We start from the raw sequence: 115,343 nt of genomic DNA, 5'->3' as shown, positions 1-115,343 counted from the left end.
GCATGATCCTTATAATCTTGGAAAGAGTCAAACGAATCCATATCTAGGCCGTAATTCACCGTCCCCTTTTCGTGGGCAATTCCATTTACCGGTTCACGTGAAGGATTAGCAAATGCGACAACATCCTTATCGGTAATAGATTTATCACTCAAAATAATAAGTCGTTCAATCATATTACGCAATTCACGAATATTTCCTGTCCATGGAAGATGGCTTAATTCTCTCATCGCCGCATTTGTAATTTCCTTTACAGGAATACCATATTCCATACATATTTCTTCACAAAAGTTTGTTGAAAGCAATGGAATATCATCAACACGATCTATCAGCGCTGGCACATGGATTAAAATCACCGAGAGGCGATGATATAAGTCCATTCTAAAATTGCCGTCTTCAATTTCCTTTAACAAATCTTTATTGGTCGCAGCTACAACACGTACATTGACATCAATCTCTTTGTCACCACCAACTCTGGTTATTTTATGTTCCTGTAAAGCACGCAACACTTTGGCCTGAGCGGAAAGGCTCATATCACCGATCTCGTCCAAAAACAATGTCCCACCACTCGCCTGTTCAAATTTACCGATACGTTGTTTAATTGCTGAAGTAAATGATCCTTTTTCATGTCCAAACAATTCTGATTCGATCAATTCTGAAGGAATGGCAGCACAGTTTACTTCAATCAATGGCGCTTGTGAACGATTTGATTTCTCATGCAACCAACGGGCCACAAGCTCTTTACCTGAACCATTTGCACCGGTAATCAGAACTCTCGCTTCTGTTGGAGCCACACGATCTATCGTCTCTTTGATACGTTTAATTGCACCCGACTCCCCTAATATATCTTTGGTTTTTGAGCTGCTTACTTTTCGTTTTAATACTTTGGTTTCAGTGACAAGAGAACTTTTATCCAGCGCATTCCGAACCGTAATGAGCAATCGGTTTAGATCCAGTGGTTTTTCCAAAAAGTCAAAAGCTCCTTTTTTTGCTGCCTCAACCGCGGTTTCAATCGTTCCATGGCCAGAGATCATTATAAAAGGAATATCTGGACTACTCTGATGTGCCTCAGATAACACTTCCATCCCGTCCATATTATTCATCTTGATATCACACAGAACCAAGTTGACCTTTTCTTTTTTTAAGATCTCCAATCCATCACGACCATTGTCAACATCTAAAATCGTATAATCTTCGTATTCTAAGATATCACGCAAAGAGCTTCTGATGGCGCGTTCATCGTCAATGATTAAAATTGTACTCATAAATTCAGCGTTATGCTATTTTCAATTACGGAAATCAATATAAGGTTTTTTTAGCAATTAGCGAAAAAGAAGCAAACCTTGTAAGCCGGGTTCTGTAGACCACCGAAGTGGAATTTCTATCATTTATCTAGATTTGCCATCGCTGACAAACTCAATCAACCTACCCATTACGAATTCCAATAAATTGAAAGAAGACGAGCAGCCTTCGGATTTCGCAACCTATTTGGTCTTTCAACACACGAGGTTTACCGTAATATATGTTACCATACAAGACCGTAAGCTCTTACCTTACGTTTTCACCCTTACTCCGAAAAGCGGTATATTTTCTGTGGCACTTTCTGTCTGCTATTTAAAATAACATCCTTCCCGTTAGGAAGCGTGTCGCTCTATGTTGCCCGGACTTTCCTCTCCTCCCAAAAAGAGCAGCGATAGAACCAGTTTGCTTCTGTGCAAAAGTAGCGATTTTACTTGGATAAACAGCCAATTTCTTTACAATTTCAACAAAGCTGGGCATAAGGCTTTACCCATCTCAAAAATTACGCAACACTCTTGCGTAGATAAGATAAAGTTTTTGTATTTTCATCTAAACTTGCATCAACAAAACATGGCATTAAACAAACTCGCACTGATCCGCTACAAAACAATAGATAACTGTCTTCGGTTAAGACATCGTAAGTGGACTTTAGAAGACTTAATGGAAAAGGTTTCTGATGCCCTCTATGAGTTTGAAGGCATCAAGAATGGCATAAGTAAACGCACTGTTCAGGGCGATATACAGTTGATGCGCAGTAATAAATTAGGTTATAATGCGCCTATTGTTGTCACACATCGTAAGTTTTATACTTACGAAGACCCAAATTATAGTATAAGCAACTCGCCTATTTCGGTTGGCGATATGCAAAAAATGAAGGAAGCTGTAGAGGTCTTAAAACATGTCAGCGGCTTTTCGAGTTTTGATGAAATGAGCGATATTGTAGCACGCCTTGAGGATAGTATTCATACTAAAAAAGATAATCAACCTTCCATTATCCAAATGGAGAGCAATAATCTTTTGAAAGGCTTATCATTTATTAGCGAGCTCCATCAGGCTATTCGTGAAAAAACACCACTTCTAATAGGCTATCAATCTTTTAAAGCACTACAAAAACAAGATCTGGTATTCTCCCCCTACCTATTAAAAGAATACCGTAATCGTTGGTTTCTCATTGGGCACCACAGAAAAAGCGAGGGATTAATGACACTTGCTTTAGATCGGATCGAAACAATAGAGGAAATGGGAAAAAATTCGTATAAAGAATATACAGGGGTAGATTTTGAACGTTACTATTCCGATACAATTGGAGTCACAAAAACGCATAAAGATCGCGGCCATCGTGTTATTCTGGAAATAAATGCAAGAAATGCTCCTTATGTAGAAACCAAGCCTATCCATCCTTCTCAACAGATCCTGGATAAAAAAGACGACGGCTCCTTATTAATTCGTCTTGATGTTGTCCTGAACTTTGAACTGGAGCGGGAAATTTTAGGATTTGGTGAAGCGATCAAGGTGATTGCTCCACGCAATTTACAAAGTCGGATAAGGCAACGTTTGGTTGCTGCAGCTCAATTATATCCTGATCGTTCGGAAAAGTCAACTGATACTGCATAGAATCACTGAGCTTCTAACCGTTTTTCGTAAAAGTCTGGATTTAATTATATCGAGCTTCTGATCGATCCTCAGTTCAGCTTCAAAACATTTTTCGGTAAAACCAGAGATTGACCTGAAACCAATAAGCTGTATTGTTAGTAAACAGGTAGTCACTGTATTTATAAAACACCACGGCACTGCAACCAAATGATATCGGGTTGATGGACTCTAAATAGCTTGTGCAATCGCATAACCACTTGCCCAGGCCCATTGGAAATTATATCCGCCAAGCCAGCCCGTCACATCGACAGTCTCACCTCCAAAATAAAGACCGGGTATTTTCTTGGATTCTAATGTTTTGCCCTGCAGTTCCGCCGTAGAAACACCGCCGCGCATCACCTCGGCTTTATCATAGCCCTTATCACCTGCGGGCTTGACCTTAAAACGGTGAACCGTATCTACAATCGACTTAGCGTCAGCTTTGCTCAAAGATGCTATTTTGATATCCAATGTAAGGAATTTGCCAAGCGCATCCACCAGTTTTCGACTAAAATAGTCATTCAGCAATTGTGAGACCAATCGCTTCCCGCCCTGCTGCCGCTCTTCCTTGATCAACTGTTCCAGATTAAAATTTGGGAGCAAGTCTATCGTAATCTCCTGTCCCGGTTTCCAATAGCTTGATATCTGAAGAATTGCAGGGCCGCTCAACCCCCAGTGCGTAAACAATATATTCTCTTCAAAAGACATATTGGCTGTGGAGACTTTCGAAAATACCGAATTGCCGGCTAGGGAAGTATACCAATCCGCATCTTTACCGGTAATTGTCAATGGTACCAGTGCTGGCGCGGTTTTCACAATTTCTAGTTCAAACTGCTTTGCAACACGCAATCCAAAATCAGATGCGCCTAGTTTTTGAACCGGCAGTCCTCCTGAGGCAATCACCAGCTTCTTAGTTTCATACTGATACGCTCCTTTCGAAGTCTCTACCTGAACGACAAATCCATTGGCGCTCTTTTCAACAGATTTCACAAGCGTATTGAGCGCTATATCCTGTTCAGTTTCATAAAGAATTTTCGAAAATATCGCAACGATATCTTTGGCTTTATTGGTTTCGGGAAACAGTTGTCCTAAGGTCTTTTCCTGTCCTTTAATACCGTATGCTTCGAAAAAATCAATGGTATCCTCGACGGTCCATTGCTTAAATATCCCATGCAAAAAATCTGGATTTTCAGAGATAAAATTAGCAATTGTAGTTCCGGTATTTGTGTAATTGCACCTTCCACCACCTGAAATCAAGATCTTTGCTCCCACCTTATCATTCCGCTCCAATAGCAACGTTTTCTTTCCCAGCAATCCTGCTTGTGTTGCACACATTAAACCACAGGCACCACCACCAATGATAATAGCATCGTATATATCCACAGTCTTATATTAATAAGCAATCAATTGATCTTCAGTTGAAATGACACGTCGTTCTGATTGACTCTGATAGCCAAGCTCGATGATACGAATCACATCTCGCGCCTGCTCCGGTGAAGCGATTAAGGTAGCTTGACCTAAAATAGTATCCGCAACATTTTGATAAAAATCAGGATATGATCCACGTTCCGACGCAATAATTTCCTCGACATCTCTGCCGTCTTCGACAATGTTCAGTTTACCATAAATACTTGGATCCTCTTCGCCCCAATTTGGGTCTTCATCGGGGAACTTACCATCCCGCAATAATGCTTCTTGGGGGTCAACGCCATTTTTTACAAAATTGCCATTCATACCAAAAAGGCGATATCGTGGGGTTGGTTCTTTCGCAAGCATTGATCCTTTTAGCGAAACTCTCAGGTTATCGTAGTACAAGATACAGTCAAAATTGTCAATAGTCTTTGCATGATCACGTTGTACGGCAAGATCTGCAAATACAGCATTCGGCTTTCCAAATAACTGCAAAGCCTGATCGATAAGATGTGGGCCTAAATCGTAAAATATACCCGATCCAGGCAGATTTTCCTCACGCCAGGCATTTGGTCGCAAATAATTCCGGAAACGGTCAAATCTCGATTCCAGATTTACAATCCTACCCAATCGTCCACCTGCTATGATTTTCACGAGTGTACGGAAATCCGAAGTAAATCTCAAATTATGATAAGGGGCAAGCACCAAATTCTTTTCTTTCGCTAAGGCGATCAACTCATCTGCTTGTTCTACCGTATTTGTAAACGGTTTTTCAACAACGACATGTTTTCCTGCCTCCAATGCACGTTTTGCCATTGGATAATGCATATCGTTAGAAGTCGCAACCACGACCAGCTCGATCGTATCATCAGCAAAAATTTCATCAGCAGACAAAGCGATTTCAGCTTGCGGAAAACGCTCTTTCAATAACACCTGTTGCTCAGCCTTACGCGCAGTAACCTTTACAAGGTCCAATGCCGCAATCGAACGCATGACAGGAGCATGAAAAACCTGTCCCGAAATACCAAAGCCTATAAGGCCAACACGAATCTTCCTCATATCATTACATTCTTTCAGGTACACAGATACCCAACAAGCCCATTCCTTTGGCGATAACTTTCGCTGCAGCAGCGGACAGATGTAATCTAAAATTCTTTACATCATTGGCTTCGGCTTTCAATATGCTCTCTTCGTGATAAAATTTATTATATAACTTGGCAACCTCGTAAATGTAATTTGCCAATTGCGCCGGACTAAATTCCTGTGCAGACGCTTCAATAGTTTCAGGAAATGCTCCCAACTGCTGAATCAGATCACGTTCATAAGGCGAAATGGATGTCAGTACGGAAACAGGGCTATTGGCATCAAATTCAGCCTTACTCAATACAGATTTAATACGTGCATGTGTGTATTGGATAAAAGGTCCAGTATGGCCCTGAAAATCTACAGATTCGCTTGGATCAAACAATAGACGTTTCTTTGGATCTACTTTCAATAAAAAGTACTTCAATGCTCCCATCCCTATGGTATTATAAAGTGCAGCCTTGGCGTCTTCAGCTAGACCTTCGGTTTTCCCCAGTTCTTCTGTACGCTCCTGTGCTGTTTTAAGCATTTCGTCCATTAAATCATCAGCATCCACCACTGTTCCCTCACGTGATTTCATTTTACCCGAAGGTAAGTCAACCATACCATAAGATAAGTGGAACAAACCGTCAGCCCATGATTTACCTAGTTTTTTAAGGATCAAAAACAAAACCTTGAAATGGTAATCTTGTTCATTACCGACAACGTAAATAGATTCACTCATTTTGAACTCATCATATTTAAGCTGCGCAGTACCTAAATCCTGTGTAATATAAACTGAAGTACCATCGCCACGGAGTACCAATTTTTGGTCCAGTCCTTCATCTGTCAGATCTATCCAAACAGAGTTGTCTTCTTTCTTAAAGAAAACACCTTTGTCCAGTCCTTCCTGAATGATATCTTTCCCTAAAAGATAGGTATCAGATTCGTAATAATATTTATCAAAGTCTACGCCCAATTGCTTATAGGTTTTTTCAAAACCAGCGTAGACCCAACTGTTCATCGTTTTCCAAAGCGTAATAACCTCTTCGTCTCCTGCCTCCCATTTTTGAAGCATAGACTGAGCCTCCTTCATCAATGGAGCATTCTTTTTTGCTTCATCTTCCGACTGCCCTTCAGCTTTCAATGTTTCAATTTCTTTCTTATACTCCTTATCGAAGAATACATAGTATTTCCCCACAAGGTGGTCACCTTTCATTCCGGTAGATTCAGGCGTTTCTCCCGCACCGAATTTCTGCCAAGCCAGCATGGATTTACAAATATGTATACCACGATCGTTCACCAAATTTGCCTTGATGACTTCGTAACCATAAGCTTTCAAGATTTCAGCGACGGAATAACCTAACAGATTATTTCGGATATGCCCCAAATGCAATGGTTTATTGGTATTTGGCGAAGAATATTCAACCATCAATTTCTTTCCATTCGCTGGGAAAACACCAAAATCTTTGGCAACAATCGTTTCATTCAACAAGGAAACCCAATAGTCATCGGAAAGCACAATATTCAAAAAGCCTTTTATCACATTGAAGTCCGATATTTCAGTTATATGCTGTTGCAAATAGGTACCGATTTCTTTACCTGTTTGCTCTGGAGACGATTTCGAAAAGCGAGTTACGGGAAAAGTTACGATTGTAATCTGCCCTTCAAACTCCTTTCGAGTCGCTTGTAAAGCAATTTGATGTTCTAAAATATCTGCATTGTAAAGCGCTTTAACAGCCTGTACAGTGACTTCAACAAGTCGCCTTTGAATAGAATTTGCCATTTAATGATTTTGTAAATTTTACAACTTCCTGATAGTGAACTGGAAATAAATAACATTCCTTATTTAGGTATTCACCATTAAAGTATATCTTTGCAAAAATAATAAAAAATGCAGAGCTATCAGGAATTTCTTGACTTAAGTGTTGGTTTTCCGCAAGACGGATTCGAAATCATCGACGACGAATTGTATTTCCACGATTTGAATTTAATGGAAATGATAGAAACGTACGGTACGCCGTTACGTTTTACTTATTTGCCTATCGTCAGCAAAAAAATTCAACAAGCGAAAATCTTGTTTCAGACCGCTATTCTGAAGCACAACTATCGTGGATCTTACAAATACTGTTATTGCACCAAATCTTCCCATTTCAAGCACATCGTAGAAGAAGCCTTGAAAAATGACATCCACCTTGAAACTTCGTCTGCATTTGACATGCCGATGATTGATTCACTGGAGAGACAAGGTACCGTGACAAAAGACATCACAGTCATCTGTAATGGATTTAAAACCTATCAGTACAAACAGTATATTGTTGATATGATCCATGATGGATATAAAAATATTATACCGGTACTGGACAACAAAGAAGAATTCAACCTCTATGATGATGAGATTGAATTGGATGAACCTTGTGCTCTGGGTATTCGCATAGCTTCGGAGGAACAACCAGATTCCCAATTTTATACATCACGACTGGGTATTCGTCAAGAAGATGTTGTAGAATTCTATAATAACAAAATAGCGGACAATCCCAACTTCAAAGTAAAACTACTTCACTTCTTTATCAATTCAGGGATATCAGACACGCCATATTACTGGAATGAGCTGGAAAAATATGTTACCCTCTATTGTAAATTCAAAAAGATAAATCCTGATTTAGATACGTTGGATATCGGTGGCGGAATGCCTTTTAAAGATTCATTGGTACACGATTTTGATTATGAATACATGGTCAACGAAATCGTCAATCGGATCAAACAGATCTGTGCACACCACGAAGTAATGGAACCAGATATCATTACAGAATTTGGCAAATACACCGTTGCTGAAGCATCTGGCATCCTATACAAAGTACTTGGACGTAAGCAACAAAATGACCGCGAGCGCTGGTTTATGATTGATGGATCTTTCATTACAAACTTACCTGACGTTTGGGCATTGAACCAAAAATATATTCTATTACCAATCAACAACTGGGACTCGGAATACGAACGTGTCAATTTGGGTGGAATTACTTGTGATGGCCAAGATTACTACAATCAGGAAGCACATATGAACTCTGTTTTTATGCCTAAAACACGTAAAGTACAATATTTAGGATTCTTCCATACTGGAGCTTACCAAGATGTATTGAGTGGATACGGCGGAATTCATCATTGCCTACTTCCTTCTCCTAAACATGTATTAGTGCGTAGAAATAGAGATGAGACTTTCAACTACGAAGTATTTGGAGAGGAACAAAATTCCAAGCAAGTCATGAAGCTATTGGGTTATCAATAAGATACCCCACCTAAATAAAATGATGCTATAAATTTTAACGTATCTTTTTAGAAAGAAGGTATGCTAATCAATCATAGAGAAAAAGGTCTCGATCTTAGGATCGAGACCTTTTCTTTTAAGTAGCTCCCCGCTTTCTCCAATCATTTGCAATCTAAACTCCCCTTGTCAGACAGCATGTAACCTCCTAACAAGTTATCACTTAATAGGGTCATGATACGGACTTAATAGGAACTTCATTCGGATAAAACCGTGTAAAATACCTATTAGGTCCGTATAATCTCATTATCAAATCCGCGTCAATAATGAAGTTTTTTCCTTGCTGTCTCCGTCCAAATACATCGCTGAATACCAAATCTAGTGTAGTAATATTCCTTATACATCAGTTTGCAAAAAAATAAAGCAGGCCCCTTATATAGAGACCTGCTCGCCGTGTATTTTCCGTTATTTTATTATGATTTTCCTTAAGAGATTCGGTTGTGGTTCTTTTTTATTTTGCCACCCAGGTATTAAAGAATTTCAGAACCTTTTCCTCATCGTAGCTTTTTCCTTTCTCCAGACTACCGCTTTCCTGTACATGAAGTGTCTTTCCATTCTTATCCAATATAATAAAAAATGGATAACCTAATTTACTGCCTTCAGGTGCATACTTTTGAAAAACCGCCTCATTCTTGTTCTCTTTCGAATAATTTAGGTGATAATAGAGAAAACGACTTTTTAACAATTTGTCTACGCTCGCCGTTTTATGAATATAATCATTAAACCGCAGACACCATACACACCAATTCCCTCCAGCTTGAATAACGATATTCTTTTTTTCCTTCTTAGCCAATTGCAGCAGGCCATCGATATCTTTTTGTGCGTCTGCTTCTGGATTATAAGGCTTTGAAAGCTCATCCTGAGTTTTTGAAACTTCCTGAGCGACTACACTTGAATGTACGAATTGGCTTCCCAAGAATACGCCGATTCCAAAAAACAATAATTTAATCCTTCTCATTATCCAACAAATTATTTATATGATTTAAAATTACAAAATCATTTTACCAAACCAAAACATAAGCCTATTATAATGGTTAAACAGTATATAGTTCTTCGCTACAAAACAACAAAGAATATACAACAAGGCCATAGAAATGATGTTATCTCAAATTATTTTAAAAACATCAAAAAAGTGATAATGAATTATTAAAAAACATAGATAACAAAACAAAACAAAACAAAAACAAACATGTGTTATTTTTGTGTTTTTTTATAAAATTCCTTTAAAAATCCATAAATATACCATAACTTAGTATAATTGGGTTACATAGACAAATAAAAGAGACAGTAACTTAAGACCAAAAACGAAACAAAATGAAACAAGAAGAATTCAAAAGGTCAAAATTAATAGAAAGAGTAAAAGACACAAGCGAGTGGGATGTTATTGTCATAGGAGGCGGAGCAAGTGGCTTGGGTGTTGCATTGGATGCATTGAGCAGAGGATTCAAAACGATATTATTGGAACAGGTTGATTTTGCGAAAGGCACCTCGAGCAAAGCGACAAAACTCGTTCATGGAGGTGTCCGCTATCTCGCTCAGGGCGATATATCTCTTGTAAGGGAAGCTCTTCATGAGCGCGGGCTCCTACAGCAAAACGCTCCACATTTAGTTAAAAATCAATCTTTCGTGATCCCTAATTACAGCTGGTTTGACGGTCCCTTCTATACCATCGGCATGAAAATATATGATTTTTTAGCCGGCAAATTGAGCTTAGGAAAATCCATACATATCAATAAGGAGGAAACACAACGTCGAATCAGTACAGTCAGAACAAAAGGACTCTATGGCGGTGTTGTTTATCAGGATGGTCAATTTGACGACTCAAGACTCGCTGTCAATGTAGCGCAGACCTGTATTCAAATGGGCGGCGTAGCACTTAATTATATGCGGGTAACTAATCTAACCAAAAACGGCATTGGTAAAGTTAACGGTGTTATCGCGCAAGATACTGATACAGGAGAAGTTTTCACGATTCAGGGTAAAGCGATTATCAATGCGACAGGGATCTTTGTTGATGATATCCTCAAAATGGATAAACCCGAAGCAAAACAAATGGTGAGACCGAGCCAGGGTGTACACCTTGTTTTTGACAAATCTTTTCTCCCGGGGGATGACGCAATCATGATACCAAAAACAGATGATGGCCGTGTCCTTTTTCTTGTCCCCTGGCACAATCGTGTCATCGCAGGAACCACAGACACACCTATTGACGAACATAGCCTGGAACCAATAGCGCTAGAGAAAGAGATCGAATTTATCTTAAAAACTGCTGGGCGTTACCTCACTAAACAGCCAACCCGTCAGGATGCATTAGCCGTATTTGCTGGTCTTCGACCGTTGGCGGCTCCAACAGGAAATTCCAACAAAACCAAAGAAATCTCCCGAAGTCATAAAGTAATTGTCAGCGACTCAAATTTACTAACTTTGACTGGAGGAAAATGGACTACCTTTCGCAGAATGGGACAAGACACCGTTGATAAAGCAATTAAAATTGGCTGTTTGCCAAAAAAGGAAAGTACCTCAGCAACACAAAAAATCTATAGCGCTATTCCTACAACTGATAGAAGTAACCACATGTATATTTATGGCTCCGACCAGGAGGCAATCCGTGCGCTTGCACAAGAAAATCCGGTATGGGGTGAAAAATTAGTTGAACATTTGGAATTTAAAAAAGCAGAGGTATTATGGGCCGTGCGAAACGAACTCGCACAGACCGTGGAAGATGTACTTTCACGTCGTGTACGCATCCTATTTCTTGATGCAAAAGCAGCAATTACCGCTGCTCCGGAAGTCGCCAGCATACTCGCTCAAGAATTAGGTAAAGACGAAAACTGGCAAAAAAATCAGATAGAAAATTTCGAGAAAGTTGCAAAAAATTATATCTTAAACTAATAGAAAATAACCAGCAGTAATCAGATTATGGAACAACAATACATCTTGGCGATGGATCAGGGTACAACAAGCTCCAGAGCCATTATTTTTGATAAGGACAGAAATATCGTTTCAATTGCGCAAAAAGAATTTACACAAATCTTTCCACAACCAGGATGGGTAGAACATGACCCACATGAAATCTGGTCCACGCAAGCAGGTGTCACTGCCGAAGCCACAACGAAAGCCGGACTGAATGGTAAAAATATCGCTGCCATTGGAATAACCAATCAACGGGAAACGATTGTTGTCTGGGAAAAAGAAAGCGGTAGACCAATCTATAATGCTATTGTATGGCAAGATAAGCGCACAGCAGATTACTGTGATGAGCTCCGTAAATCTGGCAAACATGAAATGATACAGAAAAAAACAGGGCTCATCCTTGACCCTTATTTTTCAGCAACAAAAATAAAGTGGATTCTTGATCATGTGGACGGAGCAAGAGAAAAAGCCAAAAACGGAGAGCTGATCTGTGGCACCATTGACACTTGGTTGGTATGGAATCTGACACGCGGGGATGTTCATATTACCGATGTTACCAATGCCTCCCGTACACTTTTATTCAATATACATACGATGGATTGGGATACGGAGCTTCTTGAATTATTCGACATTCCGGCTTCTATGTTACCAGAAGTTAAGGAAAGCAGCGAAATATACGGCGAGTCGAGAACAACGATTTTTGCTCATAAAGTTAGAATTGCAGGGATTGCAGGAGATCAGCAAGCAGCTCTTTTTGGTCAGCAATGCATAGAAAAAGGAATGGTAAAAAACACCTACGGTACTGGATGTTTTATGTTAATGAATATTGGTGATAAGCCAATCGTGTCCAAAAACAACTTATTGACAACCGTAGCCTGGAAGATCAACGGTAAAACAGAATATGCATTAGAGGGAAGTATATTTATTGGTGGTGCATTGGTCCAATGGTTACGGGACAACCTTAATATTATCTACAAATCTGCAGATATTGAGCAATTGGCACTTTCCGAAAAAGACAATGGCGGAGTAACATTTATCCCAACTTTCGCTGGACTGGGAGCGCCTTATTGGAACGCCAGAGCTCAAGGCACTATATTTGGATTAACACGGGCAACAACAAATGGACATATTGCCAGAGCTTCGCTAGAGGCAATTTCGCTCCAAACAAGAGATGTTTTACAGGCAATGGAAGCTGACAGTGGAATACCGATCAAGGAGCTGCGTGTGGATGGTGGAGCAACAGCAAACAATCTTTTAATGCAGATCCAAGCGAATGTATTGGGCAGTAATGTTATCAGACCCAAAATTACTGAAACAACAGCATTGGGAGCAGCCTACCTAGCAGGACTGGCTGTCGGCTTCTGGAAAAATGAAGAAGAGCTTTCAAAATTTTGGGCACAGGACCGTCTCTTTGAACCCGAAAAAGAACAAGAAGAACAAACCCAGAAAATTATTAAACAATGGACCAAAGGCGTTAAAGCATTACAATTCTGGACAGAAAACTAACCAATACTTATGAACCATTATTTAGCTGAATTTATCGGAACCACGCTCCTCCTACTCCTTGGGAACGGTGTTGTTGCAAATGTCATATTAAAAGGAACAAAAGGGGAAAATAGCGGTTGGATTGTCATTACAACCGCATGGGCCCTCGCCGTCTATGTTGGAGTAGTCTTTGCAGGGCCTTACACCGGTGCTCACCTTAATCCAGCGGTAACAATTGCGATGGCACTTAACAACGCGCTCACCTGGACAGAGGTTCCTGGTTATATTCTCGCCCAAATTGCAGGTGGATTTTGTGGGGCATTTTTAACTTACATTATACACAAAGATCATTTTGACGCTACAGCCGATCCGACCACAAAATTAGGTGTTTTCGCCACCATCCCAAATATTAGAAACACGTCAACAAATCTAGCCAGTGAAATCATTGGAACGTTCGTCTTAATCTTTGTTATCTTCTTTATAACAGGTCAAGATGTTACGATCAATGGAAAGACTGAGCCTATCGGGATGGGATCTCTAGGCGCTATACCGGTTGCTTTTTTAGTTTGGGCTATTGGCTTGTCATTAGGAGGCACAACAGGCTATGCGATTAATCCTGCCAGAGATTTTGGACCACGCTTATTTCACGCGCTCTGGCCAATTAAAGGAAAAGGAAGTTCTGACTGGTCATACGCCTGGATACCTATTATTGGACCGATCATTGGCGCGATCTTAGCATTTGTACTCTATACTTTAATAAAATAATAAAGGGATTCAATATTGAATCCCTTTATTATTTTATACTCGTTTTGGTTTTCGATGACCATATTCACGATCCCGCTCAAAAGTATTCATATGTCTTTCTTTTTTCACAGGATAAACATCTTCAATAACAATCAAAATCCCCTTTTCTTCAACAGTACCAAACTCATCATTTCGAGCTGTACCAAAAGACTTCATCGTTGGGGACAGGTTCATGTAAGTATTTATTAATGGCGGAATATTTTCCCCCAATGCTCTTACGTGACTGTTTAATATTTTATATCCTTCTTTATAATCTAACCCATCAAAAACGCCAACAAAACGATCATAGTCATTTTTGATTTCCAAATCAGGCAACGGAGTTACCAACTTATCCTGATCAGGAAAATAGTAATCCATGAAGTAAAGCAACATATCCCGTGCATCCTTATTATAATGTGGATACATCGTCACTTTCCCAAAAAGGTACTTAATTTCAGGATTAAGCATCACCAAAGCGCCCAAGCCATCCCATAAGTTATCTAAAGAAAAGATGCCTTTTCTATTGTCAATTGCTGGTTGATATCTAGGCTGAACAAAAGACCGCCCGAGTTCAATGGTATACGGCAAATAATCTTTCGTAAACTGATCTGAGAACTGAAAATAATGGGCCGTAGATAAATTAGGAATACCATTTGTTTCTCCGGCTGCTGTACATTTAATCACACGATAACCTGCAACGACTTCCTCATCTTCAGGATTCCATGCGATCAATTGATCATAACAATCATCACATGTATCATTTTCATCAATATCGATTGAAAGCCCTGTACCTCCTCCTGCGCCACGGAATGTCAACTCTCGTAACCGTCCAATTTCGCGCATAGCATTGGGCGAGTTATGATAGTTGATTAAGTATATCTCGTTATTTCCATTGTTGGTATAGCGTAAGAAAACGTCCTTGTTCAATTCGGCTTTCAATAGTTCTCTATCAACTGGAGGTATAATTTCTTGCATAAATTCTATTTTTCTTGAGCTAATCCATAAACCCTTCTTTTCACTTCTTCAGCCCAAGTCTTTTCGTTTTTTGATTGATCAAACGCTGTATAAGGGATTCTCTTTCCTACTATAATGTTAACAGTGTGCCCGCGCTGGGCAAACATTTCATCGGGTAAATATAACATTTCAATGTTTACCTTAAGACCTATTTTTTGTCTAAGCCTTGCAAAATTATAAAAAAACTTAGAGTTTTTGCCGTCAATAAGTACTGGAATGATATCTTTTTTATATTTTTTCGCTTTGCTAATAAAACTTTTTTTCCATTCCAGGTCTTCAATACGCCCATCTTTCTGCTTTCTGGAAACCAAGCCCGCGGGGAATACAAGCAAGGCATCATCTGCCCCGTACGCTTCCTCTATTGCTGAAATAGCCTGTTTACCCTGGCCGCCTAGTTTATTTACACCTACAAATAAAGGCCTCAAATTACCTATATTTAATAAGATATCATTAACCAAAAATTTCACATCCCGACGGTGCTTTCCTATCGCATGCATAAAGGCGATACCGTCCAAACCTCCCAAAGGGTGATTGGATGCAAAAATCACAGGATCAGACTCCGGAATATTTTCTGCGCCATATAAATTCACAGTCACCCCCAAATCATTGATTAACGCATCAACAAAATCTAGTCCTTGCAAATCAGCAAAACGTGTCATGATATCATTTATCTCATCCTCATGAATGGTTCTTTTAAGATAGTTCAACAGGAAGGAAGGAATCCACTTTGCTAATCCCGCATTTTTTTTGTGAATAACCTCACGTATATCAATAAATTTTTTATTCTCACTCGTAACCATCAATCTTATTTTTCTGAAAAAAACTAGCCGCCCTTCATTTAAGTATAACTCAAATTGCGGACAAAAATACTAACAGAATGCTAATAAAAGTACAATTTTAAACATTAAAATTGTACTTATTTGCAATAATGTGATTACTTGCTTTCAATTTATTCTCCAAACACAAAAAAGTCCTTGCCCTCTTAAAGATTCTGATCTACAAAAATTTCCCTTTCACATCATTTTTTTTATTAAGTTTGGATATGTTAATAGGACAATTTCTTTCAAACGCAGATTTCAGCATTCAAAAAGCTGATTCAATACAGCAGGCACTGGAAAAACTACAAGACATGCTTTGTAAAGAATTGGTTGTTTTAAATGGGGATGAATATATTGGATTCGTCAATGAGTCTATTTTACTGGATGCCGATAATGACGCAGCTCCAATCTCCTCCATTAAAATTAACACAGCACCAATACAGCTTAGATTTAACCAACATCCCTATGATGCATTGGTCATGACAACAGTATATAATAGTTCCTTAGTCCCTATTTTGGATCAAGATAACAAATATATTGGGGTTTCTACACAATTGGATATTTTAAAGGCAATTTCATTAATCCAATCGCAAAATGAATCTGGTGCTATTATCGTATTGTCAATTGGATTACATGACTTTTCATTATCTCAGATTGCACATCTGGTAGAGAGTGACAACTGTAGGATCCTCAATTGTGCGACAAAAATAAATCTCGAAAGTGACTCGATTGAAGTCACCTTGAAGGTAGACAAATCCAATATCAACGCGCTACTTAATTCATTCTTAAGGCATAATTATATAATTATGGAGACACACAATACTGTTGCCGCATTTGATGATACCGCCGATCGTTATCAGCAGCTTATGAATTACATCAATATTTAATTAATTAAGATTAGTTTTTTTCTCATCTTTGCCCCATAAATTCAAAAATATGAGAATTGCGATATATGGACGAGAGTTTCAACCCTCCGTTATAGCACATGTGAAGCACTTATTTAAATATCTCGTTGGCAAAAACGTTGATATTTGGGTTTATGACCCTTTTTATAAGTTCTTGACAACGCAGTTTGAATGTGGTTTTAGTTTTCCTACTTATCATAAGTATGAGCAAATTAAAGACAATGTTGATCTCATGCTAAGTTTAGGTGGTGATGGAACAATGTTGTCAGCAGTATCGCTCATTAAAGACTCTGGTATTCCCATTGCAGGAATTAACTTTGGCCGCTTAGGCTTTTTGGCTTCCATTAATAAAAATGACTTTGAACATGCCGTAGACGATATTTTAAACAATCGTTATGATATCCAAAAACGTGTTCTCCTGTCGGTAGAATCTGAACAGATCAATTTGTTCCAAGGTAATCATTATGCCCTTAACGATATTACAGTATTTCGTTATGATAGCTCCGCAATGATCACAGTCAATGCACGGATTAATGGTGAACTACTCAATTCCTATTGGGCAGATGGATTGATTATCGCCACTCCTACCGGTTCCACAGCATACTCGCTGAGCTGTGGGGGTCCGATCATTATGCCGGAAAGCGGGAATTTTGTCATTACACCGATTTCACCACATAACCTTAACGTCAGACCGATCGTTATTTCAAATCAATTCACACTGGAACTTGAAATCGAGAGCCGAAGCAATCAATACATACTCAGTTGTGACTCAAAAAATGAGTCTATCGATACTTCAGTAAAATTGACAATTAAACAAGCTCCATTTACGATTAATCTAATTCGTCTTCCGCACGAAAGCTTTTTTAGCACATTAAGAGAAAAACTGCTTTGGGGTATCGATGTGAGAAACTACTAATCTTTATCATATTGTACTTCTGAATTCCCAATTAAAAATCGATATTTGGAAGAAATAAATACAGATAAGGCACCGATAGTAAGGTTTCAAAATAATAATCAAACGGATTAACCTTGGGAGGTAAAACTTCGTTTGAAGGTAATATACAGAAAGCCAGTATCTGGTTTTAACACACAAATAAGCTGTAAAAGGCTAAAGGTGTTAATTTATTGAAAATAGCAACAATGAGCTTTTTAGATCAAATTGATAACATTAAATTACCCCAACATATTGCCATTATCATGGATGGTAATGGTCGTTGGGCAAAGCAAAAAGGCAAACTTCGTGTATTTGGACACCAAAATGGCGTGAAAGCAGTGAGAGAGGCTTTAGAAGGATGTGTTAAGGCTAACATTAAATTTCTAACACTCTATGCATTCTCAGCCGAAAATTGGAATCGCCCAAAACTGGAAGTAATCGCGCTGATGGAGCTTTTGGTCTCCTCTTTAAAAAAGGAAATCAAGACATTTCAAGAAAATGGTGTCAGATTAAACGCTATCGGAGATATTAGCAAGCTTCCATCGAATGCACAAAAAAAGCTTCAGGAAACCATTGATGCTACCAAAGATAATACACACTGTACCCTAACCCTAGCGCTAAGCTATAGTTCCCGTCAAGAAATTGTGGAAGCAACCCGAAATCTGGCTAAAAAAGTTAAAGCAGGAGAATTGAGCATAGAAGAGATCAACGATGACATTTTCTCCGCCAATCTCTACACCCGAGACCTACCAGATCCAGATTTATTGATCAGAACTAGTGGAGAACTTCGGATTAGTAATTTCCTTCTTTGGCAAATTGCTTATTCTGAACTGTGCTTCTTAGACAAGATGTGGCCAGAGTTTACAAAAGAAGATTTATATAAATCAATCGTAGAATATCAGCAACGAGAAAGAAGGTTTGGAAAAACAAGTGAGCAGTTATAAATGATTTTATTAAATTTGTCAACTGATTTGAATAAAAAACAAGCTGGTTAAAATTTTCTTAATTAACAAAAATTAACAACTGATTGGTGTACTTTAGCGCCAATAATTAAAGATAAATGAAGCGTATACTACCCGTAATACTATTTTTTGGTCTCTCATCAATGCAACTTGTCTATGGACAGCAAAATGGTGCGTTCAACTTAAATGACCCCGAAAAAATCAGTTATCTCAACCCTAAAAACTATGTAATTAGCGCTGTTGATGTAACCGGAACACAATTTTTGGATAAGAATGTATTAATTACCATATCTAAATTGTCTGTAGGTCAATATTTGGAAGTACCAAGTGAGGCGACTGCGAAAGTAGTAAAAGACATGATGGCTCAAGGCCTCTTCGACGATGTCGAATTATGGGCAGAAAAAATTGAAGGCGAAAATATCTTTTTGACCATCCGTGTAGTAGAACGTCCCCGTTTGACACGTATTGATATTAACGGACTAAGCAAAAGCCAAACCGAAGAAGTCCGTAAACGTTTAAATAGTAATACAGGTAAAATTGTCAATGAAAACTTGATGAATACCACTCGTGCAACCATTCAACGGTTTCTAAAAGAAAAAGCTTTTTTATATCCAGAAATTACACTAAAAACAGTTAAGGATTCAGCGCAAGCTAACAACGAAATCCTAATTGCTGATGTGGATAAAAAACATAAGGTAAGAGTCAAAGAAATGACCTTTACAGGCAACGAACATTTTTCTCAAAAAGATCTACGGAAAATGGCAAAGCCGATCAAGCAAAAAATGTGGTACCGCGTATTTGGTCCAGGCAAATTCAAAGAAGAAAAATACAAAGAAGGTAAAGAAAACCTGATCAAAAAAATGGCCGCCAAAGGTTACCGCGATGCTGAGATCTTAAAAGATACGATCATCCGAGATGGCGAAAAAAATGTATTGGTAAAATTTGATATTTATGAGGGTCCTAAATATTATGTGGGTAATATTGTATGGACAGGAAATGCCAAGTATTCGGACACCCTATTAAATAAAATTTTAGGAATCAAACGTGGTGATGTCTTCTCGGAAGAAAAACTAAGTACTAAATTGTTGGGTGGAGGCAAAAATTCAGATGACATATCATCCATCTATATGAATGATGGTTATTTGACTTTCTCTGTAGACCCTGAGCAAACTCGTGTATATAACGACACCATCGATTTAAATTTGCGTGTATATGAAGGTGCACAGTATACAATCAACAATGTTATCGTAAAAGGTAATGATGTCACAAACGATCGGGTTGTATTACGTTCCATTTATACCAAACCAGGACAAAAATTCTCAAAAGAGCAAATTATGCGTAGTGTTCGTGAAATTGCACAATTGGGAAATTTTGATGAACAAAAAACAAATCCAGTTCCGAGCAATTTGAATTATGCGGAAGGAACAGTAGATATCGTTTATAATGTAACGGAGAAACCATCTGATCAGGTCGAACTTTCAGGAGGTTATGGAGCCGGACAGATCATAGGTACACTAGGTTTGACGTTCAATAACTTCTCTACAAGTAACTTCTTTGATAAAAGCTCATGGAAACCACTACCTCGTGGTGATGGCCAAAAATTGAGTGTACGTGGTCAAACATCAGGTAAACGTTATCAATCCTATAGCTTCTCTTTCTCGGAACCTTGGTTGGGCGGAAAAAAACCAATCTACTTTGGTTTGAGTGCTTACACCTCTAGTTCATCGTATGGTGGGTTCAACTACTATACAGGTGAGCAGATCGTAAAAGATTCGGAATTAAACCGTATTTGGATGACGGGTATTACCGCGACTTTAGGTAAACGCCTACAGTGGCCAGACAACTGGTTCCAAGCCAATACCTCATTGTCTTTCCAACGGTATAAACTTCAGAATTATGGTAACTATTTCTTGTTTGATAACGGTACAGCATACAATATCAACTTAACACAAGAATTTAGCCGTAACTCGATTGATGCGCCAATTTACCCTACTTCGGGTTCGAATATCAAATTCTCTGTGCAGTTAACGCCACCTTATTCATTATTCAATAATATTGATTATAAGAATGGTACACCTCAAGATCGTTACCGCTGGACTGAGTATCACAAATGGAAATTCGATTCACAATGGTATGCAAAAATTGTTGGGAAATTAGTTTTCAAAGCTCAGGCACAGTTTGGTTTCTTAGGAAAATATTCAAGCAAAACAGAAATTTCTACTTTCGAGCGATTCAAGGTCGGTGGTGACGGTATGCAAGGATTCGATTACCTTCAAGGTTCTGAGATCATCGCGATGCGTGGTTATGCAAATGGTGTAATTATCCCAGAGGGTACTCAAAATGTAAACGTAGCACGAAACTCAGGTAGCCCAATCTATACCAAGTATCAAATGGAATTGCGTCACCCCGTTATGTTAAATGACCAAGCAACAGTATATGTACTGGCATTTGCGGAAGCAGGTAACACTTGGAACAAATTCACAGAATACAACCCATTTAAGGTTCGTCGTTCGGCAGGTGTAGGTGCACGTATCTTCCTACCTATCTTCGGTATGTTGGGTATTGACTACGGTCACGCATTCGACCCTATTCCAGGATTACCAAGCAGTACGTGGAAACAGAACTTCACGTTCAGTATTATGCAAAATATGGGCGGATTTTAACCGAGGTTGATCCAATCACTAAGATATATCCTTATCGGGATAAAAAAGCTATCTGCAGTTTCTGCGATAGCTTTTTTTATATACACCAACAAAATTATTTATTCGATTTAACGCAGAATATATCATAAATCTTCCTATATTGAAGCGAGCTTGTTTTTTAGCTGCAAAGGTTAGCCATATAGCCCCCTTTGAAAAGGTATAACGAGAATCGCCTAACAAGTTAAATAGTGTTAAACCCGAGAAATATCTGTTAGATTGCATCTTTTTTGTTATTTTTGAGCCGTAAATTTATTTAAGGCGGCTTCTCAGATTAAACTTTTGGGCTTGTCCATTGTCATAAAGTAAATTAATGTTAAATAATAAATTATAGTCTATAAAACTTACAGGAAATATGAAAAAAATATTGTTAGTTATAGCTTTTGTAGTCGTGAGTGCTACAGCGACATTTGCGCAACAGCTTGCATATGTAGATTCAGAATATATCCTAAAACACATTCCCGAATATACCACTGCCCAAAAACAATTAGATGATCTTTCTAAACAATGGCAGGAAGAGGTAGATCAAAAATATGCTGAAATAGAGAAGTTATATCAGGCTTATCAAAAGGATCAAGTTTTGTTAAACGAGGATATGCGTCGTCGTCGTGAGGATGAAATCGTTACCAGAGAAAAAGAGGTAAAAGATTATCAAAAACAAAAATTCGGATTTGAAGGTGAACTTTTCAAAAGACGGGTTCAATTGGTTAAACCTATTCAAGACCGCGTAGCAAAAGCAATTCAAGAAGTTGCCTCAGCACAGAATTTTGATTTCATCATGGACAAAGGCAAAGAGTCCACTTTCCTTTATGCGAATTCAAAATTGAACAAAAGTAATGATGTCATTACAAAATTAGGCTATAAACCTAATCCCAGTCTTGCAAACTAAGCAGGAGTTTATTATCATTGTGGACACAAGTAATAAAAGTAGTAATTAATTAGAAAACTAAAAAGATTGCCATAGAGATGGCGTATTAGATTAAAATGAAAAGCATGAAAAACTTATTAAAAGGTGCGGTTGCTATAGTGGCAGTATTTTTCTCAACTCAATTCGCAAATGCGCAGCAAAAAATTGGTCACATCAATTTTGCTGAAATCATTTCAGCCACTTCAGATTATAAAACAGCTGAAGGTCAATTGAAAACATTGAGTGAGACTAAAACAAAGGAAATTCAAGGGATGGTGACGATGTTACAGGCCAAACAAAAAGAAGGAACTGATAAATTACGTACTAGAAGTGAAGCGAACAAAGAAACACTAGATCCTGAACTTAATAAGTTAGGTCAAGAAATCCAAGATATGCAAACGCGTATTCAAACTTCACAACAAACGGCTCAAGAAGAGTTGCAAAAAAAAGAAGATGAGTTGATTACTCCTATTCAAAGAAAAGTAGCTGATGCTGTAAACGCAGTATCTAAAGAAAAAGGTATGGCTTATGTATTTGATATCTCAAGCACAAATATTCCTTATTTCCAAGGTGGCGAAGATTTGACTGCAGCTGTTAAGTCAAAACTAGGTATCTCAGCAACAGCAGCTCCTGCTGTACCAGCAAAAAAATAATAACATATTGTACACAATAAAAAAAGGGATTATTCACATGAATAATCCCTTTTTTTATTGCCCCTCCCCGCTATTCGTACATTAATATAATCCACTAGAAAACTCTCAAAATGATCATTTGGTGATCGAAAAAAATGGATTTATCAGTAGGAACAAAAATCTACAATACGATTTCTTGCTTTTACCAGCTAAAATTTAGATATTGTAGAAAAAATATACATCTACCCTAATGAAAACATCATGAGCTCAAATTTGTTTATTAACGAACGAATAGGATAACTCATGGAAGCTTCATTGCTAAAAATGGTTTTATTCGTATGAAATCATCATGAGCTTAAATTTAGCTCAAAGACTTACACGATTAAGTCTATGATAGTTTCATTCTTAGTAACACCGACAAAGGCTTGTATAAATGCCTTTGAGAACAAACTGGTAATGAATAAACAAAATTATTCTAATGAAAAAGAAAGTAACTGAGGATCATCCAAAGAAAGAAAGAAAAGTAACATCAGGTCCCATCCGAGACAAAGAACGTACCAAAGCACGGATGATCGCAGCGGTGGGAAAAGTCATCCAAAAGAAAGGCTACCATGCGCTGAACGGCCCGAATATTGCACTGGAGTGCGGCTTAAATAAAGCGCTCATCTGGAATTATTTTGGAGGTCTTGATCAATTGGTAGAAGCTTACTTAACACAAAAGGATTTTTGGCAAATCGGAGATAAAGGAGTTTTAGAACAAATGATATCAAATCCAAATGATATTGATGTAGCTTTGGTAAACGAATTACTTAAATCTCAGTTGAATACATTCTTAAAAGATAAAACTAAACAGAAAATCATCCATTGGGGACTGGGCGAGAAAACAAAAGCATTAAAAAATATAGCGGATAGACGCGAAGTTCTCGGTGAAGAATTGTTTAAACACTTTGATCCAAAATTTGAGAATTCTGAAACTGACATAAGGGCGACGCTTGCATTACTGGTCAGCGGAATTTACTACTTAGCGCTACAGGCTAAATCGACAGGCAGTACTTTCTGCGGTATCGATATCAATACAGAAGAAGGGAAAACCCGTATTGAAAAAACTGTCGAAAAAATTCTTAAGCAAGCATTTGCTGATATAGATTAATTATCCAAATAATATTTGCTTCCAAGAAATTGCTTTGGTTTCTTGGAGGCTTCTTTACTGATCCTCCCTTTCCTATTCATTTTTTTTAGAAAATTAGCTGCTCAATCCTATTTTTTGATTTATTTTTATTATGTTAGCATAACAAAAATATTATAGTATATTTGTTATGTAACCATTATTCGAGCATATGATAGGTCAACTAATATTTGCAGTTTGTTTTTTAGGTGCATTATTTTTCTTTGGTAAAAATGCACGACAGATCTATAGTAATATCAAGTTAGGTAGGGATTTAGATCGTTCCGACAGGGCTTCAGAACGTTGGAAAACAATGTTTTTGGTTGCATTAGGACAGAAAAAGATGTTTAAGCGGATTATTCCTGCCATCCTACACTTATTTGTCTATTTAGGTTTCGTTATTATTAATATCGAAATGTTGGAAATCATTATCGACGGTTTATTCGGAACTCATCGGGTATTTTCTTTTTTAGGAGGCTTCTATAACTTTTTGATTGGTTCATTTGAATGGTTAGCACTTGGTGTACTATTGTCCTGTGTGATCTTCCTTATTCGAAGAAATGTCGTCAAAGTAACTCGCCTGAATAGTAAAGAACTTAACAACTGGCCTAAAACGGATGCGAATATTATTTTGATTACAGAGATTCTGCTTATGTCGGCTTTCCTCCTAATGAATGCCACAGATCTCAAATTACAGCTTTATGGATTTGAACATTTTAATGCTGTTGGCTCCTTTCCGGTAAGTCATTATTTATTACCCTATCTTCCGACTTCTACGACCACGCTATACATGATCGAAAGATTTTGTTGGTGGTTCCATATATTAGGTGTATTAGCTTTTTTAAACTATCTGCCCTATTCAAAACATTTGCATATTGTTCTCGCTTTTCCAAATACGTATTTTTCAAACTTGGATGCCAAGGGGAAATTATCCAATATGACTGCTGTAACCAACGAAGTAAAAGCGATGCTTGATCCGAGCTTCACTCCGCCTTCTTCAGATGCCACAGCCCGATTTGGAGCCAAAGATGTTCAGGATCTAACATGGAAAAGCCTACTGGATGCCTATACGTGTACCGAATGTGGTCGCTGTACCTCCTCTTGTCCGGCCAATATCACAGGAAAACTGCTATCTCCGCGAAAAATAATGATGGATACAAGAGATAGACTAGCTGAAGTGGGCAATAACATCAAGACAAATGGCAGCTTCGTTGAGGATGGCAAGTCTCTTATCGATACCTATATCAGCCGAGAAGAATTGTGGGCATGTACAAGCTGCAATGCCTGCGTCGAGCAATGTCCTGTCAATATTAATCCATTGGACATTATCATCGAACTTCGTCGTTTTGCAGTTATGGAAGAATCTCAGGCTCCGGCAAGTATCAATAATATGTTTGGAAACATTGAGAATAATGGCGCTCCATGGAAATATGCGCAAATGGACCGTGCAAATTGGACTCAACAACAATAGTTTTAAGGATGGAAAATGAATTAAAAGTTCCAACAGTCGCAGAGCTGTTAGCTAAGGGAGAGATTCCCGATATATTATTTTGGGTGGGTTGTGCTGGTAGTTTTGATGAGCGTGCTCAAAAAATAACACGAGACATATGTCGGATTCTCCAGCATGTAGGGCTTAATTATGCGATTCTTGGAACAGAAGAAAGCTGCACCGGTGATCCCGCAAAAAGAAGTGGAAACGAATTTTTATTTCAAATGCAAGCCATGATGAATATCGAAGTATTGAATGGCTATGAAATCAAAAAGATTGTAACCGCATGTCCACACTGTTTTAATACGCTTAAAAATGAATACCCTGCCTTAGGTGGTAACTACGAAGTCATTCATCATACCCAATTGATCCAGGATCTCATCGATAATGGTAAATTAAAACCGGCTGACAATAATATATTTAAGGGTAAGAAAATAACCTATCATGACCCTTGTTATCTGGGGCGAGCAAATGAAGTCTATGAAGCACCTCGAAAAGTGCTTGAAAGTCTAGATGCGCAACTTGTTGAATTGAAGCGTTGCAGAAGCAATGGTTTATGTTGCGGTGCTGGTGGTGGCCAAATGTTTAAAGAACCCGAACAAGGCAAAAAAGATATTAATATTGAACGTATTGAAGAGGTAATTGCAATACAACCTCATGTTGTTGCCGCTGCTTGTCCTTTCTGTATGACAATGTTAAAGGATGGTGTTAAAATAAAGGAGAAAGAGTCCGAAATAGAAGTGCTCGACATTGCTGAAATAACAGCCCGTGCAAATAAACTTTAAAAGTTTCGATTCAGAAATCACGAAATAAAATAAGAAAGGCTCGATCGGAAGATCGAGCCTCTTTTTGTTAAAAGGGGAACGGACACCCTTTCAACGCCGGGGAAACTAACCGCCATAGATACCTTACCGGTTAAAATAAAGATACCTATGAAACGGTTAGTGATGGGGTAAAATATGTTACCCCATCAGTCAAACCAACGATTAACCATTTCAAAAGTAGAGTTCATTTTCCAAGTAGATATTGATAATTTCCTAGAAAATGTTGATCAAATCCTAACTATGGAAAAAAAAACAAAGATTTTAAGCACAATGAGGCTGCAATTCTAAAATTTGCAACCTCATAGGCAGTTTTTAATAAAGAAAAAATAAGATAATCAGGATAGTCTGAAAGGCTAGCGCATTGGCTTTACGCCACTCAACATAAATAATCCACCTTCTTCTTCAGGTTTCGAATAGATTTTATTGTGAACTTCATTATCAGTTTTTAAATCAATGAAGCCCACTTTATCCAATAGATATAAATCTCTTTCCGGTCGGCTATGTTTACTTATATCCAAGTTGGATTTGATGGCATTTGCCTCCTCCATAATTTCTTTAGGATATCTTTCATGCCCCTCTTGACTGAAAACTGTCGCTCCGAAATCGCCGTCAAAATTTATAAACATTCCTCCAGGCTTCAATACCCGAAATATTTCACTATAACATTTAAATAAATCTGGAATCGTCCAAGTCAAAAGACGTGTAAAAACAAGATCAAATTTATCATCATCAAATGCCAAATTTTGAGCATCCATTACATGATAATCCACTGTTAGATTTAATGCATCAGAAACCTGTTTTGCTTCATTTATCATGTTTGGTGAGAGATCAATAGCGGTCACCGCAAAGCCTGCCTTGGTCATAATATTACCAAAGTATCCTGAAGCAGTCCCTATCTCCAAAATACTCTTTCCCCCCAACTTTGGGTCAAGCAATATTTCTTCAAAGAAATTCAACCAATTTGCCGTTTCTGGTTGGGACCAGGCCTCCTCTTTCTCTTCACGCCAAATCTTACTCTGCTTGTCCCAATACGATGTAATCCTGTTAATTATCATAATAAATCTATAATTTTATCAGCTTTTTGCTTTCCATAAAGATGGGTAATAATTTCTTCAACCTGCCCCTTCTGATCTAATTGCTTATCCCCATACGCCCAATGATGTATTGCCGTTGCTGTACAAAGCGCTTTCAAGGTATGTGGGTTGTAGGCAAACATTGGCAACAGATTAAAAATCTGCTTCTCCTTTATCGCAGGAATATCCGCAAACTCCTTTCGTTTATAAAATAATTGTGGACTATCGTTCCACATGACAATCATATCAGGGTTCCAACCGATCAATGTTTCCGCGTTAATATTCGGCTGATCCAACTCAAAAGGACAGACATTTTCGACCCCGGCCATTTCCAGACAGGTGTGCATCATGCTCTTCGTACCTGTTGTCGAAAAAATACGACCATAGGCCCAAGTAAAATATACCCGTCGTTTCTTTGCAATCGTATCAGAAGTTTTTTTGATGAGTTCCTCTTTCTGCTTTACATAGGAAATCAACTCCATCCCCCTTTCTGTGCTAGCTGTAAGTGTTGCAATATCCTCCACCGTTTTAAACACCTCCGATTTCAATTCGGCTTTCGTTGCATACACCTTCATTCCAGCATTTCGTAAGCCCTCTATCAGATCCGCCTGACCAGCATGTACAATTACTAAATCTGGACTGAGTCCGACAATCTGTTCAACGCTTCCCTGATTATTTGTCCCTACTACAGGTAATTTCCGTTCCAAGATTCTTGCGTCCATTTTCGAAAAGATGGGAAATAGTTCATCACTGGAATAAACATCATTAAATAGCCCAACAATTCTAGGTTCTGCCTGCAGCATATATAGCGCGTCCAATCCAGGTTCGTATAAACATACGATACGTTCCGCGGGTTTCTCTAGCGCAATAAGATGTCCTTGCGCATCGGTGACCTCTACAGCCGCTCCATTCGCTTTTTCTTTTTGATTTTCGCCGCTACAGCCTATCCAAATAGGAAATAGGATCACTATAAGCTTTTTTATAAAATTTATTTTCATCGTTTTTTACAGATTTATTCCCAATGAGAGCCTTGCATGTATAGGTGCCATTTGTACCCAATAGTACATATTTCCGCTACCATTACGCCAAGCTGTAGAATACATTTTTTCGTTCAAGAGATTATTGACGATTAGATTAATACGGTACTTATCGTTGCTCCATCCTGCTCCGGCATCCAATCGAAAGATATCTTTGAGAGCGACAGGATTTGTTGATGTAAAACGCTCAGCTCGACCAACGAGCAACTGATATCCCAAGGATACTGTCAAACCTTTTACACGTTCGATAGGCAATAGATAATTCAACCAGGTATTGTGAATATGTTTTACCCGATTGGGTGTGGCCATCCCAATATTTTCGGGTTTCATTTCATCAGCAGAGATTTTAGAATCCGTGTAAGCATAGTTGATCACCGCATTCAGGCCTTTTGCCAGTCTTCCCTTGAGGTCAAACTCAACTCCTCTTGATTTACTTTCCCCAGTCTGATAGATCAGATTGGATACTGGGTCAGGTGTGATCAAACGATTTCTTTCGATATGATAGACAGAAACACTTGTATTCCATTTTCCCTCCATCCAATCACGTTTAATCCCTAATTCATAGTTTACTCCTTTTAATGGTTTTAACGCGGTACCATCCACGGAAATCCCCGCTTGTGGCAAATAACTCTGGTCATGTAAGAAATAGAGCGAAGTGTTTTGATCCAATGCATAATTGATTCCCAATCGTGGGGTTAAAACAACATCTTCAGAATTACTCTTTGCACCATAATCATTTGTTTTGCCATTCGATGCAGTGACACGTAAACCGAGAGAAACCCGTAGTTTTTCATCCAGAAAAAGTAATTCATCCATTGCATAAGCCGAAATATAGAAAAGTCGTCGGTGTATTTTACTTCCCTCGGACGTAAAATCATTCTCCGAAGCAAAATCGCCGCCTATACCTGTATTAAGTATTGTTTCCGAGTACTGTGGATTCGTAATGGACAGCGGATAGACGGTTGTCGCGGTGCCCCATGTATCCCAACTTCGGGATGATTTATTATTGATATCAATTCCAGTGATGATACGGTGGCCGACATTTCCAGTTTTAAAATATCCATTCAGGTAAGCCTGCGTAGAAAAGATACCGTACTTATTCGAATCGTAAACTAGATTTCTATCCAAAATATCCTTATTCTCGGCATTCGCACCATTCACCCAAAACAACGTACCATTATAGCCACTACGGATATACGCCAATTTTGTTGTCAATTGCCAATCACTCTTAAATCTATGTTGAAATGTCAGAAATACATTATGGTCATTACCTACAAAAGGTCGTATACTAGGGTCAGTAATGGTAAAATCTTTCGGGAGTGTACCATAACCGTAAGGGGACATCTGTGCTTCACTGAGGAGAAGATAGTTCAATTGTTGATAGATGTATTCGGCCGTTATCGAAGTGCGCTCACTAAATTGATATTTTAATGAGGGCGCAAACAGCAATCTATTATTTCGATCATGTTTAAGAAATCCATTACCACGCATGCCCATGACATTTAAACGGTATTGGACTTTATTGCTCTTATCCAGTTGCCCATCCAAATCTACAGCGGCACGCAACAAACCAAAACTTCCTGTTAACAAATCGAAACTCCTTTTGGTTTCTCCAGTCGGTTTTTTTGTAATGATGTTATAGGAACCGGATGGGTCACTAATCGCATTCATAAAACCACTGGGGCCCTTTACAAATTCCACGCGCTCAATAATTGCCAGATCATCGGCTATTGGCCCCTTACCTAATGGACGCATATCCACGCCATTGCGTTGTGCACTGATATAGCCTCCACGCGAATATATATCAGGGGATATACCATTGTGTAATTCCTCTCTAAAAGTGCCACTTACGTTTCGCGTAGCACTCTCATTTAGGTTCAATACTGCCTGATCCCGAAAAATCTCGCTATTAATGACCTGAATATGCTGTGGTGCTTTCAATAAAGATGTTTCTAAGCGCAATGCCTCAGACAACTGTTTGGGATTATACCGCTTGTAATACTTAGAGGTGATTTCTATTTCATCAATTTTCAACAACTTTAAGGTGTCAGATGAAATAGTCTGTGCATTGAGACAAAAAGGAGCAGCAAGTAATAAAGGTGTAACAAGGCCTTTGAATTGTAACATAATTAGATAAAGAATTTTTGTTACAAAAATCCAAAAACAACATTAAAACTCAATAAGAACAATCTTAATAAACCATAAGAGTAATATTAAGATTGTCTTAGAAATTAAGTAGCCATTAAAACAATAAGATCCGCTCAGATCTCATTTTTGTCAATCCATTTCGTTACCTCCGGCGCCGCATAATTTTCCATCTTATCTAATAGATCTTCAATTGAGTCGCTTATCAACAGCATTTCTCTATTCTCCTGTTTTAAAAGTCCCTCAACAACCATATGATCCATAAATTTGATCAAATGATCATAAAACCCATTAATATTTAATATTCCCACCGGTTTACGATGCAGACCGAGTTGTCCCCAGGTAGTCATTTCAAAAAGTTCCTCAAGGGTTCCGAATCCTCCAGGCAAAGCTATTATTCCTTCAGCATGATCATTCATGATTCGTTTACGATCATGCATACTATCCACTGTAATTAATTTTGTTACTCCACGATGTTCTCTTTCTTTTGAGTTTAGAAAGTGGGGAATTACACCAACGACCTCACCACCTTTTTCTAAAACGGCATTTGCAACCACGCCCATTAATCCTGCGCGGCCACCTCCGTACACCAGCTGAACGTTTCGCTGCGCAAACGTATAACCTACATATTTTGCCTGATCTTCATATATGCTGGAGTTGCCTAAACTGGAAGCACAAAACACAACAATGCTTTTGATTTTATTCATATACAAGTATAAAAAATTAAGCTACCTAAATCCATTTTTTCAGCAATTTAAATATTATTTTTTTCTCTGTATATGGTGGATAAATCAATGTAGAAAGTGCATATCTAGATTGACGCATCACAGCGCGTTCATGTGAAAATGCCTTGAAGCCAAAAAAACCATGGCAACTCCCCTGCCCGCTACCATTAACGCCACCAAATGGTAAGTGAGGATTGGAAACATGGATAAGTACATCATTGATACAAACACCACCTGATGCTACTTGCTGTACAATCTGTTGGATACTATGCTTGTTTTCGCTAAATACATACAATGCAAGTGGCTTTTCACCTCGATTTACAATAGCAATCGCTTCCTCCAATTTCCCATAGGTTATCACTGGAAGGATAGGTCCAAAGATTTCCTCTCCCATGATCGCATTATCCAATGAAACATCTAATAACAATGTCGGACTCAAGGTTAAGTCCTCCGACAGTACACCTCCTTCAACTAATCGGGCTCCTCCTTGGACCGAGTTCCTGATCAAAGCAACGAGACGATCAGCATGCCTCTGGTTGATAATTTTCGCGTAGACAGTAGGATCTATTTTACCGTCTATTGTAAAAAACATCTTTTTTACAGCATTTAAATAATACCTTACAAATTCGTCCCGCTCCCTTTCAGGAATAAGAACATAATCTGGCGCAATACAAGTCTGACCAGCATTGATCAATTTTCCCCAGGCCACTTTATTTGCAGCCTTTTCGAGATGAGCTGTTTCATCCAATATGACCGGTGATTTCCCTCCGAGCTCCAAGGTAACCGAACTCAAATGGGCGGAGGCTGATTTCATAATCTGTTTACCCACGATAGAACTTCCGGTAAAGAAAATATGGTCAAAAGGAAGCTTCAAGAGAGTTTCCGCTGTAGATTTTTCACCCGTTATGCAAACAACTTCTTTCACATCAAATGATTCGGATATCATCTTATGAATCACTACTGCTGTGTGTGGACTATGTTCAGAGGGTTTCAGTACGATGCAATTGCCAGCAGCAATCGCAGACACCAAGGGGCTCATCGTAAGCTGAAAGGGGTAATTCCAGGGCGATATAATCAGAACCACACCTTTGGGTTGGTAGACGATCGAACTTTTTGCCAGCAAGTTTGTCACCGATCTCCCTACGCGTTTGGGCCGCATCCATTTTTGCAAATGGCGAATAGCAAAATCGATTTCACCATAGATAAATAGTACCTCACTTATTGCGGCCTCATTTCTTGATTTACGCAAATCTTTCGCTAATGCATCATAAATTAAATCTTCGTTACTTTCAATCGCACAACGCAATTTACGCAGCTTTTTTATCCGTTGCCGGGCATCACTCTGTCGTAGTTCGATTTGAAAGAGTTGCTGTTGCTGAAATATTGAATCTATTTGCTCAATCATGCTGTTCTAATTAATATAAATTGAAAGGTGATGATATTTTTATTTTTTCTTGGGCATATTATCTATCCATTGGCGGATCAAATCCACACCTTCCTTATGGATAATACTTCGGGCCAATTCGGGCATTGCCGTCCCCGGTTCGGTACTATTCATCCGATAAAGCAAGATCGAATGCTTGGAATCTCCGGGTATTATATCAAAGTTTAGACCACCAGCCCCTCCTCCGGCAGATACAGGTGCTTTATCCACACCGAGATGCGCAGATGTGTTCTCCTCATAATTGAGAAATAACCCTGTATTAAATGCGTCACCACCTTTCGTATGACAATGTGCGCAATTGACGTCCAAATAAGCTCTGGCACGTTCTTCAATACTGTATTTTTCTCTATCGGTCCATACGGGCAGTTGTGAAATATTCTTTAAGTCGGGCATATTTTTCAACAATCCCAGCGAACTCCAACGGGTCAATTGGTTGACAGAATCGCCCGCACGCACAAAATTCAGATTGCGCGCTTTAGGACCTATTGGCATTAGTTTCGATGCATTATTATGACAACGTTTACAATCATTGGTATTCGGCACCATATAATTTGTTGTATGTTTATTGCCGGAGTTATCGACTAAAGTAATCGCTAGTTTCGATCCCCTAATATGTTTAACCGCATCTGTTTGCTCCGTATTCCAAAGGTAATTCATGACTTTCCAATTATGATCTATTGGATCTTTAACCAACAAGCGGGTTTCAATGACGACCTTTTGTCCCTGAACATTGATATAGGAGAAATTTTTAACAATTATGGTTGAATCAGGAAAATCCAAAGGTCCCTGTGCAGTATATTCAATTGATTTTCCCTGTGGTAGAACAATAAAACGATCTTTAACCGTATAGTCAGAAAACAGAGGTGTACTTAGCTCGTACGGAAGCACCCCTTCTTGCGGTAATAGACTACTTAGCTTTCCCTTGAAAAACCCATAATCAGATAGTTTTTCTTTAAATACGAAAGATGTATTGGTTTGTTCTGATTTATTCTTTCCCTGTCGGCAGCTTTGTTGCAAAGTCAAGGAGAATATAATCAAAACGATGATAACACCAATGGTCAATTTTATATTTTTCACGGTTATTTACATTGAAATGGTTTCACATTACTTGACGGTTTCCATTTATCTGCTTGCCCCGCATGTTTAAAATCTGCCGAAACAAACATATTTTCACCGGGCTGGTCAATACAAATAGAATCTGGATTTAAGGAAGTACCATTGGTCATAATGTTGCTGGTGATTCCATCGTACAGGATCGCAGGGATTCTTTTCACCGAACGATTGGGTTCAACGGCATTCAGCTGTGCTTCAGTAGCAATAATTAACTGACCAATACGATGTTCATAAGCCGGTTGTGGGAACTTGTCTTCCATCTTTATGGTATTGCCATGGATCTTAATATGAGTCGGTATTGGCGAGTAATTGGCATTGATACGTTCAGCAGCTTTTTCATCTACAGCAAAACCAGAAGCTATAGTAATCGCCGAAGTATTATTTTTTTCAATCGTATTATCATATATTTCGATATTTGAGGTGGAAAGGATAATAATTCCACTTCCGGGAGAGGCGTTTCCTACCCCCCAAAAAGTTCCAAAACTTCCTCCTTTCGCAAAATTCTTGAAATTGTTATCATAGATCTTGTTACGATAGGCTTTCACATGACCACCTCGCTGCGATAGATCAGGTAGATCAAAAATCAAAAAACCTGCTGTATTGCCATAAAACTCATTGTCATATACCTCAGCATCTGTTGTATTTTCAATTTCACAGCCAGCTACATTTTTGGATGCCTTACAATTTTTCACCACTACGCCCTTGGTCTGCCCTACATAGATACCGGCATCAGAAGCGCCCTCAGCATAGCAATTCTCAATCAAAACATTCTTACAGAGTACAGGATAAATTCCATATCCACCGCTGGTGGAATCAGCCGAACTCCATATACTATGTAGATCTGCAATAATGATGTCCTGACTGTTGTTTATCTTCAATAAATCACCCTTTGAATCCCGGATCGTCATATTTCCGATGGTTAGTCCTTTGACATCAGTGATACGAATCCCCTCGCCTCCCTGTGTCTGCCCCGAAAAATCCACAATTGTTTTATCATGCCCATCGCCGTCGATTTTAATATGATTTACCTGGGCGATACTCAGGTTTTCAAAACGATATTTACCTGCTTTCAAGTGTATATTGGTACTATCTTTAATCGACAGAAAAGCCTCTTCAATCGCTTCCTCCTGCCCCGGACCAAAAGTCAACACATTATAATCTGTACCTTGTTGATTCTTACAGCTCCAAAAGATGAGTCCGATGAACACCATTATGAGCCTGTTTTTTACATGTCTTTTCATGATTTATCTTTTTATGATTTATTTTGGTTAAAAAATATTATAAGCATAGGTGACATAATACACCGCACCAATACGAGGGTTGGCTATACCAGTAGAATAATATTTGTTCGTAATATTCGTACCACCGATACGAATGCCAGAACGCGCTTTAATAAGCTTATAGCTCACCTGTGCATCAATTACAGTTGAGCTAGGCACCTGCCCCGCCGCAAGCCCCCCAGACACAACATAATAATAACCGGGTTTATAACGAAGTGATGTACTAAATGACCAGACTTGTTTTTTACCAAAACCACTATTTCCAAATTCAAAGTTAAAGTGATAATTAGGTGTATTAAAGTTATTGATCTGGCTATTGTTTTTATTTTTAAGATAGTCCGAGTAATAGTTTGCCTTGGTCATAAAATTCTTACCCAGATCTATGCTTACACTTGCAGCATAGCCGTATGTATTTACTGTTTCTCCACCATTAAAAGCGACATTATATTGAACATAGGTAGCATGATCCTTAAAAGCGTTGATATCGTCAGTCCCCGGTGTATTGGCTACATTGGCATAACCGATAAAATTCTTCCATGTTGAAAAATAACCAAGCACATCAACCATGACACGCTTACCAAACATCGCTGCGTATCCTAATTCAAAAGCATTGACTGACTGCGGTTTGATATCATCAAACTTAAATTGCTGAAGTACTTTCGGATCATTTGTCGACTGAAATTTTTGTACACTTTCTAATGTATAGGGTGGATAGCGGTCAAATTGATAATTATCAATCAATAATAGTGAGGATCCACCGGATGAAAAACTATTATAACCATTCAATGTATTTTGAAGCGCCTGAATATTAGAAGGGAAACTATATGCATTCTGATAAGAGAAACGCAAATAATTCTGTCTTTGCATATCATAGACCAATGATGCACGTGACGTAAGCCGTGGTTGAGCAAATAATGTATTTTTATCATATCGAAAAGAAGTCGCGATATTCAACCGTTCGTCCATGACTCTCTTTGCCATTTGAAGATAAGCACTGTATTCATTGACATGAATCGGTTTATCCTTATCTGGGAAAAGTGTGTTTTTAGAATTGAGACTATACAGGCGCCAATTGACACCGGCTATGACCTGCATAAATTTGATATGATCTGAGAAATTATATTGCGCTTCAGCATTATATAACTTACTGCGGTCAAGAAATAATGTCCCACCCTCTGAAATTGGCGTATTGCTAATGCTATCTTTAAGTCTATTGAATAATGCGCTACCAAGTTCCGCCCGGCCCTGGTCAGCTAAAGTACGTCCTTGGAGATGAGCATCTGTAAGCGATGTGCCAGTGGCAAGTGCATTAAGAAGACCAGCCGTGTACTCCGGATACCAGCCCCCTACATTACCATCGTAACTTGTTTTCCAGGACTCATTGATGTATTGGGCCGTCGGTCCGGCGACGAGTGTTTTACCTGAATTTTCCTGAGTCGTATAAGCCCGGACAAACCATTTGTCACTTCGTACCTCCAAACGATATTGGCCCACTTTAAATCCCTTTAACTGATAACGGGTATCATTGGTATACACGATGTTTCCTGTGCCAAAAGTTGCCGAAGCAATCGCTTCGATATCCGGTGAAATCTTATAGCGAAATTCACCATTTACTTTAAAAAGCTTGGCTCTATTATCGAGATACCCATACTCAGGATAGCCTGTCCGGGAAACATAGTTTGAATGAGCAAGTAGAGGTTCAACAATTGGCGCCAGATCTGGATTTCCAGCAAGTGCAGCTTCCAGGAAAGGGTTGATATCTACTGAAGTTGCCCCGCCGTACATATTGACACCATTATAATTGGGATCCGTTAGCGCTGTACCCAAACCATTTTTATTCGTCTCATCATTCGCCACCCAATCTTTTGCCTGGGTATATTGACCATTGACCTTAAAAGCAATCTTATTGCTCAGTTGTTTCGCATAGCGAATTGTCCAATCATAATAGGGCGATGCGGGAACAGGATCATTATTCTTTTTAGCGTTTATATGATTGACACCCTGAGTCACCAATACACTTAATCCTTGATATTTGAATGGATTTTTACCTGTCGCGATCATGGTTCCGTTGAGCCCACGGGAGCCATATAAGGCAGAAGAAGCGCCTGATAAAAGCTCTATATTGTCGACATCAAGCTGGGTCAAACCAATAACTGAGCCCAGTGGAAAATTCAATCCCGGGGCCTGATTGTCCATACCATCAACAATCTGTGTAAAATTTGTATTCCCGCTTGTATTGAACCCACGTGTCGTTACACTGGTGAAACCGATACTGGACACCGTAACATCGACTCCTCGCAGGCCCTGAAGCATGTCCATATAACTTATTTGAGCAGAATTACGGATATCTTTGTTACTGATCTGCTCGATGGTCACAGGGGAAGACAATTTGGTCTGAACTGTTCGACTAGCGGACACAACCACCTCCTGCCCCAGTATCGGCGAAACATTAAGCGGAATTTCTAACGGAGAGGCTGCACTCTCGACAAGAACCTCGCGGGGTTCAAATCCGATCGCTGAAATAGAAAGGATTAGGGGCAAAGGTTTATTCGTTTTCAATTGAAAACGACCTCGATCATCCGAAAAGGTACCTTCCTTACTGTCTTTTATACGTATGGAGATTGCATACGCGGCCTCCCCGGTCAGGCTATTACTAACACGCCCGTTTATCGTCTGTTGCGCAAACAAAGAAAATGGAGCGCAGATACAGAGAATCTGGATTAATAAGGTAATTTTTTTCATAGTTTATATTGGTTAGCGTATAATATTCGCTTCAATGCCTCACTTTACCCCATCCATGATTCCCTGAAACAGGTCATCATCCTTGTTTTCTGATCCCCTTGAAAATCAAGGAAACCAAAAATTTAGTATCCCGAAGACTTTGCGCATAGTCGATCTCGACTTGCTTCTTTAGGATCGCTTGTTGCTCTGTACTATGCTTTAATGCATTCGCAAAATTGATTAGTACAGAAGCAGTATTTTCCGGATCTTCCATATCCAGATGCTCCTGAGCGATGGCCTGCACCAAAAGCTTTGTCAGAAAATCCTTTTCCTGCACCATCATCGCATCATATAGTTCAAAAAAACGAGGTAAAATCTTGTCAAGCGATTCTACCGACACCCTATTCATATTGAGCACATTCGTATAATAGTTCAATCGCGATTCTAAATAGAACCCGATCTGATTCTCCACGCCTTTTTTCTTTAAGGTACTCTGTTGCAATGTATTTATAAAAGACTCACCTTCGCGAATCGCAACTTCAATAAAAATATCTTCCTTGTTCTTATAATAATAGTAAAGCGAAGTTTTGTTCAATCCTACGGCTTTCGCAATATCGTCCAATGTCGTCTTCTCTAAACCATATCGCTCAAAACATTCCATTGCGGCCCGACCAATCCGCTCCTTAACCTGTTCCTTTTTGTTCATCTGAATTAAAGTTAGTTATATATTTTCAATTTTCAAACATTTTATTAAAATGTTTGAAAATTGAAAATATATAAAATGAATACTGTCATCTAGCAATCTCAAACAGCAAGTTGATATTCAATGCATATACCAACCAGCATATTCCTGCTACAGGTAAATTTAACATTTCGCAGGTAGTTTTAGATTCGCTATTTCAAAAAACGTAATTTTTAATTATACGCTGCTCAAGATGTTATTTTCTTGCCTTATGAAAAGAATAAAAAAACAAAAATGCATTATAATTGTAATAAGAAAGTGACATTTAACAATTTAAAAAAACAAATATGAACCAGATTATGAACATGATAACGATTGCAGGCCTCAGCGCAGTACTCCTTTCGTCAACCCCAGTACCTCAGCAAAGTGTAGGTCATAACAACTACACCGAAGCGATTGAGCAAACTCTGTCTACAAAAGGAGTAGAAGGTACTGATTCCTTATTGCAATACTTCGACCAGACAACCAAAGAACTCGAAAAACAAGTCTCAGGTCTTAGTGAAGCTCAGCTGCAATTTAAGGCAGCCCCAGACAAATGGTCGATCAGCCAATGCCTGGAGCATATTATACTCTCTGAACGCATGATATTTGACATGGCAAAAGCATCTTTGACAAAAGCTCCCCAGCCAGAAAGAAAAAGTGAGGTTCAAATGACTGACGACAATCTAAAAACGACGATTACTGATCGAAGTCATAAGTTTCAGGCTCCAAAAGAACTTCAACCAACCGGTATATACAAAGACTCAAAAACAGCTTTAGCTGATTTTCGTAACGCGCGGCAGCCAGTCATTGATTACATCAAAAAGGCAGATGCTAAAGACCTCCGCAACCATATCAACGATTATCCGACAGGCGTCGTAGATGGCTACCAAGGCTTGATGTTTATAGCGGCACATTGTGCCCGACATACCAAACAGATTGAAGAAGTAAAAGCAGATCCTAACTTTCCAAAACAATAAGATCATGAAAAAAATGAATTATCAGATCACGATCGACTCCCCTGCCGATCATGTATTTAAGACAATGCTCGATAAAGAAACATACAAAAAGTGGACAGCTGCCTTTAACCCAACTTCTGACTTTGAGGGTAGCTGGGAAAAGGGTGCCAAGATTTATTTTACCGGTATCAATAAAGATGGTGAAAAAGAAGGTATGGTGGCAGAGATAGCCGAAAATATTCCAAATAAATACATATCTATTCGTCACTACGGTATATTGGACAAGGGCAAAGAGATTACCGAAGGACCGGCTGTCGAAGGCTGGGCCGGCTCATTGGAGAATTATACTTTTACGGATCTTAATGGTAAAACATTATTAAAGGTCGATGTGGACACCAATGAAGAGTATATTGAATATTTTGACGAATCGTGGCCAAAAGCTTTACAAATTCTCAAAGAGATCAGTGAGAACTGATAAAGGAGAATATTGTCCGAACACTTGGTAAAAAAACTAAGACAAAAAAGGCTGTATCACAGCTTCCGAGACTCTGTCTATCTCAAAAACAAAGGTTCCTTCAATTGAAAGAACCTTTGTTTATTCTATATCAAAGTAATTGATTGATATACTTTTTCAACTTTTCTTTTTGCTCGGGTAGTGGACAACGTATTTCGGACCAGTTCCCCTCCTTATCGATCAAACAGAACCGTGGAATTGCTGTAATTCCATACTGTTTGCCAAAGAACTTCCCGCGATCGTCGAGCAACTGAATCCCCCCCAGCTCTTTTTCTTTAATCGCACTTAACCATTTTGCCTTATCCTTCTCGCTGTCCAAAGAAATCCCAACAAATACAATATTATCATTTCCTTTATACTCTTCCTCGATTTCCTTAAAAAATGGAATTTGCGCTTTACAAGGTCCGCACCAGGTAGCCCAAACGTCTATTAAGATCACTTTGCCTTTAAAATCCTTCATGGACACCGTCTTTCCTTCCATATCGGGTAAGGTAAAATTGTAGGAAGATTTACCAATATAGGCCGTATCGGCGACAAACATATTTAGCAGACCGTTATATTTTTTCTGGATGTTTCCAACTTGAGCATAGCGTTTAAAGGGCAAAAATATCTCTCTAAACTCGCTATAATTGGATATGTTGAATTCTAGATCTTCCAACTGAGATTTTAATATCAACGGTTTCAAAGTTTCATTCTCGACCGCTGCCATATACAAACCTACCTTTTCCGCATCCGTCAACTGCTTCCTTTTCGCCTCATCAACTTGAAGAAGGCTAAAACGTGCAGACAGATTGAGATAGCTATATCCATCTCCCAATGTTAAGAGATCAGCACTATTAAGCATATGCCCGATCAATAGTCCTTTATAATAATCTGGGACATCCACAAACTCTTTGGACGGCATCCAATATACTCCTCTTTTTTCTGTCGAAGACTTTAGGAGCATCTGCAATGCAAGTAGATCGTTATCCAATTGCACTGTTGTTTTAAAAAGCTCATTAAACCTGGAATTATTAGTTTTTATCTGCGCTATAAATGCGCCCAAGCTGCTTTGTACAGGCTTATATGCCTGCGTAAAAGCTTCTCGATCTGGCTTTTGCTGCATCAATATTTTCAACAATGGAAGTTTTACTTTCTCCCACTGTGCAATCTGCTTGTTTTCACTTGTGGTTTTGGTCGCTCCTACCTCCGTACCTGTCGCAATATCCAATCTGATATCAATATCATCTCCCGGATGGAGATATATTGCTTTTTTTGTCCTTATTGTTGAGATATAATAAAAACCATCTTTCTCCATTGGAATAGCAAAATTAAATACTGAATCTCCTCGGGCGACAAAATTAGTCTGTACAATCTGAGTCTGTCCATTCACTACTTTTTCCAGTGAAAGCTCTGCCCCAACGGTTGCATGGTCTATGACACCTGATACAAATGCACTATGAGGTAATCTATTTGCTGTTGTCATTTTTGGACTTGCGGCATTCTTTCCCTGACCAAATAGGTTTGCGGTAATATTTAATTCAAGGTTTTGCTGTCCATTGAATTGAATGGGAAAGTTTATACTCTGATCAAGCTCCAATCGCCGATGACCTTCTTTCATGCGATCAATGCGCATGCTATAATGGATACCATTTCGAACAGGCACAGGTAACATAAATTTGTTCGTGCTGGTATCCACAACTGCCTTGGCCAGACGGAAAGAACGATCAGCTTCCTTTCCTATAATCGTAATTTCATAATTCTTCTTTTGATCAAAAGTTCCGCTGAGCGTTGTAAATCCACGCTGGGCATAGTTGTTTCTTGAAAATAGAAAGCCGCAAATCAAAAGTATGAGGTAGCTTATTTTTTGTTTCATAACACGATTTCATCTGTAAATATTTCTTATTCATCAATCAGCCTGAACTTGGCAAATTCAAATTTCACAGTCTCCTATATGATAACGTTCAACAGGAGCCTGTTGCCAATAAAAGCATTAATGCTCAGCCAATGCCTGATCAAGTATTTTTTTAAACCCCACTTCGGATGGTCTTGGTGCATCGACGGTAACAATCTTTCCTGTTCTGTCAAATATCAGAAAACGCGGGATTCCTTCTATCCGATAATATTTTTGTATGGACTCGGTCGCATTTGACAAAAGTTCAATAGTCGTAAAACCTCGTTTCTCCACAAAATTTTTCCAGACATCACGGCGATTCAATCCGTCAACGGAAACACCGACAAAAGCAATATCATTCCGATCTTTATAGCCTTCCGCTATTTTTTCCATCACAGGTTTTTCGGCTAAACAGGGAGCACACCACATCGCCCACATATCCAATACCAAAACTTTTCCTTTGAAACTATCCAGCGTATAGGTCTTGTCATGGACATCTTTCAAATTGAAATTGTAGCCCCGTGTCCCTTTTGCAAAAAGATAGAGTTCTTCGTATTTCTTTTGATAAGCCAATTGATCTTCTTCACTGCTCAGCACAGCTTTATAAGGCTCTACTTGCTGTTTAAAATCTTCATAACGTCTTATCTGTGAAAATTTTGAAATAATATAGGCTGCTTTTACCTGATCATTGTGAATTAGTGGAATATGTTCCGAGAATGGGATTGTTGCCAACGCAGCCGCATTGTTGTCCCGACGGAATCTCCAGAAAGCAAAAAGATAGTTTAGGAGATCTTGCCCATGCTCAGATCGCAAGACAGCAGGATTCGACACCAAGTCCTGAGTAAGTAACGGCTGATAAAAGTGCGCAACAGAAGCATCTGTATCCAATGAACCGTTCAAACGTTTCACAAAATGAAAGAAATTAGCAGCTCTTAAGTAAATCAAATCTGTTTGAACCTTGTCCGTCAACCAAGTATTAAAGTATGCATTATTAGTTCGATTTTTTTCCAGAAACTGTTTAGCGAAAGCTTGGAACCCTTCATAAGCTGCATACGACTCGCTCTGTTTTCCGTAAATATCCTTGCAGTATTGGTTGAACCGATTCGTCCAGGATTGCAGTATCTTAGTTTCCGAATTGGGTTTACGGACAATACAGCTATCATAGTCTACGGCGTAGCGGTCAAGAAATAAATCAATCCGTTGTTGGTCTCCCTTTTTTATGTAAAGCACATTCTTATAGTCTGTTCCTTTACCACCAGCTTTTGCAATGAAGTAAATACCTTCTTTTTTTTCATCGATGTCAAAGCCACCTTTTCCGTCCTTATCAGGGCGTTGAAACCCCAAGCTGATTGCTTTTCCATCTTTTAGACGGTATAAATTTACACCACTTTCCTTTGGTCCATTTACTGTAAAATCCAACCTAGATTTGATCGATTGGGCAAAACAATCCACTTGTCCCAAAAAGCATAACACTATGCCGATCACCGATATTTTCTTATTGATCTTCATTGTTGATCGAGTTTTAAAAGGTTGCTTAATGACTTAAGAGTCAGCTAAGCAACCCCCATTAAAAACACTAGATTATTTATACTTAAATTGCTTATTTAAAGACCGCTTTATGTAGTCTGCCATATATTGTAGGTGTGCTCTGGAATCTTCATCTGTCGTATTACCAACGGCAGCAAGAATATCTTTCTGTAAGCCATTCAAATGCATGGCGATCAGGCCTCCGATATCCGTCCCTGTAATTATTGGGGTTGCTTCCGCTGCCTGATTTCCACCAAACAGTAGCCCAATGGCATTATTCCCCAATTCTGCCTCGCGCATCGCACTCAACAATGCATTGACATAGGACTTTTGAACATCACGACGAAAAGCATCCATTGGCTTATAGCTCTTCAGTTCACTCCAGACGCCAGCTTTCATATCGGCCAACAAAGCTTGCATCGAATAGGTATGCTCTGTGCCGAAACGAGCTTGCATCATAAACAAGGTGTTAAACACACGTGCACTAAACACCGCATCCATCTGTCTCGCCTGTAACACCTTGACAGAACTGTTTCGAATCGGGTTACCGATCTTATTTAAAATATCATTATTCAATAACCAGTTCGGTGTTTCAAAAACCTCCCTATTCAAAAATGCAACAGCTTCGCGTTGTTTTTCCACTGGCGCAGATTCGTAGACATCCCCCGGTTGATCTGGATACTTGATTGTTTCATAGACACTCCCTATATTTTTGGTAACATGTGTGGTATAACGGTTGAACTGATTGATCAATTGAATGTACATCTGCGTCATATTTTTATACAGATCATCTTCTTCGTTCGTCCATTCAGGCAAGTGCGCCAAAACATATTTTAGATTCTTGATTCCGTAAGTACTTGCTTCCATGCTATTGTCACCAACATCCTCAGTCTGACAACGACAATCATTATTCAGTCCCTCTCCACCGAACCAAAGTTTCGGGTTAGCTGCGAGGCTATCGGTAATCCATTTGGCTACTATTTTACGATCAGCTTCAATGCTTTTTGCTCCTGTATAGCGATAACCCCATTTAATAGCCCATTTGTCATAATCGTTGATGCGAGGCATGATACCACGTTCACCGATATTGTCCTCAGGCTGGGCTACATAGTTGAAACGGGCATAATCCATGATAGAAACCGAGTGTCCATGCTTTTCGACCCATTCCTTATCTCTTAGTTTTTCTACGGGTGTCTGGCTGCTCGCGCCCATATTATGACGCAACCCCAGTGTGTGGCCAACCTCGTGAGATGAGACAAAACGGATCAATTCACCCATCAACTCATCACTGAATTTCATCTTGCGTGCTCTTTCATCACTTGGTCCTGCCTGAATCATATACCAGTCATGGACCAACGACATTACGTTATGGTACCAACCAATATAGCCCTGCAGAATTTCACCTGTCCGTGGATCGTGAATATTAGGACCATAAGCGTTGGCCGTTTCGGAAGGGAAATAACGTAGTACTTTGTAACGCGCATCTTCAAGACTCATGGTCGTATCTCCTTCGGGCCATTCTTTACCAATGATCGCATTCTTGAATCCCGCCGCTTCAAAAGCTTCATTCCAGTCATTAATCCCCTGGATTAGATATGGACGCCATTGCTTTGGTGTAGCCGGATCAATATAATAGACAATCTGTTCCTTTGGTTCTACGAGAATCCCCTTTTTATACTTCTCCATGTCTTCGGCTTTCGGTTCCAAACGATACCGGACGATAACCGATTTAAAACTTGGATTCTGCTGTCCATCCGATAGCGGTGTATATCCATCGGCGAAATAGCCTACACGTTGATCAAATTCCCGAGGAACCATTGGCGTCTTGGGCATCAACAAAATGGATGTAGAAACTTCTAAAGTGATCGCATTCCCTACCTTAGCGGCTTCTATTGCAGGCGCGAAAACCGTAGGTTTAGCCGCTACCGTAGCAGCATAGGTACGTACAGATTTCATCTCGATATTAATCGGATAAGCAGAGACACTCTTCAAAAAACTACGGTCAGCAGCTATAGCGCCCAAACCTAATTTTTTAGTGACCTCCTGCCCCAATTTGGTAAACAGGTTTTCTTTCGTCAGGAAATCAGTCACATCAATAATGGAGCTCTTATCTTCTTTTCCTCTCGTCTTTACATCAAATATCGTTGCAATAACATCAATATTGGCATTTTTTACAGCTGCGGCCATTGCATTGGTCGAATCCACAGAGGTACCTACGCCAACAATACGCAAATTGATTTTTTTGCCAGTTCCCTTATTAAAAAGGATAATCTTCTGGTCCATCTGCTCTCCCCCATACTTAGGGCTCCCACTTGGTACTTTGACCAAGAAATTGGTTAACAGCAACTCCCGATTTAGAAGGCTATCAGGTATATCAAAATAATACCGCTCTCCTGTTTTATAGATTGTAAACAGGCCCTTTTTCGTTTCGGTTTTATCCGTAATAATAGTTTTTAGCGGATCAGCTTTCTTGACACTATCTGTCTTCGCTGTCACCTTCTGTTCTTTGGACTGGGCAAAAGTCCCGATACTGCAACAGCTTATCAATGTAAATAATAACAGTTTTAATTTCATGATCAGAGTAATTTATACAGTATCTATATTAGTTTTTCGGGTTTAATGAATTATCTACTTTATCAGCAATATAAGTGAGGTGCGCCTGCATCAATAGATCCGAGTAACGAGGTGCAGCCTCTTTACACAAATTCATCAATTTAGTTAAATGTGCACGTAATATTACAGGGATATCTGTTCCAGCCAATAGATTTTCCTTGGTAGGATCTGGAATCATCTCACCTTCAGCAAGATCTTTTAAGAGATAATTGATAAAGTTCTTTTGAATATAACGTTTGCCTTCATCTACCTGTTGGCCATTTTTTACCTCTGCAAAAAGTCCAGCAGTAAGATCATTCAACATTTCCTCTATTGTATAGGATTCCACTTTACCGAAACGCATTGTCGACGTATTCACACGCGCTAATCTACTTGGCAGAAGCAAGTTAAACATTGCATCCTCCTGCATTTTTGTCACTTCCTCTTTTTTTGCCGGTTTTCTAAACTTGTTTAAAACAGTAGGTTCCAAAATCCAATTCGGGGTATTAAAGACTTCATCATTCAAAAAAGCAATCGCAGCCTTTTGAACTGATTTAGGTACAGGCGAATACACATCCCCTTGTTGCTCACTGCTTTTTAATTGTTCACGTACTCCTCCGATTTGTGTAAAAGCATGACGCATATAAAAAGAATATTGGCTGACCAAGGTATAGTAGATATCCGAAGTATTGTAATACGTATTCTCTCCTGTTGTCGTCCATGCAACCAAATTTTTCATGACATATTTAAGGTTATTGACGCCCAGCTTTGCAGCTTGAACAGGATCGTTACTCAAATCCTCCCATTGTGCCGAGGGATCGGTAATTTCTGTTGTCTTGATATTTAAAGGTTGTCCTGAAAAGCTCAATTTTCCACCTATCTTGACATTATCAGTAATCCATTTCTGACGGATCTTTTTGTCCGCATCAAAATCTGTGCTGCCTGTATAACGATACCCCCATTTGATAGCCCATTTATCATAGTCTCCAATCTGTGGAATCAATCCCTGACGGCTTACTTTGTCTTCAGGCTGAGCAACATAATTGTAGTGGGTATAATCCATAATCGAGTAGTTAAATGGATTTTTGGCCAACCAATTGCGATCACGCAATTGTGCGATTGGAATCGTAAAGCTACTACCCAAGTTTTCACTCAACCCTAAAGTTGAACCAATGGCACGACTAATTTCAGCTGTAATCAATTCGCCCATAAGCTCTTCGCTATACTGCATATCACGCGCGCCTTTATCTGTCGCACCGGCTTGCACCATATACCAATCATGTAATGTTTTGACCTGGCTGTGCGACCAACCGATGTGTACTTGCACAATCTCCCCAGTACGCGGATCACTAACGGAATTGTTATCTAAAAATGGACTTGTCGAAGGCATATATCGTATCACGCGGTAACGCGCATCTTCTAAATCCATCGTCTTGTCATTTTCGGGCCACTCTCTACCCTGAATGGCATCTTTAAATCCAGCAGTTTCAAAAGCTTTGTTCCAATTGTTGATCCCCGCCAGCATATATTTGCGGTAACGCTTTGGCGTAGCTGGATCAATATAATAGACCAGTGGTTCAATCGGTTTGACCAGCTTTCCAGCTTTATACGCCGCAAGATCTTCCGCTCTGATTTCCAATCTATTTTTAATAATAAATTGACGTCTGTCCACTTTTTGCTGATCATCCGAAAAGATAAAATTCCCACTCGATTTAAAACCGACACGTGGATCGTAAGCCTGTAATTGCATTGGATTTTCCGATAAGATCATCACGGAGTTACTGATTTCAAAGGTCACTCCGGCATTGGCAGGTGCGGGCGCTGCAGCTCCCCCGCCATCGCTGTCTCCCTCAGGTTTAGGTGCTGCACCGAGCGTAAAAGTCTTCATCGACTTAACTTCGATATTCTTTGGATAGCTTTCCATGGATAACAACTGTGAACGATCAGGCACAGGTGCCCCTGTCCCCATCTGCTTCTTTGCAGAGGCATGAAAGCCCGAAATCAGGTTGTCCTTTAAGAAAAAATCGGTTACATCAATCACCGAAGATTTACCATCTTCGGATCTTGCTTTGAGGTCTATAGCCATAATAATAGGCGCAACAGTCGAATTGGTTACCGCTTTAGCCAATTCATTCGATTCATTGGATTGTGCGGTATTGATAACGGCACGAATAAACAGTTTGTCTCCCGGTGCTTTTTCAAAAGTGACAATCATGGCATTCATCAGATCTCCTCCAAAACGTGGGCTTCCGGTAGGCACTTTGCTCAATCGTGTTGTAAAAAGGAATTCACGCGACAATAAGGCATCTGGAATCTCAAAATAATAACGATTATCGATATTATGTACTTTAAATAACCCTGTCTTGGTAATTGCTTTCGCAGTAATTACCTGGCCATATGGTTTTAACTTAGCAACAACGACGGTTTTATTAACAGCCGTAGTATCTTGGGCAAACCCCGTTGATGCAACTAAAAACGCTGCGGCAAAAACAGGAACAAATTTTGATTTCATGTTATTTAGTAAATGTGTTATTGTTATAATGAAATATGAATTGAGTTTATCGGCCTAGGCCTTTTTTAAACGTAATATCTGATATCTTATCAAAGCCAGTATACAAGTCCGCTGGATTCTCCGGAGTTCCTTTGATCATGCCTGTCTGTCCATCTATCTGGAAGAAATATACACGGTGTCCTCTACCACTTGCAGATTCATCGGTGGCAACAACCAATACTTTACCTTCTGGAACTCCCAAGGCGGTTATATTAGTCAGTGTGTAACCTGATTTGAAAACCTTCATCGCCTTAATGACTGTACCATTGGGAAATGTAAGATTAGTTTGTGCTGTTGAGGCCGCCAGTTCCTTTACTTGACAAGTGTAGATCTTATTTTCATTGACATAGTAAAACACACCTTTGGGCATAGGTAAAAAGGTCGGATTGGCAAATAATGATGCTGTATTGATGCCCGGACAATTTTCCTCACGTAATTGATAGCGTCCTGTTGTGAAGTTATTGGCATAAGAAATTCCCCGAGGAAACTGCAACAAATAAGTATTGCTCCCTTTGCTATCTCTAAAGAAACAATTCCAATAAATATTGCCGGAGGCATTTATGGGCTGTACATTTTCTGCATACAAAAGATTGTCACCAATATTATTTAAGTCAAAACCCTGACCCGTCATCGGATCCAGATTGGATTTTGGTGGCATATAATTTGGGATGGTCGAAACCACCGAATTAGATGCATTAAACAATTTGAACGCCTTATTTTCAATATCATATACCGTGTAAAACTGGTCACTTGTGGCCGCATTGATCACAAACGGAGCAACAGTCAGGCCTTCAAAAGGAGGGAAAAACAGCGGTGGATTTGCAATATGTGCCGTACTGGCAAATTGCCTGTAGGCCAACTGATTATTGACAACCAAATACTCATACCCTACACCGGATCCTCCTGCAGAACCATTTAGCTGAATATTCATTGCACCCTGAGCTCCAAGAAACCAACTATCTGCCCGCGATGAATCTGCAAAATCCGTACTTCTAAGCTGCAGTGCACCATTTGGATACAACAACGATACCTTCTGCGCCCTTAATGCTGTTCCATAGTCGATCACATTGATTTTAAAAGTACCCAATGGAAGCTCATGTTCATTAAATGACGAGTACACATTATGAAATACATTTCCTTTTTGCTCACCTGCCCTGGTGGTGATTACAGCAAGATCAGCACCCGTCGCTGTTTCCTGTAGCACGATCCAACCTTCTCCGCCCCACTCCGCGGTGGATACATTTAATGAGAATGCCTTCGAATACGTAAGACCTGTTGCATTATCGGTTACTTTTGCAACTAGACGGTACAAGTCCGGTCTCAATCTAATTTTGGTTCGAAGAACCGATGTACTATCCAATAAAAAGATAGACGGATTGACACTCGATTGCAAGTATTGCGTGACATACCATCGACAGCTAAAATCGTTTTTTTCTCCTTTCGAGTTGCTTACTTTAAGCTGAACTTTTAGACTATCATCCTGCATCAGGTTGATAGAATCAGCGGTTATGAATATGGCAGGATCTACCTGTTCCATATCCGTGCTGATCTTGAGTTCATCTAGGGTAACGTAATTATAATTGCCCTTATCTTTAGCACAACTTACCGCAATCAAATGGATAGTCACCAAAGCGATAATGGATTTTAATATGCTCTTCATTGCTTATCTATTTTTAACTCAAAATCATCTATTAATAGTTTGCCGGCCCGACTTGAATCGGCAAGTTGCTGTTATCGGGATCGGTCAATATCGGCCCTGGCTTACCATAGTTACCCGGATAATTGGTCTTGATGTAATTACGGACAACGGCAACATATTGGTTATAAATAATTGGTGGTGAAAATCGACTTCCAGGAAACTCCGTGATCGTTGTTCCTGTTTCTTTATCATATAGCGCGTCCAATATAAGCTTGTATTTTGTTGGTGTCCAAGTACCAAAATTATCCCTATAACCAGCAAAATTTCCTGTAATTGTACCTGTAAACTCCCCCCAGGTTGCAGGCATCTGTATATAAGCCAAATTGATGTTCAGCTTTTGTCCCCTAGCAATGCCGTCTGCGGGAAAATTGGTATTTTTTTTCAGCTTTATCGCAAAATTGACAACCTTGCCCGCCTCCATTTCCAGTGTGCGATAGACAATTACGGGGAGTGTTCCGACAACCGCCTTGGCTGGGATAACTACATTTTCGGCTAGCTTAAAATGTACACCCTCTATTCCGGAATACAATGTATCATCTTTTACAATTTCTACCTGAAAATTTCGGTCGGAAGAACCTGCATTTCCAAGTACATTCACCGGAACTAGGATGGTATCGCTTTTCTTTTGCGGATACTTTGCAAAAGAATAGTTAACGATGGTATCTTTCGTACCAAAATATACCCCATCCGCTTCAGTATATAACGCGGGATCTTCCTGACACCCCACCATTAGAGAAACTAAAGCAGATAATATGGTGATCAAATAAATTACTTGTTTCATATCTAAATAATTATTCATTCATGTTTATTTCAATTGAATCCATGAATACTTTCCATTCCCAGCAAGCACTTACACCTCAGCTCCGTTTCTAATGGAAAAGTATTTTAGTCACTTCTTTTCGTTGTGGATTATATTCATTTTCCTTATCTGGAATTGGAAATACATAGGCATTTTCAGGCACCTGCATGGTTGTTCCTGTTTCAATTTTTAAATCCTTATTCAAACGCTTATAATAAAAAAAGCTCTGTCCTTCCTGAATAAATTCCTTTTTGTACTCCTTGCTTATCTCGTTGGATAATGTGACTGCATCCTGTGTTTCGGATGGGGCAAGAGGATTTAGCCCTCTTGCCATCCGAACCTGATTTAGGTAGTTCGCCCCTACGGAAAGGTTGCCCGCTATATTTTCGCACTCTGCTACGATATAATACATTTCCGAAATTCTTATCAATGGCACTATATTTTGCAGATCATAAGGCAAGTTGGCGTCCTGAAAATATTTTGAGGGTACATTGGTACCTCTACTGTTATTATCAAACCAGGATAATCGCCAATCAAATGGCGCGGTTGTACCATATATTGCATTTTTACTCGCAAGAGGAAGTTGCAAAGGAGAACCAGACCCTACGTTAAACAAGGCTTCATTATTCGTTTTCAAATTGGTACTATACAATGAAAAAATCAGTTCGCCTGAAAAAAGTCGATCACGAACACTAGCTGTTGCTACTGCTACATTTGAAGTTGATAGTGGGAATTTCTTACTTCCGATAACCTCCATAGCCATTTGCTTTGCTTTGACAACATCACCCTTGTATAGATACACCCGCGCCAAAAGTGCCTTGGTCGCCCAATAATTCATTCTGTTCTGCGTATAAGATGAGAATAGATCCGAGGTCCCGCCATTTAATTTGCTTGTATCCGCTTTTGCCAATAAATCTTTTGCCTGAATCAGATCCGCGATGCAGGAGTCCAAAGCTGAACCTAATGGAACCATTGGCGTTGCCTGGGCGGAGAAAACCCGCACATAAGGAATAGCTCTTTCATTCATACCTATAGCCGGTGACTGTCCAAACATCCGGGCCAAATCAAAATGAAATAATGCACGAAGTGCGATAGATTCACCTTTGACCCGGTAATAGTAGTCCCGTGTAAATATTCCCTCCTTAGCATCTATATAAGTAAGAAGATTATTTAGATTGGCGATATTATTATACATGCTGCTCCAGATGCTTCGAATTTCCTGCTTTACTCCTACTTGCTCATAATCAAACTTGGAAACATTGGCAAACAAACCATCATTCAATGGAGATGTAGAGGCATTGGGATAATTGTTGACCATGACCGACAACATCCCCATCGTGAGGTCATGCGTATACAGTCCCTTATCTGCGCCAGAAGCCGTCTTACCCATACCCAAATAAACCCCAGTTAGCGCATCCATAAAGCCCTGTTCATCGGAAAACAGGTTATCCTGTGGAAGTTTATCTTTTAATGGCATCTCCAGAAATTTTTTGCAGCTCCCAAAAAAAGTTATCAATAATGCGCATAGCAGCAACATTTTGTAGTTCAAGCAACTGAACATTGATTTTTTGTGCGTTATTCTTTTGTGAAACATAATCATTAAAAATTGGTCGATAATCCAAGGTTAAAACTTCTAGAAAAAGGGTAAACTGTACCACGTTCTGTTCTGATCGTTCCAAAACGCAATAGATTATTTTGTGTAATCATAATACGGGGAGCAGATAAACGAGCGGCTTTTACCCATCTGGCATTAGCAGGGATATTATAGCCGACTGTCAAACTTGCCAATTCAAGGAAATTATCTTTCTGAACAAAACGCGAGGTCACATTAGTCTGCTGTAAACCGCTGGCCCCATTAGCGACCAAAGCTTTAAAAGAAGAGTGATCTCCAGGTTGTTTCCAACGTTCAGTGAATACGCGTAGATCGGCATTGCCTGTGACTAAATCTACATTTTCAACACGATCAACAAGCGTTTGGTTATACATATAACCTCCATATTGGTAGCTAAAAATGAAATTCAGTATAAAATTCTTATAGTTGAAATTGGAATTAAACGCCCCCTTCAGTTTTGCTGTTGCATCGGCGACAGCTCTTTTATCCCGGGCATCCCAGGTAAATGTGCGGCTGCCATCAAGCTTGACGAATACCTCTTTTCCAGTGGCTGGATCTATACCCAAAGAAGGTACGGCCCATATTCTGTTCATAGACTCCCCCACCTCAAATCGCGGAAGCGGCCTCGTCTGGTAACGGGAATTGAGTGGATTATTCGGATCTGTTCCTTTATTAAATGCTTCATTGATCGCTATAATTGCCGGAGATAAAGCCGTAATGACATTGGAATAATGTCCCGCATTAATACCGACGGTCCAAAAAATATTGCGTTTTGCATCCTTAATCACCGGAGCCGTCAATGAAATTTCATACCCCTCATTTTTGGTCGCTCCAAGGTTATTTTGGTAGCTCTCGAATCCTGTCGACAGCGCCATATCTAAAGGTAAAATGAGATTATCGGTGGTTTCGCGGAAAAACTCAATATTTGCATTTAACCGTCCCTTCAATAAGCCCAACTGTAAACCTATATTACTCTTCAAGGTTTGTTGCCATTTTAAGTTGGGATTAGCATAACTTAAAGTATTTGCACCCAGCATCAAGCGGTAGTTGTTCATCAGGTTATACTGATAAGTTTGCTGTGCCATATCCGAAGAAAAATTCTGGTTGCCCGTAATCCCGATACTGGCATTTAATTTGGCGGACTGGATAATGTTATTTTGTTTAAAAAACTTCTCGTTCCCGATATTCCATGCAAGTCCCCCTGCATAAAAAGGAGCAAAACGACTATTGGAGCCAAACTGCGAAGAACCGCTTTGATTGACAGTGAATTCTGCTGTATACCGGTTATCATAATTATAACTCAAACTCAAAAAGTTGGAGATATTTTTTGTTTGATTATTTTGAGTGCTTGGTTTTGTAGACTGATAGTCAAACCCATTCGCCATTCCCATTTCACCCAAATAATCATTCGGTATACCAAATACTCTTACATTCAGTGCGTTACTTGAAGTTTTTTGAAATGAGCTTCCAATATTCGCTAGTATTGTATTTCTCCCCAATGCCAGACGGTAACTCAGATTCAATCTTCCATTGATTGAACTATTTTTTCCTGAAGTATGATTATAGGATCCCAAATTAGGAAATAGCGCGATCGCACTCGATGTAAATCGTGTATGATCAGCTGGATAAAAAGCTTCAGCATTAGGAGCGTTGGACATCCAGCCCAAGCTGCCCGTTAATTTTAGATCGTCCGTTAACGACCACTCCAAATTGGTATTATTGGTTAAATTCAGGGTAGCGGTATAATCTTTTACATTGAGCGTTGCATTATACATAGGATTGGTAAATGTCCCTCCAGGTGCATTGATACTAAATCCAAGTTCATTGAAATCGGGCTCCAATATTTTAATCGGATTTCCATTGTCATCAACACTTCTAAAATAAGGAAACAGCTTAATGTAAGAATCAAATGTCCCCCAAGGCGTGTTATTGCCACGTGTATATCCAACAGCAATTGCATTGCTGAGTTTCAGGTTTTTGATCCCATAAGAAAAATTATAGGTCATACCATATCTGTCACGGCCAGATTCCTTCATTACCCCTTCGGAGGTATTGTAATTCAGACCAAAAGAATAACGCAATGGTCCGGATCCACCAGCCAGAGACAGACTATGACTCAACCCCAATCCTGTCTGTACGGGCTGGGAAAGCCAATAGGTATCTACTCCTTTACGCACCTGAGCCAAACGATAATCATACCATTGCTTTTTGGCAAGATCGTTATATTGATTTGCAGGATCACTATAAATACCGGTCAAACGCTGTGCTTCCAGAAGTTGTTCGGCATTCATCAATTTATAGGAGGTCAGATCCGGAACCTCGGCACTGGCATTAACCGAATAACTTACTCTCAGCTTTCCGGCAGCGGGCTGTTTGGTATCAATTACAATTACTCCATTTGCGGCCTTTGATCCATAAGCTACTGTTGCAGCAGCATCTTTGAGCACGGTAATATTAGCGATCAGATTAATATCAATATCGTAGAATGTCTGTAAGGTCGTCTCGAAACCATCCAAAATAATAAGCGGTTGGTTCGGATTGGATAGATAGCTGGACATAATATCACCGTTGGAAACCGGTGTCCCATTGGAAGTTCCAGCGGGATTGAGACTCAAATTGTTGGCACCCCGAATCTGAATATTGGGCAAGTGATTGGGATCGCTGCCAAACTGATTATCCTGCAGCATGCGAACAGAAGGATCCACCACTGCCAAAGCCTGAATGGCATTCCGGGGATTCACCATCTTCAATTCTTCCCCTGAATAGGTTTTTGCCGAACCCGTAAAATTTCCTACAGGACGTTTGTAAAGTCCCGTGTTAACCGTAACCTCATTAATGGAATTGACGCGCTGTTTTAATGTAAAATTAACGGTTGTTTCATTGCTCTTAACCTCCTTCTCTTCCATGATACGGCCGATGAAAGTCGCTCTTATCTTCGTATTAGGGGCCACATTCTTCAATGTATAACTTCCTTCCTTATCCGTTCTTGTACCATGTTTACTGGCGAGTTCGATGATATATGCGCCTTCCAGCGGCTTGCCTTGTTCATCTTTTACTTTTCCAGTAATTGTTTTATTCTGAGCAAAAAGCAAGATTGTAAAGAGATTCAATAGTAGTATTAAACTCCCCCTCAACCCAATTATATATCGTTGTGAATGAATGCTTTTCATAATTAGCTTTTAAAATTAGTTTCTCCCATTATTACGGTCTACTGAATACATAAGTCGCTTCATCCGCTACTTCTAAATTAGACTGACCGATAACTGGCGGGGTCGTTGGATAGAATGGCAGCGAACTGAAAGGAGTCCTGTTACGTTTATAATAAAAGAAGCTCTGCCCCTCAGCAAGAAACTCCTTGCGATATTCACTTTGAAGTTGAAACGAAAGTTTATCCGCAGTAGCAATATCTATCTCTGTCAAGGGTGCCAGATTTCTTGCTTCCCTAACCAAATTGATATACCCTAAAGCCTGAGTTATGTCACCACTACATTCTGCTGCAATAAAGTACATTTCAGATAAGCGGATCATCGGAAAAATATTTGCGCCTGTCGCCGTGAATTTTTTGGGAAGAATTGGTATTCCAGAGAGGGACCCAGTTGTCACATCGATAAAATTACGACGGTAATCTGTCGTGGGACTGCCAAATAGGGCGTTTTGGCTAGAGACAGATAATCCAATAAGCGCTGGTACTCCAAAAAAAGATTTATAATAACTATTGTAGTTATTCGCATAGATGTATAGCTTGAACAGACTTTCGCTTGCAAAAAATAAATCGGCATTTGACTTAACTGTTAACGCAAACTTTCCACTATTGATCACTTCAGCTGCATACTTATAAGCATTCGTTCGATCATTTTTATACATATAGATCCGGGCCAACAGCCCCTTGACTGCCCATTTATTTAATTGCGAAGTTGTTGGACTATCAGCGCCCAATAAGGAATCTGCTTCATTCAAATCGCTGATACAATGATCTAAAGCCACTTCGACACTTGCCGCATCGGTGGATTGATGGCTTACTTTGGTTACATAAGGCACGCCTCGATCTTGTAATTCAACGCTGGAAAATAAGCGAAGGAGATCAAAATGAAGGTAAGCTCTCAACGCCAATGCCTCCCCTTTCAAGTTGCGATAATTATCCGCTGTAAAGATTTCCTTTTTCCCATCAATATTCTCCAAGACGTTATTCGCATTAAGAATAGCGGAATACATCTTCGTCCATACTGTTGAGCTATACGTTTTTACAGGAGGAGCATTTAGATTTAGGGTAGCCGACTGATAATACAACTCACCCGATTTTTGCATGGATACACTATCGTAGTTTCTACCGGCTAGGGACACTACTCCGAAAGTTAATTCCTTACCATATAATGTTTCCGCCCCCATCTGTAAATAGATACCATTTAAAGCCTCCCGAAATCCCCTCTCACTAGAAAAAACCTTAGATTCATCAACCTCCAAAGGCTGCTCAGTATCATTCACCCATTTTTTGCAACTATTGAGTGCAACTACCCCTATCAGTCCACAGATAACGATAATCTTATGTCTAAATTTTTGCATCATTAAAAAATTAAAAGGTTGCGTTTAAAATAAATGAATAGCTCCTTTGCTCCGGATAATGAAAGTATTGTTGTGTCAATCCCGTATTCTTGATATCAAACAAATTGTTCATCATAAATCGGATACCCAATTGTTTCACATTCACTTTTTCTAACAATTGTTGCGAAAATTGGTAGCCAAAAGAAATGCTAGCGCCATGAAGCTTATTTTCCTTCGCTACAAAGCGAGTCGTGGCGTATGTGGGTGAATGAAACATGGCTTTGTAACTTGCATCACTACGATTAGCTGTCCAACGCAAATTGCTAAGTGCATTCATGTCCAGATTGTCCTGTATGTTTGCATTTTCCAAACCAGCCTGCAAATTATTATATACATGAGCTCCCAAAGCATATCGAAAATAGCTTGCGAAAGAAAACTGTTTAAAGCGCACATTGAATCCCAATGAACCTCTCCAGTCGGGCGTTAGATCACCTGCACATATCTTGTCCTGCGCATCCCAAATCATGGTCGTTGATCCATCTTTTTTTCTGAATAGCTCGTTTCCAGTTTGTGGATCTATTCCTAGTGATGGAACTGCCCATAGCGCATTTGGCGAATACCCTTGTATGTATTGGGGTTGCAGTATCCTCTGATCGGCCTGATTATACAGCTCATTCAATTTTTGGATATAAGGGTCAGATGCTGTGATTTTATCGGTACCATGAAATGCATTCAACATAATATCGAATTGAAAGGCAGTCTTCGGGTTGTCCACAATTCTGCCCAATAGGTTAAATTCGACACCTTTGCTTTCCATTTTTCCCGCATTGGTATAATAGGAAAAATCCTGAAAGCCCGAAGTTGAAGCAGATAGTGCAGGTAAGATTAGATTCTTGCTGGATTGATGGAAATACAGGATATTTAACGCTAAGCGATTACGGAACAATGCTAAGTCCATGCTCAGATCCTCTTTGAACACCGTCGGCGATTTGAGCTGATCATTTCCAATGCCGGTTAAATAAGCCCCTAAGCCTAGTCCAATAGTCCCCATACTGCTTCCTTTGGGGATATACTGTTGATCTGTATAATAATTATAGGTATTACGATTGAGATAATTCAAATAGTTTTGATTGCCCGAACTTCCGACACTACCTCTTACTTTGAGCAGATTCAACCATGTCACTCCTTTTAGGAAGCTTTCATTGTGAAGATTCCAGGTAGCCCCTATACTATTAGAAATCGATGAACGGCTTGATCCAGAATAATAATCTACTGTCCCTGCTACATTGATTTGATAGCGTTGATCATAGCTGTAGACTACATTAGCGAACGATGAAGCATATCTGGAAATAATTTTCCCACTGACCGGTTTAGCGATCGCATACGCATTTCCGAAAGAAATATCCGCAAGTCGATCTACAGCAAATCCGCTAACGGCAATACCTTCAGAAGTACTGGATGTCTGATTTATAAATTGACCTAAATTGACAATGATGTTATTTTTGCCGAAATCATACTGATATTTTAACCGCAGCCCCCCTTGAACATCAAAAAAAGCATTGTTGACCTTCTCATATCGCCCTCTTTTAAAGAGATTTTCGGCCGAAATATCTGCAAATACGGTATGGTTTGGTGGTAGGAAATAATCACTATCATCACTTTGTCGTGCGATATTGACCATTCCATTCAGCTGAAAACCCGATCCTATAATCCAGTTGAGGTTCGTCAAGTTGCTAAATCTTGTATAGCTCGATTTATCCGTGGTAGACAGACTCGTGTTAAATGCTGGATTTGTAAAGTTCACAGGCACTCCGTTGATCGTATCCGACTCAACTATTTTTTGCAGTTTCCCTGTTATAGGGTCAGTATTCTGCCAATAGGGATTCATTCGTTGATACTGATCATAAGTACCGTAAGGTGAATTAGTCGCATCTACACCTAGATATGTAAAATGGTTGTTAAAGGTGACCGAACCAATACGTCCCGCAAAATATGCCCCTAAATCCAATATTTTACGTCCTGATCCTTGCATTACCCCTTTGATATCATTATAGCCAGCATCTAATCCATAAACGATATCTTCATTACCTGCACTCATTGACAGGCTATGTTTTGTCCCCAATTGATTCCCTAAAGGCACTTCCAGCCAATTTGTATTTATATTGTTGGTATAGGCTTGTTCATATCTTTTTTGGAATACAGATTGCCAGGCAGGATCATCAAATAAACCAGCAGATTTTTCCAGTTCCAGTTTTTGCTTTGCATTAAGCATCTGAAGTTGATGGATATCTGGTGTCACCAGTTGCATTTGTTCTGTAAATGAAATCTGAAATTTCCCCTTTGGTCTTTCTGTAGATACCGCAATAATACCATTACCGCCCCTTAGGCCATATCCCGCAGTTTCATCTGCACCATCAAGGAGTGAAACAGATTTAATTCTGTTGATGTCTATATCCTGAATAACTTGCGCCGATACCTGAACACCGTCCAATAGAAAAATAGGGCTGTTCGGTTGCACAATGGTATAGGCCCTAAAATCTCCCGATGAAGGATTGACCTGTGTACCTATAGACACATTTTTATTTGCACCTAAGGGAGCAAATGGAAAACTATTCATCCCGCGTAAATACATTGGAGCAAGCACATTTGGGTTATTACCTGCTGCGGGATCGCGATTGACAAACATCGAAGGAATATACACCTGTAGACCATCCATAATGGAAAGTGTACTTACTTGCCGCAGATTATCTCCCGTAATCATACGAACACCTGTATTCCTTATTTGCTCGGATTTGACTGTAGGATCGAAAGAAAAATTGTCATCCATACTTGTCCTCTTCAACAAGCGAACAGTAATTTCGCTGGAAGTAACTCGTTTACCAGTTCGCAAGTATGTTGGTTTTTCCAATATAATGACCGAATCCCGATTATTATAAAATTCGACAAGCCCTTGGTTCGTATACTTCGATTCTTGCCCCAAAGTCACACGCACACTATCCAACACTTTAGAGCTTAGTTTATCCTTTACCCAAATAGTTTTCTTTACTACTTGACTAGTTGTATCAATGACTGCGGATTGTGATTGTTGTGAAAGGGATGCATATCCATTTTGTTGATAAATACAAACGGTACCAATCATCCCCAACAGATGGTATAATTTACATTTCATTTGGAATCTATTAAGTCAATAAGTATTAGATTGTAGATCTTAAATAACCGTAGAATTCCATCTTTACGTAGTTTCATTACACATCGGCAGAGCAATTTGATAACAGTGATTAATAGCAATTATGCTACAATCAGGTCTCTTCAACCGAGCACTGTGACCAATGCAAGCGGTTCCAAAATTAGGGTTCATCAGTAGAGGTTTCATTATTGTGTTAGGATTATGTTTGTTGAGCAAATATGAGCAATAGACAAAAAAAACAGAAAAAAAACACCACTACAAAACCATTACAAACCGCGTTTTTGGGCATAAAACACCACTACTTTTCAAATTATGTCCATTTTTGGGGCAAAGTATCTATCGAATAGCAATAAGGTTATATAGAGTAATACTAGCTGTGTGAGAGCTGGCTCAGAAAGGTCACTAAATTTTGATCCTGATTGGTTAGGTTTAACTTTTTACGTAAGCGTGTTCTCGCTATTTCAATCGCCTTGATATTTTGATAGGTAATCGCAGAAATTTCTTTTGTGGTCATTCCAAGTTTTAAAAATGCGCACAATTTACGTTCACTGGGAGTCAAATTGGGAAACTTAGCATTCAGTATATCGAAAAACTCCTCATGCACCTGCTGAAATCTAAACTCAAACTCTTTTAGGAGCTCCGGTCTTAAATTGGATTGTAGATCCGTTACGACCCGTTGAATTGCCTGTTGGTATTCTACATCCATATTAGGTTTAATTTTCAACAATTTGTCTGAGATATCATCAATAAGCTCATTCTTTTGCATCAGATGAATTGTACTTGTCGTAAGCTCCTTGTCCTTTAATTTGATATCCTTTTCAAGGTTTTCTTTTTCCAAAGTCAGATGCGCCTGTTCCAACAGTGATCTTCGGATCTTATTGCGCTGCAAAAAGAACAACAAACTGACAATAATTAGTGATAGCACCAAACCAACTCCAATCATTAGATAGGTCAATTCCTTCTCCCTTTGCCGTGCTTTATCTTCACTGTGTCTTCGTTCGAATTCGAATTCAGTTTTCAGTTGTCTTATTTTATTGGCCCTTTCATCATTAAACAAGCTATCGCTAGCTTGCTTATTAAGCATCAATGCATCAAAGGCCAATTTATATTTTTCAAGCTTCTGATATAGCTTATAAAGATTTTCGGAAGAACGCTTAACCGTCAGTAAATCTCCCGTCTGTTGCGCTAGCTCAATAGCATGTTTGAGATACTTTTCAGCAAGTGTATAGTTCTTCAGTTCCAGATAAAACTCACCTAATCCATCGTAAGAGAGCGCCACACCACTTTTATCATTCCTTTCCTGTCTAATCGCTAGGGCTTCCTCATAATGCTGCAGTGCCAGATCATCCTTTCCTTGCTTATGATACAATCGACCTTGATTGGTCAACACATGTGCAATGGTCGTCTTATCATTGATCTGCCGCGATAATTTTAGTGCTTCATCATAATAATAATTGGATTCAGGATAATTCTTCATTTCTTCATAGAGAATACCCAAATTATTGAGCAAACTTTGCTGCAAGATTTTTTCACTGGCTTTTTCCGATTTCAAAGACGATGCATAGGATAATGCTTTTTTATAGGCAACCTCTGCATTTTTGTAATCCCGCTGATAGTAATTGATAATACCAATTCCATTGTAAGCCTTTAATAGGTCGTCCGTATTTCCGGTCTTGTTTTGCGCTACTTCCTGATAAAGATCTAGTGCACGTGGATAGTTTCCAATCAACAGATTGACCTTCGCCAAATTTAACTGCGCTTTGAGTGTCAGCGTATCCAACTGAACTTTGTGGGCCAATAGCATTAACTCTTCAGCATAAACCAAGGCCAGTCGCTTATCAGTATCACTGGTTAATTCGGAAAGTTTTAAAATAGCTTCGGCTTTTTCGGCTGTTGTATGCGCTTGCGAAAGACGCGTCTTAAGGCTATCAATAGATTTCCTGGCAGCATTACAATATGTAATCTGAAAAATAAAACAAATAACAATAAAAAAGATCTTCAACAGAAACAAGCTCTCTCTTTTCATGACTAGATGCAAAGTCTTCAGAATATTCTAAAATCCGAGGGCGCAAGATACACAATTGTCCCACGATCTGCCAAAGAACAACAAAAATTTCTAGGTATATCTAATTTATGTTACATTGATTTGCGTTTTTTCTAAATCACAAATTAAATGTGCTAACAATTAAAAGCGAAAAACAGGTAACAAAATCGCATAAAAAAAGGAGACAACTATGATCTAGTGTCTCCTTAAGTGCCCAGGAGCAGATTCGAACTGCCACGCCCATACGAGCGCCACCCCCTCAAGATGGTGCGTCTACCAATTTCGCCACCTGGGCTCACATTCGCCTTTGGTATCACAAAAATAAAGATTTTTCCTTCTTTTGCAAGGTGAAAAATGCTTTTTAATACTTTATTTCACTAAATTCCTATTGATCAAGGTTCTAATTACACCATCGACCAAACCTACACGGGGAACAATGATTTGTTTTAGACGACCGTACTTCATAATCGTCAGAAAAATCTCACTAGCAGGGATAATTACATCCGCTCTATCTTCATTGAGACCTAGTAAAATAATACGTTCCTTTAAAGAGAAAGACGATAAATGTTCATACACCGCTTTCAATTTTGCGTAAGACAGAGGCTTATCTAATTTCTCATTAGACAACCGGGCCAATTTATTGATGTTACCACCGGTTCCTATCCCGATGACCTGTTTATACATGTGTGTGTTGCTTCGGACCCACTCTTTGAGCTCATCCCAGGTTTCTGCTTTATCCTGATTATCCAGAATACGTATTGTACCTAAATTAAAGGATCTCGAATTCACCAGTACACCATTCGCAAATAAAGACAATTCGGTACTACCACCACCAACATCGATATAAAGATATACCTTGTCTTTTTCCATCTTATTATCCCAATGGCTGTTGTAGATAATTTCAGCTTCCTTCGCCCCTTCTATAATATCTATATTGATTCCGTTTTTCTTGACTTCCGCAACAATATCAGCGCCATTTTTAGCATCACGCATCGCAGAGGTTGCACAAGCCATATAGTCTTCAACATGATAAACATCCATCAATTCGCGAAATGCCTTCATCGTTTTTATCAAGCTCTCTGCCTTTCTGGGAGAGATTTCCTGCTGAATGAATGCATCATCGCCCAGGCGTAAAGGAACCCGTAAAAGCGTATTTTTTTTAAAATTGTATTGATCCTTTTGGCCAATGATATCAGCGATCAAAAGACGGACCGCATTGGAGCCTATGTCTATAGCAGCGTATCTCACGTTATATTGTTTCTTATCTATTATTTGATTAAATCATGCTAAAATAACCACAGTTATTAATAACTGTATTATAGTAATGTTAAGTTATTATTAATTTAACAACTCAACAAATTATTTCTCTTTTTGACTCCCCTATTTTTATGAAAAACCGTACCTATTTCATCCCAAAAATAAAACCTATTTCGAATGACAGCGTTTAAAATGGCGTTCAGAAATATCTTGTAAAATCCCAATATAAACACCCAGCAGTATGGTTTTATCCTCTCCTCACCTGTCTTATTTACTACTGTTATAGACCATTCAATTACCTATATAGAATAACAAGTAAACAACAGCATAAAAAAAGGAATATTCAGCTAACCGAATATTCCTTTTTCTTCCGATATAAGTTGTTATTTAGTGGTGACCGTGGCCTTCCACTTTTCCACCAGCCAATTTATAGATTTCTTCAACTTTTTTCAAAGATTCCTCGGAAACATGAATAACACTATGATTGGTGTTATGTTCTTCACGGGTTAATCTGCTATCGATCTCACCTTGTTTTTCAAGAACCAATGCTAAAAAAGCTTTATCATTGAATGCAGCAGTGCTATCTGATCCGATTGAAGCCGGAGTTTGAAACGCAGGCACACCGCGTTGTGCATCACCTACATGTAACTCTTTTGCCAAACCATCCAACTCAGGCAATACGGTCGCATAAGCTTCTTTAATTTTAGCCGCCACATTCTTAACTTCTGTTGAAGTTGATTGTTTTGCCGCTACATCAGCAAGGTTTACTAAATAGTTACCTTCCTCACCAACGAATTTAATCATTGCAAAAGCATCACCATCTGCTAGAGATGCATTGGCATATTGACGCTGTCTATTTGCAGCTGTTTCACCACAAGACGCAAATACAGTACTCGCACAAGCAGCTACAATAAATAACTTATTAATCTTCATATCAATTTTCTTAACTATACAAAAGTAGATAAAATATACTTTCTGCGAAACCTTATCTGCGAAAAGAAACAAAAATTACGCAACATTCCTTCCCGCATTGATGACACCGAATATTGTCCGTGCGATCAACTTTGAATAATCCTCCCGTTGTGCCTCATCCAGTTTATCCGAATTGAGTGCACGAATTGCATAATGTTGAATCACCAACAAAGGCAATACGATGCCTTCTCGCGCCAAAATTGACTCACGGTCTACGGGGTAGTTCTCCATCAATTTAGATGTCCCACTGAGTTTTAACAAATACTCTTTGGTAATCTGGTATTCCGCATGAAGATTTTTCCAAAATTCACCATACACCTTATCGTCTTTCATGTACGCTGTGATATCAAAATTAGATTTGGTCATGGACATCATACAGTTGTCAATCAAGGTCTGGAAGAATCCCGAAGAAACATACAATTGTTGTACATCTTTCCATAGATTATTCTTCTCGGCCCACTGTAAAGCTGTCCCAACCCCGTAAAACCCAGGGATATTTTGCTTCAATTGACTCCACGAAGTAACGAAACTGATCGCACGTAGGTCTTCCAGACGTAATTCCCGCCCCGAATTCCTTTTTACAGGTCGGCTTGAAATATTGATGGATGAAAGTGCTTTCAACGGTGACATCGTTTCCAGATAAGGCAGGAATAACTTATTGGTACGAAGGTCCATAAATTTATGATGGCTCAGTTCGGCCAATTTATCAATAATTTCTTGCTGATGTTTGGTCAGCGTATCACCTACCCGTTGTTTTAAATCAGAGATAATACCCGCATGTAGGAGCTGCTCTATATTAAATCGAGCCGTATCCAATGAGCCGTATTGGCTACTGATCGTCTGCCCCTGTATCGTTAATTGAATATGATCATTGGCAATTTCTTTACCCATGGAAGCATAAAAGCGTTGTGTTTTACCTCCTCCACGTGCCGGAGGTCCCCCACGTCCATCAAAAAAGACAAGATCAACATCGTATTCGCGGGAGATGGCCGTCAACTCTATTTTTGCTCTATAGATTGACCAGTTGGCCATTAGGTAACCTCCATCTTTTGTACTATCCGAATAGCCAAGCATAATGGTCTGCTTATTTCCTCTGCGTTTCAGATGCGCCTTATATTCTTTGTTGCTATAAAGCGTTTTCATGACATCGGCAGCTCTGGTCAGATCATCTACTGTTTCAAATAGAGGCACGAAATCTATTGTTAATGCATCTTTCTTCCAACCAGACCACAAAAACAACTGACGCAATCCCAAAATATCACTTGCCTGTTGGCAATTACTAATAATAAAACGCTGTGCAGCACGCTCAGAACCCGACCGTTGAATTTCCTTAAGCAATTTAATCACACCAGATGTATCTTTTGTCAATGGATCTGCATCATCACCGACACTTAGATCCAGTTCCTTAAACTTCAAGGCTTTCTGTTTATCAGCTTCATTCAGTTCCAAGTAATTTAATGGAACACCAGTAGCTTCCTGATTTTGTTGAATCAAATAATCTGTTGCATCACGTAGTATACGGCTATCCTGTCTGATATCTAAAGTCGTGAAAAAACAACCGAATGTCATTACCTTACGAAGCAAATCATCAACAATCTCAACAAAGAGACCATTGTGATATTCTTCCAATACGTTTTTGATCGCCTTTAAATTCGTAATGATATTGTCGGTTTCATCTTCTGGATGTTCGACAGGGTTAAAGCTATTTTCGTAAAACAGGGTCTGTAAGTTCTCCATGTATTCCTCTACACCTCTGAATGTAATACGACGTCTTACAATACGGAAATCGCGGTAATAACATCTAAACAAAATCGTACGTAGTAAAGCGGCGACTTTCTTGGTACTTTCAACGCTTACATTCGGATTTCCATCACGGTCTCCTCCTGGCCAAAAGCCCAATTCGATAAGCTGTTTTACCTCTTCAGTATCAACATCCAATTCATCATCAATAAAAGACTGGATCTCGGAAGCTACCTTATAAAATACATTCTCCAAAAACCAAGCTAAACTTGCTGCCTCGTCTACCGGTGTAGGTTTATTTTTATTGATAAATGGTGTTTTACCTAACTGCTGTAACAATAAATGTATACTATGGATATCATTGGTCTTTATCGCATCGATCAGATCATTGATAATCCCCAAAACTGGTCCAGGATAAAATTGAGTAGGATGAGCGGTAAGTACCAGACGAACGGAGAAATCTTTTAATTTGGAAACGATTTTTCGTCGCATATCACCATTCCCCTCCGCATTCTTGATCAATGCCCCCAAGACATTTTCATCATCACCACGGCCAACCATTTGAAATGACGAATCCTCTATTGCATCAAACAATACAACCTGACGTTCTATATATTGGACAAAACGAAACAGTAAGTCTATGCGTTGTTCTTCCGAAGAAAACTCTTCATGCTGATCGAAGAAACTCTTTATAATCTCATCTGGAGTCAAATGTTGGTCAACACCCTTCTCGCACTGCTTTGCAAAAAATGGCAATAAAGTACCTGTATCTTTAACACGTTGAAATGGTAATGTTAAAAACAAACTTTTGAAAAGTTCAAAGCGTGTCAATACCTCGTCCTGAAAGACGGCCTCATTTTTACTTTGCTTCATATTTAAATCTTTGAAAAATGGTCAAGAGAGTTTAGGTGACTCTTGAGTTTTTGTAATATATCTGAAATTACCCTATGTGCCAAATATAGCAATATTATATTTAAACAAATAAAAAAATATAAATTAATCAAAAAAAACATCAAAATATTATAAAGATATTAATGAAATTTAGTAATTTTTCGTTTTTAGTATATTATTACAGCAAACAGAGAAACCACAGGCTAATATAGCCTTATCTCTTATATTTGTGCTATACATTATGAAACAGACACAAGAAATAAAAAGTTTTTTCTACAGTCAATATTTTGCAGATGGGCTCCGGATCACCATCGGATGCATTGTGCCTGTCCTGATCTTTGCTACCATCGGACAGTTTACCAATGGAACCATTGTATCTTTGGGGGCTCTTTTAGTTGGACTATCCGACACGCCAGGGGCACCGAGTCATAGACGCAAAGGTATGATTGCAGGAGCAATACTGACCACTTTGACATTTATCCTCACCAATCTTGTCAATCAAAATGTATATCTCCTCGCCATTTTTATCGGAATAGCCTGTTTTATATTTGCGATGTTTGCGGTATTCAATGGTCGGGCAGCCAATGTAGGCTTGATGTGTATACTGATGATGCTGATCCACGTACAGATACATTACCCTCTTGACCAAGCGATTAACTACCTCGGATTCTATACACTTGGTGGGCTTTGGTATATTGCAATCAGTCTCTCCATCACACAAGTACGCCCCTATCGATTAGCCGAACAGGAACTCGCAGAAACCATTCGTTATGTGGCAGATTATATTCGGCTAAAAGCAAACTTTTATGATGCTAAAATCGACAATGATAAAAATTACCTGAAACTGATCGACAAACAAGTTGAAGTAAATCAGCATCAGGAAAACGTTAGAGATCTGCTGTTTCAAAGTAAACGATCCATTAAGGATACAACAAAAGTAGGCCGCTACCTTACACTGATCTTTAATGATATTGTTGATCTGTTTGAGCAAAGTATGGCTGCACACTATGACTACAATACAATTAGCGAACGCTTTGGTCCAACCGGCATTCTAGATGATTTCAAAAATGTTATTTTAAAATACACAAACGAGCTCGACAATTTAGCTTATCAGCTCAACACGAATATTCAGCCCAAGCCGCTGTATGATTTCGATGCGGACCTCACACGTCTTCATGCGAAGATTGATCAGCTCGACAAAGAAAATCAATACAGTACTTTTGCTCTGCGTAAAGTTCTAATCAATTTACGTGACCTGGTCCGTCGTATAAAAAACATCTATGGCTATTCACACCTGCAACCCGACGACATCAAAAGGAAAGAAATTGATGACGCTAAACGTTTCGTCCAAAGCTCAGCCATTGACCTGAAAAAATTTCGTGAAAACCTTACCTTAAAATCGACAATCTTTAGACATGCTTGTCGTATGGCAATCGTTATGTCAGTCACGTATTATGTTTTTGAGACAACCAATATCACCAATAATGTCTATTGGATATTACTGACAATCATGGTTATCCTGAAACCAGGCTTTGGTCTTACAAAAGAGCGAAATATACAACGTCTTATCGGAACCACCATCGGCGGACTAATCGGCGCCGTCATCCTATTGACGATACATGATCCGACGATACTATTCGTGCTGCTGGTCTTTTTCTTCCTGACAGCCTATAGCTTATTTAGAGTCAATTATGTAGTCGCTGTCCTATTTATGACTCCTTACGTATTAATCATGCTCAGCTTTGTAAGCTCGAACACCTTGGAAGTAACCAAAGAACGCATTTTGGACACATTCATCGGAGGTATGATTGCTTTCCTATCCAGTTATATTATTTTTCCGAATTGGGAGAGTATGCAGGTGAAGGAATCTATGCGAAAGCTTTTGATTGCCAATTACAATTATATCTTCCAGGCATTAAAAGAAATTGCAGGACAGGCCCCTTCGATTACTGACTATAAATTAGCAAGAAAAGCCGTTTATGTCGAAACCGCGAATATGGGATCTACCTTTCAACGTATGCTGACTGAGCCTAAAAAAAGACAGAAATACAGCAAGGAGGTCAATAAATTTGTCATATTCAATCATATTCTAGCTTCGTTTTCTGTTACACTAATGAATCACTTGGATGAAATGGACAACAATTACCTTAACAAAGACCATGTCAGAACCATAAGAAAAATATTAAACAGCTTGGATCAATCTATTCAATTACTGTATTCACAAGATTCCAGTGCAGTATTTTCACCTATGGAAATAGAGATCTCCAATCATCGTTTTGACAACAGCGACATCAATTCCGCTGATGGGAAGCTCCTGGAAGAGCAATTGGAGTTCCTGTATAAAATTGCACAGGACTTAAATAAAATTGTTCAGGATCTCCATGACAAAAGCGCTGCGGAACAAGCAGCAGAATTATCTAAGTTAGCAAGCTAATTTATTCTAAAAATTAGCGAAATTTACATTTATGAGCGAAAACACAACAGCCACCTATGACATCATTATCGTTGGCGGAGGACCTATCGGCCTTGCCTGTGCCTTGGAAGCAAAACAGGCCAATCTTAACTACCTCATTTTGGAAAAAGGATGTTTAGTCAATTCGCTCTATAACTATCCCCAAAATATGACCTTTTTTTCTTCCTCTGAGCGACTGGAGATTGGGGATATCCCTTTTGTAACAACTAATCCAAAGCCCCGAAGAACGGAAGCCTTAGAATATTACAGACGCATTCAACAGAAATTTGAATTGGATACTCACCTGTTTGAAGAAGTACTGGATATCAAGAAAAACGAGACCGAAAACTTTTATGTCACAACAAGCAAACGCAGTTACACAACAAGAAAAGTTATCATTGCTACTGGCTTTTATGACATCCCCATGCTACTCAATATTCCTGGGGAAGAACTGAACAAGGTGAGACACTACTATGATGATCCTCATTACTACAGTGGTCAAAAGGTGATTGTCGTAGGAGCAAGCAATTCATCAATAGATGCCGCTTTGGAAACATTTCGTAAAGGAGCAAAGGTTACCTTAGTGATTCGGAGTAATGAAATCAGCCCAAGGGTAAAATATTGGGTCAAACCGGACATTGAGAATAGAATTGCTGCTGGGGAAATCGATGTACTTTACAACAGTGAATTAACAGCGGTTAGCGAAACGAGCGCCACTATCCAAACATCGACTGGTATCATTGAGATCGAGAATGATTTTGTACTTGCGCTGACTGGATATCGGCCAAATTTTGATTTTTTAAGGAAGGTAGGAATTGATATCCCAAACCAGACACCCTGTATCCCCCATCACAACGAACAGACGATGGAAACCAATATTAAAGGCCTATACTTGGCAGGTGTAGTATGTGGAGGTTTAAATACCCATCTTTGGTTTATTGAAAATTCACGTATCCACGCGAAGCAGATCATCGCACATATACAGTCAATGTCGATTTAACTACGTTGATAACGCAATCCATTCAAGAAGATTTTCATCATTTTCTTTTGCAAACTGAGAATATGATCAAATTCTTCTTTGGTTGGAAACAACATATTTTTCATATCTTTCAATATCCCCATACGCATTCCAAATAACGAATACAATAAAATACGAGCCGTCTCGTTCAGATCATCCACCCGAATCTCCCCAGCATCTATGCCGATCTTAAGAATTTTTTCAATGATTTCAACTTCACGTAGATAGGATTCTTTGAATACCTGCTCCAATTCATCCGGAAGCTCTTTAACCATTTTCATGGTATATTCGAATAAATTGTAGTATTGATTGATTGCCTTGACACGCATATCAATAGAGTACATCATGATTTCTTCAAAGTTGCCACCTTTGTCGATGACCTCCTCGATCTCTTCAATCATTTTATCAATAACATACTCAAAAACAGCAGAATACAAACTGTTTTTATCAGGAAAATAATAATAAAGCAGCGCTTTTGAAAAATTAAGATCTTTAGCTATCTCCGACATCGTGGTTTTAGCCATTCCAAAGTGTGCAAAGCGCCTTGTTGCAGCTTCTAGAATTTTGATCCTTTTTACATCTGCATTACCCATTAAACTTATATTTTTTATCGTTAAATAAACGGTTTATACTATCTTTACCGATTATCATGCTAAAGATAGCTGATTTTTTTGAATTTCTGAAAATTAAAGTCAATATGGAATTAAACATTCAATCGAATATATCTTTGAAACCTTTCAATACATTTGGAATAGAGGAAAAGACAAATTTCTTAATCGAAGTGAATGATAATGAAACACTGACCGAAATTTTTAAACAAGGAATTTTCAAAGAAAACTTTTTTGTTCTTGGCGCTGGTAGCAATGTCTTGTTCACTAAACCCTTTGAAGGATACATTATCCGAATGGCTAGCAAGGGTATACAGTCGAAAATCGAATCGGATCACGTGTATGTTACAGCAAAAGCTGGAGAGGTTTGGAATGACTTTGTTTGGCATTGTATCGAGCATAATTACGCTGGAATAGAGAACATGGCCCTTATTCCGGGTACCGTCGGCGCATCCCCCGTACAGAATATTGGTGCCTATGGCACCGAATTAATGTATATTTTTCACGAGTGTGAAGCCTTTGATACCACACTGGGTACATTTAAAACGTTCAAAAAAGAGGACTGCAATTTCTCCTATCGAGACAGTATTTTTAAGGCTGAACACAAAGGACGTTTTATTATTACAGAAGTGACCTACAAACTTAGTCTTACCCCTAATATTAATACAAGCTATGGTGCTATCGAAACAGAGCTAATTAAAGAAAATATAGCCCACCCCACTATTGCCGATATTGCTACTGTTGTATCAAAAATTAGAGTAGAAAAATTACCGGATCCAAGCACCGTTGGCAACGCGGGAAGCTTTTTTAAAAACCCGGTGATCTCCGCAGACAACTTTAAACGATTAACTGCTTTGTACCCAACAATCCCACATTATCCAATGCCCGATCAGCAAACAAAACTAGCAGCTGGTTGGTTAATAGAACAGTGTGGTTGGAAAGGAAAAGAATATGGTCAAGCCGGTGTCTGGAAAAATCAAGCGCTTGTACTAATAAATAGACAAAACGCTAGTGGTCAGGAAATCTATGACCTTTCTGTCCAGATTATTAAAGATGTACAGGACAAATTTGGAATTATACTCGAACGCGAAGTTAATTTATTGTAAAGATTCAAAAAAAAACATTTGCGCATATTTGAAACTCAAAACAAAATAATATAGCCCCACTTCGCCTCAACATCATTTAAAACTAATCCTATTTACTCAGGGTTAAAATACGCACACGATTGCACTTCTTAAAATAATCTTAAAATTACATTAAGAAATCCATTCCTTTCGATTTTGGCGCATTATTTGCCTCATACTTAATGAACCGTATTTTATAAACTTACTGTTTCTTAAAAAGAACAGTTATAATTCATTAAGCTATGACAAAGAATGAATTTGACACCATGGTTATTGAGCAATCAGACTCATTAAAACTCTACGCCAGAAATTTTACCAGCGACTATGAGGATGCGAACGACCTCGTACAGGATACTATCCTTAAAGCTGTAACCTACTTCAAAAATTTCAAAGAAGGGACTAACCTAAAAGGATGGCTTTATACCATCATGAAAAATACGTTTATAAACAACTATAGACGGATCGTAAAAACCAATTCCTTCATCACAAAAGATGAAGACATCTCCAATTCCAACCTATTGATATCCGCTTCAAGCAACCAGGGGGAAAGTAAGTTCGTGATGGAGGATATTCATGAAGCGCTATCCAATCTTTCAGAAGAATACTACATCCCCTTTTCGCTTTATTTCGAAGGATTTAAATACCATGAGATATCAGAGCATTTAAACATCCCTATTGGAACTGTAAAGACGAGGATACATGTTGCTCGGAAATTAATGAAACGATCACTATCAGCTTATAAAGTAGCTTAGTTTTTTCTATCTTCGCCTTCTGATAGATCGTGATGACAAAAGAAGGATTACCCGAATATAGCAAGAGTCAACTCGCATTGCGAAATGGTCAGGATAAGCCCCAGATTTGGGTTGCTTACAGCGGCTATATTTATGATGTTAGTGGCAGTAGACTTTGGAAAAATGGCATGCACTATGAGCATTGGGCGGGCCAAGATCTAACTGAGGAGCTTAAAGACGCTCCTCATTCAGACAGTGTATTTTCAAAATTTCAGGTTGTCGGAATCCTGAAGAGTTAATAAAAATCTATAGATTAAATTGAGACAGAGCTACAAAAGCATTTAGACGTTTCTGTATATCTTCCTCGGTAAGACCCACGAGACGATCTGTACCAAACTTTTCTACGCAAAAAGAAGCCAGCGCGGACCCAAAGATCAGTGCATTCTTCATATTGGTAAAATTTATGCTCTTTACTTTGGCTAAATAACCAATAAATCCACCGGCAAATGAATCTCCTGCACCTGTCGGATCAAATACATCCGCTAAAGGCAAAGCTGGAGCAGAAAAAATCTGATTCTCGCCAAAAAGCAATGCGCCATGCTCACCTTTTTTTATAATCAAATATTTTGGTCCCATAGCCAAAATAACTTTTGCAGCTTTAACCAATGAATATTCACCTGATAGTTGTCTAGCCTCAGCATCATTGATCGTCAAGACATCCACCTTTTGGAGAACTTTCTTTAAATCATCCAGAGCAACATTCATCCAATAATTCATCGTGTCCAGCACAACGAGTTTTGGTTTCCTTTTCAGGCGGGCCAAGGTTGTTAACTGTACTTGTGGAGTTAGATTGCCTAACAAAAGATATTCGCAATCTTGATAGCTATCAGGAATAATTGGGTCGAAATCCGCCAATACATTTAAGTCTGTTGCTAGCGTATCCCGACTATTCATATCATTGTGATATCTTCCAGACCACGAAAACGTTTGTCCCCCAGGAACAATCTGAACACCCGATACATCGATGCCACGATCCTCTATAACAGCAAGATTACGGCTTCCAAAATCTTCTCCAATAACACTGACCAATTTGATTTGATCACATAAATAGGACGCCGCTAAACTCGCAAAAGTACCGGCACCACCTAGAATTTTGTCAGTTTTACCGAACGGTGTTTCAATTGTATCAAAAGCCACCGTACCAATAATTACTAAACTCATAGTTTTTTAATAAGCATGGTAAACAAAAAAACCGGCATAAAGCCGGTTTCAATATTGCTCCTGAAGCTGGGCTCGAACCAGCGACCCTCTGATTAACAGTCAGATGCTCTAACCTGCTGAGCTATTCAGGAATTTTTAATCTTCCGAGAAACTCCTTTCTCATTGAATGCACAAAAATAGTACATTTTTATATTATTCGCAAATATTTTGTCATTTGCTTGTTGCTCCTGAAGCTGGGCTCGAACCAGCGACCCTCTGATTAACAGTCAGATGCTCTAACCGGCTGAGCTATTCAGGAATGAAAAATTGAATACTTTTAAAAACTCCGGTTATGTAAGTTATTAAATTGCTCCTGAAGCTGGGCTCGAACCAGCGACCCTCTGATTAACAGTCAGATGCTCTAACCTGCTGAGCTATTCAGGAATGTTTTCTTCAATTTTTCCGGAGACCCTATCGCGTTTCCGTGATGCAAGTATCGGAAGATTATTAGAATACTACAAATTTTTTGACCACATTTTTTACAACTTCCTAAAATCCAACTAGAATAATTTATTTTTCTTTTCTCTTGTCTCTACTAAAAACCTTCTTTAAGCAACGCTAACAGCATAATTCTTCTTTTATCTACACAAAAGTAAGAGCGGCTTGTCCGGTTTTCCCAAACCAATCAACCTTGAACGCATGATTAGAGCAATACACCTTTGAGAATTAGTGTGGCTACGGTAAAATATATTAAAAGACCCGTAACATCCACAAGAGTTGATACAAATGGTGCTGATGAACTCGCAGGGTCGGCCCCTAACCTCTTCATCACAAATGGAAGCATAGATCCCATAAGCGAGCCCCAAAGGACAACACCTATCAAGGATAAAGAAATCACTAAAGCAACCAGCACCCAATACTCACCATAACTATGTGCAAAGGACTGCCAAGCCATGATCCTCAAAAAACCAAGAGCACCCAGGATAAGCCCAAGCAACAGCCCCGACAATATCTCCCTTCGCATTACGCGCCACCAATCCGAAAGAGTTACTTCCCCTAATGCCATCGCTTGTATAATTAATGTAGAAGCCTGCGAACCGCTATTACCACCACTGGAAATAATCACGGGCATTAACGCAAATAACATAATTGCGCTCGCCATTTGCTCCTCAAAATGTTCGATGACGGTTGCTGTCAATAACTGTCCTAGAAATAAAACAATCAACCAGCCCGCGCGTTTCTTAACAAGATTTTTAATGGAAACATCCAAATAAGGTTCATCCAAAGCCTCTGTACCACCAATACGTTGCATATCCTCGGTATACTCTTCATTGGCTACCCACAAGATATCATCTACCGTAATGATCCCAAGCATCACCCCTTGCCCATCGACAACCGGAAGCGCAACCCTATTATTCATACGGAAAATATTAATTGCCTCCTCCTGCGGATCATAGGCATTCAAAGAAATCAATCGATAATCTATGAGATCGCCCACAATTGTTTCGGGCTCTGCCATCAGCACATCTTTGATACGAATATCGTCAATCAATTTACCATTTGAATCTATGACATAAAGCACATCAATAGTCTCAGAATCCTTTCCATATCGACGAATATGTCCTAGTATTCTTTCGATACTCCAATGTGCTTTTACAGTAATATAATCTGGAGTCATCAAGCGCCCGACACTATCTTCGGGATAGCCCAATAAAGCCAAAGCTTCCACCCTATCCTTTGGTGGCAAGAGCAATATTAAATGCTTTATATCATCCTTCATTTCGGAGAAAAAAGAGGTCCGATCATCAGGTGGTAATTCGTTAATTAAAGCACTTATTTTAGCTTTAGAAAGCTTCTTAAAAATTCGATTTTGGGTGGGAAAATCAAGGATCCGAAAAACGTTTACAGCACGGTTCAAATTTAAGGATTCTATAAAGAGTGAACCATGTTCAGGCAGCTCATCAATCAACTCCTCTACCTCAGAAATATTCAATTCATTTAGAAATTCTTCCAGCCCAACAAAATCACCATTCGCTATCAATTGTTCTATTTGACTTACCTGCATTTCCAGTTCTTCCATATCTTCCTTTCGATTTTAAAATCCTACATCGGTACAAAATTATATGTTACAAAAATCGTTTTTTTAAAGTAAATTCTGAATAAAAAAATAAATAATAAAAAGAGCATAAAACTTCATTCATATTTTATCCTCAATGAGCGAACAGCCGACAGTCCATTTCTCAAAACAAGACATTTTGTCATCACCAAATATTCCTTCCTGTACATCACGATCCGATAAAAAAAAACAGACAAAACGGACCATCATAAGAACACCACACCTCGACCATCATCTTTACAAAAAAAACATAAAGAAGAATTTATCTACACATCCCGCTTTCCGGACAAAAAACCTTCTCCCTTTCGTAAGCATAAAATTTGTACGCATAAAAAAATGTCCAAATATTTTTCAGCAGCACCTCACTTATAGCTGAATATTTGAGTATATTCGTCACATACTTCTTTCCAGTTGAACAACGAATTTCTACAGCGAAAGCAAGCATTTAAAACAAACTAAAAGCAATAAATAAACAGCAAAAAACACAAACACAATAAAACCATAACTATATATAAATCAACATATTTAATAACTTAAAAAAAACATAAGATTTATATAAAATCAAAATATTTAGCTAAAAAAAATAGCAATCCATAAATTAGCCATATATATGAAATATAAAAGCATAATTTTCAACCTATTAATAGTATTAACATTAACTATATCTTCAAAAAAAACATTTGCACAATTTTTTGAAGATAGTCAAGCCCCCTTAAGTCAGAAATGGTTTAAAATCGAGACACCAAATTTTAAACTCATTTTCCCTGAAGAGATGAAAGGTAAAGCCCCTACCCTAGCAAATCAGGTCCACAACTCTTTGCGCACAACAAGTAGAAATTATAAAATAACGCCGCGACAGATCCCCTTCATTATACACAATACGAACCTACAGACAAACGGCTTTGTACAGTTATCTCCTCGAAAATCCGAGCTATATAGCACAGCCGGAGCCGAACCCGATAATCAAACTTGGTTACCCAATCTGATTCTCCATGAGTCCAGACATGTTAACCAGTTTGACAAATTGACAGGTAAATTAAGAGCTCCCTTTTTCGAACAATTGGCCTTGGCTTATTATGGACTTACAGTTCCTTCCTGGTTTTTTGAAGGCGATGCTACGCTGACTGAAACCATTTATTCTCGTGGAGGAAGAGGTCGATTGCCTTCTTTTGAAATGCCGATCAAAGCCAACTTCCAATCTAAACAGAACTATAGTTTCGACAAATACCTGCTCGGATCCTTTAAGGATATTGTCCCCAGTTACTACACAATTGGCTACTTGATGACATCAACACTTAAATCGGAACTGCCGCCAAATTACGAAGCAGATTTATTTTCAGAGCTCAACAAACGGCCACTCTATCCTTATAATATCAACCATGTACTGAAGAAAAAAATAGGTGGAAATAGCCGCTATTTATTCAATAAAACGATCACAAAACTAGACTCAATATGGGAGCAAAAAACAGCAAATTATTTAGCTCAAAATTACACTGAAATTTCCGGTCAAAATAACCGCTATTATAACAGCAATCTATTACCAAAATCAAATGGAAATTTGATTTACTTCATTAAACAAAATCCAGAAAAAACAAATGCAATATATACTTATGACAATGATAAAAAATCGGAATCACAACTTGTAAAAACAGGTATCCAGTTGACCCCACATTTCGACATCAACAAGGAATATATTGTATGGGATGAATTGCGAAAAGATCCACGCTACAACAAGAGAACATATAGTGTCATCAACTTAATGAACCGGAAAACAGGAAAAATCAAAACACTGACCAAACAGTCTAGATATTATTCACCCGTATTTAGCCCCGTAGACGAATCTATTGCTTGTATTGAAGTAGATTTATCCAACACAAGTTATCTTACGCTTATAAGCCTTAAAAACGGCTCTGTAATTAAGCGGATAAAAACAGCCGATTCAGAACAGCTTCAACATCCCGCTTTCAACCCAACAGGAGACAAAGTAATTGCTATCCGCTTATCGGAAATTGGAACAGCACTCTGCGAAATAGATCTCAAAAATGATAAAATAACAAACATCACCCCATGGGGCGATCAACAATACGAAAGACCGCAATACCTTCCAGGTATGAATATACTTGTCAAAGCTAACTTTAATGGTATTGATAACATTTACAAAATAGATCGTCAATCGGAAGCAAAACATCTCCTGACCAAAGCCCCATTCGGCGCTTTTAATCCTTTTTATAATAAAGAAACTAAGCAATTGCTTTTTAACAATTATCAATACAATGGCTATAAAATCAGCCAAACAAGTATAGATACGACCTTCGATATAAAACCAGAAACTGATTATTTTTCCCACTACTATGCTGATGCTGTAAAGAAAGACAGCATATTCAATATTGCTGCCACAGCACCAGATTCCAACCAGCATTACATCATTGAGCCATACAAAGGACTTGGACGAACGTTTAACTTCCATAGTCTTTCTTTAAGTAGTAGCAATTTTGAGAGTTTTGATAATTTCAAACCTGGCATTTTTTGGCTTTCAAATAACATTTTAAACACGACCCAAATTGCGCTTGGCTATGAATACGATACAGACATCAGAAAAAGTATTTATTCGGCCGAACTTACTTACAACAAGTATTTTCCGAAATTCTCACTTCGCTACGAAAATAGAGGGCAAATTGCAGCAGCAAGCGTGCCCAATAAACCAGACAGCAGTGTAAGGTTCGATTGGAGAGAACATTACGTTTCCTCTCAAATTTCTATCCCCCTATCTTTTTATAGGCTTGATTATAATTATTCCACAGGATTCAATTTTGCAACAGCCTATTTGAAACGTTACAGCTTAAGTCGGAATGACCTCAAAAACTTTAATTACGAAACTGCATTTCCGTTAACGTACCAACTTTATTTCAACCGAAATGCCCGAATGGCAAATATGGATCAATACCCGCGATGGGGACAAAATTTCAGTATAACTTATAGGCACACACCTTTTGAAAACAAGGCCAAAGGTGAAATTCTATCTGCGAGAACAGTATTTTACCTACCTGGCTTTGTAAACAATCATGGATTTCAAATTCGCTTGAGTGCACAGGCGGGAACGGGAATTTATGAATACATTAACGATATCCCACTCGTCAGCGGGTTTAGTTATTACAAATATGAAAAGATAAAAAATACATTATTGGTCAATTATCGTTTTCCAATCGCCTATCCTGATTTTAATATAGGATCACTAACCTATATAAAACGTATAAAAGGTGGTGTATTTGCGGACTATCAAAATATCCACAAACATAAAGAAGCGGCACCGAAGAGTTTTGGAGGATACCTTTCCTTTGATTTCAATGCTTTTAGATATCCATTACCCGACTTTGAGTTTGTCGTAAAAGGAACCTACATCAATGATAATACAGCAACGCAGCGCGTCGTTCCAACGGTAAGTTTAAATTACACCTACTAAGGATGAATAGCCCAATTAAAATTAGCAGCTAGAGCATAATGATCTGACAAAGGTAGACCCCTGAGGTTCGTAAACAGATTATTTTCTATATTATAGTCACGCGCAGCCAAATTTAGATGACCGTTGCTACGGTAAAGAATTTTGTCTATTGACTCGTTCTGATTGCCAATTGATAACATATGAGGAGGCTTGAATGCATGCTTCGCTTCTGGCACCAGTCCGCCGTTTTGGAGTTCTACCCAACTATCCACCAATGTGGTTGACTCCATAAAATCATGTAGATTATCATCACCGAAACTATAATGAGCATTAAAGTCCCCCATAACAATCAGTGCATTATCGCTAGAGTTCTCACCTATATAATCGCGCAGCTGATTGAGATTGTCCCTTCTAGCACTAGAGGCACGTCTACTGTTCTGAGCGTTTGCGTGTACATTATAGACATCCAGCCATATCCCCGCAACTATTTCCACCTTGACCAAGGTAAAACCTTTAGGCGTCAGAGAATCAGCCCCCGTGCGTTTTTTCCAGGGAACGCGGATTACATCTGACATCGGAAAACGTGACAGCGTATTCAAACCATCGCCAAAAGGCACACGCCCCTTAGGCTTGGTCCGATAAGGATGTTGGTTTCCCCCAAAATAAAGACTATTGTTATAATTGAAATCCTCCTGCACATTTACGATATCAAAAGGATTAATCTTTTTGCCTATTTCAGCAATACTCCTACTCCTGCCTGTAATTGCAGAAGAAATAAACCCTGGCAATCCCGCTACATTGTATGTCAACACCGAAAAAAAACCCGAACTATCTTTTTCTTTTTTGTGATTAGCATCCATCAATAAAACCTATATAATCATGTTGTGATAAATTTAGCAAATACGGTAAACACTCACCAACACTATACAGATATTTAACAGATAATTGATTTAAATCTGACATTACCGAACAGATCTCAGCCATAATAAATAGAATGCTTTTTTCACAAGTCATTAGCTCCTACCACCATCAATAAAAAAACGCCGTAGATTTAGGGCCGTCTTTCCTCATAAAAAAAGGGATAACCCAACGTTATCCCTTTTCAATATTCTGTTTGATTTATTAGTCTTCGAGTGCTTTTACACCAGGAAGAACTTTACCTTCCATATATTCTAATAGCGCTCCTCCACCTGTGCTGACATAGCTAACATCTTCTGTCATACCAAATTTACTTACTGCAGCAGCTGAATCTCCACCACCGATTAAAGAAAATGCGCCATTTTTGGTTGCTTCTACAACAGCATCAGCCACAGCTTTGGTACCTTTCGCAAAGGTATCAAATTCAAAAACCCCCATAGGTCCATTCCAAAGAACTGTTTTTGAATCTTTGATAATAGCCGCAAAATTCTTAGCAGACTCCTCCCCGATATCCAAGCCCTGAAGATCCGCAGGAATTTGATCGTTTGGCCCGTCATACACATTTGCATCATTAGAAAACGCATCAGCAATTTGAGCATCTGTAGGAATAACAAGATTCACGCCTTTTTCTTTTGCTTTCTTTACCAATTCATTTGCGAGGTCAAGTTTATCCATCTCAACCAATGACTTACCAATTTCACCACCTCTTGCTTTGATAAAAGTATAAGCCATACCTCCACCGATCAGTAAGTTATCCACTTTATCCAATAAAGCTTCGATCAATTGGATCTTATCAGAAACTTTCGCTCCCCCCATAATCGCTGTAAAAGGTCTAACCGGATTATTCAAAACTTTCTCTGCATTCCCTACCTCGGCAGCCATCAAATAACCGCTATATTTAGCTGATGGAAAAAACTGTGCGACAATCGCAGTTGAAGCATGTGCTCTATGCGCGGTACCGAAGGCATCATTCACATAAACATCACCCAATTTTGAAAGCTTTTCAGCAAATCCTACATCACCTTTTTCCTCTTCTTTATAAAAACGTAGATTCTCAAGTAATAAAACTTGACCAGCCTGCAATGCAGCAGCTTTTTCTACAGCTTCATTTCCAATACAATCATCGGCAAATTGAACTTCTGTACCTAATACTTTAGATAGATGAGCCACAATATGTTTTAATGAATACTTATCAGTAGGACCATCTTTTGGTCTTCCTAAATGGGACATCAATATCACGCTTCCGCCGTCGTTCAAAATTTTCTTTATTGTTGGAGCAGCTCCTTGAATACGATTATCATCCGTAATATTGAAATTTTCATCCAAAGGAACGTTGAAATCTACGCGAACCAAGGCTTTTTTACCTGCAAAATTTAAATCGTCTACTGTTTTCATTATGTAACTTTAATGTTTTAGGATCTGTCGTTTGCCAAACGAACAGCTAAATATAGAAAAAAGGCATTTATTTTCATCAAATAAATGCCTTTTTATCGGATTAAATTATCATTAATGGATTTCAACCGTATAAGGCAACCTTGCCTGAACCCCACTCTGCGCTGTCGCCTTCCGCATCACATCAAAATAACGATAGTATTCGCCCATTTGTTCTTTAGCAACCCAAACCTGAACTTTTTCCTTTGAATTGTTCAATATTGAGGTAAATGGATCTTCCTTCTCAGGATATTGTGAAACTTTATACTTGCTTAGATTTGCCTTTTTAGCCGCCGCCTGAATAGCAGCATCCAGATTACCCAGACGATCCACCAATTTGTTACCCAGCCCCTGTGTACCCGTCCAAACACGCCCCTGACCAATACTATCAACATTCGCCAATGGCATCTTTCTACCTTCGGACACAACTTTTGTAAAAGTAGCATACACTTTGTCAACCTCACGTTGGATAATATCCCTTTCTTCAGCGGTCAATGGACGATCAAAAGTAGTCATCAAATCCGCAAATTTCCCTGTCTTAACACCATCGTAGTGAACGCCAATTTTATTGTTCATCAGATTCTGGAAATTTGGTATTACACCAAATACACCAATTGATCCGGTGATGGTCGTTGGCTCAGCAAATATGGAGTCAGCGGCCGCGGCAATATAATAGCCCCCTGAAGCCGCAACATCTCCCATAGAAACAATTACTGGTTTAACTTTTTTAGTCAAAATCACCTCCCTCCAGATAACATCTGATGCAAGTGCCGAACCTCCAGGTGAATTCACACGTAAAACAACAGCCTTTACAGCATCATTCTCTCGTAGCTTCCGTAATTCTCTTGAAAATTTATCCCCTCCGATCTCACCCGGACGTGTACCCTCGCCATCCACAATCTCGCCAACGGCATAAAGTACAGCCACTTCAGATCCACTGGCATCATCCTTCACCTTTTTATTGTAATCGAACAATGAAACAAAAGATATTTCATCCTTCTCACCTATCTTCAATCTTTTTCTCAAATCGGACAACAACTCGTCTTTATAGATCTTTGCATCAGCAAGTTTATAACGCACCGCATCATCCGCATTTCTAACCAGGTAATCATTGGCAATACCACGTAGTGAATCCGCCGGAATGTTCCGACTTGCAGCGATTTCATTGATAAAAGTATCATATATGCTTCCCAGATACGATGTTACCTGCAAACGGTTTGGATCACTCATCTTATTTAGGAAGTAAGGCTCCACTGCGCTCTTAAACGTCCCTACTTTCACAATCTGCATCTCAACCCCAACTTTGTCCAATAAGTCTTTGTAAAACATTGTCGAACTAGAAAGACCTCTAAAATCTATGGTACCTTGGGGATTGACATATACCTTATCTGCAATACTGGCTACATAATATGCTTTTTGATTATACCCAGCATTGTAGGCAACAACAAATTTTCCTGTTTTTTTAAATGCTAAAAGTTCATCACGTACAGCCTTTAAACTTGCAAAACCAGTACCGATACTACCCGCATCCATATAAATCCCCTTTATATTCGCATCTGTTGCCGCATACCTTATTCTTCCCAGAATATCATCCAACCCGATACTCTTAGTAGAATAACCCGGAAGATTTAAGCTTCCAAAAGGATTATTGTCATTCCGTTCATTAATATCATAGTCAAAGGATAGAAACAGCACCGAATTGGTTTTTACAGCAACTTCCTGATCAGAGGAAGCAGAGCTAATAATCGCACCGATAATACCCATAAAAACAATAAACAAAATCACAAAAGATATAACAATCCCTGTAATCGTTGCTAATACATACTTAAAAAATGATTTCATATTTTATAATTAATTCCAGTTTATGCAGTTCTTGTACATGGAATGATTTATTTTACGCTAAAGGTAATGCAATATTTTTTATTCCCCCAGTATTTTATTTCATAAAGACTTAATTTAGCGACATGAACAAGATTTTTATATTATTGGGAACGAACTTAGGAGACCGCTTGCAACAACTCTCATTAGCAAAACAATCCCTCGAACAACAGATTGGATTGATAATGCAAGAATCCTCAATATATGAAACTGCAGCTTGGGGAGTTGAAGATCAACCTTCATTCCTTAATCAGGTCATCCTAATAAGCTCACCGCTATCTGCACTTGAATGCTTAAACCTTACCCAAAAGATTGAATTAGATCTAGGAAGAGTACGACTGAAGAAATGGGGAGAGCGGGCAATAGACATTGATTTACTTTATTTCAACGACGAAGTTATCAATCACCCAAATCTGATTATACCGCATCCTTTTATTTCAGAAAGACGCTTTACACTGGAGCCCTTAGCAGAAATAGCCCCAACATACATACACCCCGTTTACAAAAAAAATAATGTATCTTTATTGAATAATTGCAAGGACGAATTACCCGTAAAGAAAATTAGCGACGATGAATCATATCGACATTGACCTGATCAACCAAAATATGTTTGACAATACTGATTTGATCAAACAATTTGTATCAATGTATCTTATCCAAACCCCAGTAGACTTAGACAACTTGCGAAATGCCTTAAATACAGGTAATCATCAAAAAATTGCAGATGCAGCTCATCATATTAAACCAACGATGGATTATATAGGAGCTTTTCACTTAAAAGCTAAATTTGAGAATTTGGAATTAAGTGCCAAAAATCAGGAATCTTTAGAAGGCCTTAGGGCAACTTTTGAGGTGCTGGACATCGAAATGAAAGAACTGTTATTTGAACTCGAACAATATGAAAAAACGATCTAAGCTAGATCGTTTTTTTATTGAAATGCAATGCGGACAGTATAAAATACAAAAGGAGAATAACTGGCAAAGCCATAAATTGTCCAATTGCAAATAACACCAAAGTTAAGAATAGAAAAATAAAGCGATATTTATTCGTCGCCCAATCCATTGAACTGAATTTCATCGAAAACAGTCGAATCTCACTAATTAATAGATAACTGGTCAGCAGCGCACTACAAATCAAGAATATTGGATTTATAATGAGTTCAGGATACTTATCAGCGATATAAGGCAATGAAAGCACATAAAAAGTATTCATTGGAGTATTAAGCCCTATAAAATCTGCTGTTTGCCGCTCATCCAAATTAAACTTTGCCAAACGCAACGCAGAAAATACCGTAACAATAAAGCCTATATAAGGGAATAAAGATCCACCGGGAAACACTTTTTGCAATAGTGTAAACATAATTACCCCTGGTAGAAATCCAAAGCTGACCATATCGGCAAGCGAATCCAGCTCTTTTCCAATAGGCGACTTTACATGAAGCAGTCTTGCGACCATACCATCAAAAAAATCAAATACTCCAGAAGCAAGCACACATATCGTTACCGCTTTTATGTTGCCATCCAACGCCATCAGTACAGCAATACAACCACTAAAAAGATTGAGGCAGGTCAGCAGATTTGGAATATGTTTTTTCATCAATATTATATTTATGTACTTATTGCAATTTTCAACGTGGCCCCATTGTATGTATTCGCAGCTCAATATCGTTTTAATATCTCGAAGTTGAATTATACGCTACCACACCATACGATCGGACACAAAAAAGCCATCATTTTAGTAAAATGATGGCTAAAATATTAAAATTTGATGGGATTACCCATTCATACTGATCAAAAATTCTTCATTTGATTTAGTACCACGCATTTGTCCTTGCAAGAATTCCATTGCTTCTGTAGAATTCATATCAGACAAGTGATTACGAAGTACCCAGATACGTTGCAATGATTCTTTATCTGTCAATAGATCATCACGACGCGTACTTGACGCAGTAATGTCGATTGCAGGGAAGATACGCTTGTTCGCCAATTTACGATCCAATTGTAACTCCATATTACCCGTTCCTTTAAATTCTTCAAAGATCACCTCATCCATTTTTGAACCAGTATCTGTTAAAGCTGTTGCAAGGATTGTTAATGAACCACCGTTTTCGATATTTCTAGCCGCACCAAAGAAACGTTTTGGTTTATGTAGTGCATTTGCATCCACACCACCTGACAAGATTTTACCTGAAGCAGGAGCAACAGTATTGTAAGCACGCGCCAGACGAGTGATTGAATCCAATAGGATGACCACGTCATGACCACACTCTACCATACGTTTCGCTTTCTCCAATACAATATTAGCGATTTTCACATGGCGATCAGCAGGCTCATCAAAAGTAGATGATACAACCTCAGCACGCACACTTCTTGCCATATCCGTAACCTCCTCAGGACGCTCATCGATCAACAAGATAATCAGGTATACCTCAGGATGATTCTTCGCAATTGCGTTAGCAACTTCCTTCAATAAATTTGTTTTACCCGTTTTTGGTTGAGCAACGATCAATCCACGTTGACCTTTACCGATTGGCGTAAACAAATCCATAATACGAGTTGAGTAGTTACCCATACCCATATCCAGATTTAAGCGCTCATCAGGGAATAAAGGTGTCAAGTAGTCAAAAGGCACACGGTCACGTACCTCTGCAGGATTCTGTCCGTTGATGGCCTCTACTCTAACCAATGGAAAATATTTCTCACCTTCTTTTGGAGGGCGAATACAACCACGAACGGTATCTCCTGTTTTCAAACCAAATAATTTGATCTGAGACTGTGATACATAAATATCATCTGGAGATGTCAAATAGTTATAGTCTGACGAACGCAAGAAACCATAGCCATCTGGCATAATTTCTAACACACCCTCATTAACGATAACATTGTCGAAATCTGTACTAGAAGAAGTATTTTCAGCTTTTGGAGTTTGAGGTGTTTTTTCAGGTTGGGAACCTTTATCTGTTGTAGGAGTACTTTCTACTGCGGGACTGCTTTCCTCACTTTCAACAGCCTCACGTTTTCTGACAGTCACAGGCTCAACGGTCTTCACCGTTCTTACGCGCTTACGAGTGCGTTCACCCTGTTCCTGACTATCCTCCTCCACTTTAGCAACTTTTTCTACAGAAGCCGGAGCTGCTTCTTCTTCCCCACCGGTATTGCTAATTCTTTCTATTAATTCTTGCTTACGCAATTTATCAGCATCCGCGATACCGATCAACTTAGCAATCTCGCGCAATTCCGATACGAGTTTAGCGTTTAATTCGTTAATATCCATTAATGTGTTGTGTATGATTTTTGGATTTTCTTTTGAGCTTTATTCTGATTACACACCTAAGCTTGTTTCCTTGTTTAAGTGAATGAAGAACTTAATGATTTCTTTTAAACCCGAAGTGGATTAAATCTTGAGAACCTAGACAAAGAAAAAAACAAATTTTGTTATTTCAAAATATTTCAAAAAAAATATTTACTATTGTAGCTAGTAAAACGATTTAACGACATTTTTAGATTGAATTTTATATTTTTTTTCATAAGTTCGTACCTTTCAAAATTTAAGTTTTTAGATCCCTTATATGGAACAGCAACAAACTAAAACCAATTACCCCGCACTCTACACATTGATTATTGTGTTTTTCTTTTGGGGGTTCATTGCAGCGGGAAATAGCGTATTTATCCCATTCTGCAAGAATTATTTTCACCTAGATCAATTTCAATCGCAGCTCATTGACTTTGCTTTTTACACGGCCTACTACATTGGTGCATTACTCCTGTTTATCTTCAGTTCAATCGGCGGTAAAGACCTTGTTGGGAAGTGGGGTTACAAAAAAAGTATCGTTTATGGTCTACTATTTTCTGCTTTGGGAGCAGCGGCAATGATTGTGGCGGTCGAGGTAAATTTATATATTGGAATGTTGTTGGGTCTATTTGTGGTTGCACTTGGATTTTCGTTACAGCAAACAGCTGCCAATCCCTTCGCCGTTTTATTAGGTGACCCAAAGACGGGAGCTTCCCGTGTCAACCTTGGCGGTGGTATCAACTCATTCGGAACGACAATAGGACCATTGGTGATTGGTTTCTCGCTATTTGGAACATTTGAGCCGATCTCAGATTCAGAAATTGCCAATCTTCCTTTAAATAAAGTTGTATATCTATATGTTGGTGTTGGTTTGTTGTTTCTTTTGGCTGCAGCATTATTCAATTTCAGTAAAAAAGTTCCAGCTGGAATTAGCAATGAACCCATGGAAAAAGCCAATAAGGCTTTACGTACCTTGATCATCATGACAGTTCTACTATTCGGTATGTTCACTCCAGTATTCCTAAGTTACAAAAGTGACCTTGCATTGCATATCGAACAGCTCCATCAACAAGCCTCAAGCCTCACTGATCAGCTACAAATCGACCAATTAAAAGCACATATTAAAGAAGTTGCCAAACCACTTGAAACACAACGTATGATGTGGTTAGCAGGTGCATTAATTGTTGTTATCGGCGGTTTACTTTTCTCCAATAGAAGCGCGAAAAAGAACCCTGAAGGCTGGGGAGCAATGAAATATCCGCAACTGGCTTTGGGAATGCTTGCATTATTTATCTATGTAGGTATCGAAGTTGCTATTGGAAGTAACTTAGGTGAGTTGCTTACTTTAAAAGAATTTGGCCACCTACAGTCTTCACAAATCACACCATATGTATCCATGTATTGGGGAAGTATGATGATCGGTCGATGGGCCGGAGCCATTACAGCATTCAACCTAAGTAAATCTGCTAAAAATGGACTGCTGATTATTGTTCCTTTAATCGCTTTCTCGATTATAATTGGTGTCAATACACTTGCAGGCTTCGAAATGTCACACCTTTATTACTATGTGATCTGTATTATTCTGCAAATCGTTGCTTTTTATCTAAGTAAAGAAAAACCAGCCCGTACATTGATCATTTTCGGTTTATTTGGAATCATCGCCATGTTAATCGGCCTCTTCTCTTCAGGTACAATCGCGATTTATGCATTTTTATCTGGAGGACTTGCCTGTTCAATTATGTGGTCATCTATCTTCAGTTTATCAATCGTTGGTCTAGGGAAATATACTGCTCAGGGTTCAGCATTCTTAGTCATGATGATCCTTGGTGGTGGTGTCCTTCCTCCTATCCAAGGAAAATTGGCCGATCTTATTGGAATACACAACTCCTATATCCTACCATTAATCGGATTCTGTTATATCGTTTTCTTTGCTGTATTTGTCAAGGGAATTTTAACTAAACAAGGAATCAATATTGATGAAATCGAGGCTGAAGGAGCACATTAAAAGCATCAACTAATTGTAAATAGTACACTATTTAATCAATTTTATTACAGCACCTAAAAACTGGCTTAACAACACTGTTAAGCCAGTTTTTTTATATTATGAGCAAATTCATAAAATTTATTTTTTCAAAAATACTCGGATAAATTATGATATTTAAAATTAAAAAATGTATTTTCGGGGAATTGATTAATGAATTGATTACTCATTTTATAACGATAAACACAATTAAAACTACTCAATAATGATAATCATTGCTGACGGGGGATCAACAAAAACAAACTGGTGTTTGTTAGACGATTCAAATAAAAAAATCTACTTCAACACAGAAGGGTATAACCCGTATTTTGTTGACAGTGAATACATTGTAAACTCCCTAAAAAAAGGATTACCGCAGGATTTACCTTTTGAAAAAATCGCGGAAGTAAATTATTATGGTGCAGGGGTCCATAATAAAGAGAAGGCACAGATCGTAGTTGATGCACTAAAACATGTATTTACTACAGCGAAAGTGGAAGTGGGACACGATCTACTTGCTGCAGCAAGAGCACTACTGGGATCCGAAGCTGGATTTGCTGCGATCTTGGGTACAGGAACAAATTCTTGTCTCTATGACGGCAAAGAAATTACATTAAATATTGATTCCGGAGCTTACATTTTAGGTGACGAGGGATCGGGTAGTTACATTGGTAAAAAATTACTTGCAGACTATGTTCGTAATTTAATGCCTAAAGATGTAAAGGAAGTGTTTTGGAACACGTATAAAATGACGAAAGATGAAATCATGGACGCGGTGTATACCAAACCTATGCCAAACCGTTTCTGTGCAAGTTTCAGTAAATTCGTATATGACAATAATGTAAATATCGAATATACACGTAATATTGTAGATGAAGCATTTGAAGCTTTCTTCAGAAATTTAGTAAGTAAATATCCTAATTATCAAAGTTATACTTTTAATTGCATTGGTTCAGTAGGCTACAATTTCAGAAATGTATTAGCTGAAAAAGCTGAACAATATGGCATGAAAGTAGGTAAAATTTTGCGTTCTCCTATTGATGACCTAGTACAATTTCACATCGATAGAGCAGCAGCAACTGCTAAATAGAAGAGGAAAATAATCTTTAACATATTTAAGAAAAAGGTGCATTAGATGATGCACCTTTTTTTATTACCTTCTCCTTTCAACAAATCAAACCAATACGAGCTTCAAAATTGAAATATCCAAAAATCTCCTCATTTTTAGAAAACACGATCTATTAGGGCCAGAGCATGGAAAGCAAAAAGCTAACTTGATAATATGAAATATTCTTCTGTTTGAACACTTGCTTTAAGGTTGAAATAGCTTTTGATCGGGCAAAATAAACTGTACTCGGAGTCGTCTCCAACTCTTCACAAATCTCTTCTGTAGATCGACCTTCTATCAAAGATAACTGTATGATCTGAGCCTGCTTTTTGGGAAATTTTTCGATCTCTTTGGCAATTAGATCAATAAGCTCATAATAAATGATTTTCGTTAAAACATCCTGCGTATCCGTCTTAAGATCCATCAAAAAAGATTCGCTATGCTCAAATTTGGATCTACTTTGTTTTAAGGCATCTAAACAAGCATTTTTGGTCACTAAGAACAAAAAGGATTTAATACATTCAATAGAACTAAAATTGCCTCTACGTTCCCATAACTTAATAAATGAATCCGAAATAATTTCCTCCGCAATATTTTTGTTTTTTATAATTTTATAGGCAAAAAAAAGCAGTTTCTCACTAAACTCATCAATAAGGGATGCTAATGCAGCTTCTTTACCGTCTTGCAAATCCAATACATGTTGATCTAGCTTTTTCATAAATAATTTGGATTCCACCTCTCATAACTGGTCAATATAAATTTAACACATAATTGCCTAAGTTGAAAGAATTTTGTTCAATTTTTAAAAAAAATCATTCGTTAAGATATTATATAAAGACTGCAATTGTAAAATAAAAAGGCTCCTTAATTAAATTGTTATTTCGATTACCAATAAAAGCACGAAGCAATCTGATAATGATAAATTACAGATTGCTTCGTTCCTGTTGTTTAAAATTTGACCTTATTGAATATGAACTAACTTTTCAGCTAGTCATCCTTATGATATACGTTACTAATCAATTGCCCTAAAGGCCCAAAAGTAAGCGGTCCCCCATGCCTCAGTTCCGGGAGGGGCATAAGCCAAGACCAATTCCTTATCATTCAGAACGATAATATCGAATTCGTAAACAGCTTTCCCCCCTTCATCTGGAGACTTCCCAACAAGAATGGCTGCTCCACTGGTTCGAAATTTTCCGTGTCCCCATATTTTTCCATCACCATCCTTTGTTTTCTGGTTCATATCAAAACTAAATACCCCTACTTCTTTTGAACCATTTGACCTAACCTTTGTAAAAATGGCATCATCCAAATTGAGTTCCATCTTAGCTCCGATACCGGCCCCTGCTTCCTGTTCATCCATCTCTCCTTCTTTTAACGTCCACCATGCCGGTCCAAAATTCCCTATATACCCGCCATTACCCCATACAGCTGGTTTTGTTTCATCCCATTTCCATGTTCTTTTGCTTCCTCCGGTTAACATTGCCCACTCGGGTGGAACAGGAAAGGTTAGTTCATCAACCCGGACCGTCAAATTCTTTTGAATCTTGGTACCATCGGGATTGAGACCTACGAATCGAATAGTTCGCTCTCCTGTAGCAACCATCAAAACGGTATCTGATTTGCGTGTAGATCTTCCCGAGCCATAGTTCCATAAGGATAGTACTGGACTTTTATTGTCTAGAATGACTTTATTGCTTCTCTTCCCGTTGACCATTAAAGGAATAGCGGTAATATCCAATTGGTCCGCCGTGATTGCAGGTCCCATCTCAAGGCGCTTTTCAATAGGCTCACAAGAAATAGTGAACGATAGCACGCATACCAGAAAAATATATTTTATAAGATTATTCATAGTTCAATATGTTAAGATTTACCATCCTGTAAATTCAGCCGCAGCTGTCCCCCAACCTTTATTCTGTGTCAAGACCCCGTCCGAAAGTGTAATCTGTGAAACAGGTATCGGCCAGAACCCTCCAGTTTCCTCGTAACGAGCTCTATAACCACCACCAAAAGCCTTCATTGGTACATCGACCCCTTTATTCTTAATCAGTACCCCTTCTTGCTTCGCCAAATCCGCAGCAGCATCATGCCAGCGCATCAAGTCAAAATAACGTACACCTTCAAAAGCTAGTTCCCATCTTCTTTCACGTTTCAATGCCGCTAAAGAATATGAAACATCCTTTAACCCCGCTCTTCGTCGTACCCGATTTAAATTCGTCGCATCTCCTTTTAACTCCGCATGCATGAGCAATACATCTGAAAAGCGGATCATGACCAAATCTTGGGTATGGGCCAATTGATATTCCGCCAAAGCTTTATCTAAAAGGATAGCATAAGATGGTACAAAATTTTTCTTGTCATCATAAGCAGATACCGCAATATATTTTTTCTGCCACAGGCCAGTTTCTTCCATTTGATTATCAGCCCCATAGGTATAATCTTCCAGATCAGTCTCTACATTAATGATAGAAGCCAATCTACGCATGTCAGTGGGTTCTGCCTGTGCCCAATCTTTCCATAATTCACTATTGACAGGACCAGCACCCCATCCCTGCCCAAACGGAAAAGTACTCTCCGAGCCATTACCGGTACGAAGTCCAAAATGAAGATTATATTGGTTCGAATAGCCCTGTTGATATTCATCCCCCCAATCCACTACAGTTCCAAATTTAATCGCAAATACTGTTTCTATATTTCCATCCCCGACCCAGGCCAGTTTATTATCTTGTACGTACTTATAATCTCTCGCTGTTTCCTTATTGGTGTACGGCCATAAGTTTCTAAAATCGCCTACCAAATCGTGTCCACTGTTTTGAATACAATTTTCAAGCAATTGAATCACTTGTGCTTTTCCCACAGTACCACCGGCAGCCAATGGCAAATCTGTTTTCTTATAGTATCCTGTATAAAACAGATATACACGGGCAAGCAATGCTTGCGCTGCCCATTTTGAGGCATGACCAGAGATTACCATATTATATTTGGTTGTGGGCATAAGCTCAATTGCCTTTATCAAATCACTAGCAATCTGTGCGTAGGTCTGATCTGCTGGATTTCGGGGGACATTAGCCACCACAGAACTTAAGAGCAAGGGTACTTCACCAAACATCTGTGAAAGTTCGAAATAAAATAAAGCTCTTAAAAAATAAACCTCGCCGAGCAATTGATCCCTTTGTGCATCATTTGCCCAACCTGTGACCTTATGCAGTGTTTCAATAGCTGTATTCGCTCGGTAAATTCCAGCGTAGCGTGCAGTCCAAAATGGCAAGAAATAATCGGGGGCAGTATTCATGAGGTGATCCAGTCCCTGCATATCCCGGTTATCTGCCCCTCCACCGCCAAAACGGTCATCCGAAGCTAATTCGGACATATAAAAATGGGAACTTTCGACACTGCTTACTCCCCTACTCAATCCATTATAGATTCCGGCCAACATGATATCGGCATCCGCCACTGTTACCGGAAAGTTGTCTGTATTCTTTTTATCAAGGCTTTCTGAATCCAAAAATTTCCCACAGGACGAAAGCATTCCGGCAAACAAGCATATTAATATTGTCTTTTTCATATCTAACTAGAACTAAAATTTAAGGTTAAGACCAAGAAGTATTGTACGTGGCTGCGGATAGAAGCCTACATCAATACCTGACACCCAGCTCTCTGTATCTCCATACCCAATTTCTGGATCCATACCACTGTAATTGGTGAATGTGACCAGGTTCTGCACTGTAGCATAAATTCGCGCCTGGCTAAATGGAGCCTTTTTCCAAAGGCTCTTAAAGTTATATCCCATGGTGATATTCTGCAGCTTCACAAAGTCACCATTTTCAATATAGATATCTGAGATATTCTGAAAATTGCTATGTGATCCCGCTGTCAATCTCGGGTACCGATTTGATGTTCCTTCGCCATGCCAGCGCTGAAATACTTCAGTCGTATAGTTCTGCAATGGAGAATCTGAAAAAGAACGGTAAGATTTCGCAATTTGATGTCCGAATGATCCAATGGCTGTAACTGCCAGATCGAGTCCCTTATAACCAAAAGTCAAGTTCAATCCACCAGTGAATTTTGGATGCGGGTTACCAATCATCACCTTATCATCGTCGGTAATCGCACCATCACCATTCATGTCTGCGAAGATCAGATCTCCGGGCTGTGCATTGGATAAGACACCACGTCCACTGTTTCGCAACGCGTCAATCTGTGCTTGATTCTGAAAAACCCCTTCTGTTTGATAGCCATAAAAATAACCTATAGGAAAACCTACTTGGGCACGGTACATCGGCAATGTCCCTTGACTTAAAACATCTGGTCGCCCATGAATAATTCCCTCCCTATTTGCGATTCGTACGACTTTATTTTTATTATATGCACCATTAATACCTATACCATAGCGAAAATCTCCTTTTTGGTCATTCCAATTGATTCCCAATTCAACCCCTGTATTATTCACATCACCACCATTAATAAACGGTGCCCCTGTACCATAGGATGCCAATATAGGCGCCCTGATAAGCCAGTCTATGGTAGATTTTTTGTACCAATCGAATACAATCGCTAAACGATTGTTCACAAAACGGGAATCAAACCCCAGATTCAACTGTTCCGAAGTTTCCCAGGTTACATCAGGATTGGGTAGAATGTCGGGATATGCTCCCTTGATTAATGTATTTTTGTTATTCCCGAAATAATAACCGCCGAAATTATCAATGGCTATCGTTGATAAATATTGAAAATTGGGGATACTGGCATTTCCATTCTGTCCCCAACTACCTCTGATTTTCAAAAAATTCAACCAGCTATCCTGATTTTTTAAGAATTCTTCATTGGTCATGACCCATCCCAAAGATGCCGAGGGAAAGTAGCCCCAACGTTTACCTTTCGCAAAGTTTGAAGAGCCATCCGCACGCATTGTGAATGAGGCCATATAAGTCTCTTTAAAATTGTAATTTGCCCGTCCAAAAAAAGAGGCCAATGAACCTTGTCCCCAAGCATTTCCTGACACAGGAAAGCCTTCGAGCAATTGCCCATTGCCGACCCAGGCCTTATCCCATTGGCCAGGAAAAATCGAGTTGGAAGATTGGGCTCCAACAGTCTCGCCCATCCCCCATTTCTCCAGCGTCTGTCCAAGAACAACATCAAGCTGATGGTTATTCCGATAGTTCAGTTTATAGCTCAGGGTATTTTCCCAGACCCAGTTGTGTCCCATACTTTGATTCTGATTGATATCATCTGTTGGATTCTCTGAGGTAGTAGATAATTTGAAAACAGGAACATAAGACCTGTAGGATGATGCATTTAATCGGTACCCAAAATTAGTTTTAAAAATAAGCCCCTCAATTGGTTGGATTTCTAAATAGGCATTGGCAGATAGTGCATGTGATTTACTGAGATTATGCCCGCGACGGTAGAACATGTCCGCAACCGGATTTAATGTAGCGGCATCAAAAGCCCATTTATCCGCGACTTTGCTGTTAAAATCATAATATCCACCGTTTTCATTATAAACTGGCAATAGTGGATTACCGACCAGCATATTATGAACATCGTTCCAATAGATATTACCGATACCGATACCTGATTTTTTATTGAAGGAGTAATTCACGTTCTCCCCGAACTTGATCACATTGAACCGATCATTTTTCAGGAAAATATGGTCCGAATTAAGACGAAAAGTATGACGCTCGAGATGAGGTTCGACAGGTTTGCCCAATACACCGTCGCGTTTCGTGATGGAATAACCCAACGAAAATTTAGATTGCTCATTTCCACCTGTTAAATTCAATGAAGTATTATGCAATAGGGCGTTTTTGTTTTCAATTTCCTCCAGCCAGTTTGTACCATTCCATTTCCCGTCCATGATCTGCTGATATTGCTTCGGAATCAGATTTGCCCAGTCGAAACCCGAACCACTTTCATTAAACCTTCGCTCATCTTGTATCAGCATGTACTCTTTAGCGTTCAAGAGTGATGGCTTTCTATAAATGTTTTGGAATCCGGTATAACTATCCAAATTAAACATCATTTTACCTACCTTACCCTGTTTAGTAGTAATTAAAACCACACCATTTGCCGCTCTTGAGCCATAGATAGCAGCAGAAGCTGCATCTTTTAGAATATCGATGCTCTCTATATCTGAAGGATTCAATAAGTTGATATCGCCGCCAGCAATTCCGTCTATAACATACAAGGGTGAGGAATTGTTAATGGTCCCTAAACCCCGAATAGTCACTTTAAAACTTTCACCTGGCATTCCCGAGTTTTGCGTAATCTGAACACCCGGAGATTGGCTCTGTAGCGCTTCCAAAATAGACGGTGTGCTTAATTTTTCCAAGTCTTCACCTTTAACCTGCACAGTCGCTCCAGTGCTTAACTTCTTTTTCTGCGTACCATATCCTATGACCACGACTTCTTCCAGATCGTCAAAAGTTTCCTTCATGATTACATTGACAGACTGTTGATCTGTGACTTGTACCTCCTGTCCGAAAAAGCCAACAATAGAAAATTGCAAGATTAGTTTTGATCCCGAAACGGCTATCGAATAGTTACCTTCATTATTTGTCGCAACTCCTGTATTAGTACCTTTAACGCGTACAGAAACACCCACCAGCGGATTTCCACGTTCATCGGTTACCTTACCTTGAATAGTACGACTTTGTTGAATGTTTTCTGTTTTACGAACAGAAATGCCTGAATCAAGTTTCTCCGATCGTTGCAACACGATAGTACCATCACTGACCTCCCAGCTGATCGATTTATTGAAGAAGATAATGTTCAATGCTTTTTCTAAACTAACATTTTTAAGATCTGCATTGATCTTAGTATTTGCAATATCCTTTCCATTTAAAAGGAAAGGTAGGCCACTTTGCTTCTGAAGATTCTGCATCACCTCAATCAGTGGAGAATTTATGGCCTTAAGTGAAACGTTCTGCGCAAAACCTGTTGCAGAAAGCTTGAGGATACTCAGAACTGTAAATAGAATGGTTAATTTCATTTTTAATACCCATCTTTTAAGTTTAGGTCTGACAACAAGGTTGCCATAGTCATTTTTTTGTATAAAAATCATATTTTTGTACAATTAGGGTTACAAATTATTAAAGGGTTCAATTTTATCTAAGTGCTCTGATTTGTATATCCAAAAAATGGCCGGACAGTGTTGAGGGACATCTGTTCGGTTTTTTTTTGGATATTGATCCAATTAAGTTGGATATGGTTTTCTTATACCTTTCATCATGATTTATGTATTTGGTTAATTATTGTTTACTATGGCAAAATGATTAGTTTAGGGTGACTACCCTTCAATTCCGCTTTAAACTTGACACCGCTTTTCTCCAGCAATCGAAGTACCTCTACAAGTTTTTTATCCCGTCCAATTTCACCATAAAGAAAGGTAGAAGGTACCTGTTCCGGAAAAATGACCTCTATGTTATACCATCTACTTATCGCTCGCATCACGTCTGTCAATCCGGTTTCATAAAACAAAAACTTATCATTTTTCCAAGCGATAAAATGCTGTACATCGACATTCTTTTTGACAATTCCTTTTTCCGACAATGTCGCTTGTTCATTTGGACGCATGGCCATACGACGGTTACCGGATAAAATAGTTATGGCTCCGTTGACCAAGGTAGTAACGGTTCTCTTGTCATCGTCATAAGCAGAGACATTAAATTCTGTTCCGGTGACCTCAATATTTTGATCTTGGGTTTGAACAATAAATTTTTTCTTTTCCCCATTTCTGATTATCCGATCCACCTCAAAATAGGCTTCACCTTCCAAACGAACAACTCGCTTATCTTCCTGAAAAACTAAAGGATAGGTCAATTTTGAAGACGAATTCAACCAAACTTTTGTCCCATCAGGAAGAGTGACTTGGTATTTTCCACCACAGGGTACAACAATATTGGCTGTCATTTTCGACAACTTCTCTTTATCTAGCGAAAAAAGGGGCGTACCATCGCTATAGGTTAAGTGTTGGTCTCCACTTATTCCGTCTTTATCCGCTCTCAAACTTATTTTATGACCATCGGACAGGGTCAATTCAGCTTTGTTTGTACCTGGCTCAACTTTCGCTAGATCAAATTGTTCGGATGGGGAGGTTCTGTCATTGACATAAAAGAATTGATAAGCAAGAAATGCTATTAGGATGGCTGCTGCATACCCAATCCATCGCAAACGAAATCCTTTGTTTTCCTTCTTTTGTCCTCGAAGTATTTTCTCCGAAGTATTTTGTTTAAAATTCGATATCCAGGTATCTCCAAGCTGTTGCCTGAACTCCATGTATGCCAACACATCGTCAAATACGTTATCGTTGGATAACACTTCTTTCAAAAACAGTTCATTCTCGGGATCCTCTTGGGCCCACTTTCTAAGCTCCTTGGTTTCTTCGGAAGTGATGATCCCTTCAATCTGCTTCTTGATAAGAATGGCAATTTCTAGGGTAGTTTTCATTTAGTCTACAATGATTATTGTAGGCTAAAACGACAGAGTCGGAAAAACCTTAGTAACTTTTTTAAAAAATCAATCCACTTTTCCTATGGTTGAATAGGAATCAGGAAAAAAAATATACAATGATGGATTCTTTTGTTTGTTGCTCAAAATCAAAAAAACAAATATAAATCGCTTATTATCAATAGTATAAAACAACAAACACTCTTTATCATAATTATAAAAACTAGCCAATCAATAATACTTTTACGACTGAGAAATAATCAAAAAAAATTAAACAATATAATGATCATACCATGTTTTATAACTATAAAATAAACCAATATTAAATTCTAATAAACTTATTCATACCGTTTTACGGGAAATTTTAATAATTTAATAACAGGAATTTCATCAGTACAAAATAAAATTACCTTTTTTTTGTAAAAAGAATATTTATAGTTTATTCCGATGAAAAGAAGCCTTGATATACTTGTACTCTCAGACATACACTTAGGTACATACGGAAGTAGAGCCAAAGAACTTTTACTTTACCTGGAATCCGTCGCACCCAAGATATTGATCCTCAATGGCGATATTGTAGATATTTGGCAATTTAAAAAAAGCTACTTTCCACAAGATCATTTAAAGGTCATCAAGAAGATTATCGATATGAGCTCAACTGGTACTGAAGTCCATTACATTACTGGTAATCACGACGAAATGTTACGCAAGTTTACGGACCTCAAGTTAGGAAACATCAAACTGAGCAACAAGCTACTTCTTTCACTTAATAATCAAAAGGTATGGATCTTTCATGGCGATGTTTTCGATGCATCCATCCATCATTCAAAATGGTTGGCAAAACTTGGGGGTTGGGGTTATGATAAATTGATCCAACTTAATAATGTGATCAATTATTGTCTAGATAAAATGGGAAAGGAGAAATACTCACTCTCAAAAAAAATAAAAAATTCTGTTAAAAAGGCCGTTAAGTATATCTCAGACTTCGAACATACAGCAACCGAGTTAGCTATTGAGAAAAACTATGATTTTGTAATCTGTGGTCACATTCATCAGCCTCAAATAAAGGAAGTCATTACTCGAAAAGGTACATGCACCTACATGAATTCGGGCGATTGGATTGAAAATCTAAGCAGCTTAGAATACAAAAATGGGGAGTGGAAGCTCTTCTATTTCGAAGAAAACAAGGAGCAAATCCTTAAAAACAAAATCATCGACACCCCACTTTTTAGTCTAGAAGATTTAAAGAAAATTGTCATATCATCTTAGCCGAAAAAGCACAGTAACAATATATCTTGAGAGAAATTATAAAAAGCAAAAAGGCCGAACTAGTTCGGCCTTTTTGCTTTTTATAATTCTATTGTCTCTCCGATTTTTGGAAGAGACAATGAGATGTCCTCATTCTGGAATTTGTCAAAGGCCTTTTGTTTGTCAATCTGAATCGGTGGAAATGAATCGTAGTGGATCCCGACCACACGGGAGCAATTGATAAATTCTGCCGCTCTGATCGCATCATCCACATCCATTGTATAGTACCCGCCAATCGGAAGAAAAGCCCAATCCAGCTTCAGATCAGCAAGCAGCTTCATCTCCATTGTCAAGGCAGTATCACCAGCAAAATAGATCTTTTTGCCGTGTACATTAAAGACAAATCCAACTGGAAACCCACCATATTGGCCATCTGGCGTACTATTGGTATGAGCAGCATAAACCATCTTAACGGAGCCAAAAGGTAACTGTATTGTACCACCGAGATTGAATTCTACAACTTTATCTTCGGGTACCCCTTGTCTCCTTACCCACGCAGCTGTCTCAACGATGGCCAATACTGTCGCATTACTATTCTTTTGAATGGTAGCCATGTCGGCGACATGATCTTGATGTCCGTGGCTCAAAAAGATGTAATCTGGTTTAATCGAATTTACATCAATTGCTTGCGCTAATGGGTTATAAGTTACGAATGGGTCCAACAAAACCTTCGTTCCGTCAAAATCAAACTCAACACAAGATTGACCGTAATAAGTTGCTTTCATAATCATGTATTTATTGATTAAATAATCCGCCTAAGCCGCCTAACATATCTTTACTCGCAGCTTGCATTTCAGCTTGACTGATATTCTCCGCTTGGGCTATTGCTTTATTCAAAGCAACCACTAACAATTCCTCTAATTCTTCTTTATCAGCATTGGACAAAAAAACAGGATCGATCGTAATCTCTTTAATCTCCTTATTGGCTGTCGCCACCACACGGATCAAACCGCCCTCAGCCTCACCGGATACCGAAATGGTATCTAGTCTTTTCTTGATTTCTTCTGCCTTTTGCTGTGCCTGAAATAATTTGTCAAACATATCTATAACATTTATTTGATGCCAATTTACAAAAATCCTCCAATACCTACTATTGCTAATTTACTTTCGCTAATGCTACCCTTTTTGTATTTTTGCAGCATGCAAAGCAATCAAGAAAAATTAGTTGCCCATTTTTTGGAACAGCTGAATCTAAATAACACCACTGTCCCAGCGGAAATATCTGCTAAATTAATGGCAAAGCAATCTGAAATCGTTAGCATTGAAGATGTGATTGCCTATATCAATACGCTTGGGGAAGAATTAAATATCAAGGAAAATGTAGCCGAGCTCATCGAAAAAGTAGAAGATGAGACCAGTATCCTCATTCACAAACTTAAATTTATAACGGCTAGCGACAGACCCAAAGTATTGGTTTTAGATCGAATTGATCCACAGGAGATCAACCAGTCTGCCTTTCTACAAGAATCCATAAAAATCGCAGGTGGAATTCCCACGACAATAGCTCATGAAGCCGATAAAATAATCATAATTGACAGTGATGAAAGTGTATTTACTCAAATACCTTTTTTATTGAATGATCCAGCAATTGCGCAATCAAAGGCGATCGAACTTGATCAGCTATTTATTATGACAAAGCCTAATTTTGCCAGTATTCCAGGCTACGAATACCTAACGGAATTAGAATCTTTAGCCGAGATCTTCCAACCAAAATATTTTGTTTATGGTCACGAAGGCAAAGAATGGTTGCAATTTCAATTGAAATAGAATTATAAATAACAATAGTCAGGCTATCGCATAAAAAAGCATCTTTAAATTGATTAAAGATGCTTTTTTCTTATGGAAAATATTAAATTAACTATATCTTCTGCGTAATACCTCATACAATTTTTCGACGGTATGAGGTTTATCTGCCCATCTGTTCTTAACCGCATAATTCGTTTGCAAAAATGCATCAGCTTCTGCATAACTACTGAATCTATTCAGTAGCTCCACTGCTTCACTGTAAGCTAAACTGTAACCATTGAATAAATCTTTAATAAATAAAAGTTTATCATTCAAACTTATCCCGGTCTTGATGTCAGTCAGTTTATCAGAACTTCCAGATTGGTTCACTTGATATACCCGGTTCTGTACCCCTGCTTGTTTTTGCTGCGAAATAATCTCATTTAACGTAAGCGGTCTCGAAGGTACCTCCTCCACGATTGTATTAACTTCTTCTTGGATAATACTCTCCTGAACTTCCTTAATGATGATCTCTTTTGGTTCTTCTACGATTTCAGTAACGACAACAGGTTCTTCCTCTACAAGTTCTATCGTGGGTTCATCTACTTTATACTGTTTTTCCTCAATATGCTCAACAACAGTTTCATTTATTGTATGATCAGTTTCATGAGTTATTTCCGGTGAATAATGCGCTGTTGATAAGTCATTGGTTTCCTCATTCACTTCAACAGTATCTCCATTTAACTTTGTAGGTTCATCATTGCGAACAATAGCTTTCTCATCGCGTTCCGGTTCCGCAATAGTTTGGCTGGATGCTCGTATCGAAGAAGGTGGCGTAAAATAGTCATTAAATGCTATTTTTCTACTCTCCATCACCGACTCTCGCAAGGTATTTTGACCTTGTCCGCCCTGTAGCACGGCATCTGTTTTAAGTAAGGTGATATAAGCCGCAACAGATTGTGCTTTAGCTTCCAAGTTCACTAGCTCACCTATTTCAGTACCAGTGTTCCTTTCTGACAAAGCCAAATACTGTGCATTCAAATCCTGTAATAAATCTCCTATCTTATTAAAAATTTCCTCTTTAGTACCCATAATTTTATTTGAAATCGCCTATTAATCGTTTATAACACCTATACATTCTCTAACCTAAAAAGTGGAAAACTCAATCCTTTGATTTATAAATATTTGAATCCGTATTCACTTTTTTGCTACTCAAATTTAATATTTAATTTCGATATTAGCGTTGTCAAAAACAGAATATAATAGGAGGTCTATTGACAAATAATACCTTATTTGCCGGCTATCCAAAAAAATAATTTAATCAAATGCTTTTTTCCGAACATAATCTGACATTGCGACCAGCTCGATATGGAAGTATTGAAGTTATCTGTGGGTCAATGTTCTCTGGCAAGACCGAAGAGTTAATACGCAGGCTAAAACGGGCACAATATGCGCGACTAAATGTTGAAATTTTCAAACCTTCCGTGGATAAACGATATGATGAAAAATTAGTCGTTTCTCATGATAGCAATAGTATACCCTCCACCCCTGTCGAAAATTCATCAGCGATATTACTATTGAGTTCGGCCACCCAAGTTGTCGGAATAGATGAAGCGCAATTTTTTGATGACGGATTGACAGAAGTATGTGTCAAATTGGCAAATAGTGGCGTTCGTGTAATTATTGCAGGATTGGATATGGATTATAAGGGACAGCCTTTCGGTCCTATCCCTAGTTTGATGGCTGTAGCTGAACATGTCACCAAAGTCCATGCAGTTTGCATGCAATGCGGAGCTCCAGCAAATTATTCATATCGATTGACAAAAGATACCCAGACCGTACTCCTTGGTGAAAAAGATGCCTATGAGCCACGCTGTAGACAATGTTATTATCATTTAGATCAACAAGGCATCTAATTCCAGCCCAGAAAACGATAATTACAATTCCAGTCCTACTCCTACATTCTGCGAGGAACGTAGCTGGCTCGTATTTTCCTACACAATTGACTATCGGCAGTCTTCAAGTTAGCATAGCTACATTTATAATATTTCTGTTAAAAATAACTGCCAAATAGACTAGAAATCTATTTGGCATAGGATTTGAAATATACTTTACAAATAAGAAGATAAACGCTTTTAAAGCGACAAAATACTTTTCATAATTTAGGTTTATAATTGGTTAGTTTGCACCTCCTTGCCCATCAAGGAGGTGTTTTTTTATTTCATAAAAAACGCTGCCCCTTTCACAAAAGAGCAGCGTTCCTATTAGACATTTTCCTTTATTCCATTAAGGTTGTACACGGTAATTAATCACCTTTCGACCTATATTTCCTGTTTGGTCCATTCCCTCTACAATTACTTTATAATTACCATTTCCATCAGCATTGTAGAATTGTATTGCTGTCTCCCCTGTCTCCGTTACCTGTACTTTCGGGTTCCAATAAATTGTAGTCCGCAGATCGTTGGCTGATTTTTGTTCAGGTGTATCGTACTTTGGCGTGTAGAACTTACGTTCCTTAACATAACCTAGCGGGAACATATCGATAACATTCGATTTTGGCAACAATTTCTCAATTTCACTTAGCGCCATCCGAGGTTTCTTGGCTTCAACTTTCTTGGTATAAATAGACACAACACCATTGTTTTGATACATTCTTGACACTGTACCCAATTCGTCACGCAAAAAGATTTCTATTCCCTCGATATCTGCAACGTTGATACTATTTAATCCAGGTTCGTCAATAGCCATACCATTTAGAAAAAACTGAACTGGGGTACGTCCACCGGCATTGTAATCGCGCGAAACATAATATTTCAATGTTTGTGGATCATAGGTAATGCCTGTCAAAACGGTTTGCAGACACATGGTCAATACATTACACCCAGTCAAACGCTCGGCTTCGATACGATGTTCAGGCATTGATAAACCTGAAATTGCAGGGAAATCCTTATTTGTAATTACCTTCTTCTGTACAGCCGTCACTTCTACTTCATCCAATAAGATAGATTTTCTATATTCTTTACGACTGTTATCCAAATAAGGAGCGAATGCTTGATCTATATTGGGAACGAAATAGCTTTTATAACCATTATTTTTGTCGATTTCAGGATAATAAGTCTGATCCATATTGATCACCAAACTACGGTAATTATCATTTGACCTTGCATTTACCGTCACTTTCGATGAATCCGGAAAAACGAGATCTTTGAACGTAAAACGACCGTTTTGATCGGTATATACATCTTTTTTAATATTCCGTGAAGGCACAGACAACAACAAGCCACCATTAGGATACGGGCGGCCCGTGTTCATCCGTAAAATACCCGACAATTCTATCCCTTGCTCTGGAAGAAAACTGATCTGCGGCAACTTTTCGGAGATTAAAGCAGGGTAATCAAAACGACGATATCCCTGAGTCATTAATAATGCATCCAACGCCTTTTCTCTATTCGGATTTTTTTCATCAAAATATGCATTTGGATTTTCGACATTCCCTTTCAACTCTGAAGTCAACAAAAAGTTGCTTACAATGGAGAGATCAGCCTGATCATTGTAGGGAACCTTAGACTCATCAATAACAGAAACGGAATAACTACCGGGATATTTCTGTCCATTATTATCAACTGAAAGTTTCAGGTTGACCAGATCCTTCGCCTTATAACTTTGCTTATCACTTGCAACTTGAATATTAAGCAATTTCTCACTCTGAACAAATGCCAAACGTTCACTTACAGGTTTGCCATCCGGGGTCAATAAAGTAACCTGAGCAATTCCATTTGGCAGACGTTCCTTTGGAATATTAACCAGCGCAGAAGAAGATTTTAAATTCACCTGAGCTCCAAAGCAAAGATGTCCATTGGATTGAACCAATACATAATAGGATTGTCCCTGATTTTTAGAAAAATTCTCTTCACTGGTCACTACAGCAAATTCAGCATTCTTTTCATCCTGCTTAACAAACACAACATTTGCTTTATCATTAACAACAGCCGGAAGTTTATATTTACGTTCCTGTCCATTGTCAAATTTTATGGCTGCCTGATAGTTTTCTCCAGCCAAAGGTAATAAAGAGAAATAGCCCATACCCGATCCAAAATCTTCAAATTCTGCGACCGACTTTCCTTTAGAATCAAGGATTGTTCCTTTCACCTTCAAACTCTTACCATCGGATCCTACAGCTTTAAAAGCAACTTTCTTAGCAAATCCAGCAATTAAGTCACCACCTTCCGGAAAAAACTGCACATCAGCATCCCACAAAGCATTTTTGAGCAGGAAAGAACTGGACAAAGGTTTTTCATTCTTATTTTCTTGTATACTTACCTTTAATTGTCCCTTCTCTAAATCAGCCTTCTCCTTTGCCGATAAACTAATCGTCACCTTTCCCATAGCGTCCGTTTCACCTTTACCCTTATCTACCGTTTCCCATCCAGCAACAAATTCCCAGTTGATCTTAGAATTAATCATCGGTTTACCTGCGCGATCCCTAAACTGTATTACCGCCTGACTTTTATTTCCGTTAAGATTATTCTGAAATTCAATATTGGTGATCAATTTTTTATTGATCACATCACCTATCGGAACTATTTTATTAAAAAAATAAGATGCGTCAAAGTTTGACATCCATTTTGTATACGCTCTGAAACGATAGTTGTCTTGTGTCATGAACTGCGGATCGAGGACCATCTGCCCATTTCCAACACCTTTATCCAGTGGGATCCTAAACGTTTGGATCAAAGAGTCTCGGCTATTCAAAACTTCCACATAGGCTATTTTGCTTGGTTCATATTCTGGAAGATTACGTGACAAATAGGAAGAAAACCATAAGGTATCCCCTACTGCATAATAAGGTTTATCAAAATGCAGATGTACTTTTTCTGTTGGGTAGCCCTGAAAATATTTTTGAACCCGTTCTACGATTGTATTAATAGGTAATGTAGGTGCAGTCTGTGCATAGGTTGACCCGACTCCTAAAATCCCTATCGATAAAGTCAATAGTTTTATGTGCTTCATTGAAAGTCTTAGAATTAAAAAAAGAATAGCTAAATATATTCAATTTTAACCAAAGGCCCATCCTATTATGGTATTTTTAACATTTATTATACCTTATACCCGATCCAAGTAACCGACTAAAGTAAAGGTGCCAATAAACGGCAGATGGAATCCACCCCACGTTTCCAACGGCTTCTTTGCATCCATTTACGAATTGTAATTAAATCCGAGGATTCAATATCTGCAAGAAATTGATTGTTCATACGTTCACAAAGCGCTTTGTCAGATACAATTCCAGATATCTCAAAATTGATATAAAAGCTTCTGATATCCAAGTTGGTTGTCCCGATATAGGCTAGTTTGCCATCAATACAGATTGTTTTGGCATGGAGAAATCCTTTGGTATATAGGTATACATTTACTCCCCTTTCGAGCAGCGGTTTAATAAAGGAAAAGGAAGCATGTTGTACAAAAAAGGAATCAGATTGCGCAGGTAACATGAGATCAACTCGAACTCCCGAAGAAACCGCCAACATCAATGCAGTTGTTAATTGGTCACTTGGAATAAAATAAGGCGTACACAATTGTACATATTCTTTTGCTTCATTGATCCCCGCTATAATTGCCTCCATATTGAACGGAGCGGGAGAACCGGGATCACTAGCTGTAAACCCAACACCACTCGCATCTTCATTTGTGATCGGGAATCTATTTAAATAGCCTTTACCCAGTTCAAATGATTCCGCATCCGTTTGGTTCCAACTGTTCCAAAATTGAATTTGTAAGGTATTTACGGCAGCACCAATGATCATCATCGCAGTATCGCGCCAATAAACATCATTTTTCCCATTGTTGATATAACGATCCGAAATATTGATTCCGCCAACAAAACCAACTTTTCCATCAATCACCGCAATCTTACGGTGATTTCGGTAGTTACTATTTGCCAATGAAGTAAAAGTAACTGGGAGAAAAGCTTCAAAAAGAAAATCGCGTTTATGTCGACGCAAATATTTAATCACATCAGGTGCTCCAAAACTGTCTAGGATCAAACGTACCGTCACCCCAGATTTTGCCTTCTCTTCCAAAATGTCCAATATTTCACGACCGATTTCATCCATTTCCCAGATATAGTACTCCATATGGATGGAATGTTTTGCATTTTTCAATTGCTGAATCAGTACCGGAAACTTTTCCTCGCCATTAATAAATAAGGTAACATCGTTATTCAGGGAGAATGTGGATATTTTCTGGTTTTTGAGGTATCGATACACCATGGCTAAACTACCGATGCGTTCGTTCAGCGTATCAATATGTTCTTCCATAATTTCCGATTCCTTACGCCAAGCATCAAGCAATTTCTTTGATTGCTCGCGATACATCCGTTTCATCCTTTTTACCTTCTTGAATTTCTGCCCAAAGAAATAATAACTGAGCAAACCGATTACGGGTAGAAAGACAATCACCATAATCCAAGCAATCGTTTTGGCAGGATTGCGGTTTTCGATCAAGATGGTACCGATGACACCAATATATAAAATGAGTAAGGGAATCCAGTAATATTGTAAAGCAATTTGTAAAATATGATGAAGTACCTCCATATGATGCGCTAAGTTTAATATCAAATATAATACTTAGCACTGACAAATTGTTTGCTGTTAAGCACAGTTTATCGCACCATCAATATGAATTAAAGGGCTTAAATAGGGGATATCTAAGTTTGCACCTCGGAGTATAAACCAGATTCCCAGCAAAAAATATAACAAGGGAATCCATTTAGAAAAGCCAATTTTGAAAGATCTGGAAAAGTTTCCCAAAAAGGAAAACAAAAATAAGAGCGGAATTGTCCCCAATCCAAAGCACAGCATAAATAGGAAACTCTGTTGTGAACTGTCTGCATTCATTGCGGACATTAAAGCCATATAAACCATACCACAGGGCAATAATCCGTTCAATATCCCAGCGATAAAACTCCCCCCAGGTTTATATAACCATTTCGACAGAAGCCTGACAACAGGCTGCACGGAACGAGTCTGCAAACTGGCAATTGTACGATTGTTTTTCCCTATAAGCTGAACCACTGCAATCAGCACTAATATTACTCCCGTGATCCAGCTCAATGCACGTTGCCAGCCTTGGACTTGAGCAAATGTACCTATAGTTCCCAAAAGAAAACCTAGACTACCGTAAGTCAAAACCCTGCCTAACTGATAAAGTACTTTATTTAGAAAAACAGCCCAGCTTAGTCCTTGCCTACCCTCAATTGCAAAAATTAGGGGACCACACATGACCGCACAATGTATGCTTCCAAACAAGCCCATAAAAAATGCAAAGTAGGTGTAACTCATTTTCTCGGTTTAAAATAAAATATGTTCCTCAAATAGAAAGTCCTTACCAGCGCTTTCCCAGTCAACATACAAATTCCACATCCCTTTATCGAATGAGGAAATGGGCAATGTAAACAGATTACCTGTTGTCTGAAATGGCAACTCCTTATCTAGCGTATTATCTGAAGGCTTACGGAACAAGAGCTTACCCCTATTCACTTTGGAGACGAAATGGATATAAAGTGTATCTTTTCTAAGCTCGATAGTTGGCGTCTCTTTCATGTTCAGCACATTCTGTTTCTTTTCATAAGCTTGATCATAGTTCAAACCCTGTTCATAGTAGTCATCTTCTTCCAAGCTGTCCGAGTTGTGGCTGACCATATACACTCCAGCCCCGACAATGCACAACATAAATACCGCCAAGCTCAAAAAAATTTTTGTACCCCAATTCATTATTTTTATTTTTTAATTCATGCCAGGAGGAGCAATGAAAGTAGTTTTTAGACTTTCCACCTTCTTGTCCCCTGAATAGATAGATAATTTGATATTACTTTTATACGTTTCGACGTCTTTGTTCGCGATAATTAGAAAAAAGCTTAAGGAGGCATGCCCATCTTTACTGAGCTTCTGGATAGGATTGACCAGTTGAATCTTCAGCCTCGGATCTTCACATATCAACCTAAAAGGCATTTCCTTCCCAGATTTGTTGATTAATTCCAAAGCATAAAGATTACTGATCGTCTTATCGTCCCGAAGCTGGTAGGTACTTCCTTTCGCCCGTAACAAACGACCGTCAACCTGAGAGCGATTGAACAACAGAAAACCAAATACCGTCATCAACAATACCAAGACGATAGAGTAAGCAACAGCGCGGATATTACTTTTCTTCTTGAGTGTGCCTTCAATTTCCCCCATGGGATAAAAACCGATCAGTTTTTTTGGCTTTCCAATTTTTCCCATGACAGCATCACAAGCATCAATGCAAGCTGTACAGCTTACGCATTCCAACTGTAGTCCCTTACGGATATCTATTCCAGTTGGACAAACGTGAACACAGAGCTTGCAGTCAACACAGTCACCTTGTGCCGTGGAAGTATCTTTTTGTTGTTTTCCTCTTGGTTCACCACGTCTATGATCATAGGCTACAGTGATACTTTGATCATCCAAAAGAACCCCCTGTAATCTGCCATAGGGACAAATTGCGATGCACACAATTTCTCTGACATAAGCAAATACCGCGTAAAATACCAGTGTGAATAAGATAATGGAGACCAAACCGCCTATATGCTGATCCATTGGATCGCTGATGATTTTAATCAACGCATCCGAACCTATAATATAAGCCAAAAAGATATTCGATATAAAAAACGAAATGATCAAAAAGATGCTGTGCTTCAACACTTTCTTCAACTGCTTTTGATCCGTGTTGGGGCCTTCATTTAATTTCTTCTGTTGCTGCCAATCTCCTTCAATCCAATACTCTATCCTTCTAAAGATCAATTCGAGAAAAATCGTTTGTGGACATGTCCATCCACACCAGACCCGACCAAATACAACCGTAAATAGCACAACACAGACCATTACGATCAACATTCCAAACACAAATATGTAGAGATCCTGAGGATAGAAAAGGCTGCCCAAAATCGAAAATTTCCGTTCAATAATATTGAACATCAAGAATGGTTCACCGTTTATCTTGATGAAAGGAGCTAGAAATAAGAACAGTAGTAGTGTATAACCAACCCACTGTCTCTTTTTATAAAGTGCTCCCTGCGGTTTTTTGGCATAAATCCACTGTCTCTTTTTTGACTTAGATCCGCCATTATTGGCATTATTAACTACTACTGTACTCATTTCAGTCTCGATTTACTACTCAGCTTCTTTTTCTGTCCCTGTACCATCTTTTGGTTGTGCGGCATCCTCAGCATTCCCATAGGCTACCTCTTCTCCTTGCGCTTCCTTTGGATTGGCCGGATGTGTATCTCTCAGCGTGACAATGTAACTTGCCACCTGTGCAATTTGAGCCGGACTCAAAGTCTGTTCCCAAGGCACCATTCCTTTATCCGGAACACCATACTTAATTGTTTTGAAAAGATCTTTGATCTCCCCGCCATGTAACCAAAATTTATCCGTTAAATTAGGTCCAATACCACCTTCCCCGTTTCCTCCATGACAGGCGACACAGTTTGCAGCGAATATTGCTTTTCCCTCAACAGCCATATCCGGTTCAAATTCAACCGTATTTTCATCAACATTACTCGCAGAAGCAGCTAAATAAGCCTGTCTTTCTTTTTCTGCAACAACCATTTCATGTGCGTACTCCTGATCTTGATTCATACCGATCCCAGAGACCTGATAGATGAATAAGTAGACCACACCAAAGAAGATTGTTCCATAGAACAAAAAATTAAACCAGATTGGAATGGGATTATCCAGTTCTCGGATACCATCGTATTCGTGATCGATAACAATGTCCTTTTCCTCAGAAATAGGTCTAATCCCCATGATCTTATTCCAAGATCGTTTCAACCATCCTTTATTGGCTAATTTCTTGAGTTCTTCTTCTTTGACCAATTCAGGCATCGTAATCTTAATGATGGATTTCATTGCGCGGTTGACCATCAGTGCCGAGGCCAAAAGAGCCAACATCACGACAATCAATACGATAATTAAGATATCTGTGTATAAATTATCCGTACCAAAACCCCAGGTAGACTGAACAGCTTCTACCGTGGCAGGTGCGGTATCTAATAATAAACTCATATACTATATACTTTCAGGTGAATGATTCATTTCCTTTTCAGTTTCCTCTTCCAAAGGCAATTCCTTCATGTAAGTCACATAGTCCTTTTTCATGCGAAACAACATAATTGCGACTGAGATAAAGAAAATCAGGAATATCCAAAGTGACACAATAAGGTAAAGCTCACTTCCGTTCAAATTTGTGATTTGTTTAAACATAGCGCTATTGATTTACGTTAACATCCTCAGCCACTTTCGGAGCTGCTTTTATATCTGTTCCCAATCGTTGTAGATAAGCTATTACTGCTATTATTTCACTATCGGCTAACACATTGACTTGATTTTGTTTCAGATCATCCGCAATTTTCTGTGCTTGTTTGTTCAGATCTTGTTCTGCATTCGCTATTGCCACATCCGTATAGGGGATTCCCAATTTGCGAAGGGCTTTCATTTTATCTTTTAGAATCGTATTATCCAGCTTTTGGTCGATTAGCCAAGGATATGAAGGCATAATACTTCCAGGAGAGGTAATGGTTGGATCTAAAAGATGATCAAAATGCCACTTATTAGGATATTTAGAACCAATACGATGCAAATCAGGTCCAGTTCGTTTCGATCCCCATAAGAATGGTGTATCGTAAACATATTCACCAGCTTTGCTATACTCGCCATAACGGGCAGTCTCCGATCTAAATGGCCGAATAGTCTGTGTATGACAATTCACACAACCTTCCCTTACATAGAGATCCCGACCCTGCAGTTCCAACGCAGTATAAGGTTGTACACTTGCGATTGTCGGTACGTTTTTTGAAATGGTAAATGTTGGAACCATTTCAACCATGCCACCGATTAGAATTGCAATAAGTGCCAATACCATAAACAAAATGGGCTTACGTTCAAGACGGCGATGTTGAGATTGCTCATTGACCTGAACTGGTAATAAAGCAGGAGCTTCAGCAGGTTCATTTGCCAAAAGTTTCCCTTGCTTCATCGTCTTAATCAAGTTGAATGTCATCAAGAAAACCCCAGACAGGTATAGTGCACCACCTACTGCTCTCATCATGTGCATTGGAAGGATTTCCAATGTTGTAGCTAAGAAGTTTGGATACTTCAATACGCCTTCCGGTGTAAACTCTTTCCACATCAAGCCCTGCACAACTGCTGCCCAATACATTGGAATGGCATAAAATAAAATCCCCAATGTACCAATCCAAAAGTGTGTCGATGCTAGCTTTTTAGAATATAATTCCGTTTTGTAAATACGTGGGATCAACCAATAAAGAATACCGAAGGTCATAAATCCGTTCCATCCTAATGCTCCTACGTGTACGTGTGCAACGATCCAATCGGTAAAGTGTGCGATTGCATTGACTTGCTTTAAAGACAACATTGGTCCTTCAAAGGTTGCCATACCATAACAGGTCAGTGCTACAACCATAAATTTCAGCATCGGTTCTGTCCGCACCTTATCCCAGGCACCACGCAGCGTTAACAGACCGTTTATCATACCACCCCAGCTTGGTGCAATCAACATAATCGAGAATACAACTCCTAAGGATTGTACCCAGCTTGGTAATGCTGTATATAACAAATGGTGAGGTCCGGCCCAGATATAGATAAAGATCAGTGACCAAAAGTGCAGAATACTCAATTTATAGGAATAGACGGGACGGTTAGCCATTTTTGGCAAAAAGTAATACATCATCCCCAGGTAAGGAGTCGTTAGGAAAAAAGCCACAGCATTATGGCCATACCACCATTGTACCAATGCATCCTGAACGCCTTTGTATACATAGTAGCTTTTCCATCCGGCTACAGGCAGTTGAATGGAGTTAACGATATGCAAGACTGCTACAGTAACAAACGTAGCGATATAGAACCAAACTGCAACATACATATGACGTTCGCGTCGTTTGATAATTGTGCCAAACATATTGATTCCAAATACAACCCAGATCAGGGTAATTGCAATGTCAATTGGCCACTCCATTTCAGCATACTCATGACTTGAAGTCAGCCCTAGTGGCAATGTGATAGCCGAGGCAACAATGATCAATTGCCAGCCCCAGAAATGAAGCTTACTCAGGACGTCGCTAAACATTCTTGCTTTAAGCACCCGCTGCAAGGAGTAATAGACTCCCATAAAAATACCGTTACCCACGAAGGCGAATATCACAGCGTTGGTATGTACTGGACGTACACGGCCAAATGTTGTGTATTGCAATCCGAAGTTCATTTGAGGCCAGACAAGTTGCGTTGCCACAAGCAATCCTATGGTCATACCAACTATCCCCCAAATAATGGTAGCGATTCCGAAATTTCTGACAATTCTATTGTCGTAATTAAACTGCTCTAACTGCATTACTTAAATTGTTGATTCTGAATCAAAAGTAAGCAGCATTTTATGACAATCTAATGATAGAGAATGCGTACAAAAGTGATGTACGTCACTTTATTTTAATGAGTCAAATTCTCGAATATCCGTTGTGCAATAATTGATTTTAAGCCGTTTAGACAAAAACAAGAAATAGCATATTGATTCACACGATCCATTTTGATAACAAAAGTGACGGCGATCACTTTCATAGGGGAGGTGGGTATATTTTAATATGTAAATGCATGATGTTCGGAGCTGCTCTATCGCCAGCGAGAGGTCAATGGCATTTATATAATCGCAGCCCGAATTCTATTCAGGAAAAATTCACATAAAAGCAATCATTGCAGTAAAAGTCGCAATAACATCGGCGAAGATATAGCCTTAGATGACAAACAGGATATACACCGTCATGATAAGGCGTGTCCTACACAGAATTTCCGCTGTAGGGTCATTGATCTGTGGAAAGTATATATAAACGCATAGCACAGCATCTCAGACCAGTACCTGGCAGAACCGTATTTAATGGCAGCATTTCGGGATCGGATCCCTGGAGCATTTATGGCGAAACCATTGTTCTTTTGGAATCTTTTGGATAGTATCTAAACAGAGTCATAACGCAGTACCTTAGATCGGAGCTATATAGGTTTGTACCTGACAGTACTATTCCTGAGCTGAGTCTTTTGTGTGGCTTTTGGGCCAGAGCCGTTGCCCTTTGGAAAGTATCCAAATGGATACCTTTTGGGAAGTATGTAAACGAAAGAAGCCCTTGACTGTTTCCAGCAAGGGCTTCCGTGTAAAAAAAGGCACCGACCTACTCTCCCACCTGTT

83 protein-coding genes, 4 tRNA genes and 1 other RNA gene (1 of these 88 running past the window's edge) are annotated in these 115,343 nt (G+C 38.9%); 29 read left to right on the top strand and 59 right to left on the bottom strand.

What is annotated here, in order from left to right:
- Both DFQ12_RS19035 and rnpB read right to left on the bottom strand, forming a co-directional pair.
- Positions 1 to 1,262, bottom strand: the 5' portion of a protein-coding gene (locus tag DFQ12_RS19035; RefSeq protein ID WP_120260643.1) for a sigma-54-dependent transcriptional regulator. 130 nt of this gene lie to the left of the window's left edge; only the first 1,262 of its 1,392 coding nucleotides appear in the window; it begins with the start codon at positions 1,260 to 1,262; the stop codon falls past the left edge of the window.
- Between the two features lie 65 nt (positions 1,263 to 1,327).
- Positions 1,328 to 1,707, bottom strand: an RNA gene (gene rnpB, locus DFQ12_RS19030) — RNase P RNA component class A.
- Between the two features lie 159 nt (positions 1,708 to 1,866).
- On the opposite strand from rnpB, the gene DFQ12_RS19025 reads away from it, so the two are divergent.
- On the top strand, positions 1,867 to 2,910 hold the full coding sequence (locus DFQ12_RS19025) for a helix-turn-helix transcriptional regulator (protein WP_120260642.1): 1,044 nt from the start codon (positions 1,867 to 1,869) through the stop codon (positions 2,908 to 2,910).
- A 207-nt stretch (positions 2,911 to 3,117) separates the two neighbouring features.
- Here the strand turns inward: DFQ12_RS19025 and DFQ12_RS19020 are convergent, their stop codons facing one another.
- Genes DFQ12_RS19020 through argS form a run of 3 tightly spaced genes read right to left on the bottom strand, consistent with a single transcriptional unit; the run spans position 3,118 to position 7,186 of the window.
- Positions 3,118 to 4,305, bottom strand: coding sequence for a BaiN/RdsA family NAD(P)/FAD-dependent oxidoreductase (locus DFQ12_RS19020; protein ID WP_120261006.1), 1,188 nt, complete (start codon positions 4,303 to 4,305; stop codon positions 3,118 to 3,120).
- 15 nt (positions 4,306 to 4,320) lie between these two features.
- Positions 4,321 to 5,397 (bottom strand): oxidoreductase, encoded by a 1,077-nt coding sequence (locus tag DFQ12_RS19015; RefSeq protein ID WP_120260641.1) that lies wholly within the window; start codon positions 5,395 to 5,397, stop codon positions 4,321 to 4,323.
- A gap of 4 nt (positions 5,398 to 5,401) precedes the next feature.
- Positions 5,402 to 7,186 carry an arginine--tRNA ligase gene (argS, locus tag DFQ12_RS19010; protein ID WP_120260640.1) on the bottom strand — a complete coding sequence of 595 codons (1,785 nt, stop codon included), beginning with the start codon at positions 7,184 to 7,186 and terminating at the stop codon, positions 5,402 to 5,404.
- A 108-nt stretch (positions 7,187 to 7,294) separates the two neighbouring features.
- Here argS and DFQ12_RS19005 point away from each other — a divergent pair, with 108 nt between their 5' ends.
- Positions 7,295 to 8,686: an arginine decarboxylase gene (locus tag DFQ12_RS19005; protein WP_120260639.1), complete on the top strand. Its 1,392-nt coding sequence runs from the start codon at positions 7,295 to 7,297 to the stop codon at positions 8,684 to 8,686.
- 487 nt (positions 8,687 to 9,173) lie between these two features.
- Here the strand turns inward: DFQ12_RS19005 and DFQ12_RS19000 are convergent, their stop codons facing one another.
- On the bottom strand, positions 9,174 to 9,680 hold the full coding sequence (locus DFQ12_RS19000; RefSeq protein ID WP_120260638.1) for a thioredoxin family protein: 507 nt from the start codon (positions 9,678 to 9,680) through the stop codon (positions 9,174 to 9,176).
- Positions 9,681 to 10,036: 356 nt separating this feature from the next.
- Here DFQ12_RS19000 and DFQ12_RS18995 point away from each other — a divergent pair, with 356 nt between their 5' ends.
- The 3 genes from DFQ12_RS18995 to DFQ12_RS18985 are packed head-to-tail and all read left to right on the top strand — an operon-like array spanning position 10,037 to position 13,885.
- The gene (locus DFQ12_RS18995; protein WP_120260637.1) at positions 10,037 to 11,614 is read left to right on the top strand and encodes a glycerol-3-phosphate dehydrogenase/oxidase; all 1,578 of its coding nucleotides are present in this window, start codon (positions 10,037 to 10,039) and stop codon (positions 11,612 to 11,614) included.
- 27 nt (positions 11,615 to 11,641) lie between these two features.
- A complete protein-coding gene (glpK, locus tag DFQ12_RS18990) occupies positions 11,642 to 13,141 on the top strand; it encodes a glycerol kinase GlpK (RefSeq protein WP_120260636.1) in 1,500 nt (499 codons plus the stop codon).
- A gap of 9 nt (positions 13,142 to 13,150) precedes the next feature.
- Entirely contained in the window at positions 13,151 to 13,885 is a 735-nt protein-coding gene (locus DFQ12_RS18985) for an MIP/aquaporin family protein (protein WP_120260635.1), read from the top strand.
- Between the two features lie 33 nt (positions 13,886 to 13,918).
- On the opposite strand, the gene glsB is transcribed toward DFQ12_RS18985, so the two are convergent.
- Positions 13,919 to 14,878 carry a glycine N(alpha)-acyltransferase GlsB gene (glsB, locus tag DFQ12_RS18980; protein ID WP_120260634.1) on the bottom strand — a complete coding sequence of 320 codons (960 nt, stop codon included), beginning with the start codon at positions 14,876 to 14,878 and terminating at the stop codon, positions 13,919 to 13,921.
- A gap of 5 nt (positions 14,879 to 14,883) precedes the next feature.
- On the bottom strand, positions 14,884 to 15,717 hold the full coding sequence (glsA, locus tag DFQ12_RS18975) for a lyso-glycine lipid O-acyltransferase GlsA (protein ID WP_120260633.1): 834 nt from the start codon (positions 15,715 to 15,717) through the stop codon (positions 14,884 to 14,886).
- A gap of 242 nt (positions 15,718 to 15,959) precedes the next feature.
- Here glsA and DFQ12_RS18970 point away from each other — a divergent pair, with 242 nt between their 5' ends.
- From DFQ12_RS18970 to DFQ12_RS18930, 9 genes are all read left to right on the top strand, one after another.
- On the top strand, positions 15,960 to 16,622 hold the full coding sequence (locus tag DFQ12_RS18970) for a CBS domain-containing protein (RefSeq protein ID WP_120260632.1): 663 nt from the start codon (positions 15,960 to 15,962) through the stop codon (positions 16,620 to 16,622).
- Positions 16,623 to 16,671: 49 nt separating this feature from the next.
- Complete coding sequence (locus DFQ12_RS18965; RefSeq protein WP_120260631.1) at positions 16,672 to 17,556, top strand: NAD kinase; 885 nt, start codon at positions 16,672 to 16,674, stop codon at positions 17,554 to 17,556.
- A 224-nt stretch (positions 17,557 to 17,780) separates the two neighbouring features.
- A complete protein-coding gene (locus DFQ12_RS18960) occupies positions 17,781 to 18,518 on the top strand; it encodes an isoprenyl transferase (protein WP_120260630.1) in 738 nt (245 codons plus the stop codon).
- A 116-nt stretch (positions 18,519 to 18,634) separates the two neighbouring features.
- Complete coding sequence (gene bamA / locus DFQ12_RS18955; protein ID WP_120260629.1) at positions 18,635 to 21,199, top strand: outer membrane protein assembly factor BamA; 2,565 nt, start codon at positions 18,635 to 18,637, stop codon at positions 21,197 to 21,199.
- A 391-nt stretch (positions 21,200 to 21,590) separates the two neighbouring features.
- Entirely contained in the window at positions 21,591 to 22,124 is a 534-nt protein-coding gene (locus DFQ12_RS18950) for an OmpH/Skp family outer membrane protein (protein ID WP_120260628.1), read from the top strand.
- A gap of 104 nt (positions 22,125 to 22,228) precedes the next feature.
- Positions 22,229 to 22,795 (top strand): OmpH/Skp family outer membrane protein, encoded by a 567-nt coding sequence (locus tag DFQ12_RS18945; protein WP_120261005.1) that lies wholly within the window; start codon positions 22,229 to 22,231, stop codon positions 22,793 to 22,795.
- Positions 22,796 to 23,252: 457 nt separating this feature from the next.
- Entirely contained in the window at positions 23,253 to 23,924 is a 672-nt protein-coding gene (locus DFQ12_RS18940; RefSeq protein ID WP_120260627.1) for a TetR/AcrR family transcriptional regulator, read from the top strand.
- Between the two features lie 187 nt (positions 23,925 to 24,111).
- Positions 24,112 to 25,410 (top strand): 4Fe-4S dicluster domain-containing protein, encoded by a 1,299-nt coding sequence (locus DFQ12_RS18935; RefSeq protein ID WP_120260626.1) that lies wholly within the window; start codon positions 24,112 to 24,114, stop codon positions 25,408 to 25,410.
- Positions 25,411 to 25,418: 8 nt separating this feature from the next.
- Positions 25,419 to 26,213 carry a (Fe-S)-binding protein gene (locus DFQ12_RS18930; protein WP_120260625.1) on the top strand — a complete coding sequence of 265 codons (795 nt, stop codon included), beginning with the start codon at positions 25,419 to 25,421 and terminating at the stop codon, positions 26,211 to 26,213.
- A 392-nt stretch (positions 26,214 to 26,605) separates the two neighbouring features.
- Here DFQ12_RS18930 and DFQ12_RS18925 read toward each other — a convergent pair whose 3' ends face one another.
- From DFQ12_RS18925 to DFQ12_RS18885, 9 genes are all read right to left on the bottom strand, one after another.
- Complete coding sequence (locus DFQ12_RS18925; protein WP_120260624.1) at positions 26,606 to 27,307, bottom strand: class I SAM-dependent methyltransferase; 702 nt, start codon at positions 27,305 to 27,307, stop codon at positions 26,606 to 26,608.
- Positions 27,304 to 28,323 carry an ABC transporter substrate-binding protein gene (locus tag DFQ12_RS18920; RefSeq protein WP_120260623.1) on the bottom strand — a complete coding sequence of 340 codons (1,020 nt, stop codon included), beginning with the start codon at positions 28,321 to 28,323 and terminating at the stop codon, positions 27,304 to 27,306. Before DFQ12_RS18920 ends, DFQ12_RS18925 begins: the two co-directional genes overlap by 4 nt.
- A gap of 6 nt (positions 28,324 to 28,329) precedes the next feature.
- Positions 28,330 to 30,489 (bottom strand): TonB-dependent siderophore receptor, encoded by a 2,160-nt coding sequence (locus DFQ12_RS18915; RefSeq protein ID WP_120260622.1) that lies wholly within the window; start codon positions 30,487 to 30,489, stop codon positions 28,330 to 28,332.
- A 134-nt stretch (positions 30,490 to 30,623) separates the two neighbouring features.
- Positions 30,624 to 31,214, bottom strand: coding sequence for an LOG family protein (locus DFQ12_RS18910; protein ID WP_120260621.1), 591 nt, complete (start codon positions 31,212 to 31,214; stop codon positions 30,624 to 30,626).
- Between the two features lie 25 nt (positions 31,215 to 31,239).
- The gene (locus tag DFQ12_RS18905) at positions 31,240 to 32,637 is read right to left on the bottom strand and encodes an aldehyde dehydrogenase family protein (RefSeq protein ID WP_120260620.1); all 1,398 of its coding nucleotides are present in this window, start codon (positions 32,635 to 32,637) and stop codon (positions 31,240 to 31,242) included.
- A gap of 39 nt (positions 32,638 to 32,676) precedes the next feature.
- A complete protein-coding gene (locus DFQ12_RS18900; protein WP_167457310.1) occupies positions 32,677 to 33,753 on the bottom strand; it encodes an SO2930 family diheme c-type cytochrome in 1,077 nt (358 codons plus the stop codon).
- Between the two features lie 2 nt (positions 33,754 to 33,755).
- Positions 33,756 to 35,030: a parallel beta-helix domain-containing protein gene (locus DFQ12_RS18895; protein ID WP_120260618.1), complete on the bottom strand. Its 1,275-nt coding sequence runs from the start codon at positions 35,028 to 35,030 to the stop codon at positions 33,756 to 33,758.
- A gap of 27 nt (positions 35,031 to 35,057) precedes the next feature.
- The gene (locus DFQ12_RS18890) at positions 35,058 to 37,811 is read right to left on the bottom strand and encodes a TonB-dependent receptor (RefSeq protein WP_120260617.1); all 2,754 of its coding nucleotides are present in this window, start codon (positions 37,809 to 37,811) and stop codon (positions 35,058 to 35,060) included.
- 76 nt (positions 37,812 to 37,887) lie between these two features.
- Complete coding sequence (locus DFQ12_RS18885) at positions 37,888 to 38,496, bottom strand: TetR/AcrR family transcriptional regulator (protein ID WP_120260616.1); 609 nt, start codon at positions 38,494 to 38,496, stop codon at positions 37,888 to 37,890.
- Positions 38,497 to 38,819: 323 nt separating this feature from the next.
- Between DFQ12_RS18885 and DFQ12_RS18880 the strand changes: the two genes are divergently transcribed.
- Together DFQ12_RS18880 and DFQ12_RS18875 are read left to right on the top strand one after the other, a co-directional pair.
- The gene (locus DFQ12_RS18880; RefSeq protein WP_120260615.1) at positions 38,820 to 39,491 is read left to right on the top strand and encodes a DinB family protein; all 672 of its coding nucleotides are present in this window, start codon (positions 38,820 to 38,822) and stop codon (positions 39,489 to 39,491) included.
- A 4-nt stretch (positions 39,492 to 39,495) separates the two neighbouring features.
- Entirely contained in the window at positions 39,496 to 39,945 is a 450-nt protein-coding gene (locus DFQ12_RS18875; RefSeq protein ID WP_120260614.1) for an SRPBCC family protein, read from the top strand.
- A 130-nt stretch (positions 39,946 to 40,075) separates the two neighbouring features.
- On the opposite strand, the gene DFQ12_RS18870 is transcribed toward DFQ12_RS18875, so the two are convergent.
- From DFQ12_RS18870 to DFQ12_RS18800, 15 genes are all read right to left on the bottom strand, one after another.
- Positions 40,076 to 41,839, bottom strand: a complete 1,764-nt coding sequence (locus DFQ12_RS18870) for a TlpA family protein disulfide reductase (protein WP_120260613.1) — start codon at positions 41,837 to 41,839, stop codon at positions 40,076 to 40,078.
- Between the two features lie 117 nt (positions 41,840 to 41,956).
- Positions 41,957 to 43,366 carry a TlpA family protein disulfide reductase gene (locus DFQ12_RS18865; RefSeq protein ID WP_120260612.1) on the bottom strand — a complete coding sequence of 470 codons (1,410 nt, stop codon included), beginning with the start codon at positions 43,364 to 43,366 and terminating at the stop codon, positions 41,957 to 41,959.
- Between the two features lie 72 nt (positions 43,367 to 43,438).
- Complete coding sequence (locus DFQ12_RS18860; protein ID WP_120260611.1) at positions 43,439 to 45,958, bottom strand: zinc-dependent metalloprotease; 2,520 nt, start codon at positions 45,956 to 45,958, stop codon at positions 43,439 to 43,441.
- 28 nt (positions 45,959 to 45,986) lie between these two features.
- On the bottom strand, positions 45,987 to 48,488 hold the full coding sequence (locus DFQ12_RS18855) for a zinc-dependent metalloprotease (protein WP_120260610.1): 2,502 nt from the start codon (positions 48,486 to 48,488) through the stop codon (positions 45,987 to 45,989).
- A gap of 46 nt (positions 48,489 to 48,534) precedes the next feature.
- Complete coding sequence (locus DFQ12_RS18850) at positions 48,535 to 50,187, bottom strand: PKD-like family lipoprotein (protein WP_120260609.1); 1,653 nt, start codon at positions 50,185 to 50,187, stop codon at positions 48,535 to 48,537.
- Between the two features lie 31 nt (positions 50,188 to 50,218).
- On the bottom strand, positions 50,219 to 51,007 hold the full coding sequence (locus tag DFQ12_RS18845; RefSeq protein ID WP_167457309.1) for a DUF4843 domain-containing protein: 789 nt from the start codon (positions 51,005 to 51,007) through the stop codon (positions 50,219 to 50,221).
- A gap of 88 nt (positions 51,008 to 51,095) precedes the next feature.
- Complete coding sequence (locus tag DFQ12_RS18840; RefSeq protein WP_167457308.1) at positions 51,096 to 52,502, bottom strand: RagB/SusD family nutrient uptake outer membrane protein; 1,407 nt, start codon at positions 52,500 to 52,502, stop codon at positions 51,096 to 51,098.
- A 122-nt stretch (positions 52,503 to 52,624) separates the two neighbouring features.
- Positions 52,625 to 55,807, bottom strand: a complete 3,183-nt coding sequence (locus tag DFQ12_RS18835) for a SusC/RagA family TonB-linked outer membrane protein (protein ID WP_120260606.1) — start codon at positions 55,805 to 55,807, stop codon at positions 52,625 to 52,627.
- Between the two features lie 31 nt (positions 55,808 to 55,838).
- Positions 55,839 to 57,200 (bottom strand): RagB/SusD family nutrient uptake outer membrane protein, encoded by a 1,362-nt coding sequence (locus DFQ12_RS18830; RefSeq protein WP_120260605.1) that lies wholly within the window; start codon positions 57,198 to 57,200, stop codon positions 55,839 to 55,841.
- Between the two features lie 7 nt (positions 57,201 to 57,207).
- Entirely contained in the window at positions 57,208 to 60,345 is a 3,138-nt protein-coding gene (locus DFQ12_RS18825; RefSeq protein WP_120260604.1) for a SusC/RagA family TonB-linked outer membrane protein, read from the bottom strand.
- Positions 60,346 to 60,733: 388 nt separating this feature from the next.
- A complete protein-coding gene (locus tag DFQ12_RS18820) occupies positions 60,734 to 62,389 on the bottom strand; it encodes a tetratricopeptide repeat protein (RefSeq protein ID WP_120260603.1) in 1,656 nt (551 codons plus the stop codon).
- Between the two features lie 229 nt (positions 62,390 to 62,618).
- A tRNA-Leu gene (locus tag DFQ12_RS18815) sits at positions 62,619 to 62,702 on the bottom strand.
- Between the two features lie 74 nt (positions 62,703 to 62,776).
- The gene (locus DFQ12_RS18810; RefSeq protein WP_120260602.1) at positions 62,777 to 63,655 is read right to left on the bottom strand and encodes a Ppx/GppA phosphatase family protein; all 879 of its coding nucleotides are present in this window, start codon (positions 63,653 to 63,655) and stop codon (positions 62,777 to 62,779) included.
- Between the two features lie 396 nt (positions 63,656 to 64,051).
- Complete coding sequence (locus DFQ12_RS18805; protein ID WP_120260601.1) at positions 64,052 to 64,597, bottom strand: hypothetical protein; 546 nt, start codon at positions 64,595 to 64,597, stop codon at positions 64,052 to 64,054.
- Positions 64,598 to 64,672: 75 nt separating this feature from the next.
- Positions 64,673 to 67,249 carry a phosphoenolpyruvate carboxylase gene (locus DFQ12_RS18800; protein ID WP_120260600.1) on the bottom strand — a complete coding sequence of 859 codons (2,577 nt, stop codon included), beginning with the start codon at positions 67,247 to 67,249 and terminating at the stop codon, positions 64,673 to 64,675.
- 259 nt (positions 67,250 to 67,508) lie between these two features.
- Between DFQ12_RS18800 and DFQ12_RS18795 the strand changes: the two genes are divergently transcribed.
- Both DFQ12_RS18795 and DFQ12_RS18790 read left to right on the top strand, forming a co-directional pair.
- Positions 67,509 to 69,701: an FUSC family protein gene (locus DFQ12_RS18795; RefSeq protein ID WP_244211790.1), complete on the top strand. Its 2,193-nt coding sequence runs from the start codon at positions 67,509 to 67,511 to the stop codon at positions 69,699 to 69,701.
- 31 nt (positions 69,702 to 69,732) lie between these two features.
- On the top strand, positions 69,733 to 70,719 hold the full coding sequence (locus DFQ12_RS18790; protein WP_120260599.1) for a YpdA family putative bacillithiol disulfide reductase: 987 nt from the start codon (positions 69,733 to 69,735) through the stop codon (positions 70,717 to 70,719).
- On the opposite strand, the gene DFQ12_RS18785 is transcribed toward DFQ12_RS18790, so the two are convergent.
- Positions 70,716 to 71,330 (bottom strand): TetR/AcrR family transcriptional regulator, encoded by a 615-nt coding sequence (locus tag DFQ12_RS18785; protein ID WP_120260598.1) that lies wholly within the window; start codon positions 71,328 to 71,330, stop codon positions 70,716 to 70,718. The two genes, DFQ12_RS18790 and DFQ12_RS18785, sit on opposite strands and share 4 nt — an antisense overlap.
- A 104-nt stretch (positions 71,331 to 71,434) precedes the next feature.
- On the opposite strand from DFQ12_RS18785, the gene murB reads away from it, so the two are divergent.
- From murB to DFQ12_RS18770, 3 genes are all read left to right on the top strand, one after another.
- Positions 71,435 to 72,451, top strand: coding sequence for a UDP-N-acetylmuramate dehydrogenase (murB, locus tag DFQ12_RS18780; RefSeq protein WP_120261003.1), 1,017 nt, complete (start codon positions 71,435 to 71,437; stop codon positions 72,449 to 72,451).
- Positions 72,452 to 72,711: 260 nt separating this feature from the next.
- The gene (locus tag DFQ12_RS18775; protein WP_120260597.1) at positions 72,712 to 73,221 is read left to right on the top strand and encodes an RNA polymerase sigma factor; all 510 of its coding nucleotides are present in this window, start codon (positions 72,712 to 72,714) and stop codon (positions 73,219 to 73,221) included.
- Positions 73,222 to 73,253: 32 nt separating this feature from the next.
- Positions 73,254 to 73,499, top strand: a complete 246-nt coding sequence (locus DFQ12_RS18770) for a cytochrome b5 domain-containing protein (protein ID WP_120260596.1) — start codon at positions 73,254 to 73,256, stop codon at positions 73,497 to 73,499.
- Positions 73,500 to 73,506: 7 nt separating this feature from the next.
- Here the strand turns inward: DFQ12_RS18770 and DFQ12_RS18765 are convergent, their stop codons facing one another.
- From DFQ12_RS18765 to mgtE, 5 genes are all read right to left on the bottom strand, one after another.
- Positions 73,507 to 74,421, bottom strand: coding sequence for a PfkB family carbohydrate kinase (locus DFQ12_RS18765; protein WP_120260595.1), 915 nt, complete (start codon positions 74,419 to 74,421; stop codon positions 73,507 to 73,509).
- Positions 74,422 to 74,478: 57 nt separating this feature from the next.
- Positions 74,479 to 74,552, bottom strand: a tRNA-Asn gene (locus tag DFQ12_RS18760).
- Between the two features lie 93 nt (positions 74,553 to 74,645).
- A tRNA-Asn gene (locus DFQ12_RS18755) sits at positions 74,646 to 74,719 on the bottom strand.
- A 51-nt stretch (positions 74,720 to 74,770) separates the two neighbouring features.
- Positions 74,771 to 74,844: transfer RNA gene (locus DFQ12_RS18750), tRNA-Asn, on the bottom strand.
- 259 nt (positions 74,845 to 75,103) lie between these two features.
- Entirely contained in the window at positions 75,104 to 76,480 is a 1,377-nt protein-coding gene (mgtE, locus tag DFQ12_RS18745; RefSeq protein ID WP_120260594.1) for a magnesium transporter, read from the bottom strand.
- A gap of 646 nt (positions 76,481 to 77,126) precedes the next feature.
- Between mgtE and DFQ12_RS18735 the strand changes: the two genes are divergently transcribed.
- Complete coding sequence (locus DFQ12_RS18735; RefSeq protein ID WP_120260592.1) at positions 77,127 to 79,976, top strand: TolB family protein; 2,850 nt, start codon at positions 77,127 to 77,129, stop codon at positions 79,974 to 79,976.
- Here DFQ12_RS18735 and DFQ12_RS18730 read toward each other — a convergent pair.
- The 3 genes from DFQ12_RS18730 to sppA all read right to left on the bottom strand — a co-directional run bounded on the left by DFQ12_RS18730 (position 79,973) and on the right by sppA (position 84,146).
- Positions 79,973 to 80,815: an endonuclease/exonuclease/phosphatase family protein gene (locus DFQ12_RS18730; RefSeq protein WP_120260591.1), complete on the bottom strand. Its 843-nt coding sequence runs from the start codon at positions 80,813 to 80,815 to the stop codon at positions 79,973 to 79,975. The two genes, DFQ12_RS18735 and DFQ12_RS18730, sit on opposite strands and share 4 nt — an antisense overlap.
- A gap of 262 nt (positions 80,816 to 81,077) precedes the next feature.
- Positions 81,078 to 82,268: a phosphoglycerate kinase gene (locus DFQ12_RS18725; protein WP_120260590.1), complete on the bottom strand. Its 1,191-nt coding sequence runs from the start codon at positions 82,266 to 82,268 to the stop codon at positions 81,078 to 81,080.
- Positions 82,269 to 82,379: 111 nt separating this feature from the next.
- A complete protein-coding gene (sppA, locus tag DFQ12_RS18720; RefSeq protein WP_120260589.1) occupies positions 82,380 to 84,146 on the bottom strand; it encodes a signal peptide peptidase SppA in 1,767 nt (588 codons plus the stop codon).
- 122 nt (positions 84,147 to 84,268) lie between these two features.
- Here sppA and folK point away from each other — a divergent pair, with 122 nt between their 5' ends.
- Together folK and DFQ12_RS18710 are read left to right on the top strand one after the other, a co-directional pair.
- Positions 84,269 to 84,772, top strand: a complete 504-nt coding sequence (gene folK, locus DFQ12_RS18715; protein WP_120260588.1) for a 2-amino-4-hydroxy-6-hydroxymethyldihydropteridine diphosphokinase — start codon at positions 84,269 to 84,271, stop codon at positions 84,770 to 84,772.
- The gene (locus DFQ12_RS18710; protein WP_120260587.1) at positions 84,753 to 85,097 is read left to right on the top strand and encodes an Hpt domain-containing protein; all 345 of its coding nucleotides are present in this window, start codon (positions 84,753 to 84,755) and stop codon (positions 85,095 to 85,097) included. The genes folK and DFQ12_RS18710 overlap by 20 nt, the downstream gene beginning before the upstream one ends.
- 1 nt (position 85,098) lies before the next feature.
- Here the strand turns inward: DFQ12_RS18710 and pssA are convergent, their stop codons facing one another.
- Together pssA and rho are read right to left on the bottom strand one after the other, a co-directional pair.
- Entirely contained in the window at positions 85,099 to 85,779 is a 681-nt protein-coding gene (gene pssA, locus DFQ12_RS18705) for a CDP-diacylglycerol--serine O-phosphatidyltransferase (RefSeq protein WP_120260586.1), read from the bottom strand.
- A 177-nt stretch (positions 85,780 to 85,956) separates the two neighbouring features.
- The gene (gene rho / locus DFQ12_RS18700) at positions 85,957 to 87,456 is read right to left on the bottom strand and encodes a transcription termination factor Rho (protein ID WP_120260585.1); all 1,500 of its coding nucleotides are present in this window, start codon (positions 87,454 to 87,456) and stop codon (positions 85,957 to 85,959) included.
- Positions 87,457 to 87,751: 295 nt separating this feature from the next.
- On the opposite strand from rho, the gene DFQ12_RS18695 reads away from it, so the two are divergent.
- The gene (locus tag DFQ12_RS18695) at positions 87,752 to 89,479 is read left to right on the top strand and encodes an MFS transporter (RefSeq protein WP_120260584.1); all 1,728 of its coding nucleotides are present in this window, start codon (positions 87,752 to 87,754) and stop codon (positions 89,477 to 89,479) included.
- Positions 89,480 to 89,720: 241 nt separating this feature from the next.
- On the top strand, positions 89,721 to 90,584 hold the full coding sequence (locus tag DFQ12_RS18690) for an N-acetylglucosamine kinase (protein WP_077432461.1): 864 nt from the start codon (positions 89,721 to 89,723) through the stop codon (positions 90,582 to 90,584).
- A gap of 151 nt (positions 90,585 to 90,735) precedes the next feature.
- On the opposite strand, the gene DFQ12_RS18685 is transcribed toward DFQ12_RS18690, so the two are convergent.
- From DFQ12_RS18685 to DFQ12_RS18665, 5 genes are all read right to left on the bottom strand, one after another.
- Complete coding sequence (locus tag DFQ12_RS18685) at positions 90,736 to 91,320, bottom strand: RNA polymerase sigma factor (RefSeq protein WP_120260583.1); 585 nt, start codon at positions 91,318 to 91,320, stop codon at positions 90,736 to 90,738.
- A gap of 294 nt (positions 91,321 to 91,614) precedes the next feature.
- The gene (locus tag DFQ12_RS18680) at positions 91,615 to 92,451 is read right to left on the bottom strand and encodes a hypothetical protein (RefSeq protein WP_120260582.1); all 837 of its coding nucleotides are present in this window, start codon (positions 92,449 to 92,451) and stop codon (positions 91,615 to 91,617) included.
- 18 nt (positions 92,452 to 92,469) lie between these two features.
- Positions 92,470 to 94,164 (bottom strand): RagB/SusD family nutrient uptake outer membrane protein, encoded by a 1,695-nt coding sequence (locus DFQ12_RS18675; RefSeq protein ID WP_120260581.1) that lies wholly within the window; start codon positions 94,162 to 94,164, stop codon positions 92,470 to 92,472.
- Positions 94,165 to 94,176: 12 nt separating this feature from the next.
- The gene (locus tag DFQ12_RS18670) at positions 94,177 to 97,662 is read right to left on the bottom strand and encodes a TonB-dependent receptor (RefSeq protein ID WP_244211789.1); all 3,486 of its coding nucleotides are present in this window, start codon (positions 97,660 to 97,662) and stop codon (positions 94,177 to 94,179) included.
- A 197-nt stretch (positions 97,663 to 97,859) separates the two neighbouring features.
- Positions 97,860 to 99,047: a FecR family protein gene (locus DFQ12_RS18665; protein ID WP_120260580.1), complete on the bottom strand. Its 1,188-nt coding sequence runs from the start codon at positions 99,045 to 99,047 to the stop codon at positions 97,860 to 97,862.
- A gap of 447 nt (positions 99,048 to 99,494) precedes the next feature.
- Here DFQ12_RS18665 and DFQ12_RS18660 point away from each other — a divergent pair, with 447 nt between their 5' ends.
- On the top strand, positions 99,495 to 100,316 hold the full coding sequence (locus tag DFQ12_RS18660) for a UDP-2,3-diacylglucosamine diphosphatase (RefSeq protein ID WP_120260579.1): 822 nt from the start codon (positions 99,495 to 99,497) through the stop codon (positions 100,314 to 100,316).
- Between the two features lie 80 nt (positions 100,317 to 100,396).
- Here the strand turns inward: DFQ12_RS18660 and DFQ12_RS18655 are convergent, their stop codons facing one another.
- Both DFQ12_RS18655 and DFQ12_RS18650 read right to left on the bottom strand, forming a co-directional pair.
- Complete coding sequence (locus tag DFQ12_RS18655) at positions 100,397 to 101,080, bottom strand: metal-dependent hydrolase (protein ID WP_120260578.1); 684 nt, start codon at positions 101,078 to 101,080, stop codon at positions 100,397 to 100,399.
- A gap of 10 nt (positions 101,081 to 101,090) precedes the next feature.
- On the bottom strand, positions 101,091 to 101,396 hold the full coding sequence (locus DFQ12_RS18650; protein ID WP_120260577.1) for a YbaB/EbfC family nucleoid-associated protein: 306 nt from the start codon (positions 101,394 to 101,396) through the stop codon (positions 101,091 to 101,093).
- Positions 101,397 to 101,495: 99 nt separating this feature from the next.
- Here DFQ12_RS18650 and DFQ12_RS18645 point away from each other — a divergent pair, with 99 nt between their 5' ends.
- The gene (locus DFQ12_RS18645) at positions 101,496 to 102,122 is read left to right on the top strand and encodes a substrate-binding domain-containing protein (protein ID WP_120260576.1); all 627 of its coding nucleotides are present in this window, start codon (positions 101,496 to 101,498) and stop codon (positions 102,120 to 102,122) included.
- An 87-nt stretch (positions 102,123 to 102,209) separates the two neighbouring features.
- On the opposite strand, the gene DFQ12_RS18640 is transcribed toward DFQ12_RS18645, so the two are convergent.
- Entirely contained in the window at positions 102,210 to 103,172 is a 963-nt protein-coding gene (locus DFQ12_RS18640) for a hypothetical protein (protein ID WP_120260575.1), read from the bottom strand.
- Between the two features lie 233 nt (positions 103,173 to 103,405).
- Between DFQ12_RS18640 and DFQ12_RS18635 the strand changes: the two genes are divergently transcribed.
- Positions 103,406 to 103,996 carry a thymidine kinase gene (locus tag DFQ12_RS18635; protein ID WP_120260574.1) on the top strand — a complete coding sequence of 197 codons (591 nt, stop codon included), beginning with the start codon at positions 103,406 to 103,408 and terminating at the stop codon, positions 103,994 to 103,996.
- 370 nt (positions 103,997 to 104,366) lie between these two features.
- On the opposite strand, the gene DFQ12_RS18630 is transcribed toward DFQ12_RS18635, so the two are convergent.
- From DFQ12_RS18630 to ccoN, 8 genes are all read right to left on the bottom strand, one after another.
- Positions 104,367 to 107,090: a carboxypeptidase regulatory-like domain-containing protein gene (locus tag DFQ12_RS18630; RefSeq protein ID WP_120260573.1), complete on the bottom strand. Its 2,724-nt coding sequence runs from the start codon at positions 107,088 to 107,090 to the stop codon at positions 104,367 to 104,369.
- Positions 107,091 to 107,206: 116 nt separating this feature from the next.
- Entirely contained in the window at positions 107,207 to 108,670 is a 1,464-nt protein-coding gene (gene cls, locus DFQ12_RS18625) for a cardiolipin synthase (protein ID WP_120260572.1), read from the bottom strand.
- Between the two features lie 57 nt (positions 108,671 to 108,727).
- Positions 108,728 to 109,417, bottom strand: a complete 690-nt coding sequence (locus DFQ12_RS18620) for a sulfite exporter TauE/SafE family protein (RefSeq protein ID WP_120260571.1) — start codon at positions 109,415 to 109,417, stop codon at positions 108,728 to 108,730.
- A gap of 9 nt (positions 109,418 to 109,426) precedes the next feature.
- Entirely contained in the window at positions 109,427 to 109,849 is a 423-nt protein-coding gene (locus tag DFQ12_RS18615; protein ID WP_120260570.1) for a FixH family protein, read from the bottom strand.
- Between the two features lie 12 nt (positions 109,850 to 109,861).
- Positions 109,862 to 111,250, bottom strand: a complete 1,389-nt coding sequence (gene ccoG / locus DFQ12_RS18610; RefSeq protein WP_120260569.1) for a cytochrome c oxidase accessory protein CcoG — start codon at positions 111,248 to 111,250, stop codon at positions 109,862 to 109,864.
- A gap of 15 nt (positions 111,251 to 111,265) precedes the next feature.
- Positions 111,266 to 112,159 (bottom strand): cbb3-type cytochrome c oxidase N-terminal domain-containing protein, encoded by an 894-nt coding sequence (locus DFQ12_RS18605; RefSeq protein WP_120260568.1) that lies wholly within the window; start codon positions 112,157 to 112,159, stop codon positions 111,266 to 111,268.
- A 3-nt stretch (positions 112,160 to 112,162) separates the two neighbouring features.
- Positions 112,163 to 112,357 (bottom strand): hypothetical protein, encoded by a 195-nt coding sequence (locus tag DFQ12_RS18600; RefSeq protein WP_120260567.1) that lies wholly within the window; start codon positions 112,355 to 112,357, stop codon positions 112,163 to 112,165.
- 4 nt (positions 112,358 to 112,361) lie between these two features.
- Entirely contained in the window at positions 112,362 to 114,500 is a 2,139-nt protein-coding gene (ccoN, locus tag DFQ12_RS18595) for a cytochrome-c oxidase, cbb3-type subunit I (protein WP_120260566.1), read from the bottom strand.
- Positions 114,501 to 115,343: the final 843 nt, after the last annotated feature.

This window comes from Sphingobacterium detergens (assembly GCF_003610355.1).
GTDB classification, from domain to species: domain Bacteria; phylum Bacteroidota; class Bacteroidia; order Sphingobacteriales; family Sphingobacteriaceae; genus Sphingobacterium; species Sphingobacterium detergens.
Note: the sequence above shows the minus strand (reverse complement) of the source record. Positions and strands in the feature narration are given on the sequence as shown.

Excerpts from the sequence above, each read along its gene's own strand:
- DFQ12_RS19025 (WP_120260642.1), top strand. The coding sequence starts at position 1,867 with ATGGCATTAAACAAACTCGCACTGATCCGCTACAAAACAATAGATAAC.
- DFQ12_RS19015 (WP_120260641.1), bottom strand. The coding sequence starts at position 5,397 with ATGAGGAAGATTCGTGTTGGCCTTATAGGCTTTGGTATTTCGGGACAG.
- argS (WP_120260640.1), bottom strand. The coding sequence starts at position 7,186 with ATGGCAAATTCTATTCAAAGGCGACTTGTTGAAGTCACTGTACAGGCT.
- DFQ12_RS19005 (WP_120260639.1), top strand. The coding sequence starts at position 7,295 with ATGCAGAGCTATCAGGAATTTCTTGACTTAAGTGTTGGTTTTCCGCAA.
- DFQ12_RS19000 (WP_120260638.1), bottom strand. The coding sequence starts at position 9,680 with ATGAGAAGGATTAAATTATTGTTTTTTGGAATCGGCGTATTCTTGGGA.
- DFQ12_RS18995 (WP_120260637.1), top strand. The coding sequence starts at position 10,037 with ATGAAACAAGAAGAATTCAAAAGGTCAAAATTAATAGAAAGAGTAAAA.
- glpK (WP_120260636.1), top strand. The coding sequence starts at position 11,642 with ATGGAACAACAATACATCTTGGCGATGGATCAGGGTACAACAAGCTCC.
- DFQ12_RS18985 (WP_120260635.1), top strand. The coding sequence starts at position 13,151 with ATGAACCATTATTTAGCTGAATTTATCGGAACCACGCTCCTCCTACTC.
- glsB (WP_120260634.1), bottom strand. The coding sequence starts at position 14,878 with ATGCAAGAAATTATACCTCCAGTTGATAGAGAACTATTGAAAGCCGAA.
- glsA (WP_120260633.1), bottom strand. The coding sequence starts at position 15,717 with ATGGTTACGAGTGAGAATAAAAAATTTATTGATATACGTGAGGTTATT.
- DFQ12_RS18970 (WP_120260632.1), top strand. The coding sequence starts at position 15,960 with ATGTTAATAGGACAATTTCTTTCAAACGCAGATTTCAGCATTCAAAAA.
- DFQ12_RS18965 (WP_120260631.1), top strand. The coding sequence starts at position 16,672 with ATGAGAATTGCGATATATGGACGAGAGTTTCAACCCTCCGTTATAGCA.
- DFQ12_RS18960 (WP_120260630.1), top strand. The coding sequence starts at position 17,781 with ATGAGCTTTTTAGATCAAATTGATAACATTAAATTACCCCAACATATT.
- bamA (WP_120260629.1), top strand. The coding sequence starts at position 18,635 with ATGAAGCGTATACTACCCGTAATACTATTTTTTGGTCTCTCATCAATG.
- DFQ12_RS18950 (WP_120260628.1), top strand. The coding sequence starts at position 21,591 with ATGAAAAAAATATTGTTAGTTATAGCTTTTGTAGTCGTGAGTGCTACA.
- DFQ12_RS18945 (WP_120261005.1), top strand. The coding sequence starts at position 22,229 with ATGAAAAACTTATTAAAAGGTGCGGTTGCTATAGTGGCAGTATTTTTC.
- DFQ12_RS18940 (WP_120260627.1), top strand. The coding sequence starts at position 23,253 with ATGAAAAAGAAAGTAACTGAGGATCATCCAAAGAAAGAAAGAAAAGTA.
- DFQ12_RS18935 (WP_120260626.1), top strand. The coding sequence starts at position 24,112 with ATGATAGGTCAACTAATATTTGCAGTTTGTTTTTTAGGTGCATTATTT.
- DFQ12_RS18930 (WP_120260625.1), top strand. The coding sequence starts at position 25,419 with ATGGAAAATGAATTAAAAGTTCCAACAGTCGCAGAGCTGTTAGCTAAG.
- DFQ12_RS18925 (WP_120260624.1), bottom strand. The coding sequence starts at position 27,307 with ATGATAATTAACAGGATTACATCGTATTGGGACAAGCAGAGTAAGATT.
- DFQ12_RS18920 (WP_120260623.1), bottom strand. The coding sequence starts at position 28,323 with ATGAAAATAAATTTTATAAAAAAGCTTATAGTGATCCTATTTCCTATT.
- DFQ12_RS18915 (WP_120260622.1), bottom strand. The coding sequence starts at position 30,489 with ATGTTACAATTCAAAGGCCTTGTTACACCTTTATTACTTGCTGCTCCT.
- DFQ12_RS18910 (WP_120260621.1), bottom strand. The coding sequence starts at position 31,214 with ATGAATAAAATCAAAAGCATTGTTGTGTTTTGTGCTTCCAGTTTAGGC.
- DFQ12_RS18905 (WP_120260620.1), bottom strand. The coding sequence starts at position 32,637 with ATGATTGAGCAAATAGATTCAATATTTCAGCAACAGCAACTCTTTCAA.
- DFQ12_RS18895 (WP_120260618.1), bottom strand. The coding sequence starts at position 35,030 with ATGAAAAGACATGTAAAAAACAGGCTCATAATGGTGTTCATCGGACTC.
- DFQ12_RS18890 (WP_120260617.1), bottom strand. The coding sequence starts at position 37,811 with ATGAAAAAAATTACCTTATTAATCCAGATTCTCTGTATCTGCGCTCCA.
- DFQ12_RS18885 (WP_120260616.1), bottom strand. The coding sequence starts at position 38,496 with ATGAACAAAAAGGAACAGGTTAAGGAGCGGATTGGTCGGGCCGCAATG.
- DFQ12_RS18880 (WP_120260615.1), top strand. The coding sequence starts at position 38,820 with ATGAACCAGATTATGAACATGATAACGATTGCAGGCCTCAGCGCAGTA.
- DFQ12_RS18875 (WP_120260614.1), top strand. The coding sequence starts at position 39,496 with ATGAAAAAAATGAATTATCAGATCACGATCGACTCCCCTGCCGATCAT.
- DFQ12_RS18870 (WP_120260613.1), bottom strand. The coding sequence starts at position 41,839 with ATGAAACAAAAAATAAGCTACCTCATACTTTTGATTTGCGGCTTTCTA.
- DFQ12_RS18865 (WP_120260612.1), bottom strand. The coding sequence starts at position 43,366 with ATGAAGATCAATAAGAAAATATCGGTGATCGGCATAGTGTTATGCTTT.
- DFQ12_RS18860 (WP_120260611.1), bottom strand. The coding sequence starts at position 45,958 with ATGAAATTAAAACTGTTATTATTTACATTGATAAGCTGTTGCAGTATC.
- DFQ12_RS18855 (WP_120260610.1), bottom strand. The coding sequence starts at position 48,488 with ATGAAATCAAAATTTGTTCCTGTTTTTGCCGCAGCGTTTTTAGTTGCA.
- DFQ12_RS18850 (WP_120260609.1), bottom strand. The coding sequence starts at position 50,187 with ATGAAGAGCATATTAAAATCCATTATCGCTTTGGTGACTATCCATTTG.
- DFQ12_RS18845 (WP_167457309.1), bottom strand. The coding sequence starts at position 51,007 with ATGAAACAAGTAATTTATTTGATCACCATATTATCTGCTTTAGTTTCT.
- DFQ12_RS18840 (WP_167457308.1), bottom strand. The coding sequence starts at position 52,502 with ATGCCATTAAAAGATAAACTTCCACAGGATAACCTGTTTTCCGATGAA.
- DFQ12_RS18835 (WP_120260606.1), bottom strand. The coding sequence starts at position 55,807 with ATGAAAAGCATTCATTCACAACGATATATAATTGGGTTGAGGGGGAGT.
- DFQ12_RS18830 (WP_120260605.1), bottom strand. The coding sequence starts at position 57,200 with ATGATGCAAAAATTTAGACATAAGATTATCGTTATCTGTGGACTGATA.
- DFQ12_RS18825 (WP_120260604.1), bottom strand. The coding sequence starts at position 60,345 with ATGAAATGTAAATTATACCATCTGTTGGGGATGATTGGTACCGTTTGT.
- DFQ12_RS18820 (WP_120260603.1), bottom strand. The coding sequence starts at position 62,389 with ATGAAAAGAGAGAGCTTGTTTCTGTTGAAGATCTTTTTTATTGTTATT.
- DFQ12_RS18805 (WP_120260601.1), bottom strand. The coding sequence starts at position 64,597 with ATGAAGATTAATAAGTTATTTATTGTAGCTGCTTGTGCGAGTACTGTA.
- DFQ12_RS18800 (WP_120260600.1), bottom strand. The coding sequence starts at position 67,249 with ATGAAGCAAAGTAAAAATGAGGCCGTCTTTCAGGACGAGGTATTGACA.
- DFQ12_RS18795 (WP_244211790.1), top strand. The coding sequence starts at position 67,509 with ATGAAACAGACACAAGAAATAAAAAGTTTTTTCTACAGTCAATATTTT.
- DFQ12_RS18790 (WP_120260599.1), top strand. The coding sequence starts at position 69,733 with ATGAGCGAAAACACAACAGCCACCTATGACATCATTATCGTTGGCGGA.
- DFQ12_RS18785 (WP_120260598.1), bottom strand. The coding sequence starts at position 71,330 with ATGGGTAATGCAGATGTAAAAAGGATCAAAATTCTAGAAGCTGCAACA.
- murB (WP_120261003.1), top strand. The coding sequence starts at position 71,435 with ATGGAATTAAACATTCAATCGAATATATCTTTGAAACCTTTCAATACA.
- DFQ12_RS18775 (WP_120260597.1), top strand. The coding sequence starts at position 72,712 with ATGACAAAGAATGAATTTGACACCATGGTTATTGAGCAATCAGACTCA.
- DFQ12_RS18770 (WP_120260596.1), top strand. The coding sequence starts at position 73,254 with ATGACAAAAGAAGGATTACCCGAATATAGCAAGAGTCAACTCGCATTG.
- DFQ12_RS18765 (WP_120260595.1), bottom strand. The coding sequence starts at position 74,421 with ATGAGTTTAGTAATTATTGGTACGGTGGCTTTTGATACAATTGAAACA.
- mgtE (WP_120260594.1), bottom strand. The coding sequence starts at position 76,480 with ATGGAAGAACTGGAAATGCAGGTAAGTCAAATAGAACAATTGATAGCG.
- DFQ12_RS18735 (WP_120260592.1), top strand. The coding sequence starts at position 77,127 with ATGAAATATAAAAGCATAATTTTCAACCTATTAATAGTATTAACATTA.
- DFQ12_RS18730 (WP_120260591.1), bottom strand. The coding sequence starts at position 80,815 with ATGGATGCTAATCACAAAAAAGAAAAAGATAGTTCGGGTTTTTTTTCG.
- DFQ12_RS18725 (WP_120260590.1), bottom strand. The coding sequence starts at position 82,268 with ATGAAAACAGTAGACGATTTAAATTTTGCAGGTAAAAAAGCCTTGGTT.
- sppA (WP_120260589.1), bottom strand. The coding sequence starts at position 84,146 with ATGAAATCATTTTTTAAGTATGTATTAGCAACGATTACAGGGATTGTT.
- folK (WP_120260588.1), top strand. The coding sequence starts at position 84,269 with ATGAACAAGATTTTTATATTATTGGGAACGAACTTAGGAGACCGCTTG.
- DFQ12_RS18710 (WP_120260587.1), top strand. The coding sequence starts at position 84,753 with ATGAATCATATCGACATTGACCTGATCAACCAAAATATGTTTGACAAT.
- pssA (WP_120260586.1), bottom strand. The coding sequence starts at position 85,779 with ATGAAAAAACATATTCCAAATCTGCTGACCTGCCTCAATCTTTTTAGT.
- rho (WP_120260585.1), bottom strand. The coding sequence starts at position 87,456 with ATGGATATTAACGAATTAAACGCTAAACTCGTATCGGAATTGCGCGAG.
- DFQ12_RS18695 (WP_120260584.1), top strand. The coding sequence starts at position 87,752 with ATGGAACAGCAACAAACTAAAACCAATTACCCCGCACTCTACACATTG.
- DFQ12_RS18690 (WP_077432461.1), top strand. The coding sequence starts at position 89,721 with ATGATAATCATTGCTGACGGGGGATCAACAAAAACAAACTGGTGTTTG.
- DFQ12_RS18685 (WP_120260583.1), bottom strand. The coding sequence starts at position 91,320 with ATGAAAAAGCTAGATCAACATGTATTGGATTTGCAAGACGGTAAAGAA.
- DFQ12_RS18680 (WP_120260582.1), bottom strand. The coding sequence starts at position 92,451 with ATGAATAATCTTATAAAATATATTTTTCTGGTATGCGTGCTATCGTTC.
- DFQ12_RS18675 (WP_120260581.1), bottom strand. The coding sequence starts at position 94,164 with ATGAAAAAGACAATATTAATATGCTTGTTTGCCGGAATGCTTTCGTCC.
- DFQ12_RS18670 (WP_244211789.1), bottom strand. The coding sequence starts at position 97,662 with ATGATTTTTATACAAAAAAATGACTATGGCAACCTTGTTGTCAGACCT.
- DFQ12_RS18665 (WP_120260580.1), bottom strand. The coding sequence starts at position 99,047 with ATGAAAACTACCCTAGAAATTGCCATTCTTATCAAGAAGCAGATTGAA.
- DFQ12_RS18660 (WP_120260579.1), top strand. The coding sequence starts at position 99,495 with ATGAAAAGAAGCCTTGATATACTTGTACTCTCAGACATACACTTAGGT.
- DFQ12_RS18655 (WP_120260578.1), bottom strand. The coding sequence starts at position 101,080 with ATGAAAGCAACTTATTACGGTCAATCTTGTGTTGAGTTTGATTTTGAC.
- DFQ12_RS18650 (WP_120260577.1), bottom strand. The coding sequence starts at position 101,396 with ATGTTTGACAAATTATTTCAGGCACAGCAAAAGGCAGAAGAAATCAAG.
- DFQ12_RS18645 (WP_120260576.1), top strand. The coding sequence starts at position 101,496 with ATGCAAAGCAATCAAGAAAAATTAGTTGCCCATTTTTTGGAACAGCTG.
- DFQ12_RS18640 (WP_120260575.1), bottom strand. The coding sequence starts at position 103,172 with ATGGGTACTAAAGAGGAAATTTTTAATAAGATAGGAGATTTATTACAG.
- DFQ12_RS18635 (WP_120260574.1), top strand. The coding sequence starts at position 103,406 with ATGCTTTTTTCCGAACATAATCTGACATTGCGACCAGCTCGATATGGA.
- DFQ12_RS18630 (WP_120260573.1), bottom strand. The coding sequence starts at position 107,090 with ATGAAGCACATAAAACTATTGACTTTATCGATAGGGATTTTAGGAGTC.
- cls (WP_120260572.1), bottom strand. The coding sequence starts at position 108,670 with ATGGAGGTACTTCATCATATTTTACAAATTGCTTTACAATATTACTGG.
- DFQ12_RS18620 (WP_120260571.1), bottom strand. The coding sequence starts at position 109,417 with ATGAGTTACACCTACTTTGCATTTTTTATGGGCTTGTTTGGAAGCATA.
- DFQ12_RS18615 (WP_120260570.1), bottom strand. The coding sequence starts at position 109,849 with ATGAATTGGGGTACAAAAATTTTTTTGAGCTTGGCGGTATTTATGTTG.
- ccoG (WP_120260569.1), bottom strand. The coding sequence starts at position 111,250 with ATGAGTACAGTAGTAGTTAATAATGCCAATAATGGCGGATCTAAGTCA.
- DFQ12_RS18605 (WP_120260568.1), bottom strand. The coding sequence starts at position 112,159 with ATGAGTTTATTATTAGATACCGCACCTGCCACGGTAGAAGCTGTTCAG.
- DFQ12_RS18600 (WP_120260567.1), bottom strand. The coding sequence starts at position 112,357 with ATGTTTAAACAAATCACAAATTTGAACGGAAGTGAGCTTTACCTTATT.
- ccoN (WP_120260566.1), bottom strand. The coding sequence starts at position 114,500 with ATGCAGTTAGAGCAGTTTAATTACGACAATAGAATTGTCAGAAATTTC.